Source organism: Dactylosporangium sp. NBC_01737 (genome assembly GCF_035963215.1).
Classification (GTDB): Bacteria; Actinomycetota; Actinomycetes; order Mycobacteriales; family Micromonosporaceae; genus Dactylosporangium.
Window position 1 is genome coordinate 5,714,001 of the sequence record NZ_CP109153.1, and the last position, 115,343, is coordinate 5,829,343.

The 115,343-nt window shown below is 73.7% G+C and carries 89 protein-coding genes and 6 pseudogenes (2 of these 95 cut by a window edge); 51 read left to right on the forward strand and 44 right to left on the reverse strand.

The window, feature by feature from the left end:
* Both OHA72_RS25780 and OHA72_RS25785 read left to right on the forward strand, forming a co-directional pair.
* Positions 1-210, forward strand: partial view of a putative quinol monooxygenase gene (locus OHA72_RS25780; RefSeq protein WP_327010364.1) — the 3' portion only. 114 nt of this gene lie to the left of the window's left edge; only the last 210 of its 324 coding nucleotides appear in the window; the start codon falls outside the window, past its left edge; it ends in the stop codon at positions 208-210.
* 86 nt (positions 211-296) lie between these two features.
* Entirely contained in the window at positions 297-1,907 is a 1,611-nt protein-coding gene (locus OHA72_RS25785) for a TerD family protein (protein WP_327010365.1), read from the forward strand.
* Here OHA72_RS25785 and OHA72_RS25790 read toward each other — a convergent pair.
* From OHA72_RS25790 to OHA72_RS25800, 3 genes are all read right to left on the reverse strand, one after another.
* Positions 1,904-3,001, reverse strand: coding sequence for a DNA glycosylase AlkZ-like family protein (locus OHA72_RS25790; RefSeq protein ID WP_327010366.1), 1,098 nt, complete (start codon positions 2,999-3,001; stop codon positions 1,904-1,906). The two genes, OHA72_RS25785 and OHA72_RS25790, sit on opposite strands and share 4 nt — an antisense overlap.
* Positions 3,002-3,660: 659 nt before the next feature.
* Positions 3,661-9,204: an ATP-binding protein gene (locus OHA72_RS25795; RefSeq protein ID WP_327011664.1), complete on the reverse strand. Its 5,544-nt coding sequence runs from the start codon at positions 9,202-9,204 to the stop codon at positions 3,661-3,663.
* A gap of 193 nt (positions 9,205-9,397) precedes the next feature.
* Positions 9,398-10,048: an FMN-dependent NADH-azoreductase gene (locus OHA72_RS25800; RefSeq protein ID WP_327010367.1), complete on the reverse strand. Its 651-nt coding sequence runs from the start codon at positions 10,046-10,048 to the stop codon at positions 9,398-9,400.
* Between the two features lie 170 nt (positions 10,049-10,218).
* Here OHA72_RS25800 and OHA72_RS25805 point away from each other — a divergent pair, with 170 nt between their 5' ends.
* Positions 10,219-11,016, forward strand: a complete 798-nt coding sequence (locus OHA72_RS25805; RefSeq protein ID WP_327010368.1) for a leucine-rich repeat domain-containing protein — start codon at positions 10,219-10,221, stop codon at positions 11,014-11,016.
* Position 11,017: 1 nt separating this feature from the next.
* Here OHA72_RS25805 and OHA72_RS25810 read toward each other — a convergent pair whose 3' ends face one another.
* Entirely contained in the window at positions 11,018-11,485 is a 468-nt protein-coding gene (locus tag OHA72_RS25810) for an Lrp/AsnC family transcriptional regulator (RefSeq protein WP_327010369.1), read from the reverse strand.
* A 131-nt stretch (positions 11,486-11,616) separates the two neighbouring features.
* Between OHA72_RS25810 and pdhA the strand changes: the two genes are divergently transcribed.
* The 4 genes from pdhA to OHA72_RS25830 are packed head-to-tail and all read left to right on the forward strand — an operon-like array spanning position 11,617 to position 15,777.
* Positions 11,617-12,711, forward strand: coding sequence for a pyruvate dehydrogenase (acetyl-transferring) E1 component subunit alpha (pdhA, locus tag OHA72_RS25815; RefSeq protein ID WP_327010370.1), 1,095 nt, complete (start codon positions 11,617-11,619; stop codon positions 12,709-12,711).
* Positions 12,712-12,749: 38 nt separating this feature from the next.
* Positions 12,750-13,748 carry an alpha-ketoacid dehydrogenase subunit beta gene (locus tag OHA72_RS25820; protein WP_327011665.1) on the forward strand — a complete coding sequence of 333 codons (999 nt, stop codon included), beginning with the start codon at positions 12,750-12,752 and terminating at the stop codon, positions 13,746-13,748.
* Positions 13,748-15,061 (forward strand): dihydrolipoamide acetyltransferase family protein, encoded by a 1,314-nt coding sequence (locus OHA72_RS25825; protein ID WP_327010371.1) that lies wholly within the window; start codon positions 13,748-13,750, stop codon positions 15,059-15,061. Before OHA72_RS25820 ends, OHA72_RS25825 begins: the two co-directional genes overlap by 1 nt.
* Entirely contained in the window at positions 15,058-15,777 is a 720-nt protein-coding gene (locus tag OHA72_RS25830) for a lipoate--protein ligase family protein (protein ID WP_327010372.1), read from the forward strand. The genes OHA72_RS25825 and OHA72_RS25830 overlap by 4 nt, the downstream gene beginning before the upstream one ends.
* Here OHA72_RS25830 and OHA72_RS25835 read toward each other — a convergent pair.
* The gene (locus tag OHA72_RS25835) at positions 15,769-16,542 is read right to left on the reverse strand and encodes an IclR family transcriptional regulator (protein ID WP_327010373.1); all 774 of its coding nucleotides are present in this window, start codon (positions 16,540-16,542) and stop codon (positions 15,769-15,771) included. The genes OHA72_RS25830 and OHA72_RS25835 overlap by 9 nt on opposite strands.
* Positions 16,543-16,633: 91 nt before the next feature.
* Here OHA72_RS25835 and eda point away from each other — a divergent pair, with 91 nt between their 5' ends.
* Together eda and OHA72_RS25845 are read left to right on the forward strand one after the other, a co-directional pair.
* Positions 16,634-17,221, forward strand: a complete 588-nt coding sequence (gene eda / locus OHA72_RS25840; RefSeq protein ID WP_327010374.1) for a bifunctional 4-hydroxy-2-oxoglutarate aldolase/2-dehydro-3-deoxy-phosphogluconate aldolase — start codon at positions 16,634-16,636, stop codon at positions 17,219-17,221.
* A complete protein-coding gene (locus OHA72_RS25845) occupies positions 17,218-18,318 on the forward strand; it encodes a sugar kinase (protein ID WP_327010375.1) in 1,101 nt (366 codons plus the stop codon). Before eda ends, OHA72_RS25845 begins: the two co-directional genes overlap by 4 nt.
* 65 nt (positions 18,319-18,383) lie before the next feature.
* Here OHA72_RS25845 and OHA72_RS25850 read toward each other — a convergent pair whose 3' ends face one another.
* From OHA72_RS25850 to OHA72_RS25885, 9 genes and pseudogenes are all read right to left on the reverse strand, one after another.
* Positions 18,384-18,713, reverse strand: a complete 330-nt coding sequence (locus OHA72_RS25850; protein WP_327010376.1) for a hypothetical protein — start codon at positions 18,711-18,713, stop codon at positions 18,384-18,386.
* A 189-nt stretch (positions 18,714-18,902) separates the two neighbouring features.
* The gene (locus OHA72_RS25855; RefSeq protein ID WP_327010377.1) at positions 18,903-20,312 is read right to left on the reverse strand and encodes an MFS transporter; all 1,410 of its coding nucleotides are present in this window, start codon (positions 20,310-20,312) and stop codon (positions 18,903-18,905) included.
* Positions 20,313-20,388: 76 nt separating this feature from the next.
* Positions 20,389-22,524, reverse strand: a complete 2,136-nt coding sequence (locus tag OHA72_RS25860; protein WP_327010378.1) for a peptidase domain-containing ABC transporter — start codon at positions 22,522-22,524, stop codon at positions 20,389-20,391.
* A 264-nt stretch (positions 22,525-22,788) separates the two neighbouring features.
* Positions 22,789-23,943, reverse strand: a complete 1,155-nt coding sequence (locus OHA72_RS25865) for a TIGR04500 family putative peptide maturation system protein (RefSeq protein ID WP_327010379.1) — start codon at positions 23,941-23,943, stop codon at positions 22,789-22,791.
* Positions 23,940-24,926, reverse strand: coding sequence for an MvdC/MvdD family ATP grasp protein (locus tag OHA72_RS25870; RefSeq protein WP_327010380.1), 987 nt, complete (start codon positions 24,924-24,926; stop codon positions 23,940-23,942). Before OHA72_RS25870 ends, OHA72_RS25865 begins: the two co-directional genes overlap by 4 nt.
* Before the next feature lie 17 nt (positions 24,927-24,943).
* Positions 24,944-25,099 carry a hypothetical protein gene (locus tag OHA72_RS25875; RefSeq protein ID WP_327010381.1) on the reverse strand — a complete coding sequence of 52 codons (156 nt, stop codon included), beginning with the start codon at positions 25,097-25,099 and terminating at the stop codon, positions 24,944-24,946.
* A gap of 144 nt (positions 25,100-25,243) precedes the next feature.
* Complete coding sequence (locus tag OHA72_RS25880; protein ID WP_327010382.1) at positions 25,244-27,778, reverse strand: BTAD domain-containing putative transcriptional regulator; 2,535 nt, start codon at positions 27,776-27,778, stop codon at positions 25,244-25,246.
* A gap of 55 nt (positions 27,779-27,833) precedes the next feature.
* Positions 27,834-28,064: pseudogene (locus OHA72_RS64830) on the reverse strand (AfsR/SARP family transcriptional regulator); the annotation flags it as partial.
* A 106-nt stretch (positions 28,065-28,170) separates the two neighbouring features.
* Complete coding sequence (locus OHA72_RS25885; protein WP_327010383.1) at positions 28,171-28,959, reverse strand: ceramidase domain-containing protein; 789 nt, start codon at positions 28,957-28,959, stop codon at positions 28,171-28,173.
* Positions 28,960-29,226: 267 nt separating this feature from the next.
* Here OHA72_RS25885 and OHA72_RS25890 point away from each other — a divergent pair, with 267 nt between their 5' ends.
* Together OHA72_RS25890 and OHA72_RS25895 are read left to right on the forward strand one after the other, a co-directional pair.
* A complete protein-coding gene (locus OHA72_RS25890; protein ID WP_327010384.1) occupies positions 29,227-29,559 on the forward strand; it encodes a VOC family protein in 333 nt (110 codons plus the stop codon).
* A gap of 136 nt (positions 29,560-29,695) precedes the next feature.
* Positions 29,696-31,552, forward strand: a complete 1,857-nt coding sequence (locus OHA72_RS25895; protein WP_327010385.1) for a M14 family metallopeptidase — start codon at positions 29,696-29,698, stop codon at positions 31,550-31,552.
* Positions 31,553-31,943: 391 nt separating this feature from the next.
* Here the strand turns inward: OHA72_RS25895 and OHA72_RS25905 are convergent, their stop codons facing one another.
* The 7 genes from OHA72_RS25905 to OHA72_RS25935 form a co-directional block, all read right to left on the reverse strand.
* Positions 31,944-32,954: a sulfate/molybdate ABC transporter ATP-binding protein gene (locus tag OHA72_RS25905; protein WP_327010386.1), complete on the reverse strand. Its 1,011-nt coding sequence runs from the start codon at positions 32,952-32,954 to the stop codon at positions 31,944-31,946.
* Complete coding sequence (locus tag OHA72_RS25910) at positions 32,951-33,817, reverse strand: sulfate ABC transporter permease (RefSeq protein ID WP_327010387.1); 867 nt, start codon at positions 33,815-33,817, stop codon at positions 32,951-32,953. The genes OHA72_RS25905 and OHA72_RS25910 overlap by 4 nt, the downstream gene beginning before the upstream one ends.
* Positions 33,810-34,658: a sulfate ABC transporter permease subunit CysT gene (gene cysT / locus OHA72_RS25915; RefSeq protein ID WP_327010388.1), complete on the reverse strand. Its 849-nt coding sequence runs from the start codon at positions 34,656-34,658 to the stop codon at positions 33,810-33,812. Before cysT ends, OHA72_RS25910 begins: the two co-directional genes overlap by 8 nt.
* Entirely contained in the window at positions 34,655-35,692 is a 1,038-nt protein-coding gene (locus OHA72_RS25920; RefSeq protein WP_327010389.1) for a sulfate ABC transporter substrate-binding protein, read from the reverse strand. Before OHA72_RS25920 ends, cysT begins: the two co-directional genes overlap by 4 nt.
* Before the next feature lie 61 nt (positions 35,693-35,753).
* Positions 35,754-36,164 carry an RrF2 family transcriptional regulator gene (locus OHA72_RS25925; RefSeq protein WP_327010390.1) on the reverse strand — a complete coding sequence of 137 codons (411 nt, stop codon included), beginning with the start codon at positions 36,162-36,164 and terminating at the stop codon, positions 35,754-35,756.
* 204 nt (positions 36,165-36,368) lie between these two features.
* Positions 36,369-38,177, reverse strand: a complete 1,809-nt coding sequence (locus tag OHA72_RS25930) for a serine/threonine-protein kinase (RefSeq protein WP_327010391.1) — start codon at positions 38,175-38,177, stop codon at positions 36,369-36,371.
* An 87-nt stretch (positions 38,178-38,264) separates the two neighbouring features.
* Positions 38,265-38,576: a hypothetical protein gene (locus OHA72_RS25935; RefSeq protein WP_327010392.1), complete on the reverse strand. Its 312-nt coding sequence runs from the start codon at positions 38,574-38,576 to the stop codon at positions 38,265-38,267.
* Here OHA72_RS25935 and OHA72_RS64835 point away from each other — a divergent pair.
* The 11 genes and pseudogenes from OHA72_RS64835 to fxsT form a co-directional block, all read left to right on the forward strand.
* Positions 38,502-38,738 (forward strand): annotated as a pseudogene (locus OHA72_RS64835) (sortase); the annotation flags it as partial. The gene OHA72_RS25935 and the pseudogene OHA72_RS64835 overlap by 75 nt on opposite strands.
* A 124-nt stretch (positions 38,739-38,862) precedes the next feature.
* A complete protein-coding gene (locus OHA72_RS25940; RefSeq protein ID WP_327010393.1) occupies positions 38,863-39,078 on the forward strand; it encodes a hypothetical protein in 216 nt (71 codons plus the stop codon).
* A gap of 139 nt (positions 39,079-39,217) precedes the next feature.
* A complete protein-coding gene (locus OHA72_RS25945; protein WP_327010394.1) occupies positions 39,218-40,801 on the forward strand; it encodes a TerD family protein in 1,584 nt (527 codons plus the stop codon).
* Positions 40,802-40,877: 76 nt separating this feature from the next.
* Positions 40,878-42,269, forward strand: a complete 1,392-nt coding sequence (locus OHA72_RS25950) for a TY-Chap domain-containing protein (RefSeq protein WP_327010395.1) — start codon at positions 40,878-40,880, stop codon at positions 42,267-42,269.
* 87 nt (positions 42,270-42,356) lie between these two features.
* Entirely contained in the window at positions 42,357-42,596 is a 240-nt protein-coding gene (locus tag OHA72_RS25955) for a hypothetical protein (RefSeq protein WP_327010396.1), read from the forward strand.
* A 34-nt stretch (positions 42,597-42,630) separates the two neighbouring features.
* The gene (locus OHA72_RS25960) at positions 42,631-44,268 is read left to right on the forward strand and encodes an FxsB family cyclophane-forming radical SAM/SPASM peptide maturase (RefSeq protein WP_327011666.1); all 1,638 of its coding nucleotides are present in this window, start codon (positions 42,631-42,633) and stop codon (positions 44,266-44,268) included.
* Complete coding sequence (locus OHA72_RS25965) at positions 44,238-44,921, forward strand: aKG-HExxH-type peptide beta-hydroxylase (RefSeq protein WP_327010397.1); 684 nt, start codon at positions 44,238-44,240, stop codon at positions 44,919-44,921. Before OHA72_RS25960 ends, OHA72_RS25965 begins: the two co-directional genes overlap by 31 nt.
* Entirely contained in the window at positions 44,909-45,703 is a 795-nt protein-coding gene (locus OHA72_RS25970; RefSeq protein ID WP_327010398.1) for an AAC(3) family N-acetyltransferase, read from the forward strand. Before OHA72_RS25965 ends, OHA72_RS25970 begins: the two co-directional genes overlap by 13 nt.
* A 73-nt stretch (positions 45,704-45,776) precedes the next feature.
* Positions 45,777-46,442, forward strand: a complete 666-nt coding sequence (locus OHA72_RS25975; protein WP_327010399.1) for a TIR-like protein FxsC — start codon at positions 45,777-45,779, stop codon at positions 46,440-46,442.
* Positions 46,439-47,683: a TIR-like protein FxsC gene (locus OHA72_RS25980; protein ID WP_327010400.1), complete on the forward strand. Its 1,245-nt coding sequence runs from the start codon at positions 46,439-46,441 to the stop codon at positions 47,681-47,683. Before OHA72_RS25975 ends, OHA72_RS25980 begins: the two co-directional genes overlap by 4 nt.
* The gene (fxsT, locus tag OHA72_RS25985; RefSeq protein ID WP_327010401.1) at positions 47,683-51,618 is read left to right on the forward strand and encodes an FxSxx-COOH system tetratricopeptide repeat protein; all 3,936 of its coding nucleotides are present in this window, start codon (positions 47,683-47,685) and stop codon (positions 51,616-51,618) included. Before OHA72_RS25980 ends, fxsT begins: the two co-directional genes overlap by 1 nt.
* A 37-nt stretch (positions 51,619-51,655) precedes the next feature.
* Here the strand turns inward: fxsT and OHA72_RS25990 are convergent, their stop codons facing one another.
* The gene (locus tag OHA72_RS25990) at positions 51,656-52,225 is read right to left on the reverse strand and encodes a RipA family octameric membrane protein (RefSeq protein ID WP_327010402.1); all 570 of its coding nucleotides are present in this window, start codon (positions 52,223-52,225) and stop codon (positions 51,656-51,658) included.
* 218 nt (positions 52,226-52,443) lie between these two features.
* Here OHA72_RS25990 and OHA72_RS25995 point away from each other — a divergent pair, with 218 nt between their 5' ends.
* From OHA72_RS25995 to OHA72_RS26035, 9 genes are all read left to right on the forward strand, one after another.
* Positions 52,444-53,391, forward strand: coding sequence for an alpha/beta fold hydrolase (locus tag OHA72_RS25995; RefSeq protein WP_327010403.1), 948 nt, complete (start codon positions 52,444-52,446; stop codon positions 53,389-53,391).
* 163 nt (positions 53,392-53,554) lie between these two features.
* The gene (locus OHA72_RS26000; protein WP_327010404.1) at positions 53,555-56,287 is read left to right on the forward strand and encodes a cation-translocating P-type ATPase; all 2,733 of its coding nucleotides are present in this window, start codon (positions 53,555-53,557) and stop codon (positions 56,285-56,287) included.
* The gene (locus tag OHA72_RS26005; RefSeq protein ID WP_327010405.1) at positions 56,284-57,210 is read left to right on the forward strand and encodes a polyphosphate kinase 2 family protein; all 927 of its coding nucleotides are present in this window, start codon (positions 56,284-56,286) and stop codon (positions 57,208-57,210) included. Before OHA72_RS26000 ends, OHA72_RS26005 begins: the two co-directional genes overlap by 4 nt.
* Positions 57,211-57,263: 53 nt before the next feature.
* Positions 57,264-59,087, forward strand: coding sequence for a glycoside hydrolase family 15 protein (locus OHA72_RS26010; RefSeq protein WP_327010406.1), 1,824 nt, complete (start codon positions 57,264-57,266; stop codon positions 59,085-59,087).
* 108 nt (positions 59,088-59,195) lie between these two features.
* Positions 59,196-59,984 (forward strand): bestrophin-like domain, encoded by a 789-nt coding sequence (locus OHA72_RS26015; protein ID WP_327010407.1) that lies wholly within the window; start codon positions 59,196-59,198, stop codon positions 59,982-59,984.
* Between the two features lie 17 nt (positions 59,985-60,001).
* Complete coding sequence (locus OHA72_RS26020) at positions 60,002-60,358, forward strand: trimeric intracellular cation channel family protein (RefSeq protein ID WP_327010408.1); 357 nt, start codon at positions 60,002-60,004, stop codon at positions 60,356-60,358.
* Positions 60,359-60,467: 109 nt separating this feature from the next.
* Positions 60,468-60,629, forward strand: coding sequence for a hypothetical protein (locus OHA72_RS26025; protein ID WP_327010409.1), 162 nt, complete (start codon positions 60,468-60,470; stop codon positions 60,627-60,629).
* A 16-nt stretch (positions 60,630-60,645) separates the two neighbouring features.
* Positions 60,646-60,912: a prolyl oligopeptidase family serine peptidase gene (locus OHA72_RS26030; protein WP_327010410.1), complete on the forward strand. Its 267-nt coding sequence runs from the start codon at positions 60,646-60,648 to the stop codon at positions 60,910-60,912.
* Positions 60,801-61,061 carry a hypothetical protein gene (locus OHA72_RS26035; RefSeq protein ID WP_327011997.1) on the forward strand — a complete coding sequence of 87 codons (261 nt, stop codon included), beginning with the start codon at positions 60,801-60,803 and terminating at the stop codon, positions 61,059-61,061. The genes OHA72_RS26030 and OHA72_RS26035 overlap by 112 nt, the downstream gene beginning before the upstream one ends.
* 92 nt (positions 61,062-61,153) lie before the next feature.
* Here the strand turns inward: OHA72_RS26035 and OHA72_RS26040 are convergent, their stop codons facing one another.
* The 7 genes from OHA72_RS26040 to OHA72_RS26070 are packed head-to-tail and all read right to left on the reverse strand — an operon-like array spanning position 61,154 to position 67,734.
* Positions 61,154-61,735 carry a C40 family peptidase gene (locus tag OHA72_RS26040; protein ID WP_327010411.1) on the reverse strand — a complete coding sequence of 194 codons (582 nt, stop codon included), beginning with the start codon at positions 61,733-61,735 and terminating at the stop codon, positions 61,154-61,156.
* Positions 61,702-62,121, reverse strand: coding sequence for a hypothetical protein (locus OHA72_RS26045; protein WP_327010412.1), 420 nt, complete (start codon positions 62,119-62,121; stop codon positions 61,702-61,704). The genes OHA72_RS26040 and OHA72_RS26045 overlap by 34 nt, the downstream gene beginning before the upstream one ends.
* A complete protein-coding gene (locus OHA72_RS26050; RefSeq protein WP_327010413.1) occupies positions 62,118-63,215 on the reverse strand; it encodes a mandelate racemase/muconate lactonizing enzyme family protein in 1,098 nt (365 codons plus the stop codon). The genes OHA72_RS26045 and OHA72_RS26050 overlap by 4 nt, the downstream gene beginning before the upstream one ends.
* On the reverse strand, positions 63,212-63,964 hold the full coding sequence (locus OHA72_RS26055) for a serine hydrolase (protein WP_442788676.1): 753 nt from the start codon (positions 63,962-63,964) through the stop codon (positions 63,212-63,214). The genes OHA72_RS26050 and OHA72_RS26055 overlap by 4 nt, the downstream gene beginning before the upstream one ends.
* The gene (locus OHA72_RS26060) at positions 63,961-65,709 is read right to left on the reverse strand and encodes an ABC transporter substrate-binding protein (RefSeq protein ID WP_327010414.1); all 1,749 of its coding nucleotides are present in this window, start codon (positions 65,707-65,709) and stop codon (positions 63,961-63,963) included. The genes OHA72_RS26055 and OHA72_RS26060 overlap by 4 nt, the downstream gene beginning before the upstream one ends.
* Positions 65,710-65,728: 19 nt before the next feature.
* Complete coding sequence (locus OHA72_RS26065; RefSeq protein WP_327010415.1) at positions 65,729-66,715, reverse strand: ABC transporter permease; 987 nt, start codon at positions 66,713-66,715, stop codon at positions 65,729-65,731.
* 2 nt (positions 66,716-66,717) lie between these two features.
* Positions 66,718-67,734, reverse strand: coding sequence for an ABC transporter permease (locus OHA72_RS26070; RefSeq protein WP_327010416.1), 1,017 nt, complete (start codon positions 67,732-67,734; stop codon positions 66,718-66,720).
* A gap of 291 nt (positions 67,735-68,025) precedes the next feature.
* Between OHA72_RS26070 and OHA72_RS26075 the strand changes: the two genes are divergently transcribed.
* The 15 genes and pseudogenes from OHA72_RS26075 (at position 68,026) to OHA72_RS26140 (ending at position 88,771) form a co-directional block, all read left to right on the forward strand.
* A complete protein-coding gene (locus OHA72_RS26075) occupies positions 68,026-68,358 on the forward strand; it encodes a hypothetical protein (protein WP_327010417.1) in 333 nt (110 codons plus the stop codon).
* Positions 68,359-68,363: 5 nt separating this feature from the next.
* Positions 68,364-70,010 (forward strand): N-acetylmuramoyl-L-alanine amidase, encoded by a 1,647-nt coding sequence (locus tag OHA72_RS26080; RefSeq protein WP_327010418.1) that lies wholly within the window; start codon positions 68,364-68,366, stop codon positions 70,008-70,010.
* Complete coding sequence (locus OHA72_RS26085; RefSeq protein ID WP_327010419.1) at positions 70,007-71,299, forward strand: C39 family peptidase; 1,293 nt, start codon at positions 70,007-70,009, stop codon at positions 71,297-71,299. Before OHA72_RS26080 ends, OHA72_RS26085 begins: the two co-directional genes overlap by 4 nt.
* Before the next feature lie 10 nt (positions 71,300-71,309).
* Positions 71,310-72,929, forward strand: coding sequence for a glycoside hydrolase family 10-like protein (locus OHA72_RS26090; protein WP_327010420.1), 1,620 nt, complete (start codon positions 71,310-71,312; stop codon positions 72,927-72,929).
* Positions 72,930-73,053: 124 nt separating this feature from the next.
* Positions 73,054-73,380 carry a ferredoxin gene (gene fdxA / locus OHA72_RS26095; protein ID WP_327010421.1) on the forward strand — a complete coding sequence of 109 codons (327 nt, stop codon included), beginning with the start codon at positions 73,054-73,056 and terminating at the stop codon, positions 73,378-73,380.
* Between the two features lie 188 nt (positions 73,381-73,568).
* A pseudogene (locus tag OHA72_RS26100) lies at positions 73,569-74,981 on the forward strand (amino acid adenylation domain-containing protein); the annotation flags it as partial.
* 185 nt (positions 74,982-75,166) lie between these two features.
* Complete coding sequence (locus OHA72_RS64840; RefSeq protein ID WP_442788677.1) at positions 75,167-75,382, forward strand: phosphopantetheine-binding protein; 216 nt, start codon at positions 75,167-75,169, stop codon at positions 75,380-75,382.
* 44 nt (positions 75,383-75,426) lie between these two features.
* Positions 75,427-78,056 (forward strand): annotated as a pseudogene (locus OHA72_RS64845) (amino acid adenylation domain-containing protein); the annotation flags it as partial.
* A gap of 123 nt (positions 78,057-78,179) precedes the next feature.
* Positions 78,180-78,455 carry a phosphopantetheine-binding protein gene (locus OHA72_RS64850; RefSeq protein ID WP_442788744.1) on the forward strand — a complete coding sequence of 92 codons (276 nt, stop codon included), beginning with the start codon at positions 78,180-78,182 and terminating at the stop codon, positions 78,453-78,455.
* A complete protein-coding gene (locus OHA72_RS26115) occupies positions 78,448-81,714 on the forward strand; it encodes a non-ribosomal peptide synthetase (protein ID WP_327010423.1) in 3,267 nt (1,088 codons plus the stop codon). Before OHA72_RS64850 ends, OHA72_RS26115 begins: the two co-directional genes overlap by 8 nt.
* Positions 81,711-84,278 (forward strand): non-ribosomal peptide synthetase, encoded by a 2,568-nt coding sequence (locus tag OHA72_RS26120; RefSeq protein ID WP_327010424.1) that lies wholly within the window; start codon positions 81,711-81,713, stop codon positions 84,276-84,278. Before OHA72_RS26115 ends, OHA72_RS26120 begins: the two co-directional genes overlap by 4 nt.
* Before the next feature lie 74 nt (positions 84,279-84,352).
* Positions 84,353-85,018: a phosphopantetheine-binding protein gene (locus OHA72_RS26125; protein ID WP_327011668.1), complete on the forward strand. Its 666-nt coding sequence runs from the start codon at positions 84,353-84,355 to the stop codon at positions 85,016-85,018.
* A complete protein-coding gene (locus OHA72_RS26130) occupies positions 85,015-86,973 on the forward strand; it encodes an MFS transporter (RefSeq protein ID WP_327010425.1) in 1,959 nt (652 codons plus the stop codon). Before OHA72_RS26125 ends, OHA72_RS26130 begins: the two co-directional genes overlap by 4 nt.
* 190 nt (positions 86,974-87,163) lie before the next feature.
* Positions 87,164-88,003: an AfsR/SARP family transcriptional regulator gene (locus OHA72_RS26135; protein ID WP_327010426.1), complete on the forward strand. Its 840-nt coding sequence runs from the start codon at positions 87,164-87,166 to the stop codon at positions 88,001-88,003.
* Between the two features lie 4 nt (positions 88,004-88,007).
* Positions 88,008-88,771: pseudogene (locus tag OHA72_RS26140) on the forward strand (thioesterase II family protein).
* A 6-nt stretch (positions 88,772-88,777) separates the two neighbouring features.
* Here the strand turns inward: OHA72_RS26140 and OHA72_RS26145 are convergent.
* From OHA72_RS26145 to OHA72_RS26175, 7 genes are all read right to left on the reverse strand, one after another.
* Entirely contained in the window at positions 88,778-91,573 is a 2,796-nt protein-coding gene (locus OHA72_RS26145) for a helix-turn-helix transcriptional regulator (RefSeq protein ID WP_327010428.1), read from the reverse strand.
* A gap of 203 nt (positions 91,574-91,776) precedes the next feature.
* Positions 91,777-92,001: a DUF5988 family protein gene (locus OHA72_RS26150; RefSeq protein WP_327010429.1), complete on the reverse strand. Its 225-nt coding sequence runs from the start codon at positions 91,999-92,001 to the stop codon at positions 91,777-91,779.
* A 127-nt stretch (positions 92,002-92,128) separates the two neighbouring features.
* The gene (locus OHA72_RS26155) at positions 92,129-92,497 is read right to left on the reverse strand and encodes a nuclear transport factor 2 family protein (RefSeq protein ID WP_327010430.1); all 369 of its coding nucleotides are present in this window, start codon (positions 92,495-92,497) and stop codon (positions 92,129-92,131) included.
* Between the two features lie 157 nt (positions 92,498-92,654).
* A complete protein-coding gene (locus tag OHA72_RS26160) occupies positions 92,655-93,704 on the reverse strand; it encodes a 2-oxoacid:ferredoxin oxidoreductase subunit beta (RefSeq protein WP_327010431.1) in 1,050 nt (349 codons plus the stop codon).
* Positions 93,697-95,556, reverse strand: a complete 1,860-nt coding sequence (locus OHA72_RS26165; protein WP_327010432.1) for a 2-oxoacid:acceptor oxidoreductase subunit alpha — start codon at positions 95,554-95,556, stop codon at positions 93,697-93,699. The genes OHA72_RS26160 and OHA72_RS26165 overlap by 8 nt, the downstream gene beginning before the upstream one ends.
* Complete coding sequence (locus tag OHA72_RS26170; RefSeq protein WP_327010433.1) at positions 95,553-96,476, reverse strand: alpha/beta fold hydrolase; 924 nt, start codon at positions 96,474-96,476, stop codon at positions 95,553-95,555. Before OHA72_RS26170 ends, OHA72_RS26165 begins: the two co-directional genes overlap by 4 nt.
* Positions 96,477-96,479: 3 nt before the next feature.
* Positions 96,480-96,680 carry a ferredoxin gene (locus tag OHA72_RS26175; RefSeq protein ID WP_327010434.1) on the reverse strand — a complete coding sequence of 67 codons (201 nt, stop codon included), beginning with the start codon at positions 96,678-96,680 and terminating at the stop codon, positions 96,480-96,482.
* 213 nt (positions 96,681-96,893) lie between these two features.
* On the opposite strand from OHA72_RS26175, the gene OHA72_RS26180 reads away from it, so the two are divergent.
* The 4 genes from OHA72_RS26180 to OHA72_RS26195 are packed head-to-tail and all read left to right on the forward strand — an operon-like array spanning position 96,894 to position 101,607.
* A complete protein-coding gene (locus tag OHA72_RS26180) occupies positions 96,894-98,129 on the forward strand; it encodes a cytochrome P450 (protein ID WP_327010435.1) in 1,236 nt (411 codons plus the stop codon).
* 18 nt (positions 98,130-98,147) lie between these two features.
* The gene (locus OHA72_RS26185) at positions 98,148-98,654 is read left to right on the forward strand and encodes a hypothetical protein (protein WP_327010436.1); all 507 of its coding nucleotides are present in this window, start codon (positions 98,148-98,150) and stop codon (positions 98,652-98,654) included.
* On the forward strand, positions 98,651-100,123 hold the full coding sequence (locus tag OHA72_RS26190; RefSeq protein ID WP_327010437.1) for an FAD-dependent monooxygenase: 1,473 nt from the start codon (positions 98,651-98,653) through the stop codon (positions 100,121-100,123). The genes OHA72_RS26185 and OHA72_RS26190 overlap by 4 nt, the downstream gene beginning before the upstream one ends.
* Positions 100,123-101,607 carry an FAD-dependent monooxygenase gene (locus OHA72_RS26195; RefSeq protein WP_327010438.1) on the forward strand — a complete coding sequence of 495 codons (1,485 nt, stop codon included), beginning with the start codon at positions 100,123-100,125 and terminating at the stop codon, positions 101,605-101,607. The genes OHA72_RS26190 and OHA72_RS26195 overlap by 1 nt, the downstream gene beginning before the upstream one ends.
* A gap of 66 nt (positions 101,608-101,673) precedes the next feature.
* On the opposite strand, the gene OHA72_RS26200 is transcribed toward OHA72_RS26195, so the two are convergent.
* The 4 genes from OHA72_RS26200 to OHA72_RS26215 all read right to left on the reverse strand — a co-directional run bounded on the left by OHA72_RS26200 (position 101,674) and on the right by OHA72_RS26215 (position 106,326).
* Positions 101,674-102,387, reverse strand: a complete 714-nt coding sequence (locus OHA72_RS26200; protein ID WP_327010439.1) for an SDR family oxidoreductase — start codon at positions 102,385-102,387, stop codon at positions 101,674-101,676.
* A 34-nt stretch (positions 102,388-102,421) separates the two neighbouring features.
* Positions 102,422-103,618 (reverse strand): cytochrome P450, encoded by a 1,197-nt coding sequence (locus OHA72_RS26205; protein ID WP_327010440.1) that lies wholly within the window; start codon positions 103,616-103,618, stop codon positions 102,422-102,424.
* Positions 103,619-103,761: 143 nt separating this feature from the next.
* Positions 103,762-104,655, reverse strand: a complete 894-nt coding sequence (locus OHA72_RS26210) for an NmrA/HSCARG family protein (RefSeq protein ID WP_327010441.1) — start codon at positions 104,653-104,655, stop codon at positions 103,762-103,764.
* 15 nt (positions 104,656-104,670) lie between these two features.
* The gene (locus tag OHA72_RS26215) at positions 104,671-106,326 is read right to left on the reverse strand and encodes an MDR family MFS transporter (protein WP_327010442.1); all 1,656 of its coding nucleotides are present in this window, start codon (positions 106,324-106,326) and stop codon (positions 104,671-104,673) included.
* A 107-nt stretch (positions 106,327-106,433) separates the two neighbouring features.
* Between OHA72_RS26215 and OHA72_RS26220 the strand changes: the two genes are divergently transcribed.
* On the forward strand, positions 106,434-107,105 hold the full coding sequence (locus tag OHA72_RS26220) for a TetR/AcrR family transcriptional regulator (protein WP_327010443.1): 672 nt from the start codon (positions 106,434-106,436) through the stop codon (positions 107,103-107,105).
* On the opposite strand, the gene OHA72_RS26225 is transcribed toward OHA72_RS26220, so the two are convergent.
* From OHA72_RS26225 to OHA72_RS64855, 4 genes and pseudogenes are all read right to left on the reverse strand, one after another.
* The gene (locus OHA72_RS26225) at positions 107,077-107,772 is read right to left on the reverse strand and encodes an alpha/beta fold hydrolase (RefSeq protein WP_327010444.1); all 696 of its coding nucleotides are present in this window, start codon (positions 107,770-107,772) and stop codon (positions 107,077-107,079) included. The two genes, OHA72_RS26220 and OHA72_RS26225, sit on opposite strands and share 29 nt — an antisense overlap.
* A gap of 1,480 nt (positions 107,773-109,252) precedes the next feature.
* Positions 109,253-112,153: pseudogene (locus OHA72_RS26230) on the reverse strand (type I polyketide synthase); the annotation flags it as partial.
* A 30-nt stretch (positions 112,154-112,183) separates the two neighbouring features.
* Positions 112,184-114,001, reverse strand: coding sequence for a type I polyketide synthase (locus OHA72_RS26235; protein ID WP_327010446.1), 1,818 nt, complete (start codon positions 113,999-114,001; stop codon positions 112,184-112,186).
* Positions 113,998-115,343, reverse strand: the 3' portion of a protein-coding gene (locus tag OHA72_RS64855; RefSeq protein WP_442788745.1) for an acyltransferase domain-containing protein. Its footprint extends 556 nt past the window's final position; only the last 1,346 of its 1,902 coding nucleotides appear in the window; its start codon lies beyond the right edge, outside the window — the gene reads right to left on this strand; its stop codon occupies positions 113,998-114,000. The genes OHA72_RS26235 and OHA72_RS64855 overlap by 4 nt, the downstream gene beginning before the upstream one ends.

A 115,343-nucleotide genomic window follows, 5' to 3' on the forward strand; every position in this document is an offset into this window, starting at 1 on the left:
GACTGGTCCCGCAGCCTCGACGACCCGAACGAGTACGTGCTGGTCGAGGCGTTCCGCGACGGCGACGCCGGCGGGGCGCACGTGCAGTCGGCGCACTTCAAGGAGGCGCAGCGGACGCTGCCGCAGTACCTGGCCGCGACGCCGCGCATCGTCAACGCCACCCTTGAGCAGGACGACTGGTCGGAGCTCGGCGAGCTGGCGGTGCACTGATTCCATAGTGGACGGTCCGGGGTGTGACGCGATGATCGACTGCGAGATACCGTGTCGATACGCTCACGCCCCGGAGGTGCCCCCGCATGACGACCGCTGCACTCGCCCGCGGCGCGAACACCACGATCGACGCGACGGCCGTCCAGGCGAAGGTGGCCTGGCGGCCCGGCCCGGCGGTGGACCCGTGCGCGCTGCTGATCGACGCCGGCGGCAAGGTGCGCGGGGACGGCGACTTCGTCTTCTACAACCAGCCGGGTGACGCGTCCGGGGCGGTGTTGCTGAGCACCGACGGTCCCGCGTCGGCGACCTTGACCGTCGACCTCGCGCGGGTACCGGCGGACGTCGACAGCGTCGTCATCGCCGCGTCGATGGACACCGGCACGTTCGACGCGGTGCCGGGGCTCGCGGTGACCGTGTCGGACGGGCGCGGGCGGGTCCTCGCCCGGTTCCCGGTGCTGGACGTGGAGCCGGTCGCCGCGGTGGTGCTCGGCGAGTTCTACCGGCGGCAGGGCCGCTGGAAGTTCCGGGCCATCGGGCAGGGCTGGGACTCCGGGCTGGCCGGCCTGGCGACGCACTACGGGGTCACGGTCGACGAGGAGCCCGCCGCGGAGCCGGATCCGTTGCCGGACCCGGTTGCACGGCCACGGCCCGACTGGTACGTGACGCCGGACCACCCTGGCGTCCTGCGCTGGTGGACCGGCACCGAGTGGAGCGTGCAGACCGTCCCGTTCCGCCACGACACCCCGGCCGTGTGCGGGCGGTGCGGCGGGCCGAAGTACCGCAGCTACGCCGGCGTGCCGTCGGTCTGCCGGCGATGCGAGCCGGAGATCAGCGGCGTGCTGGCCGGGTGGCGGACCAAGGCCGCCAGGGTCCTCGCCGCCACCGGCACGACCGGTCCGGCCTGGGACGAACTGTGGACGGAGCTGCGCTACTACCGGGTCCGGGAGGAGGCCGGTCGTGAGGCGCTGCGCCCGGTCGCCGTACACCACCTGCACCGGCTCCTCACGTTCGCCTTCGCCGACGGGATCATCGAGCAGCACGAGATGGACGGGTTCGACGAAGCGGTCCGCACGCTCGGCGTCATCGACCCCGCGATCAGCACGATGCGCCGCCGGTTGCAGCGCGGCCTGGAGCTCGGGCTGATCAGCAACGGTGCGGTGCCGCGGGTCGCGCAGAGCACCCTGCACCTGGACGCCGACGAGATCCTGCACCTGGAGGTGCCGGCGGTGCGGGTGCGGCAGCTGGCCGCCGGACCGCGCCGCAGCAGCGGCAGGCTCATCGCCACGAACGCCAAGCTGCGTTTCGTCGGCGACACCGCCGGCTCCGACCTCGCCTGGGCCAAGGTCCTGGAGGCCCGCCCCGAGTACGGCACCGTCGTCGTCGCGGCCACGACCGCCCGCGGCGGCGGCAGTTACGAGGTCGGCGACCCCGAGTACGTGGCCGCCGTGCTCACCGGCGTGCTGAAGATCGCCAAGCGGATCGTGGCGGCGCCGGGCCAGCGCGACTCCCGCTCCGTCCCGCCGGCGATCCGGGCCGAGGTGTGGCGCCGCGACGGCGGCGCGTGCGTGGAGTGCCAGGCCACCGAGTACCTCGAGTTCGACCACGTCATCCCGTGGAGCCGCGGCGGCGCGACCAGCGTCGGCAATCTCCAGCTGCTGTGCCGCCGCTGCAACCTCGCCAAGGGCGCCAGGATCTAGCCTTCCGTGGTCAGCCGCAGCCAGCCGGCGAGGGCGTTGATCTCGGACCTGACGGCTGCCGTTGTCGCCTTCGGGAACGGCTCGTCCTCGTGGATCGCGTTGATCCGCAGGACGTCGGCCTTGCGGTCGGCGGTCGCGTCGAGCTTGCCGACCAGGCGGTCGCCGTGCAGGATCGGCAGCGCGTAGTAGCCCCACCGGCGTTTCGCGACAGGCTTGTACATCTCCAGGCCGTAGTCGAACCCGAACAGCTCCAGGGCCCGCTTCCGGTCGTGGATCAGCCGGTCGAACGGCGACAGCAGCGCGGCCCTGCCGGCGAACGGCCGCCCCAGTCGGTCCAGCTGCTCGGGGTCGACCCGCCAGGTGCCCTTGACCCCCTCGACGACGGCGGGCTCACCCACCTCGCCGACGCCCCACGGCTCGATCGGCACCTCGGTCGTCTTCGCCCGGGCGATGCCGAGGGCCCGCAGCCGCCGCTCACCCCGCCTTTGCGGCGCCTCGTCGGCGGGGACGGGCCGATCGTCGGGGTACACCCGCTCGGCGAGGTCCCACAACCGGTCCCGCCCCTGCCGCCCGGCGACCGCCACCTCACCCAGCGCCGCCATCAGGTCGAGCAGCCGGATGACGTTCTGGTCGTTGGTCCAGCCGGTCGACGCCCAGGGCACCGCACACGTGTCCGGCAGCGTCCGCGACGGCAGCGGCCCATCCGCGGCCAGCCGGGCGAGGATGTCCTGCCGGCACGCGTCGTTGGCCCGCAGCCACTCACGGTGCCGCGGATACGTGAGGCCGTCCTCGCGTCGCTGGGCCATCTCGGCCCGGTACAGCGCGATGTCCTCGGCGGGCCGGATCGTCGCGGCCAGCTCGACCAGCTCGCGCCGCTTGAGCGCGTCGACGAGGTCCGCGGGCGCGTACACCGCGCCGAGCCTGCTCCACGCGACGAGGTCCGCGGTGGGCGCGACGGCCGCGGTCGGGTCGATCTGCAGCAACGTCAGATGCCGCACCAGCTCCGGCAGCCCGGAGGGCCGATCCTGGTCCAGCAGTTGCGCACGGACGGCGATCCGGCGCGCGTCGACGGGGGAGAGTCGGTGCGTGGTCACCCCCCGAGGCTAGGCCGTGTCTGTTGGGTTGTGGGGGCTGCCGTCCGCCGATGCGCTGTGTGCCCTTTTTTCCGGGTTCGCGTGCGTGTTTGGCATGCCCGTAATGGAAAATCCATCACGGCGCCGTGTCAAGGTGATGCCAAGCCAGGTCCGAACTCGCATGATCCAGGTCCGTCGAGGTCATCATTCGGTGCTACAACACCGTCGCTGGTCCAAAGAACGAACAAATCACCCATATCACAGCACGCCCGGAGCACGCGCCAAGATCTACGATCTTGGCCGCTTGATCGAAGGATCCGGGTGGTCGTCCGGACGACCACGGGGCGCCTTCGATCATGAGCCGAGACAGAAGATCGCCGTCCGAGTGCTGGTACTACCCGGTCCAGTGATCGATGGTCTTCGTCTTTTGACCAGCGACGGTGTTGTAGCACCGAATGATGACCTCGACGGCGCTGGACCATGTGAATTCGGACCTGGCTTGGCATCACCCCAGGCACGGCACGGACGGTGACAGCGCTACCCGTCGCGCCGCCGAAGGCTGCGCGGAACCACAAACGGCCGCAGCCGTGCTGGATCTTCTATTGCGGGCATGCCAAACACGCACGCGAACCGCAACCGAAAGACGATCACTGACTCCTGGGGGAGTACAGGCGCGTAGCTCAACGTTTCATGCCGTGCTCGATCGCTTCGATGATGCGGGGGCGCAGCTCGGCGGCGCTGATGATCGCGTCGACGGAGCCCACGGTGACCGCGCGCTGGATGTTGTGGACGCGGTCGAACTCGGCGGCCACCTCGCCGAGCTTCTCGGCGCGCACCGAGGAGTGCACCTCGGCGAGCTGGGCGTTGAGCGCGGCCCGCTCGGCGCCGCTGGCCGCGGTGACCCGGGCCTGCAGGTCGGTGACGCGCGGGTCGGTCGCGGTGCGGTTGTTCACGTCGCCGGTGAACACGACCGCGGCGGCCGGGGCGCCGCCGAGCACGGAGGCGAAGGAGCCCTCCAGGGCCAGGACGGTCATGTTCGGGTTGAGGGCCTTGGAGAAGACCACGAACGCGCCGCCGTGGTAGCGGGAGATGACGCAGAAGACGATCGGGCCTTCGAAGTTGACGATGGCGCGGCCGATCTCGGCGCCGTACTCCAGCTGCAGCTTGCGCATCGACTCGGGGGAGCCGTCGAAGCCGGACAGGTTCGCCAGGACGACGAGGGGCCGGTTGCCGGAGGCGGCGTTGATGGCCCGTGCGGTCTTCTTCGACGAGCGTGGGAAGAGGGTGCCGGCGGTGTACGTGTCCGGGCCGTCGGTGGGTGGGAAGCCGCGCCGTGGCACCGAGCGGGACTCGATGCCGATGAGGCAGACCGGCCAGCCGCCGATGTGCGCGTCCTGCACCGCGGACGTCTCCGCGTCGGCCATACCGGCCCAGCGTTCCAGCACGGGGTGGTCCTGGTCGGACAGGGCCCGCATCACGGTGCGGATGTCGAACGGCTTCTTGCGGTCGGGGTTGTGCGTCGCGGAGAAGATCTGGCCGACGGTGGTGAAGTCGCTGCCGACGATCGCGTGCGGGTAGTCGGAGACGTCACGGTCGACCGGGTCCGCGGAAGCGGCCCTGCGTGGTCCGGTCTCACCGGGTACGACGTACGTGTGGTCGTAATGTGCCATGAGCACGTCGCGGGCGGCCGGCAGGTACGGTGCCCAGTACTGTGCCTGGCCGTTGGGGCCCATGACGCGGTCGTAGCCGCCGATGCCGTAGTTGTCCTCGGCGGACACGCCGCCGGAGAAGTCCAGGGACTGCTTGCCGGTGAGGACCATCGCCGAGTCAGGGGTCATGACGAGGATGCCCTTGGTGTGCATGAGCATCGTCGCTTCGGCGTTCCAGTAGGGCTGGGCGCCGACGTTGATCCCGGCGACCACGATGTTGATCTCGCCGCCGGCCTGGGTGAAGGTGACGATGCGTTTGAGGGCGGCGGCGACCCAGTCCATGTTCTCGGTGCCGGAGCTCATCGAGATCTTCGCGCCGGCGGACAGGGCGAACCACTCCAGGGGTACCCGCATCCGGGCGGCGAGGTCGAGCGCGGCGATCACGCGGGAGCACTCGGGCTCGGCGAGGGCGCCGAGCGCCTTCGTCGGGTCGCCGAGCAGCACGACGCGGGTGATGCCCTCGGGGTGCCGTTCGGTGAGGGTGGTGACGACGCCGGCGACGATCGCCGCGGTGTTCCTGCCCTTCGGGCGGTCGACGGGCACGAGGGCCCCGTCGACGAGGTCGTGCTCGACGAAGGTGCCGTCGGGGCCGGCGAGCAGGCCGGTCAGCTCGTAGGGGTAGACGTTGCCGCGGCGGGCCGCGCGCAGCACCTTCTGCCGGTAGTCGTCGAGGGGCTGCAGCGGCTCGGTCGACGGCTTGTCGACGAACAGCTGCACGCCGTGGCCGGGGTCGAGGGTGATCCGCACGGCGACCTCGCTGAGGTCGCCGGCCGAGTTGCGCTGCCGGGCGATGAACTGGACCTCTTCGAGGCCGGCGCCCGCCGTGGTCGGCAGGATGCGCTGGACGAGGGCGTTGAGCTCCTCGCCGGTCAGCTCGGTCGACGGCCAGACGTACATCAGGATCCGGTTGGTGTCGAACCGCTTGTTCTGCGGCCGCTGCGCCTGGATGTTGCGGATCGCGTCGAGGCCGGCGGTGATCGCGTCCTCGACGGCGGGCAGCGCGACCAGGCGGCCGTCGGCCTCGCGCAGCGGGGTCAGGTCGCGGACCTGCCCCATCGCGATGAGCCGCTCGTCGGCCGGGTTGCTGCGGGCTACCGCCTTGAACAGGTAGATCTCCTCGTCCGCGGACGGCAGCCGGGTGAGGTCGAACTCGCGCAGCCGGTGCAGCTGGAGGCGCTGCGCGATCTGCGGGTGCAGGCCACGGATCAGCCGGTCCTCAACGAAGCCGGAGCCGAGGCCGGAGCCGACGCCCGAGCCGAGGCCGGAAACGACGCCCGAGCCGGCGCTCGCGCCGGCGGGGCGGAACGTGAAGTGGTGGTGCATCACGGCGCCGCTGGTGCCGGCGACGGTGGTGGTGATCCGGCGCACGGCCGCGGGCAGCGGCTGCTCGGCGAGCAGTTCCGCGAGCCGCACCGCGATCGCGTCGGCGTCGGGCTGATCCTCCCAGGTGACGTACAGGTCGGCGACCAGCCCGTCGTCGGCGACGCCGGCGGCCAGCTCGGTCACCGCGCCGATGGCGTGCGGCAGGGCGGCGATGTCGACGGCGGTGGTGACGATGCGGACCACGCCGGAGGAGTCGGTGCGCTCGGCGGTGACGAACCGGCAGCCGGCCGCCTCCCGCACGGTGACGCCGGACAGCGCCCGGTTGCCGTAGTACCGCCGGGTCAGGACCTCCAGCAGGGGCGCGTGGTCGCGGCCGGGGCGCCCGATCCGCTGGCCGATCAGGCGGACCAGGGGCTCCGCGCTGGCGACCATGGCCTGGATGCGTTCGGCGCGGTCCGGGGCGTCGGGGTTGCGGTCCAGGTGGAGCAGGTCCTCGCGGACCGCGGCGTAGACCTTCGCGCGGTTGCGGCGCAGCAGCGGCTGCGCGAACCAGCGGAACACCACGCCGCGGGCCAGGTCCGACACCGCGGGGAAGCGGACCTGGGTGGCCTCGACGAGGTGCTCGAGGGTGAGCCCGGCGCGCTCGCTGAGCGACTCGAGGGGCGGCAGGCCGCCCAGCCACTGCCGCAGCAGCTCCGACACGACCGCGACGTCGGTGGACATGCGCTGCTGGGCGAGGAAGATCCGGAAGACGGCGGCTTCGAGCTCCGGCGTGCGGTCCAGCTCGGTGACGCCGTAGTGCCGCAACGCCTTGCGCAGCTTGGCCTGGAACCCTTCGGGGAGGCCGGCCCGCTCGACGTCGAGGCTCTGCAGGTAGCTGTGGAAGAACTCGCGGGGGCTGTGGACGGGGCTGCCCGGCTCCTCCTCGAACTCGCCGGCGGGCTTGTTGCGGCTCAGCTCCGACAGGTCGGCGAACGTGGTCAGCAGGTCCAGCTCACCCGCGAGGGGCCGGCCGCTGAGGTCGGCGCGCGCGGCGAGGTAGCCCGACAGCAGCCGCCGGCCGTCCTGCGGGTCGACGTCGAAGCCGAGCAGGAGGCTGCACAGGTCCTGCAGGCCGCGCTCGACCCGCTCGGCCGCGGACACGTCGACCGGCTCGGGCGGCAGCTCGATCTCGGCGACCTCGGCCACGTCGGTGTCCTCGGCCCCGGAGGCGCCGTCGGCGAGGGGCTCCAGGCGCATCAGCGGCGTGCCGGTCTCGACCTGGCTGCCGACCGACACCGGGCACTCGCGGACCCGGGCGCGGAACGGCGCGCGCAGCACCGTCTCCATCTTCATGCTCTCCAGCACGAGGATCGGCGCGCCGGCCTCGACCTCGTCGCCGACCGCCAGCGGCGTCGCCACGACCAGCGCGGGTGCGGGGGAGCGCACGACGCCGCCCTCGTCGCGGCTGATGCGGTGGGTGGTGCCGTCGACCTCGACCAGGTGGATCGGGCCGTGGGTGGCGGTGACCAGCCGGAACCGGTGGCCGTTGACCATGATCCGGCCGCTGTGCTCGTCGAAGCGTTCGATCTCGACGTCGACGGGGTGCACGTCGCCGCCGCCGGAGACGCCGACGCGGTAGCGCTTCTGCCCGGTGCGGGCGACGCTGACGCGGTAGCCGACGCCGCGGAGCTTCAGGTCCAGGGGGCGGCCGGTCTCGTGCTGGACCTGGGGGCGCCCGCCGTGCGCGGTGGACAGCAGCCGGTGCCGGCTGATCTCCTCCTCGTCCTGGTATGCCTCGATCGCGGCGGCGGCCAGGGCGACCGCGGAGTGGCGGTGGCTGACCAGGCGGCCCTCGGCGCGGACCCGGTCGATCCAGCCGGTGTCGGCGCTGGCGTCGATCACCTCGGGCTGGTCGAGCAGGTCGATCACGAAGCTCTTGTTGGTCGTGCCGCCCTCGATGATGACGGTGGTCTCGGCCATCGCCCGGCGCAGCCGGGCCAGGGCCTCGTCGCGGTCGCGGCCGTACGCGATGATCTTCGCGATCATCGAGTCGAAGTCGGCGGGGATGGTGTCGCCCTCGCTGACGCCGGTGTCGACGCGGATGCCGGGCCCGGCGGGCAGCGCCAGGCGGGCGATGCGGCCGGGTGAGGGCGCGAAGTCGCGGTCGGGGTCCTCGGCGTTGAGCCGCGCCTCGACGGCGTGGCCGCTCTCGACCGGCTGCGGGCCTTCGAGGCGGCCGCCGCCGGCGACGTGCAGCTGCAGCTTGACCAGGTCGGTGCCGGTGGTGATCTCGGTGATCGGGTGCTCGACCTGCAGGCGGGTGTTGACCTCGAGGAAGGCGAACAGCCGCTCCCCGGGGTGGTAGAGGAACTCCACGGTGCAGGCGCCGCGGTAGCCGACGGCGACGGCGAGCCGCTCGGCGGAGGCCTTGAGCTCGGCGGCCTGCTCCGGTGCCAGGACCGGGGAGGCGGACTCCTCGATGATCTTCTGGTTTCGCCGCTGTACGGAGCAGTCACGCACGCCGAGTGCCCAGGCGGTGCCCTTCCCGTCGGCGATGACCTGGACCTCGACGTGCCGGGCGCCGGTGACCAGGCGCTCCAGGAAGACCACGCCGGAGCCGAAGGCGCGCAGCGCCTCCTGGCTGGTGCGCTCGTAGGCGTCGGTGAGGTCCTCGGGGGAGGCGACCATGCGGATGCCGCGCCCGCCGCCGCCGGCGGTCGCCTTGAGCATCAGCGGATAGCCGATCTCCTCACCGGCGCGCAGCGCGTCGGCGAGGGTGGCGACCGCGCCGCGGCTCCACGGCGCGACGGGGACGCCGACCTCCTCGGCGACGAGCTTCGAGCCGATCTTGTCACCGAGCTTGCGCATCGCCTCCGCGCTCGGCCCGATGAACGTCACGCCGAGCTTGTCGCACAGTTCCGCGAACGCCGGGTCCTCGGCGACGAACCCCCAGCCGACCCATGCGGCGTCGGCCCCGGTCCGGACCAGGGCCTGCTCCAGGACCGCGTGGTCGAGATACGGGCGGGCCGACGCGGGGCCCAGCGGGTAGACGATGTCGGCCTCGCGGACGAATGTCGCGGTCCGGTCGGCGTCGGTGTAGAGAGCGACCGTCTCGATCCGCGTCCCGGTTTCGGCCGAAAGATCCCGGACGGCGTGGATGAGCCGCATTGCGGCCTCTCCGCGGTTGACGATGGCGACACGACTGAACACCGGTTGAGCCTCCCAGTTTCCCCACACACAGCAGGCGACGTCCGGGTCCCGGAGCGCCGCCTGCACCTTGCTACACCCTGCGTGATTACCGGCCAGTACGCCACTGTGCCGCATCACGCATCCCGGTGCCGTCGTGTTGTAAGGATCCCACAAAAGGAATCTCCGCCAACCACCAGGTCCATGGTGACCGGCGTCACCCTGGCAGTGGTACCGCCGGCGCCGCGAACTCCGGTGCCAGGTGATGGGCCCTGGCGATGGCGGTGGCCATCGCCGATTCGCGCAGGGCTGAGATGTCGGTCGGCTGGGCGGAGATGAAGTCGATGTCGGTGATGCCGATGAACCCGAAGATGGACCGCAGGTAGGGCTCCTGGAAGTCCAGCGCGTGCAGGGGCCCGGCGGGTGAGTAGTCGCTGCCCCGTGCGGTGACGCAGACCATCCGCTTGCCGTGCACGAGCGGCTCGGGGTAGCCCAGGTCGTTGAACCGGAACAGGTAGCCGGGCTGCACGATGCAGTCGATGTAGTACTTCAGCGTGTAGGGGATGCTCAGGTTCCACATCGGGCTGGAGATGACGTAGACGTCGGCGGCGAGGAAACGCTCGATGAGCTGCTCGATCTGCCGCCACGACTCGACGTGCTCGCGGCCGATCGGCTGCCCGTGGTTGAGCGTGTACTTGGTCTCGATGTTGTTCCCGGCGAGGGCCGGCAGGTCGTGGTTGAACAGGTCGACGACCTCGACCTCGAGCTCCGGCGCGTGCCTGCCCAGCTCGGTGAGGAACTGCTCGGCGACCTGCAGGGTGTTGGACTTGTCGCTGCGGGGCGAGGCGATGACGTGCAGGACCTTCATGGTCTCCCTCTTCCGGGGGCACGCGGGGCGACCGTCACGCCGCATCTCAGATTGTCGACAGTCGACGGCAGCCGAGGCAAGATCGACCGGACGGCGCCGCCGGCCGCCGGACGGCCATCCTGCGCGGCACGGGGCACCGATGGCGGTGCCGCCGTCGATATGCTGGCGCGGTGGGTGCTCAGGACGGCACGCCGAGGACGTTCTCCAACCGGTTCGCCGACGCGGTCGGGCCCGCCGGTGCGGAGCCGGACCGGGACCGCTGCCGGTGCGTGGGGCACAGCGTCGCGACGCGGCCCACGTCCGTGGACTTCCACGCCGACCGGCAGGACACCACGGCGCCCGGATGGCTGCGCCTGCTGGAGCTCATCGACGAGGCGGCCGCCGACCGGCGCGCGGTGTTCAAGCCGTTCGTGCAGCTCAGCGCGGCGCAGCGCCGGCAGGTCGTCACCCTCCCGGCGCAGATCGCGAAGCTGACCGAGGTGCGGCATCTCGTGCTGTACGGCACGAACCTGGTCCGCGTCCCGCCCGAGATCGGCGCCATGGCGAGCCTCGAGCGCTTCGAGCCGTACACGTCGCACCGGCTGCACTGGTACCCGTACGAGCTGAGCCGGTGCGCCGGGATCGCCGACAGCACGGTCAGCACCCGCGTGCTCTACGGCAACTTCAAGTTCCGGCCGCCGTTCCCGCGGCTGCGGCCGGTGACCGACGCCGCCGACGCCGACTTCGCCGCGCTCGACCCCGGGGTGTGGGGCGCCGACGCCGTGCGGTCCTGCAGCGTGTGCGACGGCCCGGTCGGCCGGGAGCTGCACCAGGTCTGGATCTCCCGCGCCGTCGGCACCGACGTGCTGCCGCTGCTCGTCAACGCCTGCTCGGCGGCGTGCGTGGCGGCGCTGCCCGACCCGTACCCCAGATACCTGCCGCCGCACACCGGCGGTCCGCAGGTCCTGCAGCCGGCACCCGGCTGGTAGCTCAGCGGGCCTCCCACATCGAGGCGGCCGTCGGAGGCTCGAACTCCTCGAAGACCAGCAGGGTCCGGGTGCTCAGGACGCCCGGCATGCCCTGGATCACGTCCAGGACCAGGCGGCGCAGGTCGGCGTTGTCCTTGGCGCGCACCAGCAGGATCACGTCGAACTCGCCGCCGACGAGGGCGATGTGCACGACGCCGGGCAGGGTGCGCAACTGCTCGCCGACCACCCGCCACTCCGCCTGGCGCAGGTTGATCGTCAGGTACGCCGACGTGCCCATCCCGGCGGCCACGTGATCGACGTCCGCGCGGAACCCGCGGATGACGTTCGTGTCCCGCAGCCGCTGGACCCGGGCGTAGGCGTTGGCGCGGGAGATGTGCAGCAGCTCGGCCAGGGTGCGCATCGACATGCGGCCGTCCCGGCTGAGCTCCACGAGGATGCGGCGGTCGATGTCGTCGAGCGGGGCGGCCACGTGTCTCGGCCCCCTTCCTGAACGAGCCTTAGGTTTGGACGTTTGGCATCGTACGGCGGGCTCCGGGCCTCCATCTTCTCGTTCTTCGGCGCGCAGTGGAACGCGAATGGCGCGAGGCTCAGGATTGCGGCATGACGCGTGACCCGAGTCACCTGCTGCCGGGCGAGGAACCCGTCGCCCTCATCGATGCGAGCGGCCGGGCCCTGCACGCCGGGCCCTACGCGGCCCCCGAGCCGGCGGCGCTGGTCCGGGCGCTCGGGGCGCTGCTCACCGCGCGGCGGCTCAACGACCAGGCGTACGCGCTGGTCCGGCAGGGGCGCCTGGCCGTGTACCCGTCCTCGCACGGGCAGGAGGCCTGCCAGGTCGCCGCGGCCCAGGTGCTCGACGACGGCGACTGGCTGTTCCCCACCTACCGCGACACCGTCGCCGCCGTCGGCAGGGGCGTCGACCCCGTCGAGGCGCTGAGCCTGCTCAAGGGCGACTGGCACTGCGGATACGACCCGTACGAGCACAATGTCGCACCGCACGCCACGCCCCTGGCCACGCAGCTGCCGCACGCGGTCGGCGTCGCGCACGCGGCCAGGCTGCGCGGCGAACCGACCGTCGTCATGGCCATGTGCGGCGACGGCGGCACCAGCGAGGGCGACTTCCACGAGGCGCTCAACTTCGCCGCCGTCTTCCACGCCCCGGTCGTGTTCTTCGTGCAGAACAACGGCTACGCCATCAGCGTCCCGCTGTCGCGGCAGACCGCGGCACCGTCCCTGGCGCACAAGGGGGTCGGCTACGGCGTGCCCGGCGAACGCGTCGACGGCAACGACATGGCCGCGCTGCTCGCCGTCCTCGGTGCCGCCGTCGACCGGGCCCGCGCAGGCGAGGGCCCGCAGCTCGTCGAGGCGCTCACGTACCGGATGCAGGCGCACACCAACGCCGACGACGCCACCCGGTACCGCGACGACGCCGAGGTCGCCGCGTGGGTCGAACGGGACCCCATCACCCGCCTCACCACCCACCTGCGCGAACGCGGACTGGTCGGCGACGAGGAGCTCGCCGGGTTCGCCGCCGAGGCGGAACGCGTCGCGGCGCACCTGCGCGACGGGCTCAACCGCGATGTCGAACCCGACCCGGCCGACCTGTTCGCGCACGTGTACGCGACCCCGACACCGCAGTTGCGGGAGCAGGCGGCACTGATCGCCGACGAGCTCAGCCGAGAAGGAGCGCCCCGATGACCACCGTCGCCGAGCCCAGGACCGCCGCGCTTCCCTCCATGCGGCAGGCCGCGCCGCAGCACGCCACGCTGTCGATGGCGCAGGCGCTCAACCGGGCCCTGCGCGACGCCATGGCCGAGGACCCGGCGGTCGTCGTGTTCGGCGAGGACGTCGGCGCGCTCGGCGGCGTCTTCCGCGTCACCGACGGCCTCACCGCCGACTTCGGCGAGGCCCGCTGCTTCGACACGCCCCTGGCCGAGTCCGGGATCGTCGGCATGGCCGTCGGCATGGCGATGAACGGCATGCGCCCGGTCGTGGAGATGCAGTTCGACGCGTTCGCGTACCCGGCGTTCGAGCAGATCGTCAGCCACGTCGCGAAGATGCGCAACCGCACCCGCGGCCGGGTCGCGCTGCCGATGGTGATCCGGGTGCCGTACGCCGGTGGCATCGGCGGCGTCGAGCACCACTGCGACTCCTCGGAGGCCTACTACGCCCACACGCCGGGGCTGCACGTGCTCGCCCCGGCGACGCCGTCGGACGCCTACGCGCTGCTGCGCGCGGCGATCGCGTCGCCGGACCCGGTCGTGTTCCTGGAGCCGAAGAAGCTCTACTGGAGCAAGGGCGAGGTCGAGATCCCGTCCCAGGCACCCGGTATCGGCTCGGCCGTCGTGCGCCGCCACGGTACGGATGCCACGCTGATCGCCTACGGACCGGCCGTCCCGGTCGCCCTCGAGGCCGCCGAGACCGCCGCACGCGAAGGGCGCAGCCTCCAGGTGGTCGACCTGCGCTCGATCGTGCCGTTCGACGACGAGACCGTCTGCGCCGCGGTGCGCTCCACCGGCCGCGCCGTGGTCGTCACCGAGTCCGCCGGGTTCGCCGGCGTCTCCGCCGAGATCGTCGCCCGGGTCACGGAGCGCTGCTTCAACGCCCTCGCCGCGCCGATCCGCCGGGTGAGCGGCCTGGACATCCCGTACCCGCCGCCGAAGCTGGAGCACTTCCAGCTGCCCGGCGTGGACCGGGTCCTCGACGCCGTCGACGACCTGCAATGGGAGCAGTGATGGCGGCACAGACCTTCCTGCTGCCGGACCTCGGCGAGGGCCTCACCGAGGCGGAGGTCGTGCGGTGGCTGGTGGCCGAGGGTGACACCGTCGCCGTGGACCAGAGCATCGTCGAGGTGGAGACGGCCAAGTCGATGGTCGAGGTGCCGTCGCCGTTCGCGGGCCGGGTCGAGACCCTGCACGCCGCGCCCGGCGCCACCGTCGCGGTCGGCAAGCCCCTCATCACGGTGGCCGCGCCGGCACCGGCCGTCGTGGCCGCCGCCACCTACCGGGAGGAGGAGCAGGCAGGCTCCGGCAACGTCCTCATCGGGTACGGCACCTCCGGCGGCACCGCCACGGGCCGTCGCCGCCGCCCCCGGAACAGCAACGTCCGGCCGTCCGCCCCCGCCGTCCCGGCCGCCCCCGCCGTCCCGGCCACCCCGGCCACCCCTGCCGCCCCGGACGCCTCGGACGCCTCGGACGCCCCGACGCGGCGGGTGCCACTGGTGATCTCGCCGCTGGTGCGCAACCTCGCCCGCGCCAACGGTGTCGACCTGCGCGCAGTCCAGGCGACGGGCGAGGGCGGCGTCATCACCCGGTCCGATGTGGAGCGCGCCGCCGAGCGGCCTGCCCCGGCCCCGGCGACCGCGGTGGCGGGTGAGCGGCGGGTGCCGCTCAACGGGTTCCGCAAGGCCGTGTCGGCGGCGCTGAGCCGCAGCCGCGCCGAGATCCCCGAGGCGACCGTGTGGGTCGACGTCGACGCGACGGACCTGTGGCGGCTGCGGGAGAGCAACCCCGCCGGGCCCGGGCTGCTGGCGTACATCGCCCGCTTCGTCGTCGCGGGCCTGCGCGAGTACCCGGTGTTCAACGCCAGGCTCGACGCCGAGCGGCAGGAGATCGTCGAGTTCGACCAGGTGCACCTCGGCATCGCCGTGCAGGGCGAGCGCGGGCTCGTCGTCCCGGCCGTCATTGGCGCCGACGGCATGACCACCGCGCAGCTCGACACGGAGATCCGGCGGCTCACCGCGAGCGCCCGCGAGGGCCGCAGCACAACGCGGGAGCTGTCGGCGGGGACGTTCACGCTCAACAACTACGGCGCGTTCCGGGTCGACGGCAGCGCCGCGATCATCAACCACCCGCAGGTCGCGATCCTCGGCCTCGGCCGGATCATCGACCGGCCGTGGGTCGTGGACGGCCAGTTGTGCGTCCGTAAGATCACGCAGATGAGCTTCGTGTTCGACCACCGCGTGTGCGACGGCGGCACCGCTGCCGGCTTCATGCGCAGCGTCGCCGACGCGATCGAGGACCCCGCCTCGGTGATCGCCCGGCTGTGACCGTCGTGCTGCTCGCCTCGGACCCGCTGCCCGGCGGGCCCGAGGACGACGTCGCGCTCGGGCCGCGGCTGCTGCGTGACGGCCCGGGCGGCGGGCGGGAGTTCCTGCGCATCCACTCGCCGGCGCCGACCGCGGCGTTCAGCCGCCGGGACACCCTGCGCCCCGGCTACCCGGCCGCCGCCGAAGCGGTGCGGCGGCTCGGCTGCACGCCCGTGGTGCGCCCGCAGGGTGGCAGCCTGGCCGTCTACCACCGCGGGAGCGTCGTCATCGACCACGTGTACCGCACGCCGGACGCGTCCCGGGATCCCGTCGAGCGGTTCCGGCGGTTCGCCGCCCTGCACGCGTCGGTGCTCACCGGCCTGGGCGTCGACGCCAGGATCGGGGCCGTTGCGGGCGAGTACTGCCCCGGTGAGTACAGCGTCAACATCGGCGGCACCAGGAAGGTCGTCGGGTCCGCCCAGCGGGTCACCCGCGACGGCTGGCTGTTCAGCTCGATCGTCCAGGTCACCGGCGCGGACGCGCTGCGCGGGCCGCTGGTCGTCGCCTACCGCCAGCTCGGCTACGACTTCGACCCGGACACCGTCGGCACCGTGCAGGACGACGCCCCCGGCGTGACGGTCGAGGCGGTCACGGCCGCGCTGCTGGCCGCCTACGGCGTGACCCCGCCGCGCCGGGCCGGCCCGGCGCGTCAGGCTGACAGCACAGTGTCAGGCTGACAGCATGCTGCGGGCCTGGCCGAGCGGCCGGACGAGCTCGGTGAGCGCGGCGACGATCCGCCCCTCCACCTCTGCGCTCATCCGGGTGGTCGGCACCGACACGGACACGGCGTCGGTGGCCGGGTCGGTCAGCGGCACCGCCATCGCGAAGCACATGATGCCCTCCGCGTTCTCCTCCCGGTCCACCGCGTAGCCGGCCTCGCGGACCGTCGCGAGGGCCCGGTGCAGGTCGCCGCGCTCGGTGACGGTGCCCGGGGTGAGCCGCTCCAGGGGCCATTTCCCGCCGAGCATCCTGTCCACGTCGCGGTCCGGGTGCTGGGCGAGCAGCGCCTTGCCCAGCGCCGTCGCGTGCGCGGGCAGCCGCCGGCCGACGGCGCTGTAGAGCCGCAGGCGGTGGGTGGAGTCCCGCTTGGCGAGATACACGATCTGGGTGCCGTCGATGCGGCCCAGGTGCACGGTCTCGCCGAGGCGGCGGGACAGTTCGTCCAGGACGCCGGACATCACCGCGACGCTGTCGTCGCCGTCGAGATAGGCGGCGCCGACCTGCAGGGCGCGCATACCCAGCCGGAACCGGGTACCGGTCTCGTCGGCGCGCACCCAGCCGCGGGCGGTCATGGTGCGCATCAGGCCGTGCAGGCTGCTCTTGGGGATGTCCAGCGCCCGGGCCAGGTCGACCAGGGTCCAGGACCGGGGCTGGTCCGCGAGGACCTCGAGCACGTCGAGCGTGCGTCCGGCGGACTTGACCGGCTGGAAGTCGTCGTGCACGGCGCCACTGTAGCGAACGGGGGACGCTTCCACTATGTTCACACTTGTGACTGACGTTCAGAATAATGAACAGCTTGCCATAGGTCGGGTCGTGCCGGTGGTGGTCCTGGAGGACGCCCGGCACGCCGACGCGCTCGGCGACGCCCTCGCGAAGGGCGGCCTGAAGGCGGCCGAGATCACCCTGCGCACCGCCGCCGGACTGGACGCGATCGAGGCCCTCGCCGGCCGCGAGGACCTGATCGTCGGCGCCGGCACGGTCCTGACCGCCCAGCAGGCCGAGCGCGCCATCGCCGCCGGCGCCCGGTTCGTGGTGACGCCGGGCTTCGCGCCCGCGGTCGTCGCCGCCTGCCAGGACGCCGGGGTCCTCGTCGTGCCGGGCGCCGCCACCGCCACGGAGATCCAGATGGCCCTCGACGCCGGCCTGGACATCGTCAAGTTCTTCCCCGCCGAGCAGCTCGGCGGGGCCGCGATGATCAAGGCCCTCGCCGCGCCGTTCCGCGGGGTGCGGTTCATCCCCACGGGCGGCATCACGCCCGCGGTGATGCCGGGCTACCTCGCGCTGAGCGCGGTCCTCGCGATCGGCGCGAGCTGGATCGTCGCGCCGGACCTCCTGGCGGCGCAGCGCTGGGACGAAGTGACCGCCCGCGCCGCGGCCGCGGTGGAGGTGGCGGCCGCATGACGCTGGAACTGCGACCGAAGGCGGAGTGCCGCTACGACCTGGTCTCGCTCGGCGAGGTGATGCTGCGCCTGGATCCCGGCATCGGCCGGGTCCGCACCGCCCGCAGCTTCCAGGCCTGGGAGGGCGGCGGGGAATACAACGTGGCCCGCGGCCTGCGCCGCTGCTTCGGCCTGCGGACCGCGATCGTCACCGCCTTCGCCGACAACGAGGTCGGCCGGCTCCTGGAGGACCTCATCCTGCAGGGCGGCGTCGACACCTCGTTCATCCGCTGGGTCCCGTATGACGGCATCGGCCGCGCCGCCCGCAACGGGCTCAACTTCACCGAGCGCGGCTTCGGCGTCCGCGGCGCCGTCGGCACCTCCGACCGCGGGCACACCGCCGCCAGCCAGCTGCGGCCCGAGGACGTCGACTGGGAGCACCTCTTCGGCACCCTCGGCGTGCGGTGGCTGCACACCGGCGGCATCTACGCCGCGCTGTCCGAGACGGCGCCGGAGACGGTCGAGGCGGCGATGACCGCCGCGCGCCGGCACGGCACGATCGTCTCCTACGACCTCAACTACCGGCCCAGCCTGTGGAAGGCGGTCGGCGGGCAGGCCCGCGCCCAGGAGGTCAACCGCCGCCTCGCCGGCCTCGTCGACGTCATGATCGGCAACGAGGAGGACTTCACGGCCTGCCTCGGCTTCGCTGTGCCGGACACCGACATCCACGCCGGAGCCCTCGATGCCGGCAACTTCAAGTCGATGATCAAGGCGGTCGTCGAGGAGTACCCAGGCTTCAAGGTCGTCGCCACGACGCTGCGCGCGGTGCACAGCGCCACCGTCAACGACTGGGGCGCCGTGGCCTGGGCCGGCGGCGACTTCGCCGAGGCGACGCACCGGCCCGGCCTGGAGATCCTCGACCGGGTCGGCGGCGGCGACAGCTTCGCCTCCGGGCTCATCTTCGCCCTGCTGGAGCGCGACGGCGGCATCGCGACCGCGGTCGAGTACGGCGCGGCGCACGGCGCCCTCGCCATGACCACGCCCGGCGACACGTCGATGGCGAGTCTCGCCGAGGTCGAGTCGCTCGTGCGCGGCGGCGGCGCCCGCGTCCAGCGTTGAACCCCGGCCCCCGGCAGGTGTGCCTCGCACAGCCACCTGCCGGGGCCGGGTGCATGGGATGCCGGCTACGCCTCGGTCTTCACAGAGAAGGCAAGGATGGCGAGCAGCAGGAAGGTCGTGACCGTGCCGACGATCACGGCGAAGGTGGCCCGCCCGCGGCCGTGGCCGTTGTGCCCAGCGGCCCGGACGAACGCCCACACGCCCAGCCCCAGGGCGACCGGCCCGAGCGGCCAGAAGAAGATCGCGAACAGCGCGACGTAGCCGGACGTGACGGCCTGCCAGGACCGCCCGACCGGCACCACCCAGTGCACCGCGCTGGCCGGCGACCCGCCGTATCCGGGCGCTGCGCCGTACCCGGGTGCGGCGGGCGGCTGATACAGCTGGTGATGCGACATGGTCCGGCGACCTCCGTGCCCGTGTTCCCCCGTTGACGTTGCCGTCCAACTGTCGCGGACCCTGGGCCGCCGCGCTGTCCTCCCGCCGGACGGGACCTGCCCCGCACCGCATGACACGCGTCCTTCAGCGCGTTCTCCAGCGCCGACCTCGCCATCGGCGGGCCGTGGGGCTACTGGAGGTGGAGGCCTTCACGCCGTAGCGGTGTCCGGGCCGGGGTGCGGCGCGTCCGCATCCCGGCCGGTGGCGCGTGCGATGTCGGCGTCGAAGGTACGCCCGCCGCGCCGGATGATCCACGCGCCGAGACCCAGCGGCAGCAGCAGGACGGTGAACGCGCCGCGCAGCGAGCCGGACCCGGTGCCGACGGCGAGGGCGTCGGAGACGACCCCGACCAGGAACGGGCCGGCCGCGCCGCCGAGGGTCACCACCGCGTTGAGCACCGCGAAGCCCAGGCCGCGCCGGTGTGCCGGGACCACGTCGGCGTTCGCGGCGGTCAGGTTCGGGATCGCCGCGGAGAAGCCGGCGTTGGCGACGAAGTAGCCGGCGATCTGCACCGGCAGCACCGGGGCGAGGGCGGCGACCGCCAGGCCCAGCGCGCCGATGAACAGCGCGGTGCCGGCGAGGACCATCCGCCAGCCCTTGCGCCTGCCGTGGAAGCGGTCGCCGTACCGGCCGCCGAGGATCACGCCGAGCACGATGCCGGTGCCGCCGACCCCGCCGGCGATCCCGGTCGCCGCGGCCTCCTCCAGGCCGAACTGCCGCTGGTAGAACGTCGGCATCCAGAAGAACAGCCCGCCGAGGCCGAAGAACATGATGGTCAGCCCGGCCACCACCGAGCGCAGCGTCGGGATGCGGATGAGGTCCCGCAGCTGCTGCAGCATCGGCGCCGCCGGCGGCGCCTCCGCCTTTGCCGCGGTGACCCCCGCGGCGAGGGCGCCGATGCGGTCGCCGAGGCCGCGGATCGGCTCGCGGACGGTGAGGCAGAGCAGGGCGATGACCGCGCCGGGCACCGCCACGAACAGGAACGCGTGCCGCCAGCCGACCGCCTGGGCCAGGGCGCCGCCGACGAGCACCCCGACGGGCAGGCCGACGAAGTAGCCGAGTCGTTCGAGGCCGAAGGCCCGCGCCCGGCCGCCGGGCGGGAAGTAGTCGGCGAGCAGGCTGGAGGCCGGCGGGTTGTACAGCTGCCCGGCCGCGCCGAGCAGCACCCGGATGCCGAACAGCAGCGCGTAGGAGCCGGCCAGGCCGGTCCCCAGGGTCAGCACCGCCCACGCGCCGACGACGGCGGCGATGATCCAGTTGCGCCGCCTGGTGTCGGCGAGCCGGCCCGCCGGCAGCAGCAGCACCACCCCGGCGATGGCGCCGGCCGTCGGGATGGCGCCGACCGCCTTGTCGCTGAGGCCGAACTCCTCCTGGATCTGCGGCACGACCCCGGCCAGGAGGTTGTACTCGACCCGGTCGACGAACGCGACGAGGGCCACGCAGATCGCCGGCCACCACCCCAGAGGCGCCGTCGCGGTGGGGCGCACGGCCACCGGTGGCCGCCCGGCGAAGGCGTCCACGAGCACGGTGCCGTCCTGGTCGGCCTTGGTACCGGGCACCGGCGCGCCTCCTCAGATGGAAACAGCGTTTCCCTGGGGGCACCATATGCGTCCTCCCGCCGGACCACAAGATCGGTCAGGCGGCCGCCTGCAGGGCGACCAGCTCCGCGTAGTGGCCGCCGCGGGCGAGCAGCTCGGCGTGGCCGCCCCGCTCGACGATGCGGCCCTCGTGCAGCACGTGGATGACGTCGGCGTCGCGGACGGTGCTGAGCCGGTGCGCGATGACGATGCGGGTCTGCGGCAGCGCGGCGAGCCGCTCCTCGACGACGGCCTCGGTGGCCGGGTCGAGGTGGCTGGTCGCCTCGTCGAGCAGCAGCAGCCGCGGCTCGCTCAGCAGCGCCCGGGCGAGGGCGACGCGTTGCCGCTGGCCGCCGGACAGGCCGCCGCCGTCGACCAGGACGGTGTCGTAGCCCATCGGCATCGCCATGATCTCGTCGTGCACGGCGGCGGTCGCGGCCGCGGCGGCGATCCGCGACAGCGGCGCGGCCGGGTCGGTGAGCCCGATGTTCTCCCGCACGGTGCCGGTGAACAGCGTCGGGTCCTGCGTCACCACGCCGAACTGCCGGCGCAGCGCGTGCGGGTCCAGTGCCGCCGCGTCGTGCCCGCCGTGGCGTACCTGCCCCTCCGTCGGCAGGTACAGGCCGAGCAGCAGCCGGGCGAGGGTGCTCTTGCCGGACCCGGACCGGCCGACGAACGCGACCTTCTGCCCGGGTTCGACGCTGAACGTGACGCCGCGCAGCACCCACGGCGCCCGCGGGTCGAACCGGAACCCGAGGTCACGCACCTCCACCCGGCCGTCCAGGACGGGCGTGGCGCCTGTGGTGGTCGTCTCCGGGTCCTCGGCCATGATGTCGTCGAGGCGGGCCAGGTGCGCGCCGGTCTGCTGCAGCTGCTGCAGGTTGTCCACAATGGACGACAGCGGGGCGAGCGCGGCGGTGGCGAGCGCGCCGAGCGCCAGCATCGTGCCGAGGCTCAGGTCGCCGTGCAGCACCCGGTGGGCGCCGGCGAGCAGCAGGGCCGCGGGCGCCAGGTACTGCAGCGCGCCGAGCCCGGTCTCCAGGCCGCCGCGCAGCAGCCCGTGCCGCAGCCCGGCGTTGAGCTGCGCGGCCTGCAGGTGCGACCAGCGCTGCACGGCCCGCTCCTCGGCACCGGCCGCCTTGAGCGTCTCGATGCCGCCGAGCGCCTCGATGAGCTGTGCCTGCGCCTTGCCGGACGCGGCCAGCTCCCGCTCGGCGAGCTCGGCGACCCGCCGCCGGGTGCACAGCAGCAGCGCCAGCTGCACGCAGCCGAGCGCGGCCAGGCACCCGCCGAACACCGGGTCCCGCCACAGCACGAGGCCGAGGTACCCCAGCGCCAGGGGAGCGTCGAGCAGCGTCGCCAGCACGTGGCCGGACAGGATCTCCCGCAGCGCCGTGACACTGTGGGTGCGCATCACCAGCTCGCCCGTGCCGCGGTCGGCGAAGAAGCGGAACGGCAGCGCGAACAGGTGCCGGACCACCCCGCCCGTGACGTCGTGATCCGCGCGGGAGCGCAGCGTCAGCAGCAACGCGGTGCGCAGCAGGCCGAGCACGGCCTGGGCGGCGACGGCGACCGCGACGGCGAGGCCGAGCGGCACGAGCAGGCCGGCCGCGCCGCTGGGCAGCAGCCGGTCGACCAGCACCGCCGACAGCGCTGGCACGGCGAGCCCGAGCAGCTGCAGCAGCAGCGACGCGAGCAGGATCTGCGCGAGGACGGCGCGGTACCGGCGCACGCCCGCGGCGAGGAACCGGCGCCGCCACGCCGGCGGGTCCGGCGCCCGCCCGGGCCGGAAGTCCGGGCCCGGCTCGAAGGCGATGACGACCCCGGTGAACCCGGCCGCGAACTCGTCCGGGCGGAGCCGGCGCCGCCCGGAGACCGGGTCCAGCAGCCGGATCCTGCGGTGGCCCCAGCGCTCCAGCAGGACGAAATGGTTGAAGTTCCAGTAGAGCACCGCGGGCACCGGGACCTCGGCGAGAGCCTCGGGCGGCAGCGAGAACGCCCTGGCCCGCAGGCCGTAGCGTTCCGCGGCGGCGACGAGGGCGTGGGCGCTCAGCCCGTCGCGGGACACCCCGAGGTCGGCGGTCACCTGCCGGACCGTCGCCGGACGGCCGTGGTGGGTGAGCACCATCGCCAGGCACGCGGCGCCGCAGTCGGCCGCCTTCACCTGCCGCAGCTCGCGCAGCCGCCGGCTCACCGCGCCACCGCCCCGCACGTCAGGCGCGGGTTCCGCGGCCGCCGGGTCGTCGGGTCGTCGCACCGGGCGTCGCGCGGGGTTCCTGGGCCGTCGGGTCGCCGCATCGGGCGTTGCGCGGGGGTTCGGGGCCTTCGGGTCGCCGCGCCGGGCGTTGCACGGGTTCCGCGGCTGCCGGATCGTCGTGCCAGGCGTTGCGCGGGTTCCGCGGCCGCCCGGTCGTCGGGTCGCAGCATCGGGCGTTGCGCGGGTTCCGCGGCGGGCGGGTCATCGGGTCACCGCGTCGAGCGTGGCGCGCAGGACCACTGCCAGTGTGGTCAGCAGCAGTGCCGCGGCGAGCCACAGCGCCGCGAACAGCCGGCCCGGCAGGACGCGCAGCGGCACCGGCTCGACCCGGCTGCCCTCGGCGTGGCGGCGCACCGCCGAGGCCAGGAACACCCCGTCGCGGGTGATGGCGGGCTCATCCACGGGGACCCCAGTTCCACTCGATCCGGGCGGCGGCCCGCCGCTCGGCGAGCCATTCGGCGAACAGGCGGCGCGAGACGCTGTCGCGGGTGGCGGGCAGGACCGCCACGACCACGGCGACCAGGAACCCGCCGGCGAGCGCCACCGGGCCGATGACCGTGCCGGCCTCCGCGTCGTGCGCGGCCTCCAGGTCGGCGCGGGTGACCGTCGCGAACGACGGCGCGGGCCCGGTGCCGGCGGCGAAGTCCGCGACCGCGGCGGCAAGGGGATCGGTGGCCCCGGCCAGCCGGGCCGCCGCGGCGTCCTGGTGCTCCACCGGACCAGCCGCAGCCGGTCGTGCCGGCGCGCGCCGGCGGCGACCTCCGCGTCGACCGCGCCGGCGGTGACCCGCTCCCGCAGCCGCGCGACCAGGGCCTGGTGCGCGACGAGCTCCTCGAACTGCTGGTCGCTGAGCCCTTCGGCGGCCATCCAGGCGCGGGTGGCCTCGGGCGTGAGCAGGCCGCGGGCGCGCCGGAACGCGTCGGCGGCGGCCTGCAGCCCGGCGTCGTCGAGCTCCTCGCCGTTGACGGCCTCGCGCACCAGGCACGAGTCGACGAGACGCTCGCGCAGCGGCGCCTCCCGCCACAGCAGATCCAGGTACGCCACCGCGTCGGCGACCTCCAGGGCGACCCCGTTGACCCGTACCAGCAGCATCTCGCCGCCGCGCTGGACACCCCGCAACGGCCACGGCAGGCCGTCGTCGGGGCACCACGACAGCGAGACCGTGCCGCCGGGCTCGCGGATCAGCAGGTCGTAGTGCAGCGAGCCGTCGTACTCCTCGCGCTGCCACAGCAGCCGCAGGCCCGCGCCCGGGTGGCGGGCCCGCAGCGCCTCGACCCGGGCCCGGGTGTCCGCCGTGCCCGCCTTGCCCGCGGTGGCGGCGCGCAGCAGGGCGACGGCCTCCGGCAGCAGCGTCATGCCGGCACCTCGCCGGTCGCCAGCAGCCGCGCGACCGCCGCGGTGATGGGCAGGCCGGTGGCCAGTTCCAGCCAGTCGAACTGGCCGTTCGGGTTGATCTCCAGGAACACGTAGCGCCCCTCCGGGGTCAGGATCAGGTCGACGGCACCGAAGCTGAGGCCGAGCCGCCCGACGAGGTCGCGGCAGCGCTGCGCCACGTCGCCGGGGAGCGGGTGCACCCGCAGCGGTGTGTTCGCGTGGTCGTAGCGGCGCCAGTCGTACCGGGTGTGCTCGGTCGCCTGGGAGTGGATCTCGACGGCGAACACGGCGCTGCCGACGACGGTCACCCGGACCTCGACCCGCTTGCGCACGTAAGCCTGGACGATCATCGGCGCGAGCCGCAGCGTCGCGGCGTGGCCGAGGTCGCGGTTGCCGACCGGTTCGGTGAACCGGCCCATCGGCGCCGCGTCGGTGCCGCGCGGCGAGCGGTGCAGCGGCTTGGTGATGATCTGCCCGTCGTGCTCGGCGTGGAAGTCCAGCAGCCGGTCGGGATCGGCGGTGATCAGCGTCGGTGGCACCTCGAAGCCCAGCTCGACCGCGACCGCGAGGTGGAACGACTTGCGGTCGGCGCGGTCGATCACGTCCCGGGTCGCGGGCACCTGACGGCAGGCGAGCCCGCGCCAGACGCCGTCGAGGTAGGTCCGTACCTCCGCGGCCAGGTGCGCCCGGACGTCGGCGTCGGTCACGGTGTGCGGCGGCACCGGCGCCGACGGGCGCCGGTGCCACACACACGTCAGACCGTCCAGGTCCACGTCCCGGCCGCCGGTGCGCAGCCACCGCCGGACCGGGGCGGCACCGCCGGCGCTCAGCTCGACCTGGGCGCCCGATGGGACGGTGCCCGGGTCGAACAGCAGTACCTGCGCGCCGCCGCCGGTGAGCAGCGCGGCGACCCGTTCGGCGGTGACGTCGTCCGCGGCGGTCAGCACGAGGATCCGTGTGGTCATGACGATCTACCGGCGGGTCAGTCGAACATCCCGTCGCCGGAGCAGCGCCACTTGCCGCCGCTGAGGGTGCACACCTGGCTGGCTACGCCGCCGTTGACCTGGCGCAGGTCGTCCTCGCGCAGCTCGACGCCGGACTTCGCCAGCTGGTCGAGCGTGATACGTGCCTTCTTCACCACGGACCGTCCTTCCTTTTGCGTACCTCGCCGGGCCGTGCGGCCGGGCTGACGCCAGTGAAGGCGGCCCGGCTTGCGGGCGAATTGCGGCGGCGTTGCCCGGCACTGTCGCCAATCGGACGCCGCCGCGCGGGCACACGGTGCTCACGGGGTCAGGGTCGCGATCAGGCCGGCGGCCTCGTCCCGGGTCATGTCCAGGCCGCGCACGTACGCCGCGGTGTGCCGGTGCGCGGGCGCGCCGTGCCGGTTGCGGTGCGCGTGGGCCCGGCCGATGTGCTGGGCGGTGAGGCCGACCCGCCGGCCGATGCCGGTGACCGCGCCCCACAGCAGCGCGCCGGCCTCGCCGTCGCCGGTGAGGGTCAGGGCCCGGGCCAGCGACAGGGTGGTGACCAGCCATGAGCTCACCGTGGGGGAGTCGCCGAGCCGACCGGTGAGCCGCAGCGCCGCCTGGCGGGCGTCGTCGTGGCGGGCCTGGTCGAGGGCCACCTCGACGCCGAGCCAGCCGGAGACGGTCACCACCCAGCCGAAGCCGCACGCCCGCCCCGCCAGCCGCGCCTCCGTGAGCAGCTCGGCCGCGCCGCCGAGGTCACCGGCGAGGTACCGGGCGTGCCCGTGCACCATCCGCGCCTGTGCCTGCAGCTCCGGCACGCCGACCGCCTCCGCGGCCCGGTGCGACCGCGCCGCGGCCACGGTCGCGAACGCCGCGTCGCCGGCGGCGGCCGCCACGAACGACAGGCCGCACAGCGCGTCGGCGCGCAGGGCGTCGTGCCCGGCCCGCCCGGCGTCCCACACCGCCGCATGCGCCTGGGCGACCGCGTCGGGCACGTCACCGGCGATCGACCGCAGCGCCGAGAGCCCGATGCGGGCCCGGCCGCGCGCCGCGTGCCCGGCGCTGGAGCGGTCCTGCCCGCCCGCGGCGAGGCCGGCCCGCAGCCAGGCGGTCCCCTCGACGATCGCGCCCTCGTGGAACCAGTACCACGCGACGCCGCCCGCGACGTCCACGGCCGCCGCGCCGTCGCCCTCGGCGAGCGCGTCGCGCAGCGCGGCCCGCACGTTGCGCCGCTCGCCGTGCAGGCGGCGCAGCCAGTCGTCGGCGGCGTCGGTGCGCAGGCCCGCCGCGGCCTGCGTGGCGAGCCCGCGCACCCAGTCGCGGTGCCGCCGCACGGCCCGGGCCCGCTCGTCGTCGTCGAGCAGGCCGATCGCGTACTGCCGCAGCGGCCGGCCGAGCCGGTACCGGTGCGTGGTCCCGTCGCCCCGGTCCACCTGGATCAGCGACCGGCCGACCAGACCCGGCAGCCGGCCCCGCCCGCCGGGTGCGACGGCGTCCATCGCGTCGAGGTCGAACCCGCCGTCGAACACGGCGAGGCGCCCGAGCAGCGTCGCGTCCGCCGGTACGAGCGCCGCGCCGACCGGGTCCGCGGCCGGTCCGAGCAGCCCGGCGGGATCCTCGCGCAGCTGCACGGCCAGCGCCGCGAGGGGCATGGCCCGGGCCAGCACCGCGGCCCGCTCCACCGCCGCGGGCAGCCGCCCGACCGCCTCGCACACGACGGCGGCGAGCCGCCGGTCCTGCACGCCCGCGGCCCGCTCGGCGAACAGCTCGACGGCGTCGCCGACCGGCAGCGGCGCCAGCTCCAGCAGCACCTCACCGGCCAGCCCGAGCGGCTCCCGCGCGGCGACGAGCACCGGCGGCCCGGCGCCGGCGGCGAGGAGCGCCCGCAGCCGCCCGTCGTTCCCCGCGCCGTCGGCGAGCAGCAGCCGCGTCGCCGGGCCGGGCCGCGCCGGCCACAGCACGGGCGGGACGCCGGTCAGGGCGGCGTGGCGGTGGGCGTACTCGATGATCAGCCGGCTCTTGCCGGCACCCGGTGGTCCGGTCACGGTCACGACCCTGGCCGTGCGCAGCAGCTCGGCGAGGTCCGCCAGCTCCGCAGCCCGCCCGATGAGGCGGGTCGCCGGGACGGGCAGCGGCGCCACGACCTCGGATGCCGGGCCGCTGCCGTGCGGTGCCGGGCCGCCGCCGTGCGGTGCCGGGCCGCTGCCGTGCGGTGCCGGGCCGCCGCCGTGGGGTGCCGGGCCGCCGCCGTGGGGTGCCGGGCCGCTGCCGTGGGGTGCCGGGTCGCTGCCGTGGGGTGCCGGGTCGCCGCCGTGGGGTGCCGGGTCGCCGCCGGGCGGCGACGGGTGGTGCGGTGCAGGACCGTCGAGCAGGGCCGGGTCGCGGCGCAGGACGGCCGTCTCCAGGTCGTGCAGTGCGGGTCCGGGGTCGACGCCGAACCGCTCGGATAGCGTCGCCCTGGCCTCGCGCAGCACGTCGAGGGCGTCGACCTGGCGGCCGGAGCGGTACAGCGCGACCGCCAGCAACCACCACAGCTGCTCCCGGCCGGCGTTCTCCCGGGCCAGCCCGGACAGCTCCGCCACGACGGTCTCGTGCCGGCCCAGCCCCACCTCCGCCGCGACCCGGTCGATGCGGGCCTGGACCCGCTGCTCCTCCAGCGGGCGCGCCGCGACCAGCGCGAACGACGCGTCGGGGAAGTCGGCGTACGCGCTGCCCCGCCACAGCGACAGGGCCGCGTCCAGCTTCGCCCGGCCAGGGCCGTGCCGGCCGGCGGCGACCAGGTCGTGCCCTCGGCGGCGAGGACGGTGAAGGTCTCGGCGTCGACGTGGCCCGGGGCGGGCGCACCGCATACCCGGCGCCGACCCGCACCAGGACCCGCGACGGCGAGCGGGGCGGCCGGTCGGGCTCCACCGCCCGGCGCAGCCGGGCCAGGTGGCTGTGGACGGTGCCCAGCGCGGTCGCCGGCGGCTCGCCGTCCCACAGCACCTCCACGATGCGGTGCAGCGGCACCTCCTGCCCACCGGCGCTGAGCAGCAGGGCGAGCAGCATGCGGGTCCTGGGGCCGCCGACGTCGACCGGGTCGTCGCCGTGCGTCACCTCCAGCGGGCCGAGGACGCCGAAACGCGGATCTGCCATGCGTGCTCCCACCGGTGATCATTTGCGCGGTCACCGGTCAGATGTCTGGCGGACGCCGGAGGTTGCGGTGCGCTGCTGTCGCATGCCGTACCGCGAACCGGTCGGATCACCGCTCGCGCGCAAGATCCCGGGAGGGTATGGCCGCCGGCGATCGTTCGCTGGCGTAGTACCGGTACAACAGGTACGCCGACACCGCGCACAGCAGGTGCCAGACCGCGTGGCCCTGGACGAGCGAGCGCGGGTCGCACAGCCACGCCCTGCTCACGTTCCAGACGGCGAACGCGACCAGGATCGCGGCGAACGACCCGTACGCGTACCCGTGCCGCGCGGTCGTCCCACCCCGGCGCATGACGGCGACCTCGAGCGCCGTCGCGGTCAGCAGCAGCGCCCCGAACGCGGCGTTGCCCGGGTGCATCACGACCGGGAGCTGCACGTCCCACGCGCCGATCGCCTCGCAGGCCGCGAGCGCGCCCACGAACACCCCGGCGAGCAGGCGGGTGCCGCCGCGCAGCCACCGCATCGTGGCGTAGGCGACGGCGAACGCGGCGACCAGGTACATGCTCAGCAGGTCCAGGTGCCCGCCGAGCGCGGCCTGCGTCGCGTGCATCGCCGCGCTGCCGGGCCCGAGCAGCACCACGAGGCAGGCCAGCGCGGTCGCCCGGCGCCGATGCGCCGACGGGCCCGCGCCGATGTCGGGTCGCGCGCCTGGCACGCCGGCGTTGCTGAAGGTGTTGGCCGGCTGCCGCACGGCCCAGTCGCGGCCCGCCTCGCAGAACCCCGCGCCGCGGCCCACGTCGGGGCCGAGCCACCCGTACCGGATCCCGGCGGCGAGCAGCCCGCACGAGACGACCGCGGTCACCCCGGCGGCGGTGACGGGCCTGCGATCACGGTCCATGCGCGCCACCATAACGGCGCTGCGCCACCCTGCAGGGCATCGCCCAGCAGGCCCGCGACGGCGCCGACCGCGCGGCATTGGAGACGGTCGCGGCGCTCGCGATGCGCGCCTGGCCCGCCGCCGCGCCGGCGAAGCGCGCGCGGTCCCGCTGATCGACGCCGCCGGCGAAGCACGTCCCGTCCCGCCAAGGCGGCACGCGGCGTCGCGCCGGTCCGTAACGTCAGCGGCGAGGCGGCGACCGCCGCCCGTATCCGAGAGGAAGCGCAGATGAGCCCGACGATCCGCAGCGTGGTGGTCCCCGTGTCCGACCTGGCCGCCGCCAAGGCGATCTACACCGCACTGCTCGGCGCGCCGCACACCGACCAGCCGTACTACGTCGGCTACAACGCCGACGGCTTCGAGGTCAGCCTCGCCCCGCAGGCTGACGCCACCGGCGGACCGGTGGCCTACGTCGACGTCGACGACCTCGACGCCGCCCGCGCCACGCTGCTCGCCGCCGGCGCCACCGAGCGCGACGCGCCCCGCCAGATCAGCCCGGGCGCGCGGGTGTGCGTCCTGCGCGACCCCGACGGCAACCCGATCGGCCTGCGCGGCAAGTAGGCGCCGCGAGGGGTGCCGCGGCACGGGTCGCGGCGCCCCCTCGGCGGCATGTTCTTGAAAAGACGGATGTTGATATGACCTTGCCTTGGGTGGTCATCTGGTAGCTCTCGTGCACCTCCACACCCAAGGAGGCTTGATGAGCCACACCCGTAGGCTCTCCATCCCGTTCACGATCGCGCTCGTCGGTGCGCTCGTGGTCGCCGCGATCAGCCCGGCCGGGGCCGCCCCGACCGACGCGGCCACCGCCGAGACCTCCGCCCCCTACCTGGTGACCGGGGTGGACACCCTGGATCAGCGCAACCGGATCGCGGCCACCGGCGCGTCGATCGACGGCATCGACCACGGCGTCGTCGACATCACCGCCACACCGTCGGAGGTGGCGCAGCTGCGGCAGCAGGGCTTCACCGTCAACCGGGCGCTGCGGCCCGCGACCCCGGGCGGACCGCCCACGACCCAGGACTTCCCGTCGGCGGACTCGGCGTACCACAACTACGCGGAGATGACCGCGGAGCTGAACCAGGCCGTCGCCGACCACCCGGCGATCCTGCGCAAGTCCAGCCTCGGCGCCTCGTACGAGGGCCGCGACATCCCCGTCATCAAGATCTCGGACAACGTCGCGACGGACGAGAACGAGCCCGAGGTGATCTACACCGCGCACCAGCACGCCCGGGAGCACCTGACCGTCGAGATGGCGCTGTACCTGATCCGGCAGCTCACCGACAGCTACGGCACCGACACTCGGATCACCGATGTGGTGAACTCGCGCGAGATCTGGATCGTGCCGGACATGAACCCCGACGGCGGCGAGTACGACATCGCGACCGGCTCCTACCGGTCCTGGCGCAAGAACCGCCAGCCCAACGCCGGCAGCAGCAACGTCGGCACGGACCTCAACCGCAACTGGTCCTACAACTTCGGCTGCTGCGGCGGATCGTCTGGAACCACCAGCTCCGAGACCTACCGCGGCCCGTCGGCGTTCTCCGCGCCGGAGACCCAGCGGGTCCGCGACTTCGTGCTCAGCCGGCGCATCGGCGGCGTGCAGCAGGTCAAGACCCACATCGACTTCCACACGTACGGCAAGCTGGTGCTCTGGCCGTTCGGCTACACCACCGCCAACACCGCGCCCGGCCTGGACGCCGACCAGGAGCTCACCTTCCGCACGCTGGGCATCCAGATGGCCGGCACCAACGGTTACACCCCCGAGCAGGCCAGCGACCTGTACATCACCGACGGGTCCATCGACGACTGGATGTGGGGCAACCAGGGCATCTGGTCCTACACGTTCGAGATGTACCCCGGCAACTCCGGCGGCGGCGGCTTCTACCCGCCCGACGAGGTCATCGCGGCGCAGACCGCGCTCAACCGGGAGTCGAGCCTGCAGATCGCCGAGTACGCCGACTGCCCGTACCGGGTGATCGGCAAGGAGGCCCAGTACTGCGGCGCGAGCCCGGGGACCACCGTCTGGTCCGACGACTTCGAGACCAACCTGGGCTGGACGGTCAACCCGACCGGCACCGACACCGCGACCAGCGGCGCCTGGGAACGCGGTGACCCTGAGGCCACCGACTCCAGCGGCGCGAAGCAGCTGGGCACCACGGTCAGCGGCAGCAACGACCTGGTGACGGCGCGCCTGGCCGGCTCCAGCGCCGGCGCGAACGACGTCGACGGCGGCACGACGAGCGTGCGCTCGCCGGGCATCACGCTGCCGGCGATCGGGACGCTGACGCTGAGCTACTCGTGGTACCTGGGGCACGGCAGCAACGCCTCGTCGGCGGACTTCCTGCGCATCAGCGTGGTCACCGGCAGCGGCACCACGGTGCTGTTCACGGCCGCGGGCGCCGCCACCGACCGGGACGCGGCGTGGGCCACCGGCAGCGTCAACCTCACCCCGTACGCGGGGCAGAGCGTGCAGATCCTGATCCAGGCCGCGGACGCCTCAACCGCGAGCCTGGTCGAGGCCGGCGTCGACAACGTCGTCATCCGGCAGTCCTAGCGCACCCACGCTCAGGAGCCGCCCGTGTCCACGGCACGGGCGGCTCACCGCTTCCACAAGGACGTGACGTTCGAGGAGTACGCGTTCGCCCGTACCGCGGCGCTGGTGCGCTTCGCCAGGCTGCTCACCGGCGACGAGCACCGGGCCGACCCCGCGACCGTGTCCTCCCCGGTCGCGCCGCCCACCCCAGCGCAGACCTCCGCCCGCCCATCGGTCAGCGCGTGGCTCCGAGAGCATCGGCGACCGGCTCGGCCACCGGGGGAGCACCGACATGGGTCGGCCCGACCGGGCGGCGGGCGATGGCCGTCCTCGCGCCGCCCGGCGGGAACGGCGTGCCTCGCCCGCAACCCCGGCCGCCGCCGGGTCCAGGTCGGCCGGGAACGAGCCGGCCTCAGAGGCTGGTCGAGGCGAGGTCGTGGGAGACGCCGGCCGGGGCGGGCGCGACGGGGGTGGTGGGGCTGCCGGGGCTGATCCGCAGGTGCACCGTGGTGCCGACCTCCAGGCCCAGGGCGAGGAACTCGTTGCGGGTCAGGGTGACGATGACGGACTGGCCGGCCGCGGTGGTGACGTCGATGCGGATCTCGAAGCCGATCCGGGTGATGCGCGAGACCTGGCCGGTCACGTCGTCGGGGCCGGCGGGGGTGGTGCCGATCTGCAGGTCGTGCGGGCGCACCAGGTGGTCGCCGAGCTGGGTGACCGGGCCGAGGAAGCGCATGACGAAGTCGTTGGCCGGGCGGTCGTACAGGTCGTCGGGGGAGCCGATCTGTTCGATGCGCCCGTCGTTGATCACGACGATCTCGTCGGCGACCTCGAGGGCCTCCTCCTGGTCGTGGGTGACGAAGACGGTGGTCACCTCGACCTCGTCGTGCAGGCGGCGCAGCCAGTCGCGCAGCTCCTTGCGGACCTTGGCGTCCAGGGCGCCGAACGGCTCGTCGAGCAGCAGCACCGTCGGCTTGATCGCCAGTGCCCGGGCGAGGGCCATGCGCTGGCGCTGGCCGCCGGACAGCTGCGCGGGCAGCCGGTCGGCGAACTGCTGCAGGTGCACGAGCTTGAGCAGCTCGTCGACGCGGGCCGCGATCTCGTCCTTGGGCCGCTTGCGGATCTGCAGGCCGAAGGCGACGTTGCGGCGCACCGACATGTGCTTGAACGCGGCGTAGTGCTGGAACACGAAGCCGACGTTGCGTTTCTGCGGCGGCAGGTCGGTGGCGTCGATGCCCTCGATCTCGACCCGGCCGGTGTCGGCACGCTCCAGGCCGGCGATGATGCGCAGCAGCGTGGACTTGCCGCCGCCGGACGGGCCGAGCAGCGCCGTGAGCCGGCCCGAGGGGATGCTCACCGAGACGTTGTCGAGCGCGACGAAGTCCCCGAAGCGCTTGCCGACCCCTGCGATTTCGATGCTCAACGTTCTTCCTTCGGCCGGAGGACGGATACGACGATGATGCTGGCCACGGCCACGAGCGCGAGGAGGAAGGCGGTGGCGTAGGCGCCGCCCTTGTCGAAGTTGAGGTACTTCTCCTCGACGACGAGGGGTGCGGTGCGGGTGAGCCCCAGCACGTTGCCCGACACGATCTTCACGGCGCCGAACTCGCCGAGCGACCGGGCGAGGCTCAGCACGACGCCGTAGATGATGCCCCACTTGATCGAGGGCAGGGTGATGCGGCGGAAGGTCTGCCAGGCGTTGGCGCCGAGGCTGCGGGCGGCCTGCTCCTGCTCCTCGCCGACCTCTTCGAGCACCGGCACGACCTCGCGGATGACCAGCGGCAGGGCGACGAAGACGGTGGCCATCACCATGCCGGCCTCGGCGAAGATGATCTGCAGGCCCCAGCTCTCCAGGGTCGGCCCGAACCAGCCGTTGCGGCCGCCGTAGACCAGCACCAGGGACAGGCCGACGACGACCGGCGACACCGACAGCGGCACGTCGAGCAGGGCGTTGAGCAGGCGCTTGCCGGGGAAGCGGTAGCGCACGAGCAGGATCGAGATGGTGACGCCGAAGACCGTGTTGATGATGACGGAGATGATGGCGATCTCGACCGACAGGTGCAGCGCGTGCACGATGTCGGGGTCGGTGAGGATCGCCTGCAGGTCGTCGAAGCCGTCCTTGAAGGTGTTCTGGCCGACGAGGTACACCGGCCAGGCCACCAGGAAGAACAGGTACGTGATGACGACGAGCCGGATCAGGTAGGCGACCGGGCCGCGCTTGCGGGTCCAGGCCCTGCCGGCGGCTCTGCCCTGAGGGGGCGCGGGCTTTACCAGGGTGTCAGCCACGGCGGACCGTCCTTCGCTGGATCACGTCGAGGATCACGATGACGGCGAACGAGATCACCAGCAGGACGGTGGCGACGGCCGCCGCGTTCTCCAGGTGGTCGTTCTCGATGCTGCTGAAGATGCGCACGGAGGTCACCTCGGTGCGCATCGGCAGGTTGCCCGACAGCAGGACCAGCGAGCCGTACTCGCTGACGCCGCGGGCGAAGGACAGCGCGGCCCCGGCGGTGATCGCCGGGGTGAGGCTGGGCAGGATGACCCGCCAGAAGATCGTGAACCGGCTGGCGCCGAGCGAGGCGGCGGCCTCCTCGACGTCCTGGTCGATCTCGGCGAGCACGGGCTGCACGGTCCGCACGATGAACGGCAGCGTCACGAACAGGAACGCGACGAAGACCGCGACCCGGGTGTTGGCGATGTCGATGCCGAGCGGGCTGTTCGGCCCGTACAGCGACAGCAGCACCAGGCCGGCGACGATGGTCGGCAGCGCGAACGGGATGTCGACGAGCACCTCGAGGGCGCGCTTGCCGAAGAACCGGTCCCGCACCAGGACCCACGCGATGAGCGTGCCCATCACGACATTGACCAGGGTGACCCCGATCGAGGTGAAGATGGTGAGCTCGATCGACGCGAGGGTCTGCTCGGCGGTGATCGCGTCCCAGAAGCCGCTCCATCCCCCGGAGCCGGCGACGGCCACCACGGCGGCGAGCGGGATGAGCACCAGGAGGCTGAACCACAGCATCGCGACCCCGAGCCCGAGCCCGGAGACGCGTGTGAGGGGATGCCCGGCCCGGGCCGACCGGCGGTTGCCCGCCGGCCGGCCCGAGGTCGAGGTCGCGGATGTCACTTGGCTTTGCCCGACGCGGCGATGATCTTGACGATGAGACCCTCTTTCTCGTCGAAGAACTTCTTGGACAGCTTCGACCAGCTCTCGAAGTCCTTGTCGACCGTGAGCAGCTTCTTCGGGGCCGGGAACGGGTTGTTCGGGTCGATGGCGCCCTCGACGCCCTTGGTGTCGACGCCGGAGATGATCGGCCGGAAGCCCTTGAGCACGAACTGGCGCTGACCGGGGGAGCTCAGCACGAAGTCGAGCCACTCCTTCGCCTTCGGGTTGGCGTTGGTCAGGATCGCGCCCGGGTTCTCGATGAGGATGGTGGTGTCCGGGTACACCCAGTCGAGCTTCTCGCCGCTCTGCCGGGCCAGGATCGCCTCGTTCTCGTAGGCGAGCAGGACGTCACCGGTGCCGCCGAGGAAGGCGGTGGTGGCGTCGCGGCCGCTGCCGGGCAGCGCGACGACGTTGGTGAACAGCTTGGTGAGGAACTCGCCGGCCTGCGCGTCGGTGCCGCCGTTGGCGGTGACGTGACCCCATGCGGCCAGGGCGTTCCAGCGGGCCGCGCCGGAGGAGGCCGGGTTCGGGGTGACGATGCCGATGCCGGGCTTGATCAGGTCGTCCCAGCCCTTGATGTTCTTCGGGTTGCCGGGGCGCACCGCGAGGACCACGACCGAGGAGGACACGATGCCCTTGGTGGGGCCGGTGTTCCAGCTCGGGTCGACCAGCTTGGCGTCGACCAGGCGGGTCACGTCGCTGGACACTGAGAAGTGCACGTAGTCGGCCTTGAGGCCGGCCACGACCGCGCGGCTCTGGTCGCCGGAGGCGCCGTAGGAGGTCTGGAACTTGACGCCCTTGCCCGCCGGGGTCTTGTTCCACTCGGCGGCGATCGCCTTGTTCGCGGCCTCGGGCACCGCGAAGCCGACGATGTTGAGCGTGGTGGACTCGCCGGCGGCACCGGCGTCGTCCTTCTTGGTGGTCCCCGCGCACGCCGACAGCGCTAAGCCGGCGGCGAGCAGAAGAGCGGCGGTCGCTCTGATCGGGTGCTTCATGGGGAACCTGTCCTCCTGGGTCGGCAGTGCTCATATGAGGGTCGTGCGGTGGCTGTGCGGGTCATGCGGTGCGTTCCTCGGTGAGCAGGTCCGCGAGGGTCGCCTGGTCGACGATCGCGTTGACGGCGGTGTCGACGGACAGCCAGATCCGGCGCAGCCCGCGGGCGGCACCGTCGTACGTGGCCTGCTCGGTGGGCAGGCCACGCACCGTGGTCAGTGCCCCGTTCATGGCGCGGAGGATCTCGCCGACCGTGATCGCGCCCGCCGGGCGGGCGAGGCCGTAGCCCCGCTCGGTGCCGCGGTGGCTGTGCACGAGCCCCACGCGGCGCAGTTCGAGCAGGACCGTCTGCAGTGAGCCGATGGACATCTGTTCGCTCTGGGCCAGTTGTGCCGCGGTGACGCGGCCCGGGTCCGCTGCGGCGATGGCGAGCATCGCCCTGATCGCATAGTCCGCGCGGACGGAGATGTGCACGTCGCTGTGCTCCGATCAGATCGCCCGAGGTCGGCGACAACAACTGCGCACGCTGCCTGTCTCCGTTCCCGCCCGTCGCGATTGTCTAGCAAGTCTAGTTAGTAGGTAGGAATAGAATAGTTGCGGGACGGCGGCTGTCAAGGTTGCGGACCGCACTCAACCCGTGTGGGTTGCGTTACATGGGTCGATCGGAGGGGGCGCCGGTCAGGGCCGCGCCGCGCGCTCCTGCACCATCCGCAGCAGCACCGGATCGATGACCAGCGGATCCGCGCCGGCCAGCTGGCGCACGACGGTCGGCCCGGCGTCCCGCGCGACGACCACGGTCAGGCCGGTCGACTCGAACTGCGCCGGCGCGAGCCGGATGCCGTCGGACCGGGTCCCGTCGGTGGTGAGCACCACCACGCAGCCGGCGACGACCCCGGCCGTGCCCCAGTCCGTCGGCTCGACCCGCCGCGCGAGCTCCTTGAGCCGAGTGTCGACCGAGGTGTTTGGGCGCCCGTCCGCGTACACCCGGCAGGCGTGCCCGTGCGCCGGGTTGAGCTCGTACGTGCCGGGGCGCACGCCGTCGAGCACCGCGAGCAGGACCACGCTGCGGTCGCACACCACGGCGGATCGGACCGTGCCGTCGTGCCACGGCACGGCGCGCGCCGCGGGCAGCGGGCCGAGGACGTCGTCGAGCCAGTCCGGCGGGTGGGTGTCGGCCAGCCAGTACCGGTCGTGGACGCGTTCGAACAGCTCCCGCCGCTCATGGTTGGCCCGGTCGGCGTGGGTCTGCGCCCGGTACTGCCGCACGTACCGCTCGATCTCGTGCGTGGCGACGACCTGGCCGGCGGCGGCGACCAGGACAAACCACGCCATCACGAGGTTGATGAACGGGTGCTCGCCCAGGCGGGACAGGTAGAGCAGGGCCGGCACCGCATACCAGGCGAGCGTCGCGACGACGGCCGGGACGGACAGCCGGTCGGCGTCCAACGCCTTGCGCAGCGCCGCCCCCGCGAGCACGGGGACCGCCACGGCCAGCGCGGCCGTCCACCAGGCCCAGTCCAGCAGCGTCAGCGCGCCCAGGCCGGCGAGCAGTGCGGCCACGCCCACGCCGATGTTGCGGCCCAGGTCGGGGTCGGCGGCGGGGGTGTCGAGCAGGCGCGGGCGGACCACCGCCGCCGCGGACGCCGGCTCCTCCGGCATGACCTTGGTGGCCGGCGGCGGCGAGGCGAACGCGTGGGTCTCCTCGGTCGGCTGCGCCGCCACGGAGGCCAGGTCCTCACGCATCCGCCGGGCCGACTCCTGCCGCCGCGCCGGGTCGGGCGACAGCGCCCGCCCCAGGACGGCGGCGAGCGGCTCCGGCAGCGTGTGCCACGCCGGGGACGGTGCGAGGGCGGACGGCGGCTCGCCGAGCAGCAGCGTGTGCAGGGTCGCGCCCAGCGAGTAGATGTCCGACGCGACACTCTCGGACTGCCCGGCGTGGACCTCCGGTGCCATGTACCCCTGCGTGCCCATCCTCGCCGTGGCGGTGAACGCGCCGTCGGCGCGGTAGATCGCGGAGATGCCGAAGTCGGACAGCACCGCCGCGCCGTCGTCGGTGAGCAGGATGTTGCTGGGCTTGATGTCGCGGTGCAGGATGCGCGAGGCGGCCTCGTGCGTGTGGCTGAGCGCCTCGGCCACCTGGGCGCCGAGACGCACCGCTTCGGCGACGGGCAGGGTCCGCTCGACCGCGAGCCGGTCGGCGACCGACCCGGCGTAGAGGTCCATGACCACGTACCCGGAGCCGTCGGCGGTGAAGTCCGCCTCCAGCAGCCGCACCACGTGCGGCCGCCCGCGCAGCGCCTGCAACGCCTGCACCTCGCGCAGAAACCGGCGCCGGTCCGCGTCGTCGAGATCCCGCTTGTACACCTTGATCGCGACGAGGGAATTGTCCAGCGTCGCCTTGTGCGCCCGATAGACGTGCGCCTGGCCGCCCTTGGCGCTGATCAGGGTGAGGTCACGGTAGCCGTGGATCTGCGGCGTGGTGACCATGAAGCCTCCCGGATGGCAGGGCCGCCCGATTCTAACCGCCGGTGGGCCGGTCATCCGCCCGCCCGCCGGGGTGCCCCACCCGATCTGTCACCCCCGCCCCTTTTCGCGCAGACCTCCGGTGCTGTTCATCTGCTGCATGTCTGGCGCAGGCATTGCGCGACGTGTTTCTTCATGCGCCCCGAAAAGGCTGACGATTTCGCGGTCCGCGTTTTTTGAAAATGACTCTGCCGGCGCATTGTGCAGATTCATTCGTCGATCGTCCTGATCGAGGCACCCGGCATCGGCCTGCGCCAGATCGTCGTGGAGGGCACCAGCTCCGGCGTCATGCGCGACGGCCCCGGCCACCGCCGCGACACCGCCCTGCCCGGCCAGCCCGGCACCGCGGTCGTCTACGGCCACGCCGCCGCGTTCGGCGGCCCGTTCCGCCGCGTCACCCGCCTGCAGCCCGGCGACCCGGTCACCATCACCAGCGGCCTGGGCATCATGCGGTACGAGGTCACCGGCATGCGCCGGGAGAGCGACCCGCTGCCGGCACCCCTGGCGGCCAGCGGCGCCCGGCTGACCCTGGTCACCGCGGAGGCCGACGGCTGGCGCAGCGGCTGGGCCCCGAACCGCGTCGTCTACGTCGAGGCGGTCCTCAAGTCCGGCGACCTCCAGCCGGGCCACCCCGGGCCGCCCGACGTCGGTGACGGTCGCCGAGAAGGCGATGCAGGCCGACCCGGACGCCCTGGTGCCGCTGGTGTTCTGGCTGCAGCTGTTCGTGTCCGCCGCCCTCGCCGCGACCTGGGCCTGCCAGCGCTGGGGCGCCCTGCAGACCTGGTTCCTCGGCGTCCCCGTCCTGTTCGCCTGCCTCTGGGGCACCGTGGAGACCCTCGCCGAGTTCCTGCCCAACCTCTCCTGACCCGCTTTTGGCCATGGACCGTTCAGCCAGCACCACTGCCACGTCGCGGACGCACCTGCCAGACGGACGTCCATATTCGTAACCGAACGATCGCTAATGGTGATCGTCCGTCGCTACGATCGCGCCGGAGGTGGCCGGCATGACAACCGTCGCGCTTGCACGCGGTGCGAACACCACGATCGACGATCCTGCAGTCCGCGTGTCGATCGCCTGGCGCGCCGGCTCGTCGGTGGATCCGTGCGCGCTGCTGGTGACCGCCGGGGGCAAGGTCCGTGGCGACGACGACTTCGTGTTCTACAACCAGCCGAGGGACGCCGCCGGCGCGGTCGAGCTGACCGCCGACGGCGGCTGCGGCGCGAGTCTGGCCGTGCAGTTCGGGCGGATCCCGGTCGGCGTCGACAAGGTCGTCATCGCCGGCTCCATGGACGCCGGCACGTTCGACACCGTGCCGGGGCTCGAGATCACCGTCACCGGGCAGCAGGGCCGGGTCCTCGCGACATTTCCGGTCGTCGGTGTCGAGCGGGTCGCGGCGGTGGTGTTCGGCGAGCTCTACCGCCGGCAGGGGCAATGGAAGTTCCGGGCCATCGGCCAGGGCTGGGACGCCGGCCTGGCCGGCCTGGCGACCCACTACGGTGTCACCGTCGATGACGACGAACCGCAGGAGCAGCCCCGCCCCGACTGGTATCCCGTGCCGGACAGTCCCGGGATGCTGCGCTGGTGGACCGGTGTCGAGTGGAGCGTGCAGACGGTCCCACGGTTCCAGGAGTCGCCGACCAGCTGCGGACGGTGCGGCGGCATGAAGTATCCGCCGCCTCCGGGTTATCCACCCGCGTGCGGACGGTGCGCCGCCGAGACCGCCAACGTGCTGAACGTCTGGCGCGCCAAGGCGGCTCAGGTGCTCGCGACCTCCGGCCCACAAGGTTCGGAATGGGACGCCCTGTGGCATGAGCTGCGCTACCACCGGGTCGCCGAGGACCGCGGCCGCGAGGCGCTGCGCCCAGCCGCCCTGCACCACCTGCAACAGGTCGTGGCGTTCGCGTTCGCCGACGATCTCATCGAGCAGTACGAGATCGACGGGTTCGACGACGCGGTCCGCCGGATCGGGATCACCGACACCGCGGTCGCCGGCATGCGCCACCGGCTGCAGCGCGGCCTCGATCTGGCCCGCATCGCCGACGGTGACGTCCCACGGATCGCGCAGACCACCCTGCATCTCGACGCCACCGAGATCCTGCACCTGGACACGCCCGCCACCCACATCAAGTTCCTAGCCAGCGGGCCGCGCCCCACGCACGGACGGCTGATCGCGACCAACACGAAGCTGCGCTTCATCGGCGACGCCGCCGGTGGCTCCGAGATCACGTGGGCCAGGATTCTGGAGATCCGCCCCGAGAACGGTCGCGTCGTCGTGTCGACCACCAGCTCGAAGGGCGGCAACTACAAGGTCGAGGACGCGGAGCACGCCGCCGCCGTGCTCACCGGAGTGCTCAAGATCGCCAAGCGGATCGCGCACGTTCCCGCCCAGCGCGACTCTCGCAGCATCGCCCCCGCGATCAAGTCCGAGGTGTGGCGGCGCGACGGCGGGGCGTGCGTGGAGTGCCGGGCCACCGAGTACCTGGAGTTCGACCACGTCATCCCGTGGAGCCGCGGCGGCGCGACCAGCGTCGGCAACCTCCAGCTGCTGTGCCGCAGGTGCAACCTCGCCAAGGGGGCCAGGATCTGAGCCGCACCGGGGCATCCGCGGGGGCGCGGACCGCCTAAGCTCGCACCCGGTTTTGGTCGGGACGGGGGGAGGTGCGGTGAGCGATCACCAGAGTTGGGACGCGGTGGCGGACGAGCTGGCCGACGCGCTGGTGCGGCTGCGGGCCGAGGACGCGGTCGCGCTCGATGCCGGGGACGTGTTCGTGCAGGTCATCCGGTTCGGCACCGGCATCGCCGTCAAGGGTTCGTCGGTGCTGGTCCACACGAAGGCCGGGGAGCCGGGGTCGCCGGTCGAGGCGGCGCTGACGGCGCTGGGGTGGGCGCCGTTCGACGAGGGGGAGACCGTGGGGCAGCCGGAGGTGCCGGCGCCGCTGGACCCGGCCACCGCGACCCGGCTGGCCGGCGTGATCGTGCGGACGCTGCGGGAGGTGCACGGGGTCGGCGACCCGGCGGTGATGACGTACAGCTCGTTCAACAACAACGGGCTGCGCGCGCCGCGGCTGCGGACCGTCGCGGCCGATGCGAAGCAGGCGGCGCCGGAGCCGGACCCGGCCACGCTGCTGCCGGCGCCTTCGCCCGCGTGGCGGGGGTGGTGCACGCTGCTGGCCGACGGGATCGACGGCTGGTCGCAGGCGGCGTTCGACCGGCTCGTCGCGGAGCGGGGCCGGCAGGCGGCGGGGCGGCGCGGGCCGGCGTTCACCGCGGCGGCGGGCGAGTCGGTGCGCGCCGGGACCTCCGACGCGGGCCGGCACGGCCACGGCGAGATCAGTGTCGTGAGTGTCCCAGCCGGTCGGTGCCGACGAAGCGGGGAGGCGCTCCGGCGGGCCCTCGCCGGGGCGGTGGCGGTGCTCGGCCACCCGCCGCTCGTCGGCGACGAGGGCCGCGAGCCGTTCGCGCGCTGGCGCGGCGCCCGCACCACGCTGACGCTGTCCGCGCCCGCCGGGCAGGTGCGGCTGCGGGTCGAGCCGACCGAGGCGCGGGAGAACGTCATCCACCACCACCAGAAGTGGATGATGTCGCCGGACGAGTGGGCCCCCGACGAGTTGTGGACCATCGAGCCGGACGTGGAGGCGCCGCAGGCCAAGGCGCTGCTCGGCATGATGTCCTACCCGCACTCGCCGTCGGAGACCCTGGAGGGGACCGTCGAGGAGCTGCGGCTGCTGTTCGGGTCCTGGTGCTCGGCGCTGCCGCTGCTGCACCCGTACGCGGGCAGCGCCCGCTGGCGGTTGAGCAGCACCGGCGGCACGATGATCGCCGAGGGCCGGTTCACGCGGGAGCGGGTGACCGCCCGGTTCGGCTGGTCCGACCAGTTCGGCGAGCAGGTGGTCACGGCACCGGGCGGCGACGTCGCCGCGGACCTCGCCGGGCGGGTGCGTGACGCGCTGGGCAGTGCCGGCGTGACCGCCCCCGGGGAGCTGCGCGGCGCCGCCTGGTCCGGCACGCCGGCGCAACGCCTGTACGCCAACCGGCTCACGCTCGGACACGGCTGACGCGGGCCAGGTAACCGCCGCGCCCGGTGGACCCGCCTTACTGATCCTGTTCGATCCGTACTGGTGACATCACGTCGGGTGTTGCCTATGCTTTGCTCAGACATCGAGGTCTGCGTCTGGGTCTTCGATCATCACCTGGGGGAATGCGTCGTGGAAGAAAACGCAGCGAACACCGACGCGAGCGGCACGACCGTGTTGGACCGCGTTCACCGTCGCCCGCTCTGCGAGATCCCGGCCGGCGACGCCGCGGCGGTCGTGTCCCGGGTGATCCGCGGCCGACAGGACCGGGCAGGCCTTGCTGTCGCAGCGTTCAATTCCGCGATCTGAGCTCGCCGCGCCGCTGCGGCAGTTCGTGCTGAAGGTGCACAGCAGGTGCAATCTGGCCTGTGACCACTGCTATGTCTATGAGCACGCCGACCAGACATGGCGGGACCGTCCCGTGGCGATGGCGCCCGGCACGGTGCAGGCCGCTGCGGACCGGATCGCCGAGCACGCCGCCCGCCACGGCCTGCCCGAGGTCCGGGTCGTGCTGCACGGCGGTGAGCCGCTGCTCATCGGGGAGACCCGGCTGCGGGACACGCTGACGCGGCTGCGCCGCACCATCGAGCCGGTCGCCGCCCTCGACCTGCGGATGCAGTCCAACGGGATCCGGCTGACCGAGCCGGTCTGCGAGGTGCTGCTGGCGCACGACGTGAAGGTCGGGGTGTCCTTCGACGGCGACCGCGAGGCCAACGACCTGCACCGGCGCTACCGCAACGGGGCCAGCAGCCACGAGCAGACCCGCCGCGGCCTGGCACTGTTGCGCCTGCCCCGGTACCGGTCGTTGTACGCGGGCATCCTGTGCACCGTCGACCTGCGCAACGACCCGGTCGCGGTGTACGCGGCGCTGTGCGCGGAGCGGCCGCCGCACGTCGACCTGCTGCTGCCGCACGCGACCTGGGATCATCCGCCGCCCAGGTACGGCGCGGACCCCACCCCGTACGCGTCGTGGCTGCTCGCCGTGCACCGGCGCTGGACCGAGGACGGCCGGCGGATGCCGGTGAGGGTGTTCGACGCGGTCCGCTCCACCTGGCGCGGCGGCGGCAGCGGCACCGAGGCGCTGGGCATCGACGTCGGTGACGTGGCCGTCATCGAGACCGACGGCGCCTGGGAGCAGCCCGACTCGATGAAGACCGTGGCGCACGGCGCCGCCGGCACCGGCCTGAACGTGCTCACGCACAGCGCCGACGAGGTGCTCACCGACCCCGCCATGCGGCACCGGCAGGCGGGTCTCGGCGCGCTGTCGGCACAGTGCCGTGCCTGCCCGGTGGTCGCGCAGTGCGGTGGCGGCCTGTACGCCCACCGGCACCGCACCGGCACCGGCTTCGACAACCCGTCGGTCTACTGCGCGGATCTCAAGGAGTTCATCGTCTCCATGAACGCACACCCGCCGGCCGCGCCGGCCGGCGCCATCGACGAACTGCAGCCGGCCGTGTTCGACGAGCTCGGCTCCGGCCACGGCGGGACCCGGGCGGTGCGGCAGCTGGCCGCGGCGCAGCTGGCGATCACCCGGGCGCTGCTCGCCGCGCTCGGCAACGGCCTGGCGGCGCAGGGCGCCGGGGGCGACGCCCGGGCGGCCTGGTCGAGCCTGGAACACCTCGAGCGGCTGGCCCCCGACGCGATGGCCGACGTGCTCGCGCACCCGTTCATCCGCCCGTGGCTGGTGACGTGCCTGAGCCAGGCTCCCGGCGTACCGCCGCCGGAACCGGACGGGCTGCCCGCCCTCGTGGCGGCCGTCGCGGTGCGGGCCGGTGCCGTGCTCGACGTGCCGGCGACGGTCCGCGACGGGCGGCTGCACCTGCCGACGCTGGGCACGGTCGCGTGGCCGTCCGCGGCGGTGGAGCAGGTGGTCGTGTCGTGCGGCCCGGGCGGGTTCACCGTCCGGGCGCCGGGCACGACGGTCCGCGTGGAGCCGATCCCGCCGCCGCGGTGGACGGCTGGCGACCGGCGCGGCACCTGACCGGCGGCGACGGCCGGGTGCTGGTCGAGGACTCGGACCCGCACCGCGACTGCTTCGACCGTCCCGCCGCGGAGCCGCTGGACACCGCCGGCACGCGGGCATGGGCGGCCGGGGTCGCGGAGGCCTGGAAGGTGGTGCACCGCGACGCGCCGGCGTACGCCGACGGCCTGCGCGAGGGACTGCGGGCGGTCACGCCGCTGCGCCCCGCGGCCGGCGGCGGCATGCACAGCGCCACGGCCCGCGACGCGTTCGGCGCGGTCGGCGTCGCCTACACGGCCGACAGCGCCGCGCTCGCCGTCATGCTGGTGCACGAGTTCCAGCACAGCAAGCTCGGTGCCGTGCTCGACGTGCTGGACCTCGCCGACCCCGGCGGGCCGGCCCACCGGCCCGGTTACACGGTCGGCTGGCGCAGCGACCCGCGGCCGGTCGAAGGGGTGCTGCAGGGCACCTACGCGCACCTCGCCGTCGCCGACATGTGGCGGGCACGGATGCTGCACGACGAACGCGACCACGTCGCACGGTCGCGGTACCGGATGTACCGGGACTGGACCGAGGCCGGGGCCGAGACGCTGCGCACGTGCGGGAGCCTGACCCCGGCCGGCGTCAGGTTCGTCGCGTGCATGGCCGATACGCTAGGTCGATGGGAGGGTTGAGCGGTCCCGGGCTGGACGTGTCCGCCGCCGACCGGCTCGCCGCCGACCTGCGCGCGCTCGGCGTGTCCGCCCCCGCCGTGCTGGTGCACTGCTCACTCGGGCGGGTCGGCGCCGGCGAGGCGACGCTGTACGCGGCGCTGCGCTCGGCGCTGGGGCCGCACGGCACGATCGTCGTGCCGGCGCTGACCGAGGACAACTCGCACAGCAGCGACCGGTATCTGCAGGCCACGGAGGGGTTCGACGCGCGGCAGCGGGAGGCCTACCACGCCCGCATGCCGGGGTTCACCCCGCAGACGCCGACCTGGATCCGCTTCTCCGAGTACGTGCGGCTGCTGCCCGGTTCGCTGCGCAGCGGCCATCCCCAGACCTCGTTCGCCGCCAACGGCCCGGCGGCGGCGCGGATCACCGCGGTCCACGACCTGAACTCGCACCTCGGCGAGCGCTCCCCCCTCGCGGCGCTGTACGACATCGGGGCGGCCACCCTGCTGCTCGGCGTCGGCTACGACGCGTGCACCGCCGCGCACCTGGCCGAGTACCGGCTGCGCCCGCCCCCGCCGGACCGGCCGTACCGCTGCTACGTGCAGCGCGACGGGCGGCGGGTGACGCTGGACTTCGCCGCCGCGGACCTGGACGACGACGACTTCCCGGCGCTCGGGGAGGCGGTGGACAAACAGCCGTTCGTCCGGGCGGGTCGGGTCGGCGGCGCCGTCGCCCGGCTGATGCCGATCCGCGACCTGGTCGACTTCTCCGTCGGGTGGATGAGCCAGCACCGGCTGCCGTAGCCGGGGGTGCCCGCGGGTGGTGCCAGGCGCTTATGGTTGATCCAACGACGATGTCCGATGAGGAGTACACCAGGTGGGCGGTGACGCCGAGAATGACCAGCGGGCGCCGGTCTTCTTCGTCAGTCACGCGCGGCCGGGGCGGCTGTCGTCCGCCGGTCCGCCGCAGGAGCGGTACCGGCACGTGAAACGCTTCTTCGACGACCTGACCGCCAACGTCAACGAGCTGATCGGCTCGTCGCCGGGGCAGGTCACCGGCTTCATCGACGTCGCCGAGGACGGCGGGGTCCGGTGGCGTGAGCAGGTGCTGCACGCCGCGGGCACCTGCCAGGTCCTCGTCTGCCTGCTCTCCACCGACTACCTGTTCCGCAGCGAGTGGTGCCCGCGCGAGTGGAGCGCCTTCGCCAGTCGCCGGGTCGTGCGGCGCGACACCCGCCGCCCGGACGGCGAGACCGCCATCGTGCCGGTGCTGTGGGCGCCGTTCCTGCGGCCGCTGCCGCCGGTGGTCGCCGAGGTCAACAGGTTCACCCCGACGGGGTTGCCGGACAGCAGCTACAACGCGATGTACCAGGAGTACGGCATTCTCGGGCTCCTGCGCACCGGGCAGGACGGGGTCTACGACGCCGTGGTGTGGAAGCTCGCGATGCACATCCAGCGGATCCACCACTTCTACGAGGTGGAGGCGTCGGTGCTGTCCAGCGTGGACGGCCTGCGCACCACGTTCGGCAAGGAGGACGGATGAGACCGGCCCCACCGCAGCCGCGCTGCTGGTTCTTCCTGAGCTACGCCCATTCCCAGCCGCTGCCGGGCAGGGAGGAGACCGACACCGACGGCAACGTGCGGACCTTCTTCCGGCACCTGTCTGCCGAGGTCGCCAGGCTGACGGGCGCCGGCGAGGGGACCCAGGTGGGGTTCTTCGCCGACCTCGCCGAGGCGGGCTCGAACTGGAAGGCCGTGCAGAGCGAGATGCTCGCCGTGGCCGACGTGTTCGTCGCGCTGTACTCGCCGAACTACTTCAACAAGTCCTGGCCGATGCGGGAGCGGGAGGCGTTCCTGCAGCGGCTGAGCACCGTGCTGCCGGCGCAGGAGCAGCGGCTGCGCCACGTCGTGCCGGTGCTGTGGGTGCCGCTGCCGCCGTGGAACGACATCCCCGAGCACGGCACGGCGCTCGCCCTGGGGCGGGGCGTGCCGGAGTACGAGGAGAACGGGCTGCGTGCCCTGTGCATGCTGCGGGTGTACCAACCGGCGTACCGGCGCATCCTGCAGCGGCTCGCGCAGCACATCGTCGACGTGGCGCGCACGTCGCCGGTCGGCCCGTCCGCACCGCTGCAGATCGACGAGGTCCGGCCCGAACGCCGCCCGGTGCGACCCGCGGGGGACACGGAGAAGCCGTTCCTGATCAGCGTGCTCTGCCCGACGCTGGAGCACCTGCCGGAGGGCCGGTCGCCGACGCCGTACGGCGCGACGCGGCAGCGGTGGCGGCCGTTCGGCGCGATGCGGGAGCTGCCCGTCGCCGACTACGCCGCGAACACCGCGGAGCGGCGGGGCCTGCCGACCCGGATCATCGACGCCACCCAGGACGGTGCCGCGGAACTGTTCGACACGTGCCCGACGCTGCTGCTGCTGGACCCGTGGACCCTGGCGGCGCCGGGCGGCGCGGAGATCCTCGCGCTGGTCGCGAAACATCTTCACCCGTGGGTGACGTGCCTGGTGGTCGCCGACCGCCAGGATCCCGAACATGCCGGGCGGGGCGCGGAGCTGTCCACGCAGGCAACCGCTAGGCTCGGGCGCATCGGTGCACGCCGCGTCATCACGGTGCTCGACGTCGACGAATTGGCCAACCGCATGCCGGCGATCGTCGAAAGTACCCGCAAGGAGTATCTCAGCACCGGCATGGTATTCCCCCCGAAGGGTCCGCACGAGACCCGCCCGACGCTGCGCGGGCGCCGGCAAGGCCCAGGCACTTCCGGGAAAGAGGAGTGATGAGCGACAACCAGCTCGGCAAGGTCGTCACGTTCTACTCGTTCAAGGGTGGGACGGGCCGGACGATGGCGTTGGCCAATGTCGCGTGGATTCTCGCGTCCAACGGCAAGCGGGTGCTGGTCGCCGACTGGGACCTGGACTCCCCGGGCCTGCACCGGTTCTTCAAGCCGTTCATCCGCGAGGAGGCGCTGGACGTCGCCACCGGTGTGATCGGCATGGTCCGCGCCTACGAGTGGGCGACGACCAGCGAGAACGCGTCCGGCGAGGGCTGGTTCGAGCAGTACGCCAAGGTGCAGCCGCACGCGTTCTCCCTCGAGTGGGACCACTTCCCGGCCGGCGGCGCGATCGACTTCCTGGCCGCGGGCCAGCAGAACTCCGACTACGCCCGCTCGCTCAACGCGATGAACTGGGACGACTTCTACGACCGCCTCGGCGGCGGGCAGTTCTTCGACGCGATGCGCGAGGACATGCGGCGCAAGTACGACTACGTGCTCATCGACAGCCGCACCGGGGTGAGCGACGTGGCCGGCATCTGCACGATGCAGCTACCCGACATCCTCGTGACCTGCTTCACCTACAGCGAACAGGGCATCGACGGCGCGTCCCGGGTCGCCCGGACGGTCCACCGGGCCCCCCGCAAACGGGCCATCCGTGTGCTGCCGGTTGCGATGCGCGTCGACCCGGCCGAGAAGGAGAAGGCCGACGCGGGCCGGGCCGTGGCCCTGGAGCGCTTCACGGGCCTGCCGGAGGGGATGAGCCAGGCCGACCGGGAGGCGTACTGGTCCGGGGTGGAGGTGCCGTACCGGCCCTTCTACAACTACGAGGAGACCCTCGCCACGTTCGGCGACTGGCCGAGGTCGCCCAAGACGATGCTCGCCGCGTACGAGACGCTCGCCTCGCACATCACCGGCGGTGCCGTGGAGCGCATGCCGGCCCTGGACGAGGCGGTGCGCCTGCGGACCTTGAACCGGTTCGTGCGGCAGGTCGTGGTGGCCGAGGAGGTCGTCGCCCTGCGCTACGCCCCGGTCGACCAGATGTGGGCCGAGTGGGTCGAGAAGCTGCTGCTGGAGGCCGGCATCCGGGTCCACGACCTGCAGGCCACCCCGGCCGGCGGCCCCGCGCCGAGCCACCTCGCGCGCCAGCTCACGATCATCTCGCACGCGAACGCCGACACCGAGGCGCACGTGGCCGTGCCGGACCGCGGCGACTCGCGGGGCGCCCTCGCGATCTACGTGGCCGACGTGCGGCCCCTGCCCAGCTACCCGATCGGCCGGTCCGCGTTCCTCGCCGGGCAGTCGCAGCAGCAGGCGGTCGACCGGGTGCTGCGGCTGGTCGGGTTCCCGGCGAACCGGCCGGCACCGGACCAGGCCGACGTCGGGGTCCGGTTCCCCGGTGCGGAGCCGGCGGTCTTCAACGTGCCGGTCCGCAACACCAAGTTCACCGGCCGCGAGGCGGACCTGCGCCAGCTGCGCGCCAACCTGCTCAACCGGCGCAGCGCCGCGCTGCTGACCGGGGACATGCCGATCGCCCTGCAGGGCATGGGCGGCATCGGCAAGACCCAGCTGGCGATGGAGTACGCGCACCGCTTCAAGAACGCCTACGACGTGGTCTGGTGGGTGCCGGCGGACCCCGTGAACTTCGTCGACACCGAGCTGGCCGACCTCGCCGCGCGGCTGGACCTGCCGCAGCAGTCGGGCATCCCCGACATAGCCCGGTCGGTGATCTCCGCGATCAGCCGCGGCCTGCCCTACGAGCGGGTCCTGCTGGTCTTCGACAACGCGGAGGACGTGCTGCGGGTGGTGCCGTTCCTGCCCACCGAGCGCGCCCACGTCCTGATCACGTCCCGGAACAAGGAGTGGGCCGACCGGGCCACCGCCATGCAGGTCGAGGTGTTCCAGCGCGGCGAGAGCATCGCGCACCTCCGCCAGCGCGTCCCGACGATCAAGCCGGACGAGGCGAACCGGGTCGCGGAGCTGCTCGGCGACCTGCCGATCGCGGTCGCGGCGGCCGGCGCGTGGATCGCCGAGACCGGCACCGACGTCAGCGAATACCTGCGCCACATCGAGCGGCACGGCCCGGCGAACCTGGTCAACCCGCCGACCAACCTGTCGGTCGAGGCCACCTGGGACCTGTCGCTGCAGCGGCTGCGGGAGCGTTCCCCGGCGGCGTACCGGCTGCTGCAGCTGTGCTCGCTGATGGCACCGGAGATCGCCCTCGACCTGATCTACAGCAACGAGCTCGCCGCGGCGCTGGTCGAGCTGGACCCGGCGATGTCCGAGCCGATCTACCGCGGCGTGCTGGTCCAGGAAATCAACCGGCTCGCGCTGCTGAAGCTCGACGTCGGCAGCGGCCAGATCCAGGTGCACCGCCTGCTGCAGCACGTGGTGCGCAGCCGCATGTCGGCCACCGAGCTGGAGGCCGCGCGGCACCAGGTCCATCTGGTCCTCGCGGCGTCGCGTCCCCGGGACGCGAAGGACGAGGTCGACAACCCCGACTCCTGGCGGCGATACCGGATGCTCTGGCCGCATCTGGAGTTCTCCGGGGCGATGGAGTGCGAGGACGAGTCGGTCCGCCAGTTGATGATCGACCGGCTGCGCTACGTGTGGTTCACCGGCGGGATCACCGACGGGCGCACCCTCGGCACCAAGATCGACGCGACCTGGACCGCGATGCTGGAGCGCACCACCGGCGAGCAGGAGCGTCGCACGCTGCAGCGGCAGCTGCTGCACCTGCGCTTCAACCTCGCCAACGTCCTGTGCGAGACGGGCCTGTTCGAGGAGTCCCGCCGCCTCGACGAGGAGGTGCTGGAGCAGCAGACGGAGCTGCTCGGCGAACACCACCCGCACACGCTGATGACCGCCGGCGGCCTCGGCCGCGACCTCCGCGCGCTCGGCCTCTACACGGAGGCGCTGGCCCGTGACGAGATCACCTACAAGACGTGGTCGGAGTTCTTCGGCGACGACCACCCCCGCACGTTCGGCGCCCTGAACAACCTCGCGGTGTCCTACCGGCTGGTCGGCGACTTCCGGCAGGCCCGCGAGCGCGACACCGAGGCGTACGAGGGGCGGCGCAAGGTGCTCGGCGAGCTGAACCCGTACACGCTCGCCTCCGGCGAGTGCCTCGGCCGGGACATCCGCGAGGCCGGCGACTACGACGGCTCCGTCAAGCTGCTCGGCACCATCGCGAGCCGCTACGAGCAGGTGCTGCCGGACACCGCGCGGGCCCTGGTGTCGAAGGCCAACCTGGCGGTGTCGCTGCGCAGCGCCGGGCGGGCCGCGCAGGCCGCGCCGCTGCTGGAGGACGCCTACGAGAAGCTCAACGAGCTGCGGGGACCGGCCAGCCCCGACACGCTCGCGGTGCGGCTGAGCCGGGCGTGCAACATCCTCGCGGTCGGCGCGGAGGAGCCGGAGCCGATGCGCCGGCTCGCCTACGAGACCGCCGCCAGCGAGACGCGCGAGGTGGAGAACGCGTACTCCTCCAGCCTCGGCCGGCGGCACCCGCACACGCTGGTCTGCCTGAACAACCGGGCCGCCATCGCCCGTGCGACGGGGGACCTGGACCAGGCCGAGCGCCTGGCCGCCCAGGCGGTGAAGGAGATGGAGTTCGTGCTCGGCGCCGAGCACCCCTACACGCTGGCCGCCCGGCTCAACCTGGCCGTGGTCAAGGCCGAGCGGGGCGACCTGGCCAGGGCGCGGGAGCTGATCAGCAGCACCTGGGAGGTGCAGCAGCGGGTGGCCGGACCCGAGCACCCCGACACGCTGCGGTGCCAGGCGAACGTCGTGCTGATCCACCGGGGCAGCGACGGCTCCGGCGAGGCCGCCGTCGCGGACGTGCTCGAACGGCTGACCCAGCTGCTCGGCGACCACCACCCGGCGGTGACCGCCCTGCGGGAGGGCCGGCACCTGCACCGCGTGCTCGACCCGCACCCGTTCTGATCCCGGCGCGCCCCGGCCGCCCGCAGCGGCCGGGGCGTCATCCGGCGGCGTGCACCACGACGACCACGAACACCGCCAGGTACAGCGCCGCGAACAGCGCCGGCACCCACTGCTCCAGCGTGGTGACCGGCCAGTAGAGGGCCCGGTCGCGGCCGGAGCCGAGGGCGCCCCACTCGGCGCGCCAGTACGGGGAGGCCGGCAGGCGCTCCTCGAGCGCCCCGATGACCCGGAACTTCGCCGAGCTCAGCTGGCGGTAGGACCGGATGATCCAGAACCAGGCGGCGCACTGGCCGACCAGCACCAGGCACGGGATGACCAGCAGCCAGGGGCTCTGCGTCCACACCTGCGGCAGCACGGCCCCGGCGGCGGTGAGCGTGGCGGTGTTCACGGTCAGCAGGAACGTGTTGGTCAGTCCGCGGCGGGCGGCCAGCCGGTCGGTCATCTCGACGTAGAGGCGGTACTGCTCGAGGATCGCGGCCTGATACCGCTCACCGCCGTCGATGTAGGTGGCGGCGTCGACGGTGGTGGTCCACAGGCCGCCACGGACCGTCTCGATGCTCGGGCTGACGCGGCGGAACGGGCGGGTGAGCCGATCACTGGCGTTCATGCCCATCAGTGTCGCGAATCCGCGCCAGAAGCTCGCCCCGACATTCACCCGACCGCGCGTGAGCTGTGGGTACCAGCACACCTGAGCCCGATGGCGGGTCGTTGACCAATACGCTGAAAAGGGATCAAAGGTGCACGTCACAAGATTCTCAGAACTGGTGATAGGGCACCGATACCAGTAACGTATGCAACCAGCGACGCCTACCCGGGAGGGCTCGAGTGTCCGACGAGCGAGCCACACAACGCACGGTCAAGGCTCGTGACGGTCGGGACCTGCGGGTCGAGATCACCGGCGACCCTTCCGGTTCCCCCGTGTTCCTCCTGCACGGCACTCCCGGCAGCAGGGTGGGGCCCAAGCCCAGGGGCGGCGTCCTCTATCGCCTTGGCATCCAGCTGATCTGCTACGACCGCCCCGGCTATGGCGGCTCCCAGCGGGACATGAAACGCACGGTCGCCGCCGCCGCCTATGACGTGCAGGCGATCGCCGACGCCCTCGGCCTCGGCCGGTTCGCCGTCGTCGGCCGGTCCGGCGGCGGCCCCCACGCGCTCGCCTCCGCCGCCTGCCTGCCGGAGCGCGTGGCGAGGGCAGCCGTGCTCGTCGGCGTCGCCCCCGCCAACGCGGACGACCTCGACTGGTATGCCGGCATGACCGACGCCAACGTCCGGGAGTATTCGACCGCAGACGCCGACTGGCACAAGCTCGTCGAACGCGTCCGGTTGCAGGCCGCCCGGGTGCGCCGCGACCCGGTGAGTCTCGTCAAGTCCCTGCAGCAGCAGATGACCGATCCCGACCTGCGGGTCGTCGACGACATCGCGATCCAGCGCCTGCTCGCCGAGACCTACGCCGAGGCGCTGCGACCGGGGCCGTATGGCTGGATCGACGACATCTACGCGCTGCGGTCCGACTGGGGATTCAACCTCGCCGACATCCGCCAGCCGGTGCTGCTGTGGCACGGCGCCGACGACAACTTCTCGCCGGTCAGCCACGCGCGGTGGCTCGCGGCGCGGATCCCCAACGCGAAGATCCGCATCGAGACCGAGACCGCGCACTTCGGCGCCGTCGAGGTGCTCCCCGAGATCCTGACGTGGCTGACCGCCGCCGACGCGACCGGACCCCTGCCGGAGCAGGACCTGGTCAGCGCCCGCTCGGCACGCCCGGGCCTCTGAGCCTCCCGCGGCCGTCCCGGCCGGACGGCGCAGCGATTCCTGGGCCGCACGCCTGATACATCGCCTCCGCCGCGGGTAGTTGCGGGCGCCGGAGCGGCACCGCGCGATCCCTGCCGGGGCAGGGCGAGCGGCGCCGTGCCGTCCGACCCCAGGAGGCACGCCCGTGACGACCACGCTGCCGAAGGCCACCGCCGAGCGGTACCACACGTTGTCAATCGCCGAGGTGCTCGCGGTGGAGCGCGTCGAGCGCGACGACGGGCTGTCCTCGGTCGAGGTCGCGGCCCGGCGCGCGGCGTTCGGGCCCAACCGGTTCGCCGAGGCGCGCCGGGAGCCGAGATGGCGGGCCTTCGCACGCCAGTACGCCGACCCGATGCAGATCGTGCTGCTGTGCGCGGGACTGGGCAGCCTGTACCCGCTCAAACAGCTCGGCACCGGCCTGCTGCTGCTGGCGCTGACCCTGTTCAACGCGGTGCTCGGGCTGCGGCAGGAGGGCAAGGCCGCCGCCGCCGTCGCGGCGCTGCAGCAGATGATGGTCGTCAAGGCGCGGGTCCGCCGCGACGGGCGGCTCACGGAGGTGCCGGCCGAGGACCTCGTCCCCGGTGACGTGGTGCTGGTCGAGGCCGGTGACCTGGTGCCGGCCGACGGGCGCCTGGTGCGCGCCGCCCGCCTCGAGGTGGACGAGTCGGCCCTGACGGGGGAGAGCGTCCCCGTGGTCAAGGACGCCGCCACGGTACCGGGGGCGGACGCCGCGCTCGGTGACCGCGTCGACATGGTGTACATGCACACCAACGTCACCCGCGGCACCGGCGAGGTCGTCGTGACCGCCACCGGGATGGCGACCGAGGTCGGTGAGATCTCCGGCCTGCTGCAGACCGACCAGGGCGCCGAGACGCCGCTGACCCGGCAGCTGGCCCGGCTGACCGACCAGATCCTGGTGGTGGCCGGGGCGGCGCTGCTGCTGTCGGTGGTGGTGAACCTGGCCCGCGGCAACACGTTCCACGTGGTCTTCACCGCGGCGGTCGCGTTCGCCGTCTCCGCGATCCCGACCGGGCTGCCGGCGGTCGTGACGACGATGCTGTCGCTGGGCACGCAGTCCCTCGCGCGGGCGAACGCGATCGTCAAGCGGCTGCGCTCGACCGAGACGCTCGGCTCGACCTCGGCGATCAACTCCGACAAGACCGGCACGCTGACGCTCAACGAGATGACGGCCGTCGAGCTCACCCTGCCGGGGCGGCACTACACCGTGTCCGGCAGCGGCTACAGCACCGACGGCGACATCCGGCACACCGGCGGCGAGCCGGACGTGCCGCTGGAGCCGTACCTGCTGCCGCTCGCGCTCGCCTCCGACGCGGTCGTCGGTGACGGCGCGCTGGTCGGCGACCCGACCGAGGGGGCCCTGGTGGTCCTCGCCGCGAAGGGGCACCTCGACATCGCCGCCACCCGGCAGCGCTATCCGCGGCTGGCGGAGGTGCCGTTCGACGCCGCGTACAAGCTGATGGCCACGTTCCACCGCGTCACCGACGACGCGGGCCGGGACGTGGTGCGCGCCTACGTCAAGGGCGCCCCCGACCAGCTGCTCGCCCGAGCCGCCGCGGTCGACGTGCCGGACCGGCCCGGCCAGGCGCCGGCCGTGATCGACGTGGACCTGCGCGACCGGTACCTGGCAGAGAACGCGCGCCTGGCCGGGCAGGGGCTGCGGGTCATGGCCACCGCCCGCAAGGACTTCGACGCGGCCGGCTTCGACCCGCGCGGGGACCTGCTCGGCATGCTCGGCGACCTGACCCTGCTCGCGCTCGTCGGCATCGTCGACCCGCCCAGGCCGCAGGCGAAGACCGCGATCGCGACCGCCAAGGCGGCCGGCATCCAGGTCCGCATGATCACCGGGGACCACGCGGTCACCGCCGCCGCGATCGCCCGGCAGCTCGGCATCGACGGGCGCGCCATCACCGGCGCCGAGTTCGCCGCGATGAGCGACGAACAGCTCGCCGGCGAGATCGACGGCATCGGCGTCATCGCCCGGGTCACGCCCGAGCACAAGGTCCGCCTCGTCGAGGTCCTGCGGGCCAAGGGGCACATCGTCGCCATGACCGGCGACGGCGTCAACGACGCGCCGGCGCTCAAACGCGCCGACATCGGCATCGCGATGGGCATCACCGGCACCGAGGTGTCGAAGGAGGCCTCGGCGATGATCCTCACCGACGACGACTTCGCCACCATCGTCAAGGCCGTGGCCATCGGCCGCGGTCTCTACGACAACCTGCGCAAGTACGTGCTGTTCCAGATGGGCGCGCTCATCGGGTTCATCGTCACGTTCCTCGGCGCGAGCGTGCTCAACATCGCCTCCGGGGTGCCGCTGCTGCCGCTGCAGACGCTGTGGGTGAACTTCACGACCCAGGTCTTCCAGGCCGTCGGCATCGGCTCCGGGAAGGCCGCCCCGGACCTGATGACCCGCCGGCCACGCCGCGCCGACGAGGCGCTGCTGTCCACCCGGACCCTGCTCGGGCTGTCCGTCATCGGCCTGGTCATGGGCGCGACCACCCTGGCCGTCCTCTGGTGGACGGCCCGCGCCGACGGCCTGACCGTGGCCCGGACGATGGGGCTGACCACCTTCTCGATCCTCAACCTGGTGCTGTCCTTCACGGTGCGCAGCGACCTGCGCTCGGTGTTCAGCCTGGACACCTTCGACGACCGGCGGTTCCTGACGACCACCGGCCTGTCGGTCCTGGCGATCATCATGGCCACCGAGGCCGGGGTGCTCCAGCGGATCCTCGGCACCGTCGGGCTGGACCTGCGGCAGTGGCTGATCTGCGTCGTGGCGGCCGTGCCGCTGCTCGCCGTCGCCGAGGCGCGCAAGGCGGTGCTGCGGCACCGGGTGGCGCGGGAGGCCATGCGATGAGCGACATCCAGGCCGACCGGATCGCCCGGCTCATCGCGCCGCTGCGGGTCCCGGCCCGCGCGAAGCTGTGCCCCGGCCAGTACGACCCGGGGTACACCGGCGGGCTGCACCGCCACCGCGACGGCACCGACCTGCTGGAGCGCGGCGTCGCGCTGCTCACCGACTACCAGTCCCGCCTCGCCGCCCAGAACATCCACGGCGTGCTCGTCGTGCTCCAGGCGCTGGACGCCGCCGGGAAGGACGGCACGATCCGGCACGTGATGAGCGGGGTCAACCCGCAGGGCGTCCACGTGCACAGCTTCAAGGTCCCGTCGCCGGAGGAACTCGACCACGACTTCCTGTGGCGGTACGCGCAGCGCCTGCCCGGCCGCGGCGAGATCGCGATCTTCAACCGGTCGCACTACGAGGAGGTGCTGGTCGTGCGGGTCCACCCGGAGAACCTCGACCGGCAGCGCCTGCCGGCCGAGTCGCGCCGCGGCGACCTGTGGCGGCGCCGGTTCCGGGCGATCAACGCATGGGAGCGGCACCTCGCGGGCAACGGCTTCCGCATCGTCAAGCTCTTCCTCAACGTGTCCAAGGAGGAGCAGCGCAAGCGGCTGCTGGAACGCATCGACCGGCCGGACAAGAACTGGAAGTTCTCCGCCGCCGACGTGGCCGAACGGCAGCACTGGGACGCCTACCAGGACGCGTACGCCGACATGCTGTCGCACACGAGCACGCCCTGGGCGCCCTGGTACGTCATCCCCGCCGATCACAAGTGGTTCGCTCGGATCGCCGCGGCGGCGGTCATCGCCGACACCCTCATCGACATCGACCCGCGGTACCCGGCGGTGGACCGCGACGGCCGCCAGGAGCTGTTGCGCTTCAAGTCGGCCCTGGACGCGGAGTCACCCGGCGCCCGTCACCCCCGCAGGGCGAGGTGACCGCCGGGGTGACGGGGGAGCGTGGAGGGACCGAGCCACATAGGGGGACCGTCATGGACCGCTACCCGGACATCGGCAACCACGGGCTGATCGGCGACCTGCAGACCGCCGCGCTCGTCAGTGGCGACGGGACGGTGGACTGGTTCTGCTGCCCCCGCTTCGACTCGCCGAGCGTGTTCGCGTCCCTGCTCGACGCCGACCAGGGCGGGTACTGCCGGGTCAGGCCGGACGTCGAGCACTACGTGAGCCGGCAGCTGTACCTGCCGGACACCGCCATGCTGATCACGCGGTTCATGACCCCCGACGGCGTCGGCGAGGTCGCCGACTTCATGCCGGTCGCCGAGGGTGTGCCGACCGACCGGCACCGCCTGGTGCGGATGCTGCGCACGGTCCGCGGCACGATGCGATTCATGCTCGACGTGCGGCCCCGCTTCGACTACGGGCGCGCCCCGCACAAGCTCGACCTGTTCGACGAGGGCGCGGTCTTCTCCTGCGACAGCATGGAGCTGACCGTCCACCCGGTCGGCCCGGACAACCGGCGGCCCGAGGTGGAACGCGACGGCGACGACCTGCGGGTCGGGGTGACGCTGCGCGAGGGCGAGACCGCAGGCATGCAGCTGGAGTCGATGGGCGGGCGCCCGCGCCGCATCCCGCTCGGCGAGCTGGAGCACGTGGCCGAGGAGACCGCCCGGTTCTGGCGCGACTGGGTCAACGCCTCGACCTACCGGGGCCGCTGGCGGGAGATGGTGGCGCGGTCCGCGATCTCCCTCAAGCTGATGACCTACGCACCGACCGGCGCGCCCGTCGCCGCGCCGACCGCCGGGCTGCCCGAGCAGGTCGGCGGGGAACGCAACTGGGACTACCGGTACACCTGGATCCGCGACGGCTCGTTCTCCGTGCATGCGCTGCTCGGCCTGGGCTACACCGAGGAGGCCGCCGCGTTCGGCCGGTGGCTGCGCGACCGCACCGTGGAGAGCGCCGGCTCCTCGTCCGGCCCGTTGAAGATCATGTACCGGGTCGACGGCTCCTCCGATCTCTCCGAGGAGACCCTCGAGCACTTCGAGGGCTGGCGCGGCTCCCGCCCGGTGCGCATCGGCAACAACGCCGCCGACCAGTTGCAGCTGGACATCTACGGCGAGGGCCTCGACGCGCTGTACACCGCGGAGGGCAAGGGGCTCGGCATCGCCCACCAGGGCTGGGTCGGCGTCACCGGCATGATGGACTGGCTGTGCGACAACTGGGACCAGCCCGACGAGGGTGTCTGGGAGACCCGCGGCGGCCGCCAGGACTTCACCTACGGCCGGTTCCAGTGCTGGGTGGCGCTCGACCGGGCGATCAGGCTGGCGGACGCCGCCGGCCGCCCCGCCGACGTGGCCCGGTGGCGCACCGAACGCGACGCCGTCTACCGCCAGATCATGAGCCGCGGCTGGAACGAGCGGAAGGGCACCTTCACCCAGCACTACGGCTCCGATGTCGTCGACGCCGCGCTGCTGCTCATGCCGCTGACCGGCTTCGTCAGCCCGACCGACCCGATGTGGCTGTCAACGATGGACACCATCGAACGGGAGCTGGTGTCCGACAGCCTCGTCTACCGGTACAACCCGGGCGCCTCACCCGACGGGCTGCGCGGCCACGAGGGCACGTTCTCCATTTGCACCTTCTGGTACGTCGACGCCCTCGCCCGCGCCGGCCGGCTCACCGAGGCGCGGCTGGTCCTGCAGAAGATGCTGACGTACGCGAACCCGCTCGGGCTGTACTCCGAGGAGATCGGCCTCACCGGCGAGCAGCTCGGCAACTTCCCCCAGGCGTTCAGCCACCTGTCGCTGATCAACGCCGCGATCAACCTCGACCAGCGCCTCGACGACCGGGACTGCTGAGATCCTCACACATCCGGTGCCGCTCAACCTAGCCGTGCGTTACTCGGCGTAATTGTATTCCAACGTTCTGTGTCGCCCGGGGTGCTCCGCGGATTACCGTGTGACCACGTGGAACTGTGGCTCGTCCGGGACGTCCCCGCCTGGCTCGTCGGCCTCGTCGTCGTCGCCGGGCTGCCCGCCGTCACTCTCGCCTTCGACATGCTGATGCACCGCGGCCTGCCGCACGACCGGCTGCGCCGGCACAACGACGTCACCGGCGTCATCGTGGCCACCGTCGGCGTCGCCTACGCGATCGTGATCGGGTTGTGCGTGGTGTCGCTGTGGGAGGGCTACAAGGACGCCCAGGACACCGTGCGCAGCGAGGCGGTGAGCCTCACCCCGCTGGTCGCCGGCAGTGCCGTCTTCGGCGCCGACGTGCAGCGCTCGGTCGTCGCCGAGATCATCCGGTACGAGCAGGACATCATCGACGGCTGGGACACCCACCTCGGCACCAGCCCCGACGACCGCCGCATCGCCGACCTGGACCGGCTGGCGGCGCTCGTCGCCGCGCTGCGCCCCGAGACCGAGGCCCAGCGCGCGTTCGTCCAGCAGGCGATGGGGACCGTCGGCCGGGCCGAGCAGTACCGCCAGCAGGCCAAGTCCGAGGCCGAGGAGCGCCAGATGTCGCCCGTGATGTGGCTGGGCGTGCTCATGGCCACCGGTGCGCTGCTGATCCTGTGCCCGTTCTTCGGCCTCGACGACCCCGTCGTGCGGCGGATGCTGCTCGGCCTCGCCGCCGCGGTCATCGCCACCAACCTCTTCCTCGTCATCGAGATGAACTTCCCGTACTACGGCTCGTTCTCCGTCGACCCCGGCGCCCACCGCGCCGTCGTGGAGAACCTGCAGTCCGGCCGCTGAGCCCCGACACTGTTGGGATGTCGGTGGGCACGGTCGTGGACGTCCTGGAGCTGACCGGGCTGTACGTGCTCGCCACGTTCGGCGCGCTGATGGCCGTGCACAAGGGCTTCGACGTCGTGGGCATGGTCGTGCTGGCGATGCCCACCGCGCTCGGCGGCGGCGTCCTGCGCGACATCACCGCCCGCGAGACGCCGGCCCTCGTCCAGGTCGACACCGACCTGTACGCGATCCCGGCGGCGGCCGGTGCCACGGTCATCGCCGTGGCGGACCGGACAGGCATGCCCGTCGCGGCGTTCGCGGTGGGTGCGGCAGTGCTGGTCTTCGCGTTCCGCGTGGTCGCCATGCTCCGGCACTGGACCGCGCCGCGCGCCTGACCGGAGGTCGACGTCGATCGATCTTGCCTGGCCCTTCCGTGCGGCGATGCCGCCGTGGTAGACCGGCTTGAGCGCATTGCATAGAACTCCACCTATTTGAGGAGTTGTCATGGCCACGCACATCAGCCGTCGCACCGTGCTCGCCGCGGGGGCGGGCACCGTCGCCGGGCTGTCCCTGCCCGGCGTCGCCGCGGCCTCCGCCGGCGGCGGGCCCGCAGAGCACGTCGCGCTGGCTCGACGACGGCCCCGGCTTCGCACCGCTCATCCGTGAGATCATCGGCGGCCTCGTGCGCAGGCACCCGATCGACCGTGACCGCATCCTCGTCGCCGGGTGCAGCAACGGCGGGTACATGAGCCTGAAGATGACCGCGATCGACCCCGACCTGTTCGCCGCGTCGGTGCCGATCTGCGGCGTGGTCGCGTCCCAGGCGGGCGCCCGCCGGTGGTCAGCGACGCGGAGCTGGCGGCCATCGCCACGCCGACCTGGCTCGTCGCCTCGCTCGACGACACCACGGTCCCGCCGGCGCCCAACACGATCCACGCCCACGACCTGATCCCCGGCTCGCTGATGACGCTCTACGACCACGTCGTCCGGGACGGCTACCAGTTCCCGGGCCACTGGTCGTGGATCTACGTCGCCCGCAACGACCCGAGCATCGACGGTACCCACATCTGGCAGTGGATGGCCCGGCAGCACCGCTGAGCGGCGAGCAGTATGACGGCGGCGGCGAGCAGGGCGACGCAACGCATGACCAGGCACTGGAGATCACCGCGCGGGCGGCCGCTGCCCGGCGGTCAGGGGCGGCGGACGCCGACGAGGGTCGCGGCCCGCTCCGGCGGCATGGGCTCCTCGACGACCCGGTGCTGTGCCTGCGACGCGTGCAGCATCCGGCCCGGCGTGGTGCCGGCGGCCGGGGTGACGACGATGCCGACGTGGTGGGGGCGCGCACCGGGGCGGGCGAAGAAGTACAGGTCGCCGGGGCGCTCGCCGCCTCGGGGCACGGGGGTCGTCGCGGCGGACTGGTCGTGGGCGTCGCGGGGCAGGCGCACGCCGAGCCGGCGCCACGCCAGATGGATCAGGCCGGAGCAGTCGATGCCGAGGGTGGACAGGCCGCCCCACACGTACGCGGCGCCGTGGAGGCGGCGGGCCACGGCGAGCGCCTCGTCGCCGCTCGGCGGGCCCGCCGGCACCGGCGCGAGGTCGCCGGAGCGCACCCACAACGGCGCCTGCCGCCCGGCCACGCACACCGCCAGCCAACCACCGCCCGCCGCCCCGCAGCCTGCCGCTCCGGCCGCGCTGCCGGCCGCGCTGCCGTCCGCTGCCCCGGCCGCCGCGGCAGGGGTCAGCAGGGTGCCGAGCACGACGCCGGGCAGCACGACCCGCCCGGCGGGGCGTCGTGCAGGGCGGTGGACACGGCGTCGACCACCAGCGCCGCGCCGTCCGCCTCGGCGGTTCCGGGAACCTCGGCGAGCTGCGCGGCGCGCATCCAGCCCGGGTAGCCGCGGGCGTCGAGGCCCGGGGCGGGCTGGCCCGGCGCGACGACCCTGGCCCAGCCGTCGGGCCGTACCTCGTCGACCAGCACCCGGTCGCCGAGCAGCAGCTGGGTGACCACGCCGCTGTCGATCTGCTCCCCGGGTGTCATCGCGGCGATCCACGCCCCGATGTCGGGTTCGTCCCGCAGGGCCGCGGCGTCGCTGGGCCGGGTCTGGTCCGGCGCCGCCCACAGCGTCGCCACCGTCACCGCGACGGCGGCCCGCTTCACCGGCCCTCCAGGGTGACGCCGAGGCCGGGACCGTCGGGCAGGTGCACGCGGTCCCGCTCGTACCGGATCCCGCCCTTCACCGGCGAGGACGCCAGCCACCACGCGGCGTCGAGGTCCGGCACGGCCGTGGTGCCGTAGGCCGCCACGAGACTCGCCGCCGCACCGACCCCGACCTCGGTCTCCATCATCGAGCCGACGAGGGTGCCCATGTCGTGCGCGGCGGCCAGGTCGAGCAGCGTGCGCGCCGGGCCGATCCCGCCGCACTTGGCGAGCTTGACGTTGACCAGGTCGGCGGCCCGCCGGCGGATCACCTCGACGAGGTCGCGGACGCCGAACACGGCCTCGTCGGCGAGGATCGGTACGCCGACGCGGTCGCTGACCCAGGCGAGCCCGTCGAGGTCGTGGCGGGGGACCGGCTGCTCGACGAGTTCGACGTCGAGACCCGCGTCCTCGATGCCTCGGATGACGCGGACCGCCTGCCGCGGGGTCCAGCCCTGGTTGGCGTCGAGCCGCAGCAGCACGTCGGGGCCGACGGCGGCCCGGATGTCGCGGACCCGGGCGAGGTCCGCCCCGGCGGCGTCGCGTTCGCCGGCGCCCGGCTTGCCGACCTTCACCTTGAGCACCCGGAAACCCTCGCCGACCCGGGCGTGCGCGGCGGCGGCGAGCTCCCGCGGGCTGCCCGCGGCGAGGGTGACGTCGGTCGGCACCGATGTGGCCACGCCGCCGAGGTACCGCACCAGCGGGACGCCGGCCCGTCGCGCGGCGAGATCGTGCAGGGCGACGTCGACGGCGGCCTTCGCGCCCTCGTTGCGCTGCACCGCCCGCTGCACGAGCCGGGTGTTGCCGGCCACGTCGTCGGCGTCGCGCCCGGTGAGCAGCGGACCGAGGAGCTGCTGGACGCATGCCTCGGCGCCGGCCACCGAGCCGCCGGTCACCTGCCACACCTGCGGCGCCTCGCCGAGGCCGCAACGGCCGTCGCCGTCGACGACCTCGACCAGCAGCGACTCGACGGTCGTGGCGCTGCGCAGGGCGGTGACGAACGGGGTGTGGAACGGCGCTGACACCCGGTGCGTGCGCACGTCCTTGATGGTCACGGGTGCTGCTCCTCCCAGACGGTCCGCGCGATGCGGGCGATGAGCGACGGCGCGTCGGGCACGCCGGTGGTGCAGACGGCGATGGCGTACGGGGGTGCGTCCCCGGGCAGCACGACACCCGCGCTGTGCCGCACCCCGTCGACCCAGCCGCTCTTGAACGCGACCCGGACCCCGTCGGGCACCCCGGCCGCGACGTCGGTGCGGTCCTCCTGCGCGGCGAGCACGTCGAGCATCCGGGCGCAGGAGCGGCGGGTGGCGACCGTGGCGGCGGCGATGCCGGAGAACAGCCGGGCGAGGTCGGCGGCGGTGACGGTGTTGGTGATCCCGGCCGCTTCGGCGGCCCGGTCCTCGATGCCGCGGCCGGTGTGGCTGCCGGTCGCGCCCGCCGCCCGCCACGCCTCCGCGACCGCGGGCAGCCCGACCTCGGCGAGGAGCAGGTTGGTGGCGAGGTTGCTGGAGCGCACGATCATCCGCCGGGCCAGCCAGTGGACCGGCGCGGCGCCGCCGAGCCGGTCCCACACGTCGTGTTCGTTGTCGTAGCCGGGGTCGCAGGCGAAGCGGGTGCCGGTCGCCGACGCGAAGTCGTTGACGACCGGCACCGGCGCGTCCAGGTCGAGGGTGCCGGCGTCCGCCGCCCGGTACACGGCGACGAGCACCGACACCTTCATCATGCTGGCCGCGTAGTGCGCCACGTCCGGCAGGCGTGTGCAGGAGGACCCGGGGGACACCGAGAGCAGGCCCCGCGTCACTGCTTCACGTATGCGTTGGTGACCGCGACGCTGCCCCAGATGGAGTCGACGAAGATGCCGCCGACCTTGGAGCCGTGGATGGTGAACATGACGTCGACGTACAGCGGCACGACCGGCGCGTGCTCCAGCATGATCTTCTCGTCGAGCTTGCCCCACTCGGCGCCCTGCTCGGCGACGGGCATGGCCAGGACCCGGTCGAACTCGGCGTTGAGCGCGGGCGCGTTGAGGTAGGAGGCGCCGTTGTTGCTGCCGCCGTCCTTGATCGCCCGGCCGTCGTAGAGCACCGGCAGGATCGAGGCGCCGCTGGGCCAGTCCGCGCCCCACGAGCCGATGTACAGGTCCCAGGGGTTGCCCTTCTTCTTCGTCTCGTCGAGGAACGTGTCCGCCGCGATCGGCTTCAGCGTGATCTTGAAGCCGGCCTTCTCCAGGTTGCCCTTGAGGTGGGTGCTGAGCTCCTGGTTGCGGGCGTCGTCGGGGAACCCGAGGACCAGCTCGGGCGTGGCGCCGCCGAGCAGCTCCTTCGCCTTGTCCGGGTTGCCGGTGCGGCCGGCCGGGTACGCGTCGTAGTTCTTCCAGCCGATCGTCGCCGGGGGCATGAGCGTGGTGACGGCGCGGGCGACGGTGTCGCCGCCGAGGGTCTTGACGATGCCGTCGCGGTCGATGGCGTAGTTGAGCGCCTGGCGGACCTTCAGGTCGGTGACCCGGTCGTTGTTGATGGTGAGCGTGTATTCGCTGGGCGTCGGCTCCTGCAGCGTGCGCGCCTTCAGCGCCGGGTCACCGACCACTTTGGACACCAGCGAGGAGTCGACGCCGTTGAACGACACGGCGGTCGCGTCGGCCCCGCTGTCGGCGATGATGCGGTTGGTCTGGGTGACCGGGTTGGCGCCGAACTCGTAGACGTACGTGTCCGGGTACTGGTGGCGCATCGCGTCGGTCGCCGGGTCCCAGTGCGGGTTGCGGTCGAACGTGAGCCGCGTGCCGGCCTCGTTCTTCGCCAGCTTGTACGGGCCGGAGGAGAAGGGCTGCTTGTCGTAGTCGGTGCCGGTGTCCTTGGCCGGCGGCACCGGCGCGGTCGCCGGCAGCGACACCGCGAACGGCAGGTCACAGTGCGGCTTGTTGAACGCGAAGCGCAACGTGCGCGGGTCGGGGGTGCTCAGGCCGGGCGGCAGGGACGTCTTGTTCGCGGCGAAGTTGAACTTGGTGTCGAACTGGGGCGTGTCGGCCAGCCACTCCTGGATGTAGGTGGGCCCGCCGGTCAGCGCCAGGTCGAAGGAGCGGGCGATGCCGTAGGCGATCTCCGCCGACGTGATCGCGCTGCCGTCCTCGAACTTCACCCCCTCCTTGATCTTGAACTCCCACGTCTTGCAGTCCTTGTTGACGTCGGTGCCGGGCGTCTCGGCCAGGTCGCCGACGAGGACGACCTTGCCCTTGCCGTCGTCCTTGTACGTGGTGAGCCGCCGCGCGTACAGCTGCGAGGCGGTCAGGCCGACGAAGGAGTACACCCGCTGCGGGTCGAGGTGGGAGACCTTGCTCTGCCGCAGGACGGTGACGGTGCCGCCCTTGGCCGCGCCGGGGACCTCCGCCGCCGGCCCGCGCGAGTCCTTCGGGTCGGTGGCGATCGAGCCGCTGGCCTGCCGGTTGGCGTCGGGTTGCGCGTCGTCGTCGGTGCGCTTGTTGTTGCTGCACGCGCCGAGCCCGGCTACGAGTGTCAGCAGCACCAGCGCTGTCAAGGGTTTGCGTGGCATGTCGTCCTCCTCTTTCTGTTCACCGCAACCGGACCCGGGGGTCGATGATGGTGTAGAGCACGTCGACGACCACGTTGGCCACGACGATGAAGGCGGCGGCGAGCAGGACGGTGCCCATGATCGTGGGCAGGTCGCCGTCCTTGACCGCGTCGATCGCGGTCCGTCCGAGACCCCGCAGGCCGAAGGTGGTCTCGGTGATGACGGTCCCGCCGAGCGCTGCGCCGATCTCGACGCCGGCGGTGGTGACGAGCGGGGTGACGGCGGCGCGCAGCACGTGCCGGCGCACGACGGTGCGGTACCGCAGCCCCTTGGCCTCGGCGGTGCGCACGTAGTCCTCGGACAGCGTCTCCAGCAACTGCGCGCGCGACAGCCGGGCATAGACGGCGGAGAACAGGATCGCCAGGGCGCACCACGGCAGGATCAGCGCGGTCGCCCAGTCCCACGGGTTGTCCAGGATGGAGGTGTACCGGGGGTAGGGCAGGACCTTGAGCGTGTAGACGAAGACGAGCAGCAGGACGCCGCCGACGAAGTACAGCTGCAGCGAGGCCCCGGTCAGCGACATGCCGATGGCGAGGCGGTCGAAGACGGTGCCGAGGCGCAGCGCGGAGAGCATGCCCAGGCCGATGCCGACGGCGAGCCACAGCAACGAGGCGGGCACGACGATGCTCAGCGTCACCGGGATGACCCGGGCGAAGGTCTCGGTCACCGGTTCGCCGTTGACGTAGGACCAGCCCAGGCACGGCGCGTCGCAGTGCCCGCCCTGGGAGGCGCCGAGGTCCCGGCCGGCGAAGATGCCCTGGACGTAGTGCAGGTACTGCACGTGCTTGGGGTCGTTGAGACCGAGCTCGGCGCGGACCCGTTCGAGGCGGGCCGCGTCGCAGTTCTTCGGGCACATCGCGGTCGCCGGGTCGCGGGGGAGGGCGAAGAACATCAGGAACGTCAGGACGCTCACCGCGAACAGCGTGAGGATCGCCAGGAGAATCCGCCGGAGCAGGAAGTTGAGCACGGCTACCGCGCCGATCTGGGGGCTGAACGGGGGTCGAGCGCGTCGCGGACCGCGTCGCCGAACAGGTTGAACGCGAGGACCAGCACGAAGATCGTGATGCCCGGGAAGCACACGTACGCCGGGTCGGTCTGCAGGTAGTTGAGGCTGCGGAAGATGGTGCGGCCGAAGTCCGGGGTCGGCTCCAGCATGCCGATGCCGAGGAAGGACAGCGCCGCCTCGCTGGTGATATACGCCGGGATCGACAGCGAGAACACCACGATGATCGGCGCCCACAGGTTGGGCAGCAGCTCCTTGAACAGGATCCGCGCGGTGCGGGCGCCGGTGGCCCGGGCGGCCTCGACGAACTCACGTTCGCGCAGCGACAGCACCTGCCCGCGGACCAGGCGGGCGGTGGCCGTCCAGCCGAACGCGGCGAACAGCCCGATCAGCACGATGACCCGGAACCAGCCCGGCACCGCCTCCCGCGGCCCGTAAAAGGCCAGCTCCAGGGGGCGGATCAGGGCGAGGGTGAAGATCAGGAACGGCAGGGCGAGGGCGACGTCGGTGATCCAGTTGATGACCGCGTCGACCCAGCCGCCGAGGTAGCCGGAGACGATGCCGGTCAGCACGCCGAGGGTGGTGGTCACCAGCGCCGCGGCGAACGCGATGCCGAGCGAGGTGCGCATCCCGTAGACCATCTGGATGAACACGTCGCGGCCGAGGCCGGGCTCGATGCCGAACCAGTGCTGCGTCGTGACGCCGCCGGCCACGCCGTACGGCATGCCGTAGCGGTCCAGGTCGTCCTTGAAGGAGTCCTGCGGGCTGATGCCGTAGGCCGCCTCGATCAGCGGCGCGGCCAGGGCCACGACGATGAGCAGCGCCGATACGACGCCGCTGACCAGGGCGGTGCGGTCGCGCCGCAGGCGCAGCCACACCGCCTGCCCGAGCGTCCGGGCGGCGATCGGGCCGCCCGGGCCCCCGTCCGCTGCGGGCGGGTCGGTCTGGCCCGTCCGCTGCACATCCAGCGGCACCACGCTCATCGCGCCCACCTCCCACATCGAAGGCATCGAGTGTAGATAACCGCCGGATGGCGACGTTAGAGTGAAGGTAATCTACGAACCCGTCGCCGTCACCGGTCGGTTGTAACGACTCTGCAAAACCTATCGGATCGACCCCGGTGCGCAGCGCCGTGCGTAAAATCCGCGAAAACGGTCAAAACGGCACCGGGATGTGAAGGTTACCAACACTCCGAAGCAACTGGCCGCAAGGGATTGACGTCAAAGATTGTTGTGCGTCACGCTGTGCCGAGCCACCCGCAGTCAGGAGGTTCGATGCGCCGACGTCGCTCCCTCACCCCGGCAGCCACCCTCAGCGCCGCGATGGTCCTCGCGCTGAGCGCCGCCACCCTGCCCGCCGGCGCCGCGTCCGCGGCCGGGCCCGACACCCGCCAGGCCGTGTACGCCGCCGCCTCCGCGGCCTGGGGCGTGCCGGTGAACGTCCTGCTCGGCGTGTCCTACCTGGAGTCACGCTGGGACACCAACCACGGCGCGCCCAGCACCGGCGCGGGCTACGGCCCCATGCACCTGACCGACGCCGCGACCCTCGCCGCCGCGGCCCACCACCAGACCGGCACCGACGCACGCGGCGACGACGCGCGCCCCTGACAGCGATGCCGGCGGCCGCGGCGACCGCGACCGGGCCGCAGCTGCAGACGCTGCAGCGCGCCGCGGAGCTCACCGGCACACCCGCCGCAACGCTGCGGACGGATCCCGCGGCGAACATCCACGGCGGTGCGGCGCTGCTCGCCGCCTACCAGCGCGACGCCGGCGGCCCGGCCGGCGCGGGCAGCGACCCCGCCGCCTGGTACGGGGCGGTCGCGAAGTACAGCGGCGCCGACACCACCGGCGCCGCGGCCGCCTTCGCCGACGAGGTCTACGCGACCCTGCGCGACGGCGCCGCCCGCACCACCGACGACGGGCAGCCGGTGACCCTGCCCGCGCAGCCCGGCATCGCCCCGGTGACGTCCACATTGGACCGTCTCGGGCTGCGCCGGTCGCCGCCGCGCCCCGACGGCCTGGAGTGCCCGGCCGACCTGTCGTGCGAGTGGATCCCCGCACCCTACGAGCAGTACGGCGCCACCCCCGGCGCCTACGGCAACCACGACCTGAGCGACCGGCCGCAGCGGCAGCGGATCGAGTACATCGTCATCCACGACACCGAGACGGACTACGCCACCACGCTCGACCTGGTGCAGGACCCGACGTACGTCAGCTGGCACTACACGCTGCGCTCCGCCGACGGGCACGTCGCCCAGCACGTGCGGACCAAGGACGTCGCCTGGCACGCCGGCAACTGGTACGTCAACGCCAAGTCGGTCGGCCTCGAGCACGAGGGCTACGCCGCGCAGCAGGGCGCCTGGTACACCGAGGCGATGTACCGCGCCTCGGCGAAACTGGTGCGGTACCTGGCGGCACGGCTGGCCATCCCGCTGGACCGCCAGCACATCATCGGCCACGACAACGTCCCCGGCACCGTGCCCTCCACGGTGCGCGGCATGCACTGGGATCCCGGCCCCTACTGGGACTGGGGCCACTACTTCGACCTGCTGCACGCGCCGTTCATCACGTTCGGTACCGCACGGACCGGGCTCGTCACGATGGACCCGGACTACGGCACCAACCAGCCGCCGTACACCGGCTGCACCGGGACGCCGGACAACCCGTGCCCGCCGCACGGCTCGTCGCAGGTGCTGCTGCGCTCCGCGCCCGCGCCCGACGCGCCGCTGCTGACCGACCTCGGGCTGCACCCGGGCGGCGAGCCGGCCACGATGCAGATCGCCGACCACGGCGCCCGGGCCGCCGCCGGGCAGACCTACGCGGTCGCGGAGCGCCGCGGCGACTGGACCGCGATCTGGTACCTCGGCCAGAAGGGCTGGTTCTTCAACCCGCCCGCGCGCCCCGCGGCGAAGTGGTCGACCGGCCTCGTCGTCACCCCCAAGCCCGGCAAGGCCAGCATCCCCGTGTACGGGCGGGCCTACCCCGAGCAGTCCGCATACCCGGCCGGCGTGCCCTACCAGGCGGTCACCCCGCTGCAGTACACGTTCAGCGCAGGCCAGCGGTACACCCTCGGCGGCGTCGTGCCGGGCGAGTACTACCGGGCCACCACGTTCGCCGGCACCAGCCCCGGCGACTGGACGGTCATCCGCGGCCAGAACAGGTACGCGCAGATCCAGTTCGGGCACCGCGTCATGTTCGTCAACCTCGACGACGTGCAGATCCTGCCGTCGTTCCTGCCCGCACCTCCGGAGAGGTCATGAGACGATCCGTCGCCGTCGTCGTGCTTGCCGTCGCGTCGCTGCTACCGGCCGCCCCCGCGGTGGCCCACCCGGGACCGGTCCGCCACGACGAGCAGATCACCTTCCACCGCTGGCAGTCCTACCCGCAGTGGCGCAGCGGCACCGCGGAGGGCACCCGCGCGGTGCCCGGCCGCACGCCGTACCTGACCATCGGCCGGCCCGCGGGCACCGCCGACGGCTGGGAGTACGCGACCTGGACCTCGCCGGTGCAGCGGATCGGCTTCGGCGCCAGTGAGCTCGTCGCGTCGTGGAACGCCGCCACCCCCGCCGGCACCTGGCTGCAGGTCGAACTGGAGGGCACCTACACCGACGGCCGGGCGACCCCGCGGTACGTCATGGGCCGCTGGGCCAGCGGTGACCAGGACATCCGGCGCTCCTCCGTGGACGGGCAGGGCGACGGCGTGTCGTCCATCTGGACCGACACGTTCTCCGTCGACGACGCCTCCGCCGGCGTGCTGCTGCAGTCCTACCGGCTGCGGGTCACCCTGTACCGCAGACCCGGCACCACCGCCGCGCCCCGCGTGTATCTGGTCGGCGCGATGGCGTCGCTGGTGCCGGACCGCTTCACCGTCCCCGCGAGCGCCGGCCACATCGCCTGGGGCCGCGAGCTGGCGGTGCCGCGCTACTCGCAGAACATCCACGAAGGCCAGTATCCGGAGTACGACGGGGGCGGCGAGGCCTGGTGCTCGCCGACGTCGACGGAGATGGTCGTCGAGTACTGGGGCCACCACCCGAGCGCGGAGGACCTCGCCTGGGTCGACCCGTCCTACGCCGACCCGCAGGTCGACCACGCCGCCCGCAGCACCTACGACTACACCTACGAGGGCGCCGGGAACTGGCCGTTCAACACCGCGTACGCCGCGACCTACGGCCTCACCGGCATCGTGACCCGGCTGCACTCCCTGGACGAGGCCGAACGGTTCATCGCCGCCGGCATCCCGGTGATCACGTCCCAGTCGTTCCTGGCCACCGAGCTCACCGGCGCGAACTACTCGACGTCCGGGCACCTGTTCGTCATCGTCGGCTTCACCGCGACCGGCGACGTCATCGTCAACGACCCCGCGTCCTCGTCGAACGACGCGGTCCGCAACGTCTACAGCCGCGCGGAGTTCGAACAGGTGTGGCTGCGCACGAAGCGGTACCGCGCGAACGGCACCGTCGCCTCCGGCAGCGGCGGCATCGCGTACCTGATCGCCCCACCCACGGCGCACTGGCCGCGGGTGCCGGGCTCATCCAACTGGCTCGTCTGAGGTGGCCTTCATGTCCGCTCGTCCGTCTGCCCTGCCTCGTCTGTCCGCGTTACTCTGCCTCGCCGCGGTGCTCGTCGTGCCCGCGCCCGCCGCCGCGGCCGTGCCTGCCTCCGCGGCCGCCGTGCCCGCCTGCGTGACGGACCCGGCCACGCCGAAGCACCAGCTGCGCGCCATGTGGATCGCCAGCGTCGTCAACATCGACTGGCCCAGCGCACCCGGCAAGACCCAGGCCGAGCTGCAGGCCGAGTACGACGGCTGGCTCGCCCTCGCCAAGTCCCTCAACTACAACGCCGTCATCGTGCAGGTCCGCCCGCACGCCGACGCGTTCTGGCCGTCGCCGCTGGAGCCGTGGTCGCAGTACCTCACCGGCGTCGCCGGCCAGGACCCCGGCTGGGACCCGCTGGAGTACCTGGTCCGCCGCGCGCACGAGGAGAACCTGGAGTTCCACGCCTGGTTCAACCCCTACCGGGCGAGCATGCCCGCACCCGGCGGCGCCGGCACCGACCTGACGAAGCTGCCGGCGAACAGCCCGCTGCGCGTCCACCCCGACTGGGCCGTCGCGTACCCGGTCGACAACGCGGGCGGCCGGCTCTACTTCAACCCCGGCATCCCCGCCGCCCGCGCCTGGGTGCAGGACGCCGTCATGGACGCGGTCACGAAGTACGACGTCGACGGCGTGCACTTCGACGACTACTTCTACCCGTACCCGGCGGCCGGGCAGGACTTCGGCGACGAGGCCACGTACGCGCAGTACGGCGCGGGCTTCGCCACGAAGGGCGACTGGCGGCGCAACAACATCGACCTGCTCATCCGGGAGCTGGACGGCCGTATCCACGCGGCAAAGCCGTGGGTGAAGTTCGGCGTCAGCCCGTTCGGCATCTGGCGCAACAAGGCCGCGGACCCGCTCGGCTCCGACACCAACGGCACCCAGTCCTACGACGCCAACTTCGCCGACACCCGCAAGTGGGTGAAGGAGGGCTGGATCGACTACATCGTGCCGCAGGTCTACTGGAACATCGGCTTCGCCGTCGCCGACTACGCGAAACTGGTGCCGTGGTGGGCCGACGTCGTGGCCGGCACCGACGTCCAGCTCTACATCGGCCAGGCCGACTACAAGGTCGCCGCCGCCGGCCAGCCGGCCGCCTGGTTCGACCCCCAGGAACTGTCCAACCACCTGACGCTGAACCGGCAGTACCCGCAGGTGCTCGGCGACGTGCACTTCAGCGCCGTCCAGGTCCGGGCGAACCGCCTCGGCGCCGAAACGATCCTCGCCGCCACGCACCACACCCGTCCCGCGTTCCCACCCGCGTGGGGACCGGCGAAGCCGCTGCTCTTCCCCGTCATCACCACGGCCCGGCGGACCGCCGCCGGCGCCGAGCTGCGATGGCGCCCGACGGTCAGCGGCGCCGGCCCGTTCGGCGAGGTCACCTCCTACGGCGTGTACCGCCTCGACACCGCCACGATCCCGACAGCCTGCGACCTCGCCGACGCCGCCCACCTCGTGGCGACGGTGCGCGGCACCACGTACACCGACCCCACCGCCGAACCAGGCAGGCACTACACCTATGTGGTGACCGCCCTCGACCGGCTCTGGCACGAGAGCGCCCCCAGCCCTCCACGCTGGATCTGACACAACCCCCGCCGCCACGCCCGACCCTGGAGCGTGGCGGCGGGGTGTGCCGCCGTGCCGGGGTCGGCCAGATCCCGGTCGGGGGCTTGAGGTGAAGTGGGGTTGAGATTTTATTCTCCGCGGCATGACCTTCGTGATCGCGTTGCCGTGTGTGGACCTGAAGGACAAGGCGTGCCTGGACGTGTGCCCCATCAACTGCATCTACGAGGGCGACCGCATGCTGTACATCCAGCCGGAGGAGTGCGTCGACTGCGGCGCGTGCGAGCCGGTCTGCCCCGTCGAGGCCATCTACTACGAGGACGACCTGCCGGACGGCTTCGGGGGCTACACCGCCGTCAACGCCGAGTTCTTCACCGCGATCGGCTCGCCGGGCTCGGCCCTGAAGGTCGGGCCGGTGCCGGCCGACCATCCGCTGGTGGCGGCGCTGCCACCGCAGGAGCACCACGGGTGAGCGCGGCGGTGGCGCGGGGCCGGCCGCGCCGCGAGGCCATTCGCGTCGAACTCCTTCATCGGCACGCTCCCGGATCGGCGGTGTCCGTCCTCCCCTGACGGACGGCGCGCTGCCGGGGCCGGTCGTGGCACGGTCCGCGAGCGGCCCGGGCACCGATGATCGTGGATGCGGTTTCGCTGTACAGATAGATGCGGCATGATTCCTCTGAGCAACGTCGTGGCATCGGTGCCGTGGACGGGGGAGGACTGCGCGTGTCTCATCGTGTCCATGTCGCGTTCGAGGAGCAGGCGCGGCGCACCCCGGAGCGGGTGGCGGTGATCGCGGGGCGGGTCCGCACGCGGTACGCGGAGCTGGACGCCAGGGCGAACCGGATCGCGCGGGAGCTGCGGCGGGCCGGGGCCGGGCGCGGTGACCTGGTCGGGGTGTGCCTGGGGCGCGACGAGCACCTGCTGCCCACGCTGCTGGGCGTGCTGAAGACCGGCGCCGCCTACGTGCCGATGGACCCGGCGTACCCGGCGGAGCGCCTCGCGTACATCGCCGCCGACACGACGATGCGCCTCGTCGCCACCAGCAGCGCCACCGCGGGCGCCGCCGGCCGGGCCATGACGGGACCGGCGGCCGGTCTCGTCGCGGTGGCGGTCGACGAGATCGGCGACGACGGCGACGGCACGGCGCTCGGGCTGCCCGGGGAGGGCGGCGACGCGGCGTACGTCATCCATACCTCGGGCTCCACCGGCCGGCCCAAGGGCGTCGTCGTCGAGCACCGCAACACCATGAACCTGCTGCGCTGGGAGGCGGCGGCGTACACCGCCGAGGAGCTGCGCGGCATGCTCGCCAGCGCGTCGATCAGTTTCGACCCTTCGATCAGTCAGCTGTTTCTGCCGCTGGTCGCCGGCGGCACGGTGATCCTCGCCGAGAACCTGCTGGCGCTGCCGGCGCTGCCGGCCCGCGACGAGGTGACCACCGTGTACGGGGTGCCGTCGGCGCTCGCCGCGCTGCTGCGGGAGCCGCTGCCGGCCGGCGTGCGGGCGGTGTTCGCCGGCGGTGAGCCGCTGACCCGCGCCCTCGTGGACCGGATCTACGCCAACCCCGGGGTGCGGCGGGTGCTCAACCTCTACGGGCCCACGGAATGCACCACCACCTGCGCGGTCGCCGAGATCGGGCGCGACGACGCGGGCGAGCCGCCGATCGGGCGGCCGATCGCCGGCGCGGTGACGGCCGTGCGGGACGGCGCCGGCCGGCCCGTCGCCGACGGCGAGCTGGGTGAGCTGTGGATCGGTGGGCCGGTCGTGTCCCGCGGCTACCTGCACGGGTCCGGCGACCGGTTCACCGGCGGCTGGTACCGCACCGGTGACCTGGTCCGCTCCTCCGGCGGGGTGCTGCGTTTCGCCGGTCGCGCCGACGACCAGGTGAAGGTCCGCGGCTACCGGGTCGAGCCCGGCGAGATCGAGGCCGTGCTGGTGCGCCACCCTGCCGTCCGCCGCGCCTGCGTGCTCCCGGCCGCCGGCGCCGACGGGGTGTCCCACCTGGTCGGGCACGTGGAGGCGACCGGCGTCGACGAGCGGAGCCTGCGCGTGTGGCTGCGCCGCCGGGTGCCGGAGCACCTGGTGCCGACCCGGCTCGGCGTGACCGACCGGCTGCCGCTGGGCCCGAACGGCAAGGTCGACCGGGCGGCGCTGCCCCGCTGCCGGCCCGGCGCGGGACGGCGACGGCCTACGTCGCGCCGCGCACGCCCACGGAGGCGACCCTGGCCGCGATCGTCGGTGAGGTCCTGGGGATCCCCGGCGTGGGGGTCGAGGACCGCTTCGCCGACCTCGGCGGGCACTCGCTGGCCGCGGCCCGGGTCTGCGCGCTCGCCGGCCGGGCGTTCGGCACCACCGTCACCCTGGCCGGGTTCCTCGCCGAGCCGACCGTCGCCGCCCTCGCCGCGCTGGTGCGGCAGGGCGCGGCACCGGCCGGGGACGCCCCGTGCGGCACGAGGGCGCGGTGGAGTACCCGCTGACCCCGACCCAGCGCGAGCTGTGGACGCTGCGGCAGATCAGTCCCGTGCCGGCCGTGACCACGGTGGCGTTCCGGGCCCGGCTCACCTGGCCGGTCGACGCGGCGGCCCTGCGGGCGGCCCTCGCGGCGGTGGTGGCGCGCCACGAGGTGCTGCGCAGCCGGATCGTCGAACGCGACGGCGAACCCGTCGCCGTGGTCGGCGCGGACACGACGGTGCCGGTGGCCGGGCACGACCTGCGCGACCGGCCCGCCGCGGTGCGCGCCGGCCTGGCGGACACGATCGCCGCGGCGGCGGCGCGGCACGCGTTCGACCTGGCCGACGGCGTACCGCTGCTGCGTGCGGACCTGATCCGGCTCACGGCGGACGTGTCGGAGCTCGTCGTCGTCACCGACCACGTGGCGTTCGACGGCTGGTCCACGGGGACGTTCCTCGCCGAGCTGGCGGCGGAGCTGACCGCCCCCGGCACCATTGACCCGCCGCCGGTGCAGGTCGGCGACCTCGCCGTGCTGGAGCCGACGCCCGGAGGGTCGTGGCGGGACGAGCTGGCGGGCGCGTCCCCGCCGGACGAGCTTTTCACGGGCACCGGCGGGTTCCGGGGCGAGCGGCTGACCCGGCCAGTGCCGCCGTCGCTGGTGGCCGGGCTCGCCGAGGTCTGCGCGGCGAGCGGCACGGCGACGTTCGCGGGCTGGCTGACCGCGCTCGGGCTGCTCCTGGCCGGGTACACCGCCCGCGCGGACGTTCTGGTGGGTGCGGTCGTGGCCCGGCGCGCCGGACCCGAGCTGGACGGGGTGATCGGCCCGCTCGTCGACGTGCTGCCGGTCCGGTTGCGGCTGGATCCCGCCGCCACGGCCGGTGAGACGATCGCGGCCGCCGCGGCGACGACGGCGCGGGCCCTGGACCGGCCGCGTCCGTCCACCGAGGACCTGTTCCGGGCGGTCGGCACGCAGCCGCGCGGCGCGATGCTCACGCCGGTGGTGCTGTCCGCGCAGCCGCCGGACCTGCCGGTCTGCGTCGAGCGGGGCGGGCTGCGCCTGGAGCTGCTGGGGGAGCTGGGCTGCGGCGGGGCGCAGAACCCGCTCACCGTCTTCGTCAACGAGACCTCCGGGGGCACCGAGCTGCAGCTGGAGTACGACCTCGACCTGACGGACCGGCAGTGGGCGGCGGCGTTCGCCGACCGGCTGCTGCTGGTGCTCGGGGAGCTGACTGCCGGCCCGGACCGGCCGCTGGCGCGGCTGCCGCTGGTCACCGCGGCCGAACGGGCGGAGCTGCTGGGTCGCTCGGCCGGCCCGCCGCTGCCGGCCGACGCGCCCGCCACGATGGTGGACGCGGTCGAGCGGCACGTGCGGCGGCGCCCCGACGACGTCGCCGTGGCCGGCGCGGATGCCACGATGACGTACCGGCAGCTGTGGGACGCCTCGGCCGAGGTCGCGGCGGCGCTGCTGGGGCGGGGCACCCGCCGGGGCGAGGTCGTCGGCGTGTGCCTCCCCGCGACCACCGGCTGCCCGCGACGCTGCTCGGGGTGTGGCGGGCCGGCGCCGCGTACCTGCCGCTGGAACCGGAGCTGCCCGCGCAACGCCTCGGGTGGCTCGCCGCCGACGGCGGGGTGCGCACCGTGCTGTGCCGCACCGTGACCGCCGCCGCGGCGGCAGGCGTGGCCGGGACCCGCCCGCTGGACCTCGACGCCGGCCACGGGCCGGCACCGGCACTGCCGCCCGCCGGGCCGCGGGATCTGGCGTACCTGCTGTACACGTCCGGCTCGACCGGGACACCGAAAGGGGTTGCGGTCGCGCAGGCCGGGCTCGCCTCGCTCGCCGAGTCGTTGCGGCACGAACCCGGCATCGGGCCGGGGGACCGGATGCTGGCCGTGGCCACGCTGAGCTTCGACACGTCGTGCGCGGAGCTGTGGTCCACGCTCGGCGCCGGCGCCTGCTGCGTGGTGGTGGACCGCGACACCGCCGTGGACGGCTACCGGCTGGCCGAGCGCATCGCCGCGCACCGGGTCACCGTCATGAACGTGCCGCCGACGATGCTGCGCACGCTGCTCGCGTCGGGCTGGACGGGCGCACCCGACCTGCGGGTGTGGGCCGGCGGCGAGGCCCTGGACGCGGCCCTGGCGCGGGAGCTGCTGCCGCGGGTCGGTCAGCTGTGGAACGTGTACGGCCCGACCGAGGCCACCGTGCTGTCCGCGGCGTACCGGGTGTCCGAAGTGGACGATGCGGACGCGACCGTGCCGATCGGGCACCCGATGCCCGGGGAACGGCTCTACGTCATGGATCCGCTGCACCGGCTGGCGCCGCCCGGCGTCGCGGGTGAGCTGTGGATCGGCGGTGCCGGCCCCGCGCTGCGCTACCACGACCGGCCGGAGCTGACCGCTGCCGCGTTCGTGCCCGACCCCGTCGTGCCCGGCGGGCGCTGCTACCGCACCGGTGACCTGGTCCGCCGCCGCGCCGACGGGGAGCTGGTGTTCCGCGGCCGGCGCGACCACCAGCTGAAGATCCGCGGGTACCGGGTCGAGCTCGGCGAGATCGAGGCGGCGCTGCGCGAGCATCCCGACGTCGCACACGCGGTCGTCACCGCGCGGGGCGAGGGTGCGCAGGCGCACCTCGTCGGGTACGTCGCCGGCCCGGTCACCGGGGAGCGGGCCGCCGCGCACCTGCGCGGGCGCCTCCCCGACTACCTGGTGCCGCACCGCTGGGTGGTGCTCGACGCGCTGCCGACCATGCCCAGCGGCAAGGTCGACCTGGCCGCGCTGCCGGAGCCCGGCGGGGACGGGCCACACCGGCCGGTCCGGTCGGTGATGGAGGAGCTCGTCGCCGACGTGTGGGCGCAGGTCCTCGCCGCGGACCGGATCGGCGCCGGCGACAGCTTCTTCGGCCTCGGCGGGCACTCGCTCGCCGCGACCCGGGTCGCCGGCCGGCTGCGCGACACGCTGGGCTGCGCGGTGCCGGTGCGGCTGCTCTTCGACCATCCGGTGCTCGCCGACTTCGCCGAGCGGCTGGAACGCCTTGTCATGGACGACATCGTGGCCGAACCGGGCCACAACCATCCGGGGAATGACTATGACCTTGTCTGACCGAGAGACCCCGCCGGACACGCTGCGGGAACTCATGGAGCGGCGGGTGGCGGCCGCGCGTGCCGCCGCGGCCGGGGCCGGCGCCGGTGCGGAGATCCCGCGCCGGTCCGACCCGGACGCGCCGCAGCCACTGTCGCCGGCGCAGCGCCGGCTGTGGTTCAACGCCCAGTTCGAGGACAACACCTCGATCTACCACGTGCCGGCCGTGCTGCGGCTGACCGGCCCGCTCGACGCGGACGCGCTCCTGGCGGCGCTGCGCGACGTCGCCGCCCGCCACGAGGTGCTGCGCAGCGTCATCGCCGAACCCGGCGCGGCGCCGACCGGCGACGCGGAGCCGGTGGCCGTCGCCGGGCCGGCCGACCGGGTCGCACTGACGCTGGTGGAGACCGACGAGGCGGCCCTGGCGGCGCTGGTACGGGCGGAGGTGAGCCGCCCGTTCCGGCTGGACCGGGAGCCGCCGATGCGGGCCGCGCTGTTCCGCCTCGCCGCCGAGCACCACGTCCTGGCGCTGACCGTCCACCACATCGCCACCGACGCCTGGTCGCAGGACCTGATGCTGGACGAGCTCGGCGCGCTCTACGCCGCCCGCCTCGGCCGGGCCGCGCCGCCCGCACCGCCGTCGCTGCAGTACGCCGACGTCACCGAGTGGCAGGACCGGCGGCCCACGCAGGGCGGCGTCGAGCAGCACGTCGACTGGTGGGTGCGGCGCCTCGCCGGGCTCGCCCCGGCCCTCGCGCTGCCGGCCGACCGGCCCTACCCGGCCGTCGCCGACTGGACCGGCGGCTACGTGCCCGTCAGCCTGCCCCCGGGGCTCGCGGCACGGGTACGCCAGAGCGCCAGGGACAACGGCGCCACGCCGTTCATGGTGCTGCTCGCCGCCTGGCAGGCGCTGCTCGGCCGGCTCTGCGGCAGCGAGGACGTCGCCGTCGGCGTGCCGGAGTCGGGGCGCCACCACCGCGCCACCGAAGCCGTCGTCGGCTGCTTCATCAACACCCTCGTGCTGCGCACGGACCTGTCCGGCGACCCGACCGGGCGGCAGCTCCTGGAACGGGTCCGCGAGCGCACCCTGGAGGCGTTCGGGCACGCCGAGGCGCCGTTCGAGCGGGTCGTGGAGGCGGTCGCGCCGGAGCGTTCCACCGCCACCACCCCGATCTTCCAGTCGATGCTGTTCCTGCTCGAAACACCCCAGCGGGACCCCGTGCTGCCGGCGGTGCGCGCCGAACGGCTCGACTCCCCGCTGGACTCCAACAAGTTCGACGTGAGCCTGTCGCTGACCGGCAGGGACGGCGGCTACGACGGGTTCATCAGCTACCGGCGGGACCTGTTCGACGCCACGACGGTGCAACGGTGGGCGCGCTGGCTGCTCGTCCTGCTCGACGGGCTGCTGGGCGGGCCGGACCGCCCGATCTCGCGGATCGACCTGCTCGGCCGCTCCGAACGGGCCGTGCTGGTCGCCCTGGGCACCGGCCCGGACCTGCCGGCGGACGCCCCGGCCACCGTGCTCGGCGCGGTCCTCGCCCAGGCCGGCGCCCGCCCGGACGCGGTCGCCGTCGACGGCCGCGACGGCACCCTCAGCTACGGCGACCTGGCCCGGGCCGCGGCGCGGGTCGCGGCCGCGGTCCGCGCGCACGGCGCCGGCCCCGGCACGCCCGTCGGGATCTGCCTGCCCCGCGACCGGCACCTGCCCGCCGCGCTCGTCGGCGTGTGGCAGGCCGGGTCGGCGTACGTGCCGCTGGAACCCGACCACCCCGCGGAACGGCTGCGCTACCAGCTCGGCGACTCCGGCGCGCGGGTCGTGCTCGCCGCGGCGGAGACCCTGGACCTGGCGCGCCGGCTCGCCGACGGCACCGGCGCGGTCGTCGTCGACCTGGCCGACGCCCTGGCCGACGCCCTGGCCGACACCCTGGCCGTGGCGCCGGGGGAGCTGCCGCCGGTCGGGCCCGGCGACCTCGCGTACATCCTGTACACGTCCGGCTCGACCGGCCGTCCCAAGGGCGTGGCACTCACCCACGGCAGCCTCGCCGCGTTCGTCGCCGCGAACTGTGAGCTGATGCCGGTGACCCCCGGCGACGTGATGCTCGGCCTGACCGCGCTCTCCTTCGACGTCGCGGGCCTCGAACTGTGGGTCGGGCTCGGCAACGGCCTGCGGCTGGTGCTGCTGGAGCGCGGCGTGGCCGTCGACGGGCACCTGGTGGCGAAGCGGATCGCGGAGTCCGGCGTGACCGTGATGACCGCGACCCCGACCACGTTCCGGATGCTCGTCGCCGCCGGCTGGCAGGCGCCGGCGGTGCGGGCGGTCGCCATCGGCGAGACCGTCGACCCGGCCCTCGCCCGGGAGCTGACGGCGCGGCTCGGCGAGTTCTGGAACGGCTACGGCCCCACCGAGACCGCGGTGACCTCCACCATGTACCGCGTCACCGCGCCCGTCGGCGACACCGTGCCGATCGGCTCGCCCATGGCCGGGGAATGGGTGTACGTGATGGACGCCGCGGGCCGCCTCGCGCTGCCGGGGACGGTCGGGGAGCTGTGGATCGGCGGCGCCGGTGTGGCCCGCGGCTACCACGGTCGGGCCGACCTGACCGAGGCGGCGTTCGTCGCCGACCCGGTCCGGCCCGGGGAACGCTGCTACCGCACCGGCGACCTGGTGCGGTGGCGCACCGACGGGCTGCTGGACTTCCTCGGCCGCCGCGACCACCAGGTGAAGGTGCGCGGGCACCGCATCGAGCTCGGCGAGGTCGAGGCGCGGCTGCGGGCGGCGCCCGGCGTGGCCGAGGCGGTGGTCGCCGTCGCCGGCAGCGGCGGCGACGCGCACCTCGTCGGCTACCTGGTGCCGCGGCCGGGATCGGTGCTCGACCCGCCCGAGCTGGAGACGCTGCTGCGGGCCGCGCTGCCCGAGCACATGGTGCCGCTGCGGTGGATGACGCTGCCGTCCCTGCCGGTCAACGGATCCGGCAAGGTCGACCGGGCCGCGCTGCCCGAGCCCCGCGACGACGCGCGGGAACACGTCGCGCCGCGCAGCGAGGCGGAGCAGCTCGTCGCCGAGGTCTGGGGTGCCGTGCTGCACCGCGACGAGCTGTCGGTGCACGACCACTTCTTCGCGCTCGGCGGGCACTCGCTGTCCGCGACGCTGGTCGCCGGCCGGCTGCGCGACGCGCTGGACCTCCCGGTGCCGGTGCGGCTGCTGTTCGAGCGGCCGGTCCTCGCGACCTTCGCCGCGGCCCTCGAAACGTTGCTGCTGGCCGAGGTGACGCAGGCGTGACCGTCACCGACAGCCAGCGCTCACTGATCCAGCAGCGGCTGGCCGGGGCGCGGCGCGCCGCCGCCCGCGCCGCCACGCACACCACCATTCCCGCCGGTGACCCGGGCACGCCCGCGCCGCTGTCACCGGCGCAGGCCCGGCTGTGGTTCATGCACCAGCTGGAGCCTTCCAGCGCCGCGTACCACGTGACCGCGACCGTGCGGCTCGCCGGTCCGCTCGACGTGGCCGCGCTGACCGCCGCGATCCGGGACCTGGCGACGCGTCATCACGTGCTGCGCAGCCGGTTCGCCGACCACGACGGGGCGCCGGTCGCGGTCATCGGCGCGGCGCAGGACGTGCCCGTCGAGGTCGCGGGATCCGTCGAGGCGTTCCGGCAGCGGCCGTTCCGGCTCGACGAGGAGCCACCGCTGCGCGCCCTGATCAGCCGTACGGGCCCGGACGAGCACCTGCTGCTGCTCGTCGTGCACCACATCGCGTTCGACGCGTGGTCGGTCGACCTGGCCCTGCACGAGCTCGCCGGCCTCTACGCCGCACGGGTCGCCGGCCGGCCGCTGCCGGTCGCGCCGGCGGTGCAGTACGCCGACTACGCCCGCTGGCAGGCCGGCCGTGAGACGTCCGCGGCGGACCTCGACTGGTGGGTCGAGCGGCTGCGGGGTCTCGCGCCGGTGCTGGACCTGCCGACCGACCGGCCCCGGCCCGCGGTCGCCGGCGCCGGCGCCGGGCAGGTGCCGGTGAGCGTCCCCGCCGCACTGACCGCGCGGGTCGCCGAGCTCGCCGCGGCCTGCGGCGCCACCCCGTTCATGGTGCTGCTCACCGCATGGCAGGCGCTCCTGGCCAGGGTGTGCGGCACCGACGACGTGCCCGTCGGGGTCCCCGCGGCCGGCCGGCACCACCCCGACGTCGAGAAGATGATCGGCTGTTTCATCGGTACGCTGGTGCTGCGCACCGACTGCTCCGGCGACCCGACGGGCCGGGAGCTGCTGGTGCGGGCCCGCGAGACCGCGATCGACGCGCTGGCACACGCCGAGACACCGTTCGAGCGGATCGTGGAGCGGCTGCAGCCCGAGCGCAACCTCGCCACCACCCCCATCTTCCAGGTGCTGCTCAACGTCCTGGAGCAGCCGGCCACGCCGCCGCGCTTCCCGCACCTGGCCGCGCACGACGTCGAGCTGCCGATCCGCACCACCAAGTACGACCTGAACCTCGGACTGTCCAGAGTGGACGACGGCTACCGGGGTTCGCTGGTGTACCGCACCGACCTGTTCGACGAGGAAACCGCCCGGCGGCTGGCGGGCTGGTACCTGGCGCTGCTGGCGGGACTGACCGCCGAACCCGGCCGCCCGGTCGGCGACCTGCCCCTGGAACCCGGCGTGCGACCCGGCCCGGCCGGGCCGCGGGTGACGTACTGCCTGGACGTGCCGCTGCACGAGCTGATCTCGCGGCACGCGGCGGGCACACCGGACGCGCCCGCCGTCCTCGCCGCGGACGGCCGGCTGACCTACGCCGAGCTCGACCGGCGGGCCGCGGTGGTGGCGGCGCGGCTGCGGTCGGCCGGGGTGCGGCCGCAGGAGCCCGTCGCGGTGCTGACCGAACGCGGGATCAGCCTGCCCGTCGCGATGCTCGGCGTGCTGAAGGCCGGCGCCGCCTACCTCCCGATCGACCCCGGCTACCCGGACGGGCGGGTGGCGGAGATCCTCGCCGCAGCCGGGGCCCGGTTCGTGCTCACCGAGGCGGCGTTCGCGGGCCGGGTCCCCGGTGCGCTCGTCGTCGCCGGCATCACGGGCGAGCCGGCGGCGCCGGTGCGGGTGCCGATGGACCACCTCGCGTACGTGATCTTCACGTCGGGATCGACGGGGCGGCCCAAGGGCGTCGCGGTCGAGCACCGGCAGATCACCCACTACCTGCACGCCGTCGCGGACCGCATCGGGCGGCATGCCTCCTACGCGCTGGTGTCCACGCACGCCGCGGACCTCGGCATGACGAACCTGTTCGGGGCGCTGAGCACCGGTGGCGTCGTGCACCTGGTGGACCGGGAGACCGCCACCGACCCGGAGGCGTTCGCCGCGTACCTGGCCGTGCACCCCGTCGACGCGATGAAGCTGGTGCCCAGCCACCTGGAGCTCCTCGCCGCGCACGGCGACCTCGCCGCGCTGCTGCCCCGGCGGCTGCTCGTCCTGGCCGGCGAACCCTGCCCGTGGGAGCTGATCGAGCGGGTCGAGCGGGTCCGCCCCGACCTGGACGTGCAGGTGCACTATGGCCCGACCGAGACCACGGTGTCCGTGCTCGGCTGCGACGTGCGCGCCGTCCCCGCCGACCGGCGCCACGGCACCGTCCCCATCGGGCGGCCGCTGCCGAACGTCGACTGCGTCGTCACCGACCCGGCCGGCCGGCCCGTGCCCGCGGGGTGCCGGGCGAGCTGCGCATCGGCGGCCCCAGCGTCGCCCGCGGCTACCTGCACGGGCGCGACGAGCGGTTCACCGGCGGCTGGTACCGCTCCGGCGACCGGGTCCGCGTCGACGCGCACGGCCTGGTGCAGATCCTCGGCAGGGTCGACGACCAGGTGAAGATCCGCGGCTACCGGGTCGAGCTCAACGAGGTCGCCTCCGCGGTGCGCGCCGTGGACGGCGTCGCCGAGGCCGTGGTCCTGCCGGTCGGCGAGGCGCACACCCGCCGGCTCGCGGCCTGGATCACGCCCGCGACCGCCGACCCGGGCCCGGTCAGGGCCGCGCTGCGGGACCGGCTGCCGGACTACATGATCCCGTCGGCGTTCGTCGTGCTCGACCGGCTGCCGCTGACCGCCAACGGCAAGGTCGACCGGGCCGCGCTGCCCGCACCCGAGCCGCCCGGCGCCGCCGGCCGGGTCGCGCCGCAGACCCCTGCCCAGGTGCGGATCGCGGCGGCCTGGGCGCAGGTCCTCGACGACACAGACGTCGGGCTGGACGACGACTTCTTCGCCCTCGGCGGCGACTCGTTCAAGGCCGTGCGCGCGGTGCGCGCCATCGATCCGCAGCTGCGGGTCATCGACCTGTTCACCCACCCGACCGTCCGGGAGCTCGCCGCGCACCTCGACGACGGCGGCGGCGCCACCGGGCTGCTGCACCGGCTGGCGGGTCCGGCGGCGGCCACGCTCACCGTCGTCTGCGTCCCGTACGGTGGCGGCTCCGCGGCCGCGTACGGGCCCCTGGCGAAGGAACTGGCGCAGCGCATGCCGGGCGCCGCCGTCCTCGCCGTCGAGCTGCCCGGGCACGATCCGGCCCGCCCCGACGAGCCGGCGCTGCCCTGCCGGCGCTCATCGACCGGGTGATCGCGGACCTGCCGACCGGCCCGGTGCTGGTCTACGGCCACTGCGTCGGCTCGGCCGCCGCGACCGAGCTGGCGCTGCGGCTGGAGGCCGGGGGCCGCGACGTCGCCGGGCTCGTCGTCGGCGGCAGCTTCCCCGCCGCCCGGCTGCCGGGCCGGGTCGCGGCGTGGCTGCACCGGCGCATCCCCGCCACCTGGTGGACCTCCGACCGGGCGTACCGCGACTTCCTGCGCACGCTCGGCGGCCTCGACGACGACGCGGAACTCGACGCCGACGTGATCCTGCGCGGGCTGCGCCACGACGTGGACGAGGCGCAGACCTGGTTCACCCGCGAGCTGACCGGGCCGGACCGGCGCCGGCTGCGGGCGCCGGTGCTGTGCCTGATCGGCGCCCGGGACCGCTCCACGGAGCTGTACGAGGAGCGCTACGCCGAATGGGGCGCGTTCGCCGACCGGGTGGCCCTGGCCGTCCTGCCGCGCGCCGGGCACTACTTCATCAAGCACCAGGCCGCGGCGGCCGCGGACAGCATCGCCGGCGCCGTGCGGGACTGGCGCGGGGGCCGGCCGCCGGCGCCGGTCAGCACCGCCGTCACCGGCGGCCGGGCCCGCCGCGACCTGCGCGAGTTCTACCTGATGGCGGCCGGCCAGACCGCGTCGCTGATCGGCGCGGCGCTGAGCTCCTTCGCGCTGGGCGTGTGGGCGTACCAGCAGCACGGCCGGGTCGCCGACTACGCCCTGGTCACCATGCTGGCGCTGCTGCCCGCGATCGTGGTTCTGCCGCTGGGCGGCGCGGTCGCGGACCGGTTCGACCGGCGGCGGATCATGCTCGCCTGCAACGGCGCGGGCGCGGCGGTCATGACGGTCGTGGTCACCCTGCTCGCGCTGGGCCGTCTCGAGATCTGGAGCGTCGGGCTGCTCGCCGGGCTGCTGTCCACGGTGACCGCGTTCCACCGGCCCGCATACCTGGCCGCGGTGGCGCAGCTGGTGCCCAAGCCGTACCTGGGGCAGGCCAACGCCCTGGCGAACCTGGGCCCGGGCATCGGCATGCTCATCGCGCCCCTCGCGGGCGGCGCGCTGATCACGGCCCTGGGCATGCCGTGGGTCGTCGCGGTCGACGTGGTGTCACTGCTGCTGGGCATCGGCACCCTCCTCGTCGTGCGGCTGCCCGACCGGCTGTTCCGCCGGCAGGAGGAGACGTTCGTCCGCGCCATCGCGGGCGGCTGGCGGTTCCTCGTCCGGCGCCGGCCACTGATGATCATGATCGGGTTCTTCATCGTGGAGAACTACCTGGCCATGCTCGCCCTCGCCGTCACCGTGCCCACCGTCTACGCGTTCGGCGGCACGACCGCGGTCAGCGTCGTCACCACGTGCAGCGGCGTCGGCGCGGGCCTCGGCGCCCTCGCCATGGTCCTGTGGGGCGGCGCCGAACGCCGCGCCACCGGCATGGTCGGCTTCGTCGTCGGGGTCGGCCTCGGCGCGGCCCTCGTCGGGTTGCGGCCGTCCATCGTGGTCGCCGCGGCCGGCAGCCTCATCTGGTACGCCTCGCTCACCGTCCTCAACGCGCACTGGCTCGCCATCATCCAGGTCAAGGTGGGCCTGGAGCTGCAGGGCCGGGTCCTGGCCACCAACCAGATGCTGGCCGTGGCCATGACCCCGCTCGCGTTTCTCACCGCACCACCGCTCACCGGCGCCGTCACGCCGCTGCTCAGACCCGGCGGCGCGCTCGCGGGCACGGTCGGCCAGGTGATCGGCACCGGCGCCGGCAGGGGCACCGCCCTGATCCTCCTCGCCTGCGGGCTGCTCCTGGTGGCCTGGGGTGCGCTGGGCCTGGCCTACCGTCCGCTGCACCGGATGGAGGACGACCTGCCCGACGCGTCGGCGGGCGCTGAGATCCCGGACACCCTCGATGAGGTCCAGGCCGCCGCCGACCGCGCCGCGACCAGCACCCGCAGGTCGTAGCCGCAGGGGGTAGGGGTAGGGGGCGCCCCGTGTTGGGGTTGTCGCGGACAGTACCCGTGGTTAGCGTTCCCAACGTCCGGAAACGCCACAAAGAAATCGTCATTTGCCAATGTGTTAACGGCGTGTTTCTGGTGGAAGGAACGGGGTTCGGGCCCATGGTGATGAACATTCGTTTACGGGGGTGCGATTCGTGAACGCTCTGGTGGTCCATGACACGCAGGACTCGGCACGGCGGGAGACCGGCCGGTTGCGGTACGAGATCCTCGGCCCGCTGCGGGTGACGGGGCCCGGCAGCGGGTCCTTCATCCGGGCGCACAAGATGCAGATCCTGCTCGCGGTGCTGCTCGTGCGCTCCGGCCAGGTGGTGCCGATGCATTACCTCACCGATGAGATCTGGGGCGAGAACGCCCCACGCCGGTCGACGGCCGCGGTGCACGTCTACATTTCGCAGCTGCGGAAGTTTCTCGGCCAGTACGGCGAAGGCAGCAGCCCGATCGTCACGCGCCCGCCGGGGTACCTGCTCAACATCGACGACGGTGAGCTCGACCTGCGGGACTTCGAGAAGCTGGTCGGGCTGGGCCGGCAGCAGGCGCGGGCCGGGCAGCACGAGGAGGCCGCCGCGTCCTACGCCGCCGCGCTGCAGCTGTGGCGCGGCCCGGCGCTCGGCGGCCTGCGCGACAGCCGGGTGGTCAACGCGTTCGCGGCCTGGCTGGACGAGAGCCGCCTGGAGTGCACCGAGATGATGGTCGAGTCGGGGCTGGCCCTGGGCCGGCACCGCTCGCTCATCAGCCTGCTGTACTCGCTGGTGGCCCAGCAGCCGCTGCACGAGTCGTTCTACCGGCAGCTGATGCTGGCGCTGTACCGCTCGGAGCGGCAGGCCGACGCGCTGAAGGTGTACCAGTCGGCCCGCACGACCCTGCGCAACGACCTGGGGCTGGAGCCGTGCCGGTCGCTGCGGGACCTGCACGTGGCGATCCTGTCCGGCGACCGGCGGCTGGACCTGCCGGCCGGCGCGCCGCGGCGGGGGTGACGCGATGACCCACACCGCGGCGCTGCGCCGTGACAACGACTGGGTCCGCCGGTACCGCCCGGCGGACGACGCCCCGGTGCGCCTGGTGTGCCTGCCGCACGCCGGGGCGCGGCGAGCTACTACCGGCCCATGGCCGCGGCGCTGGCGCCCGCCGCGGACGTCCTGGCGGTGCAGTACCCGGGCCGGCAGGACCGCCGCGACGAACCGTGCGAGGCGGACCTCGGGCGGCTCGCCGACCGCGTCGCCGAGGCCCTGGAGGGCTGGACCGACCGGCCGCTGGCGTTCTTCGGGCACAGCATGGGCGCCGTCGTCGGGTTCGAGGTGGTGCGGCGCCTGGAGGCCGCCGGTGCGGCGCCGGTGCGGCTGTTCGCGTCCGGGCGGCGGGGGCCGGCCTGCCGGCGGGACACCCCGCCGGTGCACCTGGGCGACGACGCGCACGTCCTGGCCGAGCTGCGCCGGCTCAGCGGCACCGACGCCACGCTCCTCGGCGACGACGAGGTGGTCCGGATGATCCTGCCGGCGATCCGCGGCGACTACACCGCGATCGAGACCTACGAGTGCCCGCCGGGCGCCGCCGTCGCCGCGCCGATCACGGTGCTCACCGGCGACAGCGACCCGCAGACCACGATGGCCGAGGCGGGCGCGTGGCGCGCGCACACCACGAGCGGGTTCGACCTGGCGGTCTTCCCCGGTGGGCACTTCTTCCTCAACAGCTGCGGACCGGCCGTCGCCGGCACGGTCCGCGCGGCGCTCGGCCTCGGCGGCTGAGGCGCTTCAGGCGACGTCGACGCCGCCGGGCGGCAGCTTCTGCAGCAGGTCCGCCCGGCGGCTGATCTTCAGCTTCCGGTACACCCGGGTCAGGTGCTGCTCCACGGTGCTGACCGTGACGAAGAGCTTGCCGGCGATCTGCCGGTTGGTGTGCCCCATCGCGGCCAGCCCGGCCACCCGCTGCTCGGCCTCGCTGAGCCGGGCGATGCCGTCCTGGCCCGGCAGCATCGCCGGTGGGGCGTCCGGATCCGGTGCCTGCCGCTGCTCCGTGCCGGGAAGGTTCTGTAACGGCAGCGCGGCCGCGCCGCACTCGTACACCAGCCGCCGCGCCCTGCGGGCCATCATGTGCGCCTGGGTCTGCTGCCCCGCCTCCTGGTAGCTGCGGCTCAGATCGGCGTAGGCGTGCGCCAGCTCGAGCTGGTCGCCGGCGGTGTGCAGCAGCTGGATGCTCTGCTGCAGCAGCGGTGAGCGCTCCGACGGCCGGTCGACGGTGGCGGCGAGGATCCGCAAGGAGATGCCGCGGGTGCGGGGCAGGCCGGCGGCGAGTAGCCCGAGCTGTGCCTCGGTGAGCTGGCGCGCGGAATGCCACTGCCCCAGCCGGATGTACGCCGCGGCCGCGTCCGTGCGCCACGGGATCATCGACGGCAGGTCGATGCGCCAGCGTTGCATCAGGTCGCCGCAGAGCAGGAAGTCGATGAGTGCCTCGTCGGGCTGGCCGGTGACGAGGTGGAAGCGGCCACGCGCCTGCAGGTAGTGCAGGCCGAACGGGGTGTCGAACAGCGCCTCGGGCACCGCGAAGTTGAGCAGCGCGGCGGCCTCCTCGAACCGGCCCATGCCGCACATCACCAGCACCAGCACCGCGATCGGCACACCGATCAGCACGCCCCAGCCGCCGGGCGGCATGAACTGCAGGCCGGAGCGGGCCAGCTCCTCGGCGGCGCGCAGGTCGCCCTGCCGGCCGCTCACCGACGCCCGCATCACCGTGAACAGCGCCTGCCAGGGGCGGCCGGCCACGGTGCGGCGCAGGCGGTCGCAGCGGGACGCGGCGGCGCCGAGGTCGTCGGTGTAGATCAGCTCCGACACGGCCATCGCGTTGGCGCCCATGATCAGGTCCTCGGCGTACTGCCCGTGTAACAGGCGCTCCGCGCGCGTCACCTGCTCGGGGATCGGCCGGGGTGGCCCGGGCACGGAGGTGACCACGGTGAGCCGCCGGCCCGCGTCGGCGGTGGCCGGGTCGCCGGGTGGCGGCAGGACGCCGTCGTGGCGCAGCCGCTCGGACAGGTCGGGGTACATGAAGCGCAGCCACGGCTGCGTGGCCGCGAGGGCCCGGACGCTCTCGGCCTCGCCGTCGCCGGCGGACGAGGCGATGCACCGCATCACCTCGTCGGCGTCGGCCTCCATGCCCTTCCACAGCAGGTGCTGGGCGAGCACCGCCAGCTCGCCGCCGCTGAGCCACCCGCCGCGCATGGCGGACACCAGCTCGGGCAGCCGGCGGGCGGCGACGGCCGGGTCGATGCGCCACTCGGCCGAGACGAGCTGGGTCCGCACCGCCCACCGCTGCCGGTCATCGACGCAGGCCCGCTCGCCGAGCCGCAGGTAGCGCAGCGCGTCGGCGAGGTTGCCGGCCGCGGCGGCCGCCTTGCCGGCCTCCCGCAGCACGTCGGCGCGCCAGCGCTCGGCCTGCTCCGCGCTGCCGTCGGCGCCCTCGTCGCCGTCGGCCAGGTGCGGGGCGACGGCCTCGGCGGGGGCGCCGGCCTCGTGCAGCAGCTGCGCGGCGCGGCGGTGCAGGGCGGTGCGCTCGCCGGGTGTCATCGCGTCCAGCACGGCCATCCGCGCGGCCGGCGCGCGGAACCGGCCGCCGTCCAGCAGGCCGGTCGTCTCCAGCGCGCCGAGCGCGTGCGTGACGACGTCGGGGGTCACGTCCAGCAGCCGGTCCAGGATGCCGGGATCGCCGAGCACCGCGAGCCCGCGGGCCGCCCGCAGCAGCGTCGATTCGCAGCGGTACAGGCAGCTCATCACCGCCTCGGCGAATGCGTCCCCGACGACCAGCTGGTCGCCGGACGCGTCGGCGCGGGTCGGCTGGTCCTGCGCGAGGGCGTTGACGAGCAGGGGGTTGCCGCCGCTGGCCTGCCAGCACGCCCCGGCCAGCCGGCCCGGCACGCCGCCGAGCCGGTCGGCGAGCACCGTGGCGACGCCCTCGGGGGACAGCAGGCGCAGCCGGATCTGGTGGCTGTGCGGCTGGCGCAGCAGCTCGCCGGCGAACAGCGGCCGGGCCTGCCGCCGCTCCCGGTCGGCGAGCACGACCAGGACCGGGGCGGTGTCCGCGCGGCGGATGACCGCCAGCAGGCATTGCAGGGACACGGGGTCGGCGTGGTGGACGTCGTCGACGCCGATCGCGAGGGGCTGGTCGCGGGCCAGGTCGAGCAGCTCGCCGCAGAGCCGCAGGAAGGCCGGGACGGTGGTCAGTGCGGTGTCGTCCGCGTCCGGTGCGTGCAGCACGCAGCTGAGCACGATCTCGTCGATGAGCGCCGCGACCCGCGCGGCCGTCTCGGCGTCCGGCTGGGCGCTGCGGAACAGCTGCTCCACCACGCCCAGCGGCAGCGCCCGCTCCGCCCGCGAGGCGACCGCGTGCAGGTAGCGAACGCCGGCGCCGGTGGCGACGCCGGCGAACGCGTGCAGCAGGGCGGTGCGGCCGCTGCCGGCCGGGCCGCGGACGACGACCAGTGCGCCCCTGCCCTTGTGGGCGTCGTCGAGTAGACGGGTCAGCGTCGCGAGCTCTGCTTCCCGTTCGGCCAAGGTCATCCGCCGAGCCCCCCGTGGTCGTCGCGATGAAGATCAATGCAGGGAGGTGCTACCGCCGATTCTTTGTGTCGTCGGATGGCATCGTTGCCGGTTCGATCCTAGTCCGTCGGCGGCGAGCGGTGGGGGCGGTCGAGTTAGGGCCAAGGGGTCGACTGTTGCCAATGTGTTAAATCCATCTGCCGCTCGCGGCGGAACATGCCTGGTCATTCCGCGATTTTGGTGCGCCCGGTCCAGCGGAACAGCGCCGGCCCGGCCTCCGGCGCGGGCTCCCTGACGAGTTCGAAGTGCTCGTAGCCGTTCCGGTGCGGAAGTTTGATCTTCGTGGTGTCCACCGGCGTCCGGCAGAACCGCGCCGACTCCTCGATCGAGCGCGGTCCGCCTTCGAGAAAGGCGTCGTACAGGTCGTCTTCACCATTGACAGTTGTCACGTGTCAGGCTCCGTTCTCCCGGGCTGAAAGACATATCCAGCCTAATGAGGAATGGAGTCCGGTCCTACCCCAGAACGCAACCCCTAAAGGGATTGACAAACGTCGCGTTGCCACGTTGTGAATGGCGTCATGCGGAGGTCATTCGATATGTCCACAGTTGGGTCATGCGGCCGTCCTCGACCCGGACCCGCCAGACGAACCGGCTGGCGGGCTCCGCGGCGGCGGCCGCCGCGGAGCCCTCGCCCACACCGCCGACCACGACCACCTGATCGCCGTCGGTCAGCATCGACTCCACGTGGAAGCGCAGGTCGGGGCGGGCCGCGCGGGTCCGCAGCACGGCCTGGCGCACCCCGTCGGGGCCGGTGACCTCCGGGTGCGCGTGATCCACCCAGTCGCGGCTGAGGATCTCCGTGGCCGCGGACGTGTCGCCGCTGTTCCACATTTCGAAGTACCGCGCCACGACGCTTTTCGACGATTCCTGCAGCTGTGTGCCCATCGCCGGTCACCCCCGATTTCCCCCGTTGTGCCCGCACGCTTCCGGCGGGCAACGCCGCGCCGGCGGCGACGCCCGTAGGACGCTACCCGGGGCGTGAGAGGCCGGCGGCGGAAATCCGCCGACATCACGGAAACGGGGGAAATGGGGTATCGGGGGTTTATCCGATCGTCCAGCGCTCCCCGGCGCCGAGCCGGGCGGCGAGCCGGTCCCGCCGTGCGGCGGGGTCCGTCCCGCCCGGCGAGACGGTCCCGCCGGCCGGAAGCGGCGGCGGTGCCGGCGGTGGGTACGCATCGTTGAACGGGGTGCGCGACACGGCGCGGAACACCCCGATCGGCGTCGGCCCGCCGTCGTGGGGGAGCCGGGACAGGGCGAACGCGTACGCCGGGTTGACCCGGTGCACGTCGTGCCGGACGATCGCGGCCGGGTCCGCGCCGGCCGTCGGCTCGACCGCCAGGTCGCCGTCGGCGGTGCGCGTCAGGCACCGTGCGCCGCCGGCCCCGAAGGTCACCGGCGCGCCGTGCTCCAGCCGGATGAGATGCTCGTCGCGGATCCCCGGCTGCTTGAGGTGGTCGAACGTGCCGTCGTTGAAGATGTTGCAGTTCTGGTAGATCTCGACCAGCGCCGCGCCGCGGTGGGTGGCCGCGGCCCGCAGCACCGCGCGCAGGTGCTCCCGGTCGGCGTCGATGCTGCGGGCGACGAACGTCGCCTCGGCGCCCAGCGCGAGGGAGACCGGGTCGAACGGCGCGCCCGGCGAGCCGGACGGCGAGGACCGGGTCACCTTGCCGGTCTCCGACGTCGGCGAGAACTGGCCCTTGGTCAGCCCGTAGATCCGGTTGTTGAACAGCAGGACGGTGATGTCGACGTTGCGCCGCAGCGCGTGGACGAGGTGGTTGCCGCCGATCGACAGCGCGTCGCCGTCGCCGGTCACGACCCACACCGACAGGTCGGGCCGGGTGAGCGCCAGCCCGGTGGCGATGGCCGGTGCCCGCCCGTGGATCGAGTGCATGCCGTAGGTGTCGAGGTAGTACGGGAACCGCGAGGAGCAGCCGATGCCGGACACGAACACGGTCCGCTCGCGGGGGACGCCGAGCTCCGGCAGCAGCGACTGCACCGCGGCCAGGATGGCGTAGTCGCCGCAGCCCGGGCACCAGCGCACCTGCTGGTCCGAGCGGAAGTCGGCCGGGCGCAGGGGCAGCGCTTCAGGCATCACGGATCACCTCCTCCAGCACGACCTCGAGCTCACCGGCGGTGAACGGCAGCCCGCGCACCTGGTTGTACTGCAGGACGTCGATCGCGAACCGGCCGCGCACCAGGTGCGCCAGCTGGCCGAGGTTCATCTCCGGCACCAGCACCCGCCGGTATCGGCGCAGCACGGCCTCCAGGTTGCCGGGCAGCGGCGAGAGGTGCCGCAGATGCGCCTGCGCGACCGGCAGCCCCCGCTGCCGCAGCGCGAGGACGGCGGTGCGGATCGGGCCGTAGGTGGAGCCCCAGCCCAGCACGAGCACGCCCGCGTCGCCGAGCGGGTCGTGCTCCACGGCCACGTCCGGCACCGCGATGCCCTCGATCCGGGCCGCCCGGGTGCGCACCATCAGGTCGTGGTTCGCCGGGTCGTAGGAGATCTCGCCGGTGCCGTCGGCCTTCTCCAGGCCGCCGACCCGGTGCTCCAGCCCGGGCGTGCCCGGCACCGCCCAGGCCCGCGCGAGGGTCAGCGGGTCCCGCGCGTAGGGCAGGTACCGGCCGTCCGGCCCGTTCGGTTCGGTCGCGAACGTGACGCGCAGGTCCGGCAGGTCCTCCACGTCGGGCACCAGCCACGGCTCGGCGCCGTTGGCCAGGTACCCGTCGGACAGCAGCAGCACCGGTGTGCGGTACGCCAGCGCGATGCGAGCCGCCTCCACCGCCGTGTCGAAGCAGTCGGCGGGGGAGCGCGCCGCGACGACCGCGACCGGCGCCTCACCGTGCCGCCCCGACAGCGCGATCGCCAGGTCGGCCTGTTCCGTCTTCGTGGGCAGCCCGGTGGACGGCCCGGCCCGCTGCACGTCGACGACCACCAGCGGCAGTTCGAGGGCCACGGCCAGGGAGATCGTCTCGCTCTTGAGCGCCAGCCCCGGCCCCGACGTGGCGGTGACGCCGAGCGCCCCGCCGTAGGACGCGCCGAGCGCCGCGCACGCCGCCGCGATCTCGTCCTCGGCCTGCAGCACGGTCACGCCCAGGTCGGCGAACCCGGCGAGCTGGTGCAGGATGTCGGAGGCCGGAGTGATCGGGTACGCGCCGAGCAGCACCGGCAGCTCGGCGGCGACCCCGGCGGCGGCCAGGCCCAGCGCCAGGGCCGTGTTGCCCGTGACGGTGCGGTAGGTGCCCGGCGGCAGCGCCGCGGCCCGCACGCTGCAACGCACCGCGAACGCCTCGGTGGTCTCGCCGAAGCTCCAGCCGGCCTCGAACGCGGTGACGTTGACCTCGGCCAGCTCCGGGCGGCGCCGGAACCGCCGGCGCAGCGCCTCGACGGCGGCGTCGTGCGGCCGCGCGTACATCCACGACAGCAGCCCGAACGCGAACATGTTGCGGGCCCGTTCGGCGACCGCGCGGGCCGGCGCGAGACCGGCGAGCGCACCGGTGGTGAGGCCGGTCAGCGGCACGGCGTGCACGGCGAACGCGTCGAGGGAGCCGTCGCCGAGCGGGTCGATGGCGTACCCGGCGCGGCGCAGGTTGCGCGGCGTGAACTCGTCGGTGTTGACGATGATGACCGCGCCCGGCGGCAGGTCGGCGGTGTTCGCCCGCAGCGCGGCCGGGTTCATCGCCACGAGCACGTCCGGCGCGTCGCCGGCGGTGGCGATGTCGTGCGCGGCGAAGTGCAGCTGGAAGCTGGACACGCCGGGCAGCGTGCCGGCGGGCGCGCGGATCTCGGCGGGGAAGTTCGGCAGCGTCGACACGTCGTTGCCCAGCCGCGCCGCGTCGGCGGTGAACAGGTCGCCGGTCAGCTGCATCCCGTCGCCGGAGTCGCCGGCGAAGCGGATGACGACCCGGTCGAGCTCCCGGACCCCGGCGACCCCGTCGGCGGTCATGACCGGCCGGCCAGGTCGCCGGCCGGGTCGCCGGCCGGGTCGCCGGTCGGCTCGCCGGCTGCCGCCCAGTGCCGGCGCAGGCAGGCGACGAGGTTGCCGGCGCGCTCGTCCGGCAGGAACAGCTTCGCGCCGTCGAGCTCGACGACCTCGGTGACGCCGGGGATCGTGTCGCGCAGCCAGTACGCCCAGTCCATTCCGTAGTGCGGGTCGGCGTTGCCCCACACGACCAGTGTCGGCACGGTCAGCTCGCGCAGGCCCGGCACGGCGGCACGCAGGTGCTCCGGGTCGATCGCGACGAGCATCCGTTCGAAATCCCGCGCCGTGTCCAGCCGCCCGGCGATCGGCTCGAGGTACGCCCGGTGCACCGCGATCGGCAGGTCCTGCGGCCGTTCGTGGCCACCGGCGAGCGGCCGCTGCTGCGGCGCGGTCTGCTCCAGCCGCTCGTACATGCCGACCAGCCGTGGCGCGAGGGTGCCCTCGGCGGCCCAGCCGATCGTGCCGCGGAACGACGGGTTCGGGATGTTGCCGTCGGTCTCGCAGTTGGTCAGCGTGAGCGTGCGCAGCAGCTGCGGCGTGCGCGCCGCCAGCATCTGCGCGAGCGCGCCGCCGGTGTCGTTGCCGACCAGGTCGACCCGGTCCAGCCCGAGCGCGTCCAGGGTGCCGCGGACGGCGTCGGCGAGCCCGTTGAGCGACAGGTCCTGCCCGGCCGCGGCCCGGCTGCGGCCGTGCACCGGCAGGTCGACCGCCACGCACCGCCGCTCGCCTGCGAGGGCGCCGATGACGTGCCGCCACAGGTACGCGTTGGTGCCCAGCCCGTGCAGGAACACCGCCGGCGGGCCGCTGCCGACGTCCACATAGGACACCTCGCCGGCCGCGGTGCGGGCCACGCCCCGGTGGGCGTCCAGTTCAGCCAGTTCCATGCCTCAGTCCGCGTCTTCGACGAGGATCGCCCGCTCGGGGCAGGCCAGCGCGCCGCGCAACGCCATGTCCCGGCGGGCCGGATCGAGGTCGAAGACCCCCATCTCGTTCATGCCCGAGGACTGGCTGATCTCGTACACCTCCGGCGCCATCGCCTGGCACATGCCGTGGCCCATGCACCCGTCCGGGTCGACGCTCACCTTCATGGCACTCCCTCGTCGCAGCGGTTGAGGCCGACTGTGGAGGTGCCGTCTAAAGCCCGTCCTCAACGCGGGCTAAAGCGGGGCCGGTCGCTTTAGCCGGCGGCAAGCGGCGGCTTAGTGGCCTTCAGGAGCCTGGCCGCACGGGCACCCGGCCCACCGCCCCGGCCCGCCGCCCAGGCTCGCCGCCCGGGCCCGCCGACGAGGAAGGAGACCACCATGAAGGAAGCGACGGCCACGGACAAGTGCCCGTTCCACGGCCCGCAGACCCTCGAGGAACGGATCCGGCAGTACAGCATCTACCAGCCGTGGCTGCAGGACGACCCGATCCCGGTGTTCGACGAGATGCGCGAGCACGCGCCGATCGTGCGCTCCGAGGAGTTCGGCGGCTACTGGATCCTCACCCGGTACGAGGACGTGGAGTGGGCCGCGCGCAACCCGGAGATCTTCTCCAACGCGCAGGTCGGCATCCCGCACCGGGAGATCTTCCCGGCCAAGCAGATCCCGGTGCAGCTCGACGGCGACGAGCACCGCAAGTGGCGTCAGGCGCTGTCGGACCTGTTCAACCCCGGCGTGGTCAACCAGATCACGCCGCAGCTGCGGCAGGCCACCATCGACACGATCGAGCCGCTGGTGGAGAAGGGCCGTTGCGACTTCATCGAGGACGTCGCGGTCAAGCTGCCCGCCGAGGCGTTCCTGATCAACTTCGGGATCGGGCGGGAGTATCTGCAGTCGCTGCAGGACCACAAGAACTGGCTGCGGCGCGAGGCGCTGCCCAAGGCCCGCAACGACGAGGACATCCGCGAGGCGAACAAGCCGCTGTGGCAGTTCTTCTCCGACGCGATCGACCGGCGCCGCGCCGAGGGCACCGAGGGCCGCATCGACGTGCTCAGCCGGCTGCTGAACACCAGCTACGACGGCCGGCCGCTCACCCAGGACGAGATGGTCAACGCGGCGTTCGTGACGATGCTCGCCGCGCTGGACACCACGACCGCGGCGCTCGGCCTCATCTTCCAGTACCTGGCCCGGCACCCCGAGGCCCAGGACATGATCACGCGGCAGCCCGATCGCATCCCGCAGATGATCGAGGAGCTGTTGCGCCACGAGCCGGTCGTGTCGACCGGCCGCCTGGTGACGCAGGACGTCGAACGGCACGGCGTCACCATGCGCAAGGGCGACCGGGTCCTGCTGTCCTGGGGCATGGCCGGGCTCGACCCGAACGTCTTCGAGGACCCGGACCGGGTCGACTTCGACCGCCCGACCAGCCGCCACCTCGCCTTCGCCGTCGGCCCGCACCGGTGCCTGGGCATGTTCGTCGCCCGCCGGGTGATGAAGGTCGCGGTCGAGGAGTGGCACGCGCGGATCCCGCGGTACTCGATCGCCGCGGGCACGACCCCGGTGCGGCACTACTCACCGGCCCGGGGCCTGCGCAGCCTCGAGCTCACGTACCCCTGAGCCGACGTGGCGAACTCCGTGTCGCAACGCCTCCGGGCGGTCGTCGCCGTCGTCGACGACCGCCTGTGCAGCCTCAGCGCCGTCCAGGGCGCGTTGCCCCTGCTGCGGCGCCCTGACGCGCTGCCGCTGCTCGTGGTGTACCGGGTCCGCATCAACATGCTCGCGGCCCTGGGCGCGGTGAGCATCGCCGTCGCCCCGCCCCCGCTGCAGGACGGGCAGTCCCACGTGTTCGCCTCGGTCGCGGCGCTGCTCGCGCCGTCCGGCGTGGCGTGGGACTTCGGCGTGCTCGAACACTTCACCGAACCGCCGCGGCTGCCGGCCTGCCCGGACAGCGGGCGGACCACGTTCGTGGCGGCCCGGCACCGGCTGGGTGCGCACCTGATCCGGTCCGGCCGGGCCGGTGCCGCAGGCCCGCCGGTCGCCGCCCGGCTGCCGGTCCTGCCCCGCGCCTGGCGGGCGGCCGGGCCGCAGCTGGCCGTGGCCTGCCTGAGCCGTCAATTCCGAACCGATGGAGGGACATCGTGAGTCGAACCGTTGTGGTCGCCGGCGCCGGGCCCACCGGGCTGATGCTCGCGTGCGAGCTCGCGCTCGCCGGCGTCCGCACGATCGTGGTCGAGCCGCGCACCGAACCGCCCGGGGTATCCCAGGGCATGGCGATCCACGGCCGGACCCTGGAGGCGTTCCGCCAGCGCGGGCTCGCCGAGCGGATCCCGCCCGGCACCGCACCGGCCTGGCCGCGCACGCCCTTCGCCCTGCTGTGGCTGGACCTGGCCGCCGTCGGCGAGCAGGACCACACCTACGTCTTCCCGCAGTGGCGCACCGAACGGCTGCTCGCCGAGCACGCCGAAGGGCTCGGCGTCACGATCCTGCGCGGCCGCACGGTCGTCGGCGTCGGCCAGGACGACCTCGGCGTCTCGGTCACCGTCCGCGCCGCCGACGGCGCCGAGGAGACGCTGCGGTGCGCCTACGCGGTCGGCTGCGACGGTGAGCGCAGCGCCGTGCGGGACCTGGCCGGCATCGCCTTCCCGGAGGAGGGCATGCCGTACTACGGCGTCATGGGCGACGTCGAGCTGGCGCCCGGCGCCGACGCGCCGTTCGAGTCGGGCGTGTTCCCGGCCGGCATGTCCTCGGCGATCCCGCTGCGGCCGGGCCTGGTGCGGCTGATGACCGTCGAGTTCGGCGTGCAGTGCCCGGACCCGTCGGTGCCGGTCACCGCGGACGAGCTGCGCGCCAGCATCGAACGCATCACCGGCACCGCGGTCACGATCGGCGACCCCGGCTGGGTGAGCCGGTTCGGCAACCACACCCGCCTGGCCGGCGCCTACCGCAACGGCCGGGTGTTCGTCGCCGGCGACGCCGCGCACGTGCTGTTCGTGTCCGGCACCCAGGGCCTCAACGCCGGCATCCAGGACGCTGTCAACCTCGGCTGGAAGCTCGCCGCGGCGGTCCACGGCTGGGCGCCACCCGGCCTGCTCGACACGTACGAGGCCGAGCGCCGCCCGTTCGGCGAGCGGATCTGCGTGCACGCCCGTGCCCAGATGTCGCTGCTGCACCCGGTGCACACGATCGCGGAGCTGCGCGGCATCTTCGCCGGGCTGCTGCGGTCCGAGGCGGTCAACCGGTACCTGCTGGAGATGTCCACGAAGGACACCCCGCCGGGGCTCGGGGACCGGATCACCGACCTGCCGCTCACCGCCGCCGGTGGCGTCGCCACCCCGGGCGAGCTGCTGCGCGGCGGCCGCGCGGTGCTGCTGGACGCGTCCGCCGGCGGCCTGGACCTGACCGCCGCCAAGGGCTGGGCGGACCGTCTCGACGTGGTCGGCGTCGAACCCGACGAGCGGCTCGGCGGCGCCGCGGTCCTGCTGCGCCCCGACGGCTACGTCGCGGCCCTCGTCCCGGCCGGCGGCGACCCGGGCGGGCTGTGGGACGCGCTGGCGGCCTGGCTCGGCGCACCCGAAGGCGACGGCGCAACCAACCCCCGGAGGTGGTCCTGATGAACGGCACTGTCCTGATCGCGGGCGGCGGGCCGAGCGGCCTGATGGCGGCCTGCGAGCTGCGGCTCGCCGGCGTCGACGTGGTCGTGTTCGAACGGCTCGACGAGCCGCCGCTGTGGTCGCGGTCCGGCATCCTGCAGATGCGCACCGTCGAGGTCTTCCGCCAGCGCGGCATGGACTTCTTCGCCGGCTACGGACCCGCCCGCACCTACAACTTCGGCCTCATCGAGATGAAGGGCATCATCGACCCGGACCTCGTCGCGTTGCGGGTGCCGCAGCGCGACATCGAGCTGCGCCTCGACGCGCGGGCCCGGGAGCTCGGCGCCGACCTGCGCCGCGGGCACACCCTCGTCGGACTGTCCGACCTCGGCGACGCGGTCCGGGTCGAGGTCGAAGGCCCCACCGGCCGGTACGAGCTGACCGGCGACTACCTGCTCGGCTGCGACGGCGGCAGCAGCGTCGTGCGCAAGCTGGCCGGCATCCCGTTCGCCGGCGGCGGCCCGTCGATGCCGTTCAGCGGCCTCACCGGCGACATCCAGGTGCTCGACCCGCCGGCCCGGCCGATCGGCCCCGAGCTGCACCCGCGTGGCATGTTTGCGCTGTTCCCCGCGCCGGATGGCCGGTACCGCGTCACGGTCCTGGAGTTCGGGGCGCAGGCGCCGGACGGCGACGTGCCGGTGACCGCGGCGGAGGTCGCCGAGGGCGCCCGGCGGGTCGCCGGGGTCGAGGTCGCGTTCGGCGAGGACAACCTGCTGTCGCGTTTCTCCGGCTCGACGCTGCTCGCGGAGAGCTACCGGCGCGGGCGGGTGTTCCTCGTCGGGGACGCGGCGCACGTGCACATGCCCTTCGGCGGGCAGGGCCTCAGCACAGGCGTGCAGGACGCGGTCAACCTCGGCTGGAAGCTCGCCGCGACGATCCACGGCTGGGCCCCGCCGGAGCTGCTGGACACCTACCACGCGGAGCGGCACCCGGTCGGCCGGCAGGTCTGCGACAACACCAAGGCGCAGATGGCGCTGCTGCACCCGCTGGAGCGGGTCGAGCCGCTGCGGCGGCTGCTCGGCGGGCTCGTCGCGCTGGAGGACGTCAGCCAGTACTTCTTCGAGATGCTCTCCGCGGTCGGCATCCGGTACCCGGTCGAGTACCCGGGCCACGCCACGCACCCGCTGCAGGGGATGCGGATGCCGCACGCGGACCTCACGGCGCTGGACTCCACGTCGAAGGTGTCCGTGCCGGAGGCGCTCAGCACCGCCCGGGGCGTGCTCATCGACCTGTCCGGCGGGGTCGCCGACCTGCCGGCCGCGGACGGCTGGGCCGACCGGGTCGACGTCTACAGCGCGTTCCCGTCGGTCGCGATCGACGCCGCGCTGGTGCTGGTGCGCCCCGACGGCTACGTCGCCTGGGCCGACGCGGCCGGCACCGACACCGAGGGGCTCCTCGCGGCGCTGCAGACCTGGTTCGGTGACCCGCTGCCGATCCCGGCCTGACCCACCCGCCACACGTTGAAGCCGTTACCCGCAGCGGGTAACGGCTTCACCGTGTGAGGCGGCGGTTCAGGTGAGGTTGGCCCCGCCGTCGACGGCCACCACCGAGGCGGTCGCGAACTCCTGCCGCAGCAGGTACAGGTAGGCGTTCGCCGCCTCGGCGGGGGTGCCGCCACGGCCGACCGGCAGGCCGGCGCCGAGCTTGGCGAACATCTGCTCCGGCTCCGGGAAGCTCTGCCAGATCTCGGTCCAGATCGGCCCGGGCCGCACGACGTTGACCCGTACCGGCGCCAGCTGCAGCGCCAGGGCCCGGCCGAGCGCCTCCACCGCGGCGGCCTCGGCCGCCGCGGCCGGCCAGCCCTTGCGGGGCCGCTCGCCCTGACCGCCGGAGGTCAGCACGATCGAGCCGCCCGGCCGCAGGCTGCCCGCGCCGTAGCGGGCCGCGGCGTAGGCACCCCAGAAGCGCACCTCGAAGAACTGCCGCGCCTCGGCGACGTTGGTGGTGTCGAACCGCTTGCTCTGCAACGGGTCGCCGGCGGTGAACACGATGTGGTCGAGCGCGCCGGCGCCGTCGAAGAATTCCCGGACCGCGTCCTCGTCGGAGGCGTCCAGCACGCCGCCGGTGGTGCCCGCCGGCAGCTTCTCCACGGCGGCGTCGACGCGCTCCTTGTTGCTGGAGACGACGACGACCGCGGCGCCCTCGGCGGCGGCGGCCTCGGCGACCGCGAAGCCGATGCCCGAGGTGCCGCCGATGATGAGCACTCGCTTGTCCTGCAGGGTCATGCCGTGTGCCTTCCTTCGTCGGGGATGTGGGGTGTCACCAGGTGACCGGGAGCGCGTCGATGCCGTAGATGAACCGGTCGTCGGCCCGGAACGGCAGGTCGGCGACCTCGGCGGCGAGCTTCAGGCCGGGGAAGCGGGTCAGCAGGGCGCTCAGCGCGATCTCCAGCTCGAGCTTCGCCATCGACTTGCCGAGGCACTGGTGCACGCCGTGGCCGAACGCCAGGTGCGAGGCGGCGTTGGGGCGGCGGATGTCGAAGCGCTCCGGGTCGGGGAACTGCCGCTCGTCGTGGTCGGCGGCCAGTAGCGAGAACGTGATGCCGTCGCCCTTGGCGATGTGGTGGCCGCCGACGTCGATGTCCTCGGTCGCGGCCCGCACGATGCCGCTGATGTTGATGGAGTAGTACCGCAGGAGCTCGTCGACGGCACCGCCCATCAGCTGCGGGTCGGCGCGCAGCGCGGCGAGCTGCTCGGGGTGCTGCAGCAGGGTCACCACGCTCAGCGCGATCATGCTGGCGGTCGTCTCGTGGCCGGCGATGAGCAGGATCCGGGCCATGCCGACGAACTCGTCGTGGCTGATCTGGTCCGGCACGTACTTCTGCGCGACCCGGCTGAGCAGGTCGTCCTGCGGGTCCTTCTCCTTCGCCGTGACCAGCTCGTCCATGTAGGTGTACAGCTCGGCGTAGGCGACCTTCACCTGGTCCTGCGGCGCCGTGCCCGCCACGATCTGGGTGCGCTCGTGGAAGAACTGCTGCCCCTCCGGCGGCACCCCGAGCAGCTCGCACATGATGAGCGACGGCACCGGCAGCGCGTAGGTGGTGAACAGGTCGACCGGCGGCGACAGCTGCTCCATCCGGTCGAGCAGCCCGTTGACCGCCCGTTCGATCCCGGGGCGCATCGTCTGCGTCCGGCGGTAGGTGAACTCCGACGTCAGCGCCCGGCGCAGCCGGCTGTGGTCGGGGTCGTCCATGTGGGCGAAGGAGACGTTGCTCGGCCCGGGCGGGAACGGGTGCAGGCGCGGCAGGTCGGGGTTGTTGGAGTCGGAGCTGATGCGTGGGTCTGCGAGGGTCGAGCGCACGTCGTCGTAGCGGGTCAGCAGCCAGGCCTCCTGGCCGTACGGGTAGTCGACCCGCACGGGGCAGCCCTTGCGCAGCTCCTCGTAGGCCGGCGGCGGCAGCATCGGGTCCGTGCGGGGCGGCGGGAACACCGCGCGATGTGTGTCTGAAGTGGACATGTCGTGGTCCCTAACGGCTCGGAGTCCTGTGCGCTGAGCTTCCGCGACGCCCCTAGGGCCGCGCTTAACACGGCCTAAAGCTGCAAAAGGCGGCGGCCGGGTCGCCACGGGGGGAGACGACCCGGCCGCCGGTGGTGACGGCCTCAGTCGGTGAGGGCCGCCTCGATCCGTTTGGTGCCGCCACCCGCGAGCCAGGCGTCGAAGCCGAGCAGATCGGGGTAGATGGCCCGCAGCGCGGGGATGTCGGCCTGGTAGCCCTCGGCGTTGAGCCACTCGAAGCACTTCGCGGCGTCCTCGCTGAACTGCCGGATCGCCGCGATCGGCAGCTGGACGTAGGGCACGGGCCGCCCGGTCGCCCGCTGCATCGCCGCTGCGAGCTGCGGCGGCGTGAGGCTGTCGCCGGCCAGCTCCAGGTCCAGGCCGAGGTAGACCTCCGGCTCGGCGAACGCCAGGCCGGCGAAGACGCCGACGTCGTGCACGGCCAGCAGCTGCCACGGCACGTCGGGCTCGATCGCCAGGGTCAGCGCGCCGTTGCGCAGGAAGAACGGGCTCGCGCACATCTCCATGAACGACACGGGGCGCAGCACGGTGGCCGGCAGGCCGAGCTTCGCGATGTGCTGCTCGATCTCCCACTTGCTCTCGATGTTGGCCACGCCGGTGTTGCGCTCCGCGCCGCCCAGCGAGGTGTAGATGAAGTGGGTGACGCCGGCGTCGGCCGCGGCGTCGGCGACGTTGCAGCCCCACCGGGTCTCGTCACCGACGGTGAAGTCGGGCGACGTGCCGACCGAGCCCAGCGTCGGCTGGACGCTGAAGACGCCGTGCACGCCCGCGGTCGCGGCCTTCAGTGACGCGCGGTCGTCCATGTCGCCGGTCACGATCTCGGCCCCGGCGGCGGCCAGGGCGGCCGCCGCCTCGCTGGCGGCGCTGCGGGTCAGTGCCCGCACCCGCCAGCCGTCGGCGAGCAGCCGGCGGGCGGTCGCGCCGCCCTGGTTGCCGGTGGCGCCGTAGACCAGGATCGTCTTGTCCTCGCGGTCCATGCTGTCTCCTCGGGTCTACTTCGCCGGCGCCTGAGCGGCCGGCGCGGTCGAGTTGGCGGTGGGGGAGGCGGGTCCGGCCTGGGCGGGTGCCGCGGCCTTCGCCGGGGCGGCGCCCTTGAGCGGCAGCTCCTTGAGGAACAGCACCAGCACGAAACCGGCGGCGACGAAGCCGGCCGCGATGAGCGACAGCTCCGACATCGCCTTGACGAACGCGTCGGTGAAGATCGTCTGGATGTCCGCGGGCCAGGCCCGGACCTCGGTCGGCGACGGCAGCGACGTCAGCGACACACCGCCGGGCAGCTGCCGGCCGTTCAGGCCGTCGGTCACGTGGTGCGTGACCCGGGCCGCCAGGATCGAGCCGAACGCGGCGGTGCCGAGCGCGCCGCCCATGGCGCGGAAGAACGGGTTGGCGGCGCTGGCCGCGCCCATGTCCTTGCGCTCCACCGAGTTCTGCACGGCGACGGTGAGGACCTGCATGACCAGGCCCATGCCGATGCCGATGACGGCCATGTAGAGGTCGCGCACGACGACGCTGGTGTGCTCGTCGAGCCGGGACAGCAGGACCAGGCCGCCGCACGAGATGAGCATGCCGATGACCGGGAAGATCTTGTAGCGCCCGGTCTTCGTGATCAGGTTGCCGGTGATGATCGAGGTGAAGAGCAGGCCGAGCATGAGCGGCAGCAGCGAGATGCCGGCCTCGGTCGGGGAGTCGCCGTTGGCGATCTGCAGGAACAGCGCGACGAAGGACAGGATGCCCGTGCTGGCCACGCCCATGATGAAGGCGATCAGGGTGGTCACCGTGAAGATGGAGTTGCGCCACAGCGCCATCGACTGGATGGGTTCGCTCGCCTTGCGCTCCCACACGGCGAAGAGGACCACGAGCACCACGCCGGCCGCACCGAGGCCGATGATGGTCGGCGACGACCACGCGAACTCGTTGCCGCCCAGGGCGGTCGCCATGATGATGGCGGTGACGCCGGCGACCACCAGGAACGCGCCGAGGAAGTCGATCTTGTGCGGGCGGCGGACCACCGGCAGCTTCAGGAAGATCGTGATGATGGCGATGGCGATGAGCCCGAACGGGATGTTCGCGTAGAAGATCCAGCGCCAGCCGGGCGCGCCCAGGATCGTGTCCTGGTCGGCGAAGAGGCCGCCGATCAGCGGGCCGGCCGCGGTGCCGGCGGCGAAGACGCCGTAGATGTATCCCATGAACTTGCCGCGCTCGCGCGGCGAGAACAGCTCGGCGAGCACCACGAAGGCGAGGGAGACCAGGCCGCCGCCGCCGATGCCCTGCACCGCGCGGAAGGCGATGAGCATGGGCAGCGACGTGGCGATCCCGCACAGCGCCGAGCCGATCATGAAGATCGCGATCGCGGCCAGGTAGACCGCCTTGCGCCCGTAGAGGTCGGAGATCTTGCCGTACAGCGGCGTGGTCGCGGTCGACGTGATCAGGTACGCGGTGATCAGCCAGGACGCCTGCGACAGGCCCTGGTCGCCGCCGATGTCGGTCAGGATCTGGTACAGCGCGGTGGCGACGATGGTCTGGTCCAGCGTGCTCAGGAACAGGCAGAACATCAGGCCGCCGAGCACGATCATGACGTGCCGCCGTGGGATCGCGGGCGCTTCGGCGGCGGCTGCCGCCGGTCGTGCCTCGGAGGTTGGGCTGCTCATGGCGACAACTCACCTTTCTGTGGTCGGCCGGGCTACAATCGGAATCCGAATTCCGGATGAGGATATGGAATCTCGGTTCCGCTTGTCAACGAAGAACGGAGATGTCGGTGACTCGACGTGACCGCGAAGTCGACCCCCCGCACCGCGGACCCGCCGCACCGCCCGCCACCCGCCTGCGCGCCGACGCCCGCGCCAACCGCGTCCGGGTGCTGGAGGCGGCGGAGCAGGTGTTCGGCACCACGGGCGTGGCCGCGTCCATGGAGGAGATCGCCGCGACGGCGGGCGTCGGGATCGGCACGCTGTACCGCAACTTCCCGACGAAGGAGGCGCTGCTGCAGGCCGTCCACGTCAACCGGCTCGCCCGGCTGGTCGCGGACGCCGAGGAGCTGGCCGCGGCGCCGGAGCCCGGCGAGGCCCTGTTCGGCTTTTTCACCCTCATGGTCGAGCAGTCGCGGGTGAAGCGCACCTACGTCGCCGCGCTGTCCGAGGCGGGCGTCGACGACGAGCCGGTCCGCAAGGTCGGCCTGGAGCTGCGGCACGCGATCGAAGGGCTGCTGCACCGGGCCCGCGAGGCCGGCACGGTCCGCCCAGAGGTGGAGATCCCGGAGCTGATGGCGCTGCTGGCCGGCGCGTGCCTGGCCGCCGAGCACGCCGGGTGGGACGCCACGCTGCAGGCCCGCACCCTGCAGATCATCTTCACCGGGCTGCGCCCGGCGCCCCAGGCCCCGGGCGCGCCCGGCGGTGAGCGGATCAGACCCAGTCGGCGAGCGACTTCATGAACCCGTCGAAGTCCTCGTTGTGCAGCACGTGCGCCGAGTCCGCCTGGACGCGCACCGTGTAGCCCTGCGCGCGGAGCCGCTCGACCCGTTCGGCGGGGATGATCCGGGACGGGTCGGCGGTGACGATCAGCGACGGCACCCGCGGCGCGGCGGGCTCCAGGCCGGGGAAGCCGTCGATCGCCTGCAGCGTCTCGGCGTCCCACAGCCGCAGCGACTCGAGCTTCGCCGCGTGCGCCTCGGCCGGCCACTTCGGCGACTCGGCCCGCACGTCGTCGATCGTCCAGCGCTTCTGCGACTGGTAGAACTCGAACCGGGACCGGTCGCCGACCGGTACCCAGGCCGGCTCGGCGTAGACGACCCGCGCCGGCGCGATCACCTCGACGCAGCGGGCCAGCACGATCGCGCCGAACGAGTGCGCGACGACCAGGTCGGGGCCGGCCGGGACCGACGCGACGAGCGCCTCGACCATCGCGTCGATCGAGTACGTGGCCGCGCGCGGGCTGTGCCCGTGGCCGGGCAGGTCGGGGGCGAGGACCCGGTAGCCGCGCTCGGCGAGCTCCGGGCCGACCCGCCACCACGTGTTGGACGACTGGGTGAGCATGTGCAGCAGGACCGCGGTCCGGGTCGCGCCGGGACGGGTCCACTCCTGGACGTGAAGCTTGGACATGCGGTCATGGTGCGGCAGCCGCCTTGGCTGTTTCTGAAGCCGCGGCGGCCGCCGTCAGGCCGCCTCCTCTTCGGCGAACGCGGCGCGCAGGCGGCCGACCAGCGCGGCCGGGCTGGCGACCTCGAAGATGAGCACCGGCGGCAGCGTCAGCCCCGTCGCGGCGCACAGGTGGTTGCGCAGCTCCAGGGCGGTGAACGACGAGAACCCCAGGTCCAGGAACGCGCCGTCCGGGTCGACGGCCTCCGCCGAGGCGTGCCCGAGCACCGTCGCGGCCAGGGACGTGACCAGATCCAGCAGCACCTCGTCGCGGCCCGGCCCGTCCAGCCCGGCGAGCCGCTCCCGCAGCCGCGCCGCACCGCCGGGTGCGGTGCCGGCGTCGGCCGCCAGGGGTTGACGACCGTGGCCGCCAGCTCCCGCACCAGCGGCGACACGGCGGCGCCGGGGACGTCCGGCCAGTCGGCGTCGGCGATCGCGATGCTCGGCTCACCCCGGCCGACGGCCTCCGCGACGAGCGCGAGCGCGTGCCCCGGGTCCACCGGCCGCAGCCGGGCAGCTCGCCGCCGGACCCCCACGGTCCCCACGCCACGCACGTGGTGGGCCGGCCGCCGGCGGTACGGTGCCGGGCGAGGGCGTCGTAGCAGGCGTGCGTGCCACCGTCGGCATGGGTGACCGCGCCGTCGAGGGTCGCGCAGAGCACCAGCACCGGCGGGTCGGCGGCGTGCAGCCGCAGCGCCTTGGCCATCCCGTCGGCGCCCGGCACCGTGTGGAACACCGCGTCGAAGCCGCCGTCCGCGGGCAGGGCGTCCACGTGTGCCGCTCCGAGCCCGCTGGTGAACGCCGGGTCGGGCGGGCCGGTCACCGTGAGCCGCACCCCGGTGCGCGCCAGCCACGACGCGATCTGCCGGCCGAGGCCGGTGGTGCCGCCGGTGACGAGCACGTGACCGGCGGGCCGCCACGGGTGCGCGGCGTCGGTGGTGTCCGCCGTGGGCCGCATCCGCTGCGCGTACAGGCCGGCGGCCCGCACGGCGAGGTCCTCGGCCGGTGGCTCGGGCGCCGTGAGCACGGCCGCGGTCCTGGCCCAGACCCGCGCGTCGGGCGCCGCCGGCAGGTCGAGCCGGCCGCCGCGGACACGGACCGGGCCGGCGCCGGGCCGCGGCGGGCCGGTCCGGTCGCCGGGTGCCGCGGTCACCGCCTCCCGGGTCACCAGCCACACCGGGTGGTCCCGCCCGATCTGCGCCAGCGCGGCCTCGTCGCCGTCGCAGCCGAACATGACGAGGCCGGCGGTGCCACGCGTCGGCGGCGGGAACGGCGTCGCGGCGAACGCGACGTCGTGGCCGCGTTCCCGCAGCGCCGTGGCGAGCCCACCGGCGAACGGGTCGGCCGGGTCGGCGGCGAGCAGCCACGTCCCGCCGCGGGCCGCCGGCACCGGATCCGGCACGGGCGTCCAGGCGATCCGGTACGCCCAGTGCCGTCGCCGCCGCCAGACGGTCAGCGCCGGCAGCACCTCGGTCAGCGCGTCCCGGCCCGCGCCGGTCAGTTGCAGCGCCTCGGCCACGTCGGTGAGCCGCCCGTGCTCGACGGCGTCCCAGAACGCGGCCGCCACGTGGTCCGCCGCCGCGGGACCCGCCGCCGTCGCGGCCGCGGTGAGCCGGAACGGCTCGTGCTGGAACGCGTACGTCGGCAGCGCGACCCGCCGCGCCGCAACGCCCGGCTGGACGGCCGGCAGGACGGCCGGCCAGTCGACGGGCGCGCCGGTCGTCCACGCGGTCGCGAGGGCGGCCAGGAACGTGCGCGGCTCCGGCTGGTCGGCGCGCAACGCCGGGACCACCACCGCGTCGTCGCCGGCGCACTCCTGCACCAGCGGGGTCAGGGTCGCGGCCGGCCCGACCTCGACGAAGCGGGTGACGCCCTGCTCGCGCAGCGTCCGTACCCCGTCGAGGAACCGCACCGTGCCGCGGACCTGGTCGGCCCAGTAGTCCGGGGAGCACAGCTGCTCGGCGGTCGCGATCGTGCCGGTCACGTTCGACACCAGCGGGATCCGGGGCGGCTCGAACGTGACCGTCCGGGCGGCCGCGCGGAACTCCGCCAGGACGTCGTCCATGTGGTGGGAGTGGAACGCGTGGCTGACCCGCAGCCGGTTCGTCCGGCAGCCGTCGGCGCGCCAGTAGCCGGCGATGCGCAGCACCTCGGCCTCGTCACCGGCGATGACCGTGGACGACGGGCCGTTGACCGCGGCGATCGTCACCGCGTCCCCGGCGGCGAGCAGCGACGCGCGGACCGCGTCCTGCGGTGCCTGGATGGCGACCATCGCACCGCCGGCCCTGGCGCTCTGCATGAGCCGCCCCCGGGCCAGCACCAGCGCGCACGCCTCGGCCAGCGGCAGCACCCCGGCGGCGTGCGCGGCGGCGAGCTCGCCGATCGAGTGCCCGATCAGCAGGTCCGGGGTGAGTCCCGCCGCGCACAGCAGCCGGAACAGCGCGACCTCGACGGCGAACAGCGCCGGCTGGGTGTACCGCGTCTCGTCGAGCAGCGCCGCGTCCGGGGTGCCGCGCCGGGCGGTGACGACGTCGCGCAGCGGCCGGTCCAGGCCCTTGTCGAGGTGCGCGCACGCCTCCTCGAACGCCTCGGCGAACACCGGGTGCGCCGCGGCGAGGCCCCGGCCCATGCCGAGGCGCTGGCTGCCCTGCCCGGTGAACACGAACGCGGTCCGCCCGCCGCCCGCCCGGCCCCGCACCACGTTCGGTGCGGTGCCGCCGCGGGTGAGCGCGTCCAAGGCCCAGCCCAGCTCGTCGCGGCCCTCGGCGAGGATGACCGCGCGGTGCTCGAACCTGGCCCGCCCGGTCGGCAGCGCCACCGCCACGTCCGCCGGGTCCGGCCCGCCGGGCAGCGCCAGCGCCGCGAGGCGGGCCGCCTGCCCGAGCAGCGCGCCCTCGGTGCGGGCGGACAGGATCAGCGCCACCGGCCCGGCCTGCGTCGTTGTGGCTGGTGCCGGTTCGGGTGCCGGTTCGGGTGCCGGGGGCGCTTCGAGGATCAGGTGGGCGTTGGTGCCGGAGATGCCGAACGACGACACCGCGGCCCGTCTCGGCCGGTCCGTCTCGGGCCACGGCAGGTGCTCGGTCAGCAGCTGCACCGCCCCGGACGTCCAGTCCACGTGCTCCGAGGGCCGGTCGACGTGCAGGGTCCTGGGCAGCACGCCGTGGCGCATCGCCTCGACCGCCTTGATGACGCCGGCCACGCCGGCCGCCGCCTGGGCGTGGCCGATGTTCGACTTCACCGTCCCCAGGTACACGGGGGTGGCGCGGTCCTGCCCGTAGGTGGCCAGCAGCGCCTGCGCCTCGATCGGGTCGCCGAGCGCGGTGCCGGTGCCGTGCGCCTCGATGAGGTCGACGTCGGCGGGTGCCAGCCGCGCGTCGGCGAGCGCCTGCCGGATCACCCGCTGCTGCGCCGGGCCGTTGGGTGCGGTGAGGCCGTTGCTCGCGCCGTCCTGGTTCACCGCGGAGCCCCGCAGCACCGCCAGCACCGGGTGCCCGTGGCGTTCGGCGTCCTCCAGGAGCTCCAGCAGCACCAGCCCGACGCCTTCGCCGAACCCGGCGCCGTCGGCTCCGGCCGCGAACGCCTTGCACCGCCCGTCCGGCGCCAGCCCGCGCTGCCGGCTGAACTCGGTGAACAGCCCCGGCGTGGCGAGGACCGTCACCCCGCCGGCCAGGGCCATCGTGCACTCACCGCGGCGCAGCGCCTGCGCCGCGAGGTGCATCGCGACCAGCGACGACGAGCAGGCGGTGTCGATCGTGATCGCCGGTCCCTCCAGGCCGAGCGTGTACGCGACCCGGCCGGACGCGACGCTGCCCGCGACACCGTTACCCAGGTACCCCTCGAACTCCGCCGGTACCTCACCGAGGCGGGCGCCGTAGTCGCCGTACATCACCCCGGCGAAGACACCGGTCCGGCTGCCGCGCATCGTCTCCGGGTCGATGCCCGCGTGCTCGAACGCCTCCCACGCCGTCTCCAGCAGCAGCCGCTGCTGCGGGTCGGTCGCGGTCGCCTCGCGCGGGCTGATCCCGAAGAAGCCGGCGTCGAACAGGTGCGCGTCGTGCAGGAAGTACCCTTCCCGCGCGTATGAGCGGCCGGGCGCGTCCGGATCGGGGTCGTACAGCGACTCCAGCTCCCAGCCGCGGTCGGTGGGGAAGCCGGAGACGGCGTCGGTGCCGTCCGCGACGAGGTCCCACAGGTCGCCCGGGCCGCCGACCCCGCCCGGGTACCGGCAGCTCATCCCGATGATGGCGACCGGCGCGTGCTGCGCCGCCTCCGCCTCCGCCAGCCGCCGGCGTGTCTCGTGCAGGTCGGTCGTCACCCACTTGAGGTACTCGACGAGCTTGTCCTCGTTCGTCATCGTGCTCCGCTCTCCCGGTGCTCAGCGCGCACTGCGGCCGAGTTCCTTGTCGATGAGTTCGAACATCTCGGCGACCGACGCCGACTGGATCCGGTCCGCCAGGCCCGCGTCCGCCGGCTGGTCGGCGGCGGTGCGCCGCTCCAGCAGCGCCCGCAACCTGGCCGTCACCGCCTCGTTGGCCGCGTCGCCGGTGACCCCGGCCAGCGCCGCCTCGAGCCGGTCCAGCTCGGCCAGCACCGACGTCGCCGGCGGCGCGGCGTCGACCCGCAGCTCGCCGTGCAGGAACTCGGCGAGACCGCCGGGCGTCGGGTGGTCGAACACCAGCGTCGCCGGCAGCCGCAGGCCGGTCGCGGCGCCGAGCCGGTTGCGCAGCTCCACCGCCGTCAACGAGTCGAACCCGAGCTCCTTGAACGACCGCGCGACGTCCACAGTGGACGTGCCGGGCATGCCGAGCACGGTGGCGACGGTCCCGGTGACCAGGTCACCGATCGCCGCGACCCGCCCGTCGGCGTCGAGGCCGGCGAGCCGGTCCAGCAGCGCGCCGGGCCCGTCGCCGCTCGCCGAGCGGCGGGTCGTCCTGCGGATCAGGCCACGCAGCACCGGTGGCACCGGGCCCGCACCGGCCTGCGCCCGCAGCGCCGGCAGGTCGAGGCGGGCCGGCGCGAAGTACGGCCGGCCCAGCCGCAGCGCCGTGTCCAGCAGTTCGAGGGCCTCCCCGGTCGGCAGCGGCGCGACGCCGCCGCGGCTGATCCGGGCCAGGTCGGCCTGGTCGAGGTGGCTGGTCATGCTGCTGGCCTGCGCCCACAGCCCCCACGCGAGCGCGGTCGCGGGCTGCCCGGCGCGGTGCCGGTGGTGGGCGAGCATGTCCAGGAACGTGTTCGCCGCCGTGTAGTTGCCCTGCCCGGCGTTGCCGAGGGTGCTGGCCAGCGACGAGAACACCACGAACGCGTCCAGGTCGCCGGTGAGCTCGTGCAGGTGCCAGGCGGCGTCGAGCTTCGGGCGCAGCACCGCCGCGAGCCGCTGCGGGGTGAGCGCGCTGAGGACGCCGTCGTCGAGGACGCCGGCGGTGTGCACGACGGCGCCGATGTCGCGGCCTTCCAGCAGCCGCCGGGTCGCGTCCCGGTCGGCGACGTCGCAGGCGGCGAGTTCGACGCTCGCGCCGGACCCGGCGAGCTCGGCGGCCAGTTCGGCCGCGCCGGGCGCGTCCGGCCCGCGGCGGCTGACGAGCAGCAGGTTGCGCACGCCATGGGCGGTGACGAGGTGGTGGGCGACGACCTTCCCGAGGGTGCCGGCGCCGGTGAGCAGCACCGTGCGCCGCGGGTCGAGCCGGGTCTCCCGGGTGTGTTCCGCGGTTTCGGTGCGGGGCACCCGGGTCAGGCGCGGCACCAGTGGGCGGCCGTCGCGGACCGCGACCTGGGGTTCGTCGCCGGCGAGGACCGCCGGGAGCAGCGGCGCCGCGCCGGGCCCGTCGACGAGGACGATCCGGTCCGGGTTCTCCGACTGCGCGGTCCGCACCAGCCCCCACACGGGGGCGAGCGCCAGGGCGGGCACCGCGTCGTCCGGGGCGGCGGCGACGGCGCCGGCGGTCAGCACGACCAGCCGGACCGTTTCGAGGCGCGGCTCGGCGAGCCACTCCTGCAGCAGCGTGAGCATCCGCTCCGTGGCGTCGTGCGCCGCGGGCACCAGGTCACCGTCCACCGTGGACACCTCGACGACGACCGCCTGCGGCGGCGGCCCCGTGTCCAGACTCGCGCACAGGGCCGCCACGTCGGCGTGCACCGGGCCGTCGACCCCGTCGACCGCCGCGCCGAGGACCGCGAGCCGCGGCGGCGTGGTCACCGCCGGGGCCGGGGTGCGGCGACCCAGTCGACGGTGAACAGCGACTCGTACGCGCCGGCCCGCGCCGATGACAGCTGCTCGCGCGTCACCGGCCGCACGTGCAGCGACGCGACCGTGACGACCGGCGCGCCGGCCGGGTCGACGAGCCGCAGCGCGACCGCGTCCGGGGCGAGCCGCCGCAGCGTGCCGCGGAGCCGGGTCGCGCCGGTGGCGTGCAGCGTGACCCCGGACCATGCGAACGGCAGCAACACCGGCTGGTCCGGGTCGTCGCGCACCGTCGCGCCCATCGCGTGCAGGACCGCGTCGAGCAGCGCGGGGTGCAGCCCGAACCCGCCGACGTCGGTGTCGTCCGGCAGCGCCACCTCCAGGTGCAGGTCGTCGCCGTCCTGCCAGACGGCGCGCAGCCCCTGGAACATCGGGCCGTAGCCCAGGCCGTGCACGGCGTACCGCTCGTACAGGTCCGAGACGTCGACCGGCGTGGCTCCCGGCGGCGGCCAGGCCTGCGCCGGCCCGTCCGGGTCCGAAGCGCCGGGGACGGGTGTCAGCGCGCCGGCGGCGTGCCGCACCCAGCCGTCGCCGTCCGATGCGCGGCTGTGCAGGGCGACCGGCCGCAGCCCGTCGTCGCCGGGCGGCCCGACGCTCACTTGCACCCGCACCGTGTCGCGCTCCGGCAGGACCAGGGGAGCCTCGATGCTCAGGTCGGCGACGCCACCGTATCCGGCCGCGTCGGCGGCGTGCAGGGCCAGCTCCAGGAACGCCGTGCCCGGCAGCAGCACCGTGTCGTGCACGGCGTGGTCGGCGAGCCACGGCTGCCGCCGCAGCCCGATCGCGCCGGTGTGGACGAGGGTGTCGGCGTCGGCGAGGTCGACGGCGGCGCCGAGCAGCGCGTGCCCGGCCGCGCTGAGCCCCGCGCCGGTGACGTCGCCGCCACCGGCGTCCTCGAGCCAGTACCGCTGCCGCTGGAACGGATACGTGGGCAGTTCCACGGGTGCGGTCGGTGTGGTGCGGTAGTCGGGCCTGGCCGTCGTGGCGAGGTTGGTGAGGAACCGTTTGAGCGGGTGGTGTTTGCGGTGCAGGGTGTGGCTGGTGTACGGGGTGCCGCTGTCGTTGAGTGGGTGGACGAGGATGGGGTGTGGGCTGATTTCGATGAAGTGCGTGTGTCCGTCGTTGATGAGCTGCTGGGTGGCGGTGTGCAGTTGCACGGTGTTGCGGAGGTTCTGGTACCAGTAGTCGGCGTCGAGCCCGGTGGTGTCGTGGTAGGTGCCGGTGAGCGTGGAGCAGAACTGGATGTCACCGGCGGCTGGCGTGATGTCGGCGAGCGCCTCGAGGAGCCGTGCCTGGA

Bases quoted from the DNA above. Each gene is read 5' to 3' on its own strand.
- OHA72_RS25785 (WP_327010365.1), top strand. From the start codon at position 297: ATGACGACCGCTGCACTCGCCCGCGGCGCGAACACCACGATCGACGCG.
- OHA72_RS25800 (WP_327010367.1), bottom strand. From the start codon at position 10,048: ATGAAGGTCCTGCACGTCATCGCCTCGCCCCGCAGCGACAAGTCCAAC.
- pdhA (WP_327010370.1), top strand. From the start codon at position 11,617: ATGACGCGTGACCCGAGTCACCTGCTGCCGGGCGAGGAACCCGTCGCC.
- OHA72_RS25820 (WP_327011665.1), top strand. From the start codon at position 12,750: ATGCGGCAGGCCGCGCCGCAGCACGCCACGCTGTCGATGGCGCAGGCG.
- OHA72_RS25825 (WP_327010371.1), top strand. From the start codon at position 13,748: ATGGCGGCACAGACCTTCCTGCTGCCGGACCTCGGCGAGGGCCTCACC.
- OHA72_RS25845 (WP_327010375.1), top strand. From the start codon at position 17,218: ATGACGCTGGAACTGCGACCGAAGGCGGAGTGCCGCTACGACCTGGTC.
- OHA72_RS25850 (WP_327010376.1), bottom strand. From the start codon at position 18,713: ATGTCGCATCACCAGCTGTATCAGCCGCCCGCCGCACCCGGGTACGGC.
- OHA72_RS25865 (WP_327010379.1), bottom strand. From the start codon at position 23,943: ATGACGCTGCTGCCGGAGGCCGTCGCCCTGCTGCGCGCCGCCACCGCG.
- OHA72_RS25870 (WP_327010380.1), bottom strand. From the start codon at position 24,926: ATGACCACACGGATCCTCGTGCTGACCGCCGCGGACGACGTCACCGCC.
- OHA72_RS25880 (WP_327010382.1), bottom strand. From the start codon at position 27,778: ATGCGGTGCGCCCGCCCCGGGCCACGTCGACGCCGAGACCTTCACCGT.
- OHA72_RS25885 (WP_327010383.1), bottom strand. From the start codon at position 28,959: ATGGACCGTGATCGCAGGCCCGTCACCGCCGCCGGGGTGACCGCGGTC.
- OHA72_RS25890 (WP_327010384.1), top strand. From the start codon at position 29,227: ATGAGCCCGACGATCCGCAGCGTGGTGGTCCCCGTGTCCGACCTGGCC.
- OHA72_RS25895 (WP_327010385.1), top strand. From the start codon at position 29,696: ATGAGCCACACCCGTAGGCTCTCCATCCCGTTCACGATCGCGCTCGTC.
- OHA72_RS25920 (WP_327010389.1), bottom strand. From the start codon at position 35,692: ATGAAGCACCCGATCAGAGCGACCGCCGCTCTTCTGCTCGCCGCCGGC.
- OHA72_RS25930 (WP_327010391.1), bottom strand. From the start codon at position 38,177: ATGGTCACCACGCCGCAGATCCACGGCTACCGTGACCTCACCCTGATC.
- OHA72_RS25945 (WP_327010394.1), top strand. From the start codon at position 39,218: ATGACAACCGTCGCGCTTGCACGCGGTGCGAACACCACGATCGACGAT.
- OHA72_RS25955 (WP_327010396.1), top strand. From the start codon at position 42,357: ATGCTTTGCTCAGACATCGAGGTCTGCGTCTGGGTCTTCGATCATCAC.
- OHA72_RS25970 (WP_327010398.1), top strand. From the start codon at position 44,909: ATGGGAGGGTTGAGCGGTCCCGGGCTGGACGTGTCCGCCGCCGACCGG.
- OHA72_RS25980 (WP_327010400.1), top strand. From the start codon at position 46,439: ATGAGACCGGCCCCACCGCAGCCGCGCTGCTGGTTCTTCCTGAGCTAC.
- fxsT (WP_327010401.1), top strand. From the start codon at position 47,683: ATGAGCGACAACCAGCTCGGCAAGGTCGTCACGTTCTACTCGTTCAAG.
- OHA72_RS25990 (WP_327010402.1), bottom strand. From the start codon at position 52,225: ATGAACGCCAGTGATCGGCTCACCCGCCCGTTCCGCCGCGTCAGCCCG.
- OHA72_RS26005 (WP_327010405.1), top strand. From the start codon at position 56,284: ATGAGCGACATCCAGGCCGACCGGATCGCCCGGCTCATCGCGCCGCTG.
- OHA72_RS26010 (WP_327010406.1), top strand. From the start codon at position 57,264: ATGGACCGCTACCCGGACATCGGCAACCACGGGCTGATCGGCGACCTG.
- OHA72_RS26020 (WP_327010408.1), top strand. From the start codon at position 60,002: ATGTCGGTGGGCACGGTCGTGGACGTCCTGGAGCTGACCGGGCTGTAC.
- OHA72_RS26025 (WP_327010409.1), top strand. From the start codon at position 60,468: ATGGCCACGCACATCAGCCGTCGCACCGTGCTCGCCGCGGGGGCGGGC.
- OHA72_RS26060 (WP_327010414.1), bottom strand. From the start codon at position 65,709: ATGCCACGCAAACCCTTGACAGCGCTGGTGCTGCTGACACTCGTAGCC.
- OHA72_RS26070 (WP_327010416.1), bottom strand. From the start codon at position 67,734: ATGAGCGTGGTGCCGCTGGATGTGCAGCGGACGGGCCAGACCGACCCG.
- OHA72_RS26075 (WP_327010417.1), top strand. From the start codon at position 68,026: ATGCGCCGACGTCGCTCCCTCACCCCGGCAGCCACCCTCAGCGCCGCG.
- OHA72_RS26080 (WP_327010418.1), top strand. From the start codon at position 68,364: ATGCCGGCGGCCGCGGCGACCGCGACCGGGCCGCAGCTGCAGACGCTG.
- OHA72_RS26085 (WP_327010419.1), top strand. From the start codon at position 70,007: ATGAGACGATCCGTCGCCGTCGTCGTGCTTGCCGTCGCGTCGCTGCTA.
- OHA72_RS26090 (WP_327010420.1), top strand. From the start codon at position 71,310: ATGTCCGCTCGTCCGTCTGCCCTGCCTCGTCTGTCCGCGTTACTCTGC.
- fdxA (WP_327010421.1), top strand. From the start codon at position 73,054: ATGACCTTCGTGATCGCGTTGCCGTGTGTGGACCTGAAGGACAAGGCG.
- OHA72_RS64850 (WP_442788744.1), top strand. From the start codon at position 78,180: ATGGAGGAGCTCGTCGCCGACGTGTGGGCGCAGGTCCTCGCCGCGGAC.
- OHA72_RS26145 (WP_327010428.1), bottom strand. From the start codon at position 91,573: ATGACCTTGGCCGAACGGGAAGCAGAGCTCGCGACGCTGACCCGTCTA.
- OHA72_RS26155 (WP_327010430.1), bottom strand. From the start codon at position 92,497: ATGGGCACACAGCTGCAGGAATCGTCGAAAAGCGTCGTGGCGCGGTAC.
- OHA72_RS26160 (WP_327010431.1), bottom strand. From the start codon at position 93,704: ATGCCTGAAGCGCTGCCCCTGCGCCCGGCCGACTTCCGCTCGGACCAG.
- OHA72_RS26165 (WP_327010432.1), bottom strand. From the start codon at position 95,556: ATGACCGCCGACGGGGTCGCCGGGGTCCGGGAGCTCGACCGGGTCGTC.
- OHA72_RS26170 (WP_327010433.1), bottom strand. From the start codon at position 96,476: ATGGAACTGGCTGAACTGGACGCCCACCGGGGCGTGGCCCGCACCGCG.
- OHA72_RS26175 (WP_327010434.1), bottom strand. From the start codon at position 96,680: ATGAAGGTGAGCGTCGACCCGGACGGGTGCATGGGCCACGGCATGTGC.
- OHA72_RS26180 (WP_327010435.1), top strand. From the start codon at position 96,894: ATGAAGGAAGCGACGGCCACGGACAAGTGCCCGTTCCACGGCCCGCAG.
- OHA72_RS26195 (WP_327010438.1), top strand. From the start codon at position 100,123: ATGAACGGCACTGTCCTGATCGCGGGCGGCGGGCCGAGCGGCCTGATG.
- OHA72_RS26200 (WP_327010439.1), bottom strand. From the start codon at position 102,387: ATGACCCTGCAGGACAAGCGAGTGCTCATCATCGGCGGCACCTCGGGC.
- OHA72_RS26205 (WP_327010440.1), bottom strand. From the start codon at position 103,618: ATGTCCACTTCAGACACACATCGCGCGGTGTTCCCGCCGCCCCGCACG.
- OHA72_RS26210 (WP_327010441.1), bottom strand. From the start codon at position 104,655: ATGGACCGCGAGGACAAGACGATCCTGGTCTACGGCGCCACCGGCAAC.
- OHA72_RS26215 (WP_327010442.1), bottom strand. From the start codon at position 106,326: ATGAGCAGCCCAACCTCCGAGGCACGACCGGCGGCAGCCGCCGCCGAA.
- OHA72_RS26225 (WP_327010444.1), bottom strand. From the start codon at position 107,772: ATGTCCAAGCTTCACGTCCAGGAGTGGACCCGTCCCGGCGCGACCCGG.